The organism is Campylobacter hyointestinalis subsp. lawsonii, assembly GCF_013372165.1.
Lineage (GTDB): Bacteria > Campylobacterota > Campylobacteria > Campylobacterales > Campylobacteraceae > Campylobacter > Campylobacter lawsonii.
Genome location: NZ_CP053828.1, coordinates 1,554,189 through 1,669,531 on the forward strand (window position 1 = coordinate 1,554,189; position 115,343 = coordinate 1,669,531).

A 115,343-nucleotide genomic window follows, 5' to 3' on the forward strand; every position below is an offset into this window, starting at 1 on the left:
TAAGCCCTAAAATGGGCTTAAATTTACTTAGAACAAGCTGATTTGCCATCCATTACAGGTTGAATAGCAGAGTTATCGGCTCCACCATTTGCGTTTATCTCTTCTATCTTTTCCCAAAGCTTGATAGCAGCGGCGTCATATCTTTTTGCACTAACAGAGTTTGGCTCATAGAAGCTTACTGGTTTTCCCGTATCACCACCTATCCTGATGCTTGGCTCAATAGGGATCTGAGCTAAGATATCTACTTTGTATTCTTTAGACAAACTTTCCGTACCGCCCTTGCCAAATATATCATACTCTTTACCACAATCAGGACATATAAATCCGCTCATATTTTCTACTATTCCAGCGATCGGAATATGTAGTTTATTAAACATATCAAGACTTCTTGCTGAATCATCAAGCGCGACTGTTTGAGGAGTGCTTACACATATCCCAGCAGTTACCGGAACGCTTTGAGCTAGAGTGATCTGTGCATCGCCAGTCCCTGGAGGCATATCTAAAAATAACACATCTAGATCGCTCCACATAACGTCATTTAGTAACTGAGTGATGGCTTTCATTATCATAGAACCTCTCCACATAAGTCCTTGACCATGGCTTATAAGTACGCCCATACTCATCATCTCTATACCATGAGTTTGCAATGGAGCTAGTCTTTGACCTACTACTGTTGGCTCTGTATTTTCACATCCTAACATTCTAGGGATATTTGGACCATAGATATCAGCATCTAAAAGTCCTACTTTCTTACCTAGTTTTGCCATAGATATCGCCAAATTTAGTGTGGTAGTAGATTTGCCTACACCGCCTTTTCCGCTACTTACCATTACGAAATTTTTGATTTGTGGGGCTATATTTTGCCCACTTCTGCTATTGCTTTTTTCAGGCTCCATTTTTGGGGCTTGGATCACTACTTTTTTACCTAAATTTAAAGCCTCTATATCCATCTTTACTTTATTTGCTACTTCTGGTTTTGATGAAACTATCTCTACTACGATCTCTGGGTCGGTTGATTTGACAAAGCCAAACTCAACTATACTTTTTTTAAATCCCGGATATATAACCTTTTTTAACTCTTCTAGTATCTGCTCGTTTGTCATTTATTCTCCTTAGGATAACTTTCACATTCGTTTTTTGCTATCTCTCTACTTATCTTATAAGCACAGAATTTAGGCCCACACATAGAGCAAAACTCAGCTTCTTTAAATACGTCCTGAGGCAAACTCTCATCGTGAAGTTCTCTTGCTTTATCTGGATCTAATGCTAGCTCAAACTGCTTGTTCCAGTCAAAATTATATCTCGCATCGCTCATCGCATTATCTCTATCGATAGCCCCTACTCTACCAAGAGCTACGTCAGCTGCGTGAGCGGCAATCTTGTGTGCTATTATACCATCTCTTACATCTTTTGCATTTGGTAGGCCTAAATGCTCTTTTGGAGTAACATAGCAAAGCATACTTGCACCGTGGTATGCAGCCATAGTTCCACCTATCGCACTTGTTATATGGTCATACCCTGCACCTATATCAGTAGGAAGAGGCCCTAAGATATAAAACGGCGCGTCGTGACAAAGTCGCTGCTCTTCTTTCATATTAAACTCTATTTGATTAAACGGAACATGTCCTGGTCCTTCGACCATTATTTGAACGTTTTTCTCCCATGCTCTTTTTGTTAGCTCACCTAAAATTTCAAGCTCTCCTAGCTGAGCTTCATCGCTAGCATCATACAAACAGCCAGGTCTTAAGCTATCGCCTAGGCTGATCGTGACGTCATATTTTGCACAGATATCACAGATATCATCAAATGCTTCATAAAATGGATTTTCTTTATGATGTTTCATCATCCAACTAGCCATAAGACTTCCACCCCGACTTACTATACCCATCTTACGTTTTGCTACAAAAGGCATAAGTCTTAGTAAAAATCCAGCGTGTATAGTAAAATAGCTAACGCCTTGACGAGCTTGCTTTTCGATACAATCAAGCATAATTTGCGGTGTGAGGTTATCTAAATTTTTGATATCGTGTATGATCTGATAGATAGGAACTGTACCTATAGGCACGGTAGAATTTGCTATGATAGCTTTTCTTATCTCGTCTAGATCGCCACCTGTGCTTAAATCCATAACCGTATCCGCACCATACTTCAAGCAAACTTGAAGCTTTTCTATCTCTTCGTTTATATCACTTGCTAAAGCAGATGAGCCTATATTTGCGTTGATTTTGCATTTTACACTTCTGCCTATCGCCATTGGAATTTGGTTTGTGTGATTTATGTTTGCAGGAATGACTAGTTTGCCACTAGCTACGTTATCTCTTATATCATTTACGTCTAACATTTCTATCTTAGCGATATACTCCATTTCAGGCGTTATGATACCATTTTTTGCGTAATACATCTGAGTCGGGGTCGGGTCGTTTTTACGGGCTTGGCACCACTCTTTTCTCATTTTGCTTTCCTTATAATTTTCTTTAGATTTAAGTATTTTACTAAAAATTACTAAAAAAGAGATTAACTTACTCTTTTAAATTTAAAACTAAACTAATCACAATGTAAGAAAAAAAGTGTATAATTTCGTAACACTTTATAAATTTATTAGGAAGAATGTTGCTTAATATAACTTTAATTATGCTTGGAGCAGGAAATTCGACTAGATTTGGTCTGCAGTCGAAAAAACAGTGGCTTAGGATCGGGAATGATCCTCTTTGGCTATATGCGGCTAAAAATATCAGTTCAAACTATACATTTAAAGATATTATCATAGTCAGCAAAGAAAGCGCTTATATGAGTAAATTTAACTCTCATTTTAAGTTTGTCGAAGGCGGAGAGACAAGACAAGAAAGCTTAAAAAACGCTATGGCTTTAGTAGATAGCGAATTTGTGATGGTAAGCGATACAGCAAGACCAAATATTCCAAAAGAGCTGATCTTAAAACTTATAAATAACGCTTCAAACGCAGATTGTATAGTTCCAGCACTTAAAGTCAGCGATAGTGCTATATATCAAAACGAATACATAAATAGAGATGAGATAAAACTTATCCAAACACCTCAACTATCACGCTCAAGCCTACTTAGAAAAGCACTTCAAACTAATAGTATTTTTACAGACGATAGCTCTGCTATAAAAGCTATCGGTGGCAAAGTATGGTATATAGAAGGCGATGAGAGAGCAAAAAAAATAACATATAAAGACGATCTTAAATATCTAAATTTAATGCCACCATCAAATGATATGTTTTGCGGAAGTGGATTTGATGTGCATAAATTTACTAGCGGTGATTTCATAACTCTTGGTGGAGTTAAAATTCCATACGATAAAGCATTTTTAGCTCATAGCGACGGTGACGTAGCATTGCACGCACTTTGCGATGCCTTGCTTGGGGCTAGCGGACTTGGAGATATAGGAGAGCTTTATCCAGATAACGATCCTAAATTTAAAGGTATAGACTCAAAGCTACTTTTAAAAGATAGTGTAAAACTCATAAAAGAAGTTGGATTTGATATCATAAATGCCGATATCACCATACTCGCACAACAACCTAAAATAAGTCCGTATAAAGAAGAGATGAGAAAAACTATCGCAGATATCTTAGGGGTAGCACTAAATAAAGTAAATGTCAAAGCTACCACAACCGAGCAACTTGGGTTTGTAGGACGCAAAGAAGGTATAGCAGTAAGTGCTACTACTAATCTTAAATATTTCAATTGGCAGAATGTATTATGAAAGTTTTAATCGTAGAAAATGAGATATATCTCGCACAAAGTATGGCTAGTAAGTTAGCGGATTTTGGTTATAGCTGTGAAATAGCAACAAATGCAAAAGATGCCCTAAGAGATGATAAATTTGATGTCATACTACTATCTACTGGGCTAATAGGACAAGACTTTTATCCAGTTATAAAAAAGCATCAAAACTCTATCATCATACTTCTTATAAGTTATATAAGCAGCGACACAGTCTCAAATCCTATAAAAGCTGGAGCTGATGACTATATACAAAAACCATTTATGATAGAAGAGTTAGTAAGAAAAATCAAGCTTTTTGAATCATACAAAAGATATGAGATTTTAAATAACACATACGAACAGATCGTAACTTCTTATCTAAAATCATATAAATTACCAAAATGCGACTTTAAAAAGGTGAAAATCCCTCTGCTAATAGTAACAAAAAGGAAGCAATACGCAGATAGCTTCGTATTTTTCTATGCAAAATGGATAAATTTAGCATATAAGCAAATTTCAGCACTTGATGAAGAGCTGATGACTTCACTAAAATCCTATCATTATCATTCACTTTTATATATAACTGAATTTGATAAGATAGAAGAGAGTGAGCAAGAAGAAGTTTTAAAGCTGATAAAAGATAAAAGCACTATCTTAGCCACACAAACAGATATAGATATAAGCGGATTTGATAAAATGGTTATAAATATAGACTCAAACGGATTTGATGGAAGTGATATTTTGACTATTGATGAATACATAAAGCATATAATATTTGGCTATCAAGATACTTTTCCAGACACTGAGCTATCAAAAAGACTTGGAATTTCTAGAAAATCACTTTGGGAGAAAAGAAAAAAATATGACATCGCAAAGAAAAAATAGCACTATCCTTATAAATCAAGAAGCATTTGGCACTCTTTTACTTATCCAAAATCAAATACTAGGTAAATTTAATAAACTTATGAACGAAGATGAAGAGAACGAAGTAGTAAGATCTGGATATTTTCAAAATGAGCCGATGCCATACGCCTATACTTTTGCTCCATTTGGTAAAAGAAATCAACAAACCTTACTAGAAGCCAAACATGGCGATAAAATTGAGCTGATAAAAGATGATAAAATAATAGGGCATATAGTATGTTCGTCAGTATTTAAACTAAATAACGCCGAAGCAAGTATATTTAGAGCAAGAGATATCTCTTTACCAAGCAATCAAAGAGCAGGTAAATTAGCTATCAGCGGTGAATTTGAGATATATCAAGACTCACTAAAAGAAAAAAAAGCCTACATAAAACAGATTATAGAAAGCCATAACTTAAAAAAGATCACAGCCCTTATGCTAACAGCTGATCCATTTCATAGACTTCACGAAAGATTAGTAAGAATGACTATAGATAAAGCCGATCTACTAATAATATTTTTGATAAGAACGTTTAATGGCGATAAAAGACTTAGTTTTGATCTAAGGCTAAAAACACTTGAGTTTTTCAAAGACAATTTTTTACCTCGCGATAGAGTCATCATAGTCCCTTTTGAAAATACCTATCTTTTTAATGATCATATAAATCCTGTGCTTGAGTGCATAGCCGCTCACAATTTTGGTGCTACAAAACTAGTCGTAGGTCAAAATCACGGCGGTATAGGTATGTTTTATGATAAAAGCGGAGCAAATACGGCGCTAGATAAGTATTCAAAAGATCTAAATTTAGAAGTGATAGTTATGCCTGAGTTTGTGTATTGCAACGAATGTCGCACCATAGTAAGTACAAAAACATGCCCTCACGGACAACATCACCATATAAAATATCACGCAAATACCTTAAAAGAGTTGCTTTATCAAGGCATATTACCGCCTGCTATTTTGATGCGTAAAGAAATTTCGGCTATGATCTTAAGCGAACTATTTCCAAATAGATTTTATGATTTGCAAAGAATTTATGACGATCTATTTCCAAATTCTGGAATACTTGAAAAGCATAACCAAAAAGAGTTTTATGAGCAACTTATGAATTTATATCAAACTACGTCATTGACTTAAAATCAATGATAATCACAAAATATTATCAAATATAAAATAGACTATATAAGGAATAACGATGCAAAAACTATTTTTAACATTTTTTGGAATAGGACTTTTAAGACCGGCACCAGGAACTTGGGGAAGTTTAGCAGGGGCAGTTTTTGGTGTTTTGATATTTAAATTTATAGGAGACCAAACACTATTTTTGGCTTCTTTGTTGCTATTTTTAGCTTCGATAAAGGTCATAAATGACTATGAAAGCAAAACAGGCTCTCACGATGCAAGTTATATAGTCATCGATGAAGTCGCAGGCGTATGGTTAGCTATCAGTATCAGTGGCGAAACGTGGATGCAAATAGCACTATCTATTATCTTCTTTAGAGTCCTTGATATAACAAAACCGAGCATTATAGGACGTATAGATAAGAACGTAAAAGGCGGACTTGGTGTTATGGGAGATGATATGGTAGCAGGACTCTTTGCTGGACTTCTTAGTGCTATCGTTTATCAAGCGATAAATTACGTTATCTAAAAGAACGCCCATTCATACCATTTGCTTCTGCTTTATCTACTTCTAATCCGTAATTCGGATTAGATTTTTTTATCTCGTTATTAAGATATGAGATTATCTTTGCATCTGAATTTCTATGTTTTGATACTAGCGTAACAAAATGAAGATATATGTTAGTTTCTAAAGAGACGCCATCTTGTTTTTGTGGGAATTTAAAGTTTGATATAAAGTATCGAACGGTTTTAAATATAGTTTCTTTACTAGAGTTTGGATCTGAAACTATAGTTATAAGATCATTTATAGTTAAATTTCCATCTTTTTGATCTAAATTTGTATTTGACACTAAATTTGGCTTTGATTTTTTATTTTTAAATGCTATATTTACAACCAAAGCAGTCATAACTACTAAAACTATAATAATAAAAATGATAACGCCAAGTACTATGTTATTCAAATAAAATCCTTATTAAATTTAAAAAATCCAGCCTTTAAAGGCTGAAAAAACTTACAAAGTTTTACTAAAATTCTTTCTTCTATAAGCCAAAGCCGTAATTATAAGCATAACGGCTATAGCGATCCATATGAAATTTGGCACAGGGATAGGATCGCCAGATGCATAGCTATGCATACCAACTAAGTAAAAATTTACTCCAAAATACGTCATAATAATAGAACTATATCCAAACATAGACGCAACTGCAAATGCATACTGAGAATTTACACTAGGAACAAATCTAAAATGAGCGATAGCAGCATAAATTAGTATGCTTACAAGTGCCCACGTCTCTTTGCTATCCCAGCCCCAGTAACGCCCCCAACTCTCATTTGCCCAAACCCCACCAAGGAAGTTACCAAATACTAGCAAACTTAACCCAAGTATCATAGCCATCTCATTTATCCTAGTTGCTTCAAGTATATTTCTTGAAAGTTCCGGATTTTCTTTTTTACCTTGTAAAGCAAATAAAATAAGAGTGAAAAATCCAAGCAAGGCACAAAGTCCTAAAAATCCATAACTAGCAGTGATAACACTAACATGTATAGTAAGCCAGTAGCTTTGCAAAACAGGAACTAAAGTAGTTATTTGAGGATCTAGCCAACTTAAATGAGCGACAAAAAGAGTTACACCAGCAAGTATAGAAGTAAGGGCTAAAGAAATGGCTGATTTCCTAGCAAATAAAGTACCACTAAGAGCTAGCGACCAAGCTATAAATACCATACTTTCATAAGCATCACTCCAAGGCGCATGCTCTGCGATAAACCATCTAAGCCCAAGACCAATGGTATGAACTATAAAGGCTAAAATATTTATAAAATAAACTATCTTAAAGACAAAATTCATTCTTATTTTTGGCTTTATCATTCTTATAAATACAACTATCAAAAGCGAAAAACCAGCTATAAGATAAACCGGCGTTAGATTATCAAAAATTTGATATTTATTAAAAACTAGCTCCAAATCTAGCTTTTTCTGTGTTGGCATAACACTAGCACCGTATTTTGTTTGATAATCTTTTAGAGCTTTTAAACTCTCATTAGCTTTTTCCCAATTCCCATTTTCTTGTGCCACACTTACACTATCAAAATAATTTTGCAATAAGCTTGTCACCCTATTTCTCTCATCTCCAGCAAAGTTCATCATAGCACCTGCTGGTGAGTACCAAGTATTATTTGGATCGCCTTCTTTAGGTATGACTTTAAATAGCTCACCCATAAATACCATATATAAAATATTTAGTTTTTCATCGGCTTTTATCACATCTTTATCAAATTTATTTCTAACTGCTGGTGATTTTCTATTTGCAAGCTCACTATACTTTATCAGCTTATACTCCATATTTGCATCTGGATCAGTGCTAAAAAAGTCGTTAAAACTAGCATATTTCTGATTTACAGGGATACCGAGTATTTTTTTAAGCTCTTTATCTGTTATTTTTATGATAGGAACACTTCTCCAATAAGACGAATTTGCCATCATAGATAAAACAACACTATTAGCGTCCATTCCATTGTAATTATCACTTCTATAAAGTTTATTTAAAACCTCATATCCAACTGTATCAAACGGCTTCATTCTACCATCAGCACTTTGTACAACTATAGTAGCAATACTCTTTGCATGTTCTTTGTCTATAGTAGGAAGAGAATTAAATGCTTGTAAATTATTTGTACCAAATAATGCGATACAGGCTACTACAAATATAGCTAAATTTTTTGCATTAGCTTCATTTACTTTTGCAGCCAATTTTCTAAATCTAGAGTTTGGATTTAAAACATTTAGTAAAAGCCCTAAACCAAGTAAAAAATAACCTATATAAGTAGGAAGTTTTCCTGGGTCATTATTTACAGAAAGTATAGTTCCTTTTTCATCCATATCATAACTACTTTGGAAAAATCTATAACCCTTATGATCCAAAACATGGTTCATATAAATATCATAGTCCATATTTAAGTCTCCGTCTTTGACTATAACGCTGCTGCTGTAACTCATAGGCGAGTTTGATCCTGGGTAACGTTTTAGCTCAAAATCTTTTAAGTATAATGAAAATGGTAATTTTACAATCATCGGCGACCAAGCCACCTCAAACCTATCTCCGCCTATCTCTACATTATCAGGTTCCATACCATTAAAAATAGGTAAAATAGCCTCTTGTCCGTTATAGCTTAGTTTTACCATAAGAGCGTCCATACCGCGACTATTTTCATCAGCTTTTTTCACGCTTTTTACACCACTTTTTAACATAGTCTTTGGAGCAAAGTTTATACCATCTATTGTATAAAGCCTAAGCCCTTCAAATTTAACAAGCCTGTTTTTTTCGATCACACCTTTGCTCATATCTGCCATCTTCATGTAGCTTATATCTTGATTTGTTTCTATAAAAAACTCACCATCTTTTAAAATAATATTGATAAATTTAGCTTGTTTTGGCTTGTCGTTGAAAGTAAAACTGATATCATCTATCTCTATGCTCTCATTTGGAGATAGTCTAATAGAGCGACTATTTGACTCATTTGAAAACATTACTTCAAAGATAGGCTTTCCATCTTTACTCTCTACCCAAGTAGGAACTGCGTTTGGTATAAAATCCGAATAGCTTAAAACCGCTGTACCATTTTTTGCAGGTAGTGAAAGCTCAAAGCTATTATTTCCAGTGCTAGACACATATATAGGCTTAGAAACAATGTCTGTTTTATTAGCGTCTATAGATTTTAATTGTATGTAATTTTGAGCGGTGAGTATCTCATTGCTTTGGCTATTTTCTCTGATATGAATTTGTCCTTCAAATCCTATATATCTCGTTAAAATCGCACCCAAAAGGATAAATAAAAAGCTTACGTGAAATATAAAAACCGGAAGTTTTTTTAATGCAAAAAGCTTATATCTAAAAATATTATAAGCCAAATTTATACCCAAAAGAAGCTGAACTAAAGCAAACCATCCAGCACCATAAACGATAGCCCAAGCAGTTTGAGTATTATATATACTTTCTATAATAGTTGCTACTCCACTAGCAACAGCAAATATTAAAAAAAGAACGATAGCTGAACCCATACTTAAGAAAATTTTTTTTAGAAGCTCCATCACAATCCCTTTATTTTATCAAAAACGCCGAATTATATTATCAAAAAATAAATATTTTACTAACTCCTTAAGCACCCAAATATTTTCTTTTTATATCTTCATTACCTATCATATCTTTGGCACTGCCCTCCATAGCTATATGCCCGTTTTCTAGCACGTAAGCATAGTCGCTTATCTTGAGTGCTAAGAACGCATTTTGTTCGACTAGTAGTATGGTTATGCCTTCTTCTTTTAGTTTTACGATAATATCAAAAACCTCACCGACGATTTTTGGAGCTAAACCAAGGCTTGGTTCATCTAACATAAGTAATTTTGGCTCACTCATCAAAGCTCTTGAAATAGCAAGCATCTGAGCTTCTCCACCACTCAAAGTCCCTGCCAATTGATCTTTTTTTTGCTTTAAACGCGGAAAAAAGTCATACATAGCATCTCTTAAATGTTCATAGTTCTCTGAATTATTAAAAGCTCCCATTTTGAGATTTTCTTCTACACTTAAATTTATAAAAACACGTCTTCCCTCAGGGACTAAAGCGATGCCTTGTTTTACTATCGTATGGGTTTTATGCCTTATTGTTTCATAGCCTAAGAAATTTATCTCTCCTGTGCGTTTGACTGAGTTTATAAGAGCATTTAAAGTAGATGTTTTTCCAGCACCATTTGAGCCTATAAGACTTACTATCTGCCCTGTTTCGACGCTAAAGTTTATACCTTTAACTGCTTCTATCACACCATAATAAACATGCAAATTTTTAACATTTATCATTCTAAAAAATCCCCCAAATAAGCAGTTATAACTTCTTTATCTTTTACAGCGTCACTAGGAAGTCCCTCAAAGATGACTTTTCCATAATCCAAAACAAGCACTCTATCGCAAAGTTTATTTACAAATTTCATATCATGTTCTATCAGCAAAATGCTTAAATTTTTATCATTTTTTAAATTTGCTATGATACATGCTAGCTCATCTGTTTCACTAGGATTCATACCAGCTACTGGCTCATCTAGCAAAAGAAGTTTCGGGTTAGTTGCTAAAGCTCTTGCGATCTCAACTTTTCTTTGGGCTCCATAGCTCAAATTCTTTGCAAACTCATCTGCAAATTTAGCTATTCCTAGCTCACCTAAGATATCATAAGCCTTTTGTTTTGCGACTCTTTCTGCCCTGCCAAATCTTCCAAGATGCAAAACCGCTTCTGCAAAACTATATTTAGTAGAGCTATTTAAACCTATCAAAACATTTTCCAAAACACTCAAAGAGCTAAAAAGACGAATATTTTGAAATGTTCTTGCTATACCTAAATTTACTATCTCATAAGGCTTGACACCACTTAGACTTTTACCATCAAAAATCACTTGCCCACTACTAGGGCTGTAAGCTCCTGTGATTATGTTAAACATCGTAGTTTTTCCAGCACCATTAGGCCCTATTAGCCCAAATATCTCACCGCTATCCACGGCAAAACTAGTCTTTGCTATAGCTTGAACTCCACCGAAATTTTTACTAATATCTTGCAAGGTAAGTATCATTTCTTAATCCTCTTTTTAAACAGATCAAATAGTTCAAATTGTCCCATTATACCACGCCTTGCAAACAACATAACAAATATCAGCACCACAGAAAACACGACCATTCTAAGACCAGGATACGCAGACGTTTGATAGCCAAAAATATTCATCGGCTCATCTAAAAACCTAAGCCACTCACTTCCGCCAATTACCAAGATCGTTCCCAGTATCGCTCCAGTTGTACTTCCAAGACCACCTAAAACTATGATGATAAGTAGCTGAAACGTAAACATAAACGTAAATTGATCCGGACTTACACTGCCAAGTAACCCAACTAAAAGTGCTCCGCCGACACCTTCAAAAAACGCACTCACGCAAAAAGCCATAGTTTTTATCTTAAACGTATTTATACCCATAGCTAAAGCAGCATCTTCATCATCACGAACAGCTTTCATAGCACGACCAAATTTAGAATATATCAAATTTAAAATCACACAAACAGCGATTATAGCAACAAAACCGCTATAAAATATATTTGTATATTTACTTAAATTCCCTTCATTATCACTTCTTAATACCTCATTTAATCCTAAAGAACCATTTGTAAAAGCAGGGAAATTTACAGCCAAAAGCTGAATGATAAAACCAAACCCCAAAGTAACAATAGCTAGATAATCGCCCCTTACTCTAAAAACCGGCATAGCAAGAATCAGCGCCAAAATAGTCGCACAAATACCACTTACTATCATAGCAAAGATAAAATTCGTAGTATGAATAGCTAGTATAAAAGGCGACGGATCTTCAATATCAAATTGATAAAGCTTTGACTCACTACCTAGTAGTAAAAGAGCCGCTACATACGCACCAACAGCCACAAACCCATTAGGCTCCAAGCTAAACTGACCAGTTACTCCGTTTATAAGGTTGTAGCTAATAGCTAAAATGATAAAAATCGCTATATTATTTACAATACTTAAAGAATACTCACTAAAATAGTAATTGCTTAAAAATACAAATCCTATAGCTAAAGCAAAAAATATGATATGTAAAATCTTATTCATGACTAAAACCTGCTTTTTTCGAAATTATAACCAAGTATTCCTGTTGGTTTAAAAAGTAAAACCAGTATCAAAAATATAAATGCAAAAGCGTCTTTAAATCCAGCCAAATCAGGGAAAAACGCTACTGCGACAACTTCGGTAAATCCTATGATAAATCCGCCTAAAACTGCTCCGCCCACAGAACCTATACCGCCTAAAACAGCCGCCGCAAATGCTTTAAGTCCAATAAGAACACCCATCAAAGGATCAATACTAGGATAACTAAGAGCCCAAAATACTCCGCCAATCGCAGCCAAGCTTGAACCTAAAGCAAAAACTATAGAGATTATCATATTTGCATCAATACCCATTAAATTTACAGTTTGTATATCAAAGGCAAGCGCCCTTATAGCCATACCATATTTCGTTTTATAAAGTATGAAAAGCACAAAGCATAAAAGCACCAAAGTCAGCACAGGAACTAAAATAGCGATCATAGATAAATTTATATTACCTACACTCACAACTTGTTCAAAATAACTAGGCACGTTAAATGATCTAGGAGCTCCACCGAAGATAACTTGAAAAAGGTTTTCTAGTAAAAAGCTGATGGCTATAGCAGTTATCAAAAGCGATATTCTAGGTGCTTTTCTAAGCGGTTTATATGCTATCTTATCAGTCAAAACACCAAGAAGTGCCGCAACAATTACCGCAAACAAAAGAGCAAACCAAAAAGGCAGACTAAAACTAGTCATAGATAGCAGTGCTACGTAAGCTCCTACCATCATTATATCCCCATGAGCGAAATTTATAAGTCTTAAAACACCATATACCATAGTATAGCCTATAGCTATGAGAGCATACATAGACCCAAGGCTAAAGCCATTTACCATTTGCTGAAAAAATAGCGCACTATCCATAATCTTCCTACTTTTTTATTTCGAATTCCAAAACTAAATTTATTTTTTAAATATCAAATTTGATACTTAAAAAAGAGATTTCTAGCAACATAAACCGCCGCAAATAAAGCGTGTTTTATAATGTAAAAATATCCCGATATATAAATAAAAAGTAAAAAGAAATTTAGCCCTAGGCTAAGAAACAAGGGCTAAATTTCAAATTTTTTAAATTTATAAAATCTATAGATCAAGGATTTACAGTATCTTTATAAACAGCCTTGCCGCCTTTTATCTCTTTGACGACGACTGAACGAACGGCGTTTCCTTTTTTATCTATATTGATGATACCTGAAACTCCCTCAAAGTTTTTCGTCTCTTTGATCTTGTTATTTACGCACTCTCTATCTTCTGGATTTTCGCAGCGATTCATAGCATCTAGCATCAAAAAGTATGAGTCCGCCCCAAGAGCAGTAAAGCCCGGTATGTCATTGCTTCCTTTTTCTTTTGTGTAAGCTGCTACAAATTCTTTACTTCTGTTTGTAGGTGGATTTGAGCTATCAAAAGCATCTGTGTATAGATAGCCCTCACTAGCATCGCCACTAAGCTCTATAAAAGTATCGTTTGATACGCCATCTCCACTAGCAAACTGAGTTTTTAGACCGATTTGTTTTGCTTGACGAATTACAAGAGAAGCTTCAGGATGATAAAAAGGCATATAAACTAAACTTGGATTTAAGCTAGCTATTTGAGAAACTATAGCTTTAAAATCCTTATCTCCGCTACTGATCTTTAGCTCTTTTAGAACTTTACCACCATTTTTCTCATACTCTTTTTTAAAGGCTTTTGCAAGACCGATAGAATAAGATGTTGATTGATCTATGACGATAACAGCCGTTTTAAGATCTGCTTTTAGGGCATAAGCAGCAAAACTAGTTCCTTGAAACGAATCCATAAAAGTAACTCTAGCACCATATTTTGCACGATCAAGTAGCTTATCAGCAGTAGCAGCAGGTGCTATCATAGGGACTTTTTTCTCATCTGCTATCTGTAAAACTTGCTGAGTGTTACCAGTGACCATAGCTCCTATCAGACCAGCAACTTTATCATCACTTACAAGCCTAGTAGCACTTGTAGTTGTTTCTACCTTATCGCCTTTATTATCTACTAAAATTAGCTTAATACTATCTCCGTTTTTTAGTTTTGGCTCTAAGCGATTTGCCATTTCTATACCAGCCCAAGCTGTTTGACCATAAGCAGCCACAGCGCCAGTGATAGGCATAATGACACCTACTTTTACTTCTTTTGCTATCATTGATGAAGTTGCAAGCAGAGCTATAGCCGCAACAAGTGAAATTTTCTTCATTAGCACTCCTTATTAATCGTAATCACAAATGATACATAAAATTATCTTAATAAAAGAAATGATTATATGAAAAATTTAAATTTATGCTTATAATTGTAACAATTTGAAATATAAATTTGAATTTAGTAAGATTTTACGTGGAAAAACCACGCAAAATTATTGTAGATAGCTTCCTTGAGATGAAGGTTTTGTGCTTATGTCGCCATTTTGATCTTCATCTTGTTTTACAAATGCGTTATCGCCTTTAAGATAAGCGATGATATCTCCTACTTGAGAAAAGCTTACGTTTTTTGCCATAGGTTGCATAACGTATTTTAGTTGTCCGCCAAAATCAGGATCTGAGTTGTAAGCCGACATAGACGCCGCGATATCTTCGCCGCTCATATTGCTAAGACGCTCGCTAACTCCCATAGCTCTTTTTGTGCCTTTTTCACCATGACAGTGCAAACAGTTTTCATTATACAGAGCTTCACCTCTAGCGGCGTTATAACCTCTGTTTTTATCTACTCCTATATTTATAAATCCACCGCTACTATCTTGTGGTACTTTTTTATATACGTTTATAGATACATTTTCATCAGCCGCATACTTTTCTACCAAAGCTTTAAGCTCTCTACCAAAATCCCCTTTGGCTTCTATGACATAGCTACTATCGTCAGCCGCGCATAAAACCGTCGCAAGAGATGCAAAAAGTAGCGATTTTTTAAGCAAATTCATAATCTTCCTTGAAGTTAAATTTGGTAAATTATACAAAATATTTATTTAATACTTGGTAAAGTATGGAATTTAAGATAAGTAAATTTTAAAAAAAGAAGTTTTTGGAAGTAGAGCCGAAAGCTCGGCTCTATGATAAATTAGAAGTTGTATCTAGCTTCAAATCTGAAGTGATCGTTTTTAAAATCGTTTACATTTGCTTTAGCGTCAATCTCGTAATGTGACCAGAAAGTTTGGAATTTAAGTTTTTTGCTATAGTTATAATTTAGTCTTCCAACTATTTCATAAGCATCTTGCTCACCTATTGCAAGATTTGTAGTTCTTTTACCATCTACATAGTCAACGCCTACTCTAAATTTATCAAATGTATATCCAGCTACTAAGAACCAGTAGTTATTGTCACCAAAAAATCCGCTATAAGTATCATATAGATCTTCACCAGCTTCTATAAATTTACCTTGATCTTCATAAGAGACAAGCGAAATTCCGTCAGTTGAGAAATCTACATAACCAGCTCTAGCATCTACGCCAAAACCGTTGAATTTAGCTTGTAAAGCCCAAAAATCTGCATCTTTAACATTTTGATGTGAATACCAATCATAAATACTTGAAGCACCGTATTGACCTTGGAATCCTAGGTTGATATCGCTTGTTACATCAAAGCTTACAGCTACATCTACAGCATATAGATCAGCTACATCTTGAAGAAGTGCATACCATAGTTGGAAGCTAACTGGATCATAAGAGCCTATAGCAGCTACACCATAAAGGTTATTGTCTGATGTAAAAACAGGAGTTTGTACGCCATTTGTAAGTCTTTGAAGTCCTAAGGCATTAGTACCGATATGTCTATCTCTTTGTAGGTCATCAAAAGCAATAGCAGCTAGAGTAAGACCTGTGATATCTGTATTTAGTACTTTAAGACCAGTTCCTACCATATCATCAGTAAAGAATGTACCAAGAACTTGACGACCAGCTTGGATAGTAGTGTTACCAATTTTATATCCTAATAAGAATTGTCTAACATTGAAAGTTTGACCATAGTTATCAAAACCTTGATCTGCTTGCGTAGTCATAGTTTGACCAACATTTGTATTATTTACATTATCACCATCACCTGACAAATCTCTACTATCATATCTAAAGCCGATAACACCAAAGAAATTGTCATCTAATGCAGCTTTAAAATCTATAGTAGATGTAAATCTATGGTATGCTATTGCAGAATCTTTAGTAGTGCCATTATCTGTTTGAGTACTATCAAATCTATATCTTGCATAGCCAGATACATCAACGTTTTTTATAGCTTCTTCAAGTGGAGTTGCACTTGCAACGCTTGAAAGAGCACCAGCAGCTACGATAGCAGCTAAACTCATTTTAACTAATTTCATTTCTTTCTCCTTGTAAAAAGTTCAATTGTAAGTTTAATGAGTATAAGCTTAAAAATGTATAAATTTTGATAAAATCTTTACCGATTGTTTACCAAATGAGTAAATTTGAACACTAGTAAATTTAAAATAAAGTAGTTTTTTATAAAAAGATAGCTGTTTGGATAGCAAAAGTAGAGCCGAAAACTCGGCTCATAAAATTAGAATGAGTATTTAGCTTGGAATCTGAAGTGATTAACATCATTTTGATTTTTATCACGATCAATGTTTGAATACCAAGCTTGGAAGTTAAGTTTTTTGCTATAGTCATAACTTGCTCTATAAACAATCTCGTTTTGTTTAACTACGCCGTTATTAAGAGTTTTATTTTTACCATCTACATAATCAACGCCTACTCTAAATTTCTCTAAGAAAGAGTAACCAGCAGTAACAAACCAGTATTTGTTTTCACCAAAAAATGCAGTATAGTTTAGTAGATCTTCGCCCGGTTTTATAAAGCTTCCAGCATCTTCATAAGATATAACTGAAGCTTTGTCTTTATCAGCAGAGAAGTCTATATAACCAGCACTAAAGTCTAAACCAAAGCCCTCTGCTGTAGCCTCAATAGCCCAGAAATCAGCGTCATCAGCTAAATTATTTGTTCTATCTTTAAAATCACTATCTATGCTAGAACCAGCATACTGAGCTTTAGCACCAAGAGATAGATCTTCTGTTATATCAAAGTTCGCAGCAAGTTCTACTGCATATAGATCTGTTATGTCTTGAAGCATAGCATACCATACTTGGAAGCTAACTGGATCATAAGAGCCTATAGCTGCTACGCCATAAAGATTGTTATCTGATGTGAAAATAGGGTTGTTATTTTTATCTACTAATAAACCATTACTGCTAATATCTACATCTCTTTGTAAATCATCAAACGCTACAGCAGCTAGAGTAAGACCTGTGATATCTGTATTTAGCACTTTAAGACCAGTTCCTACCATATCATCAGTAAAGAATGTACCTACTACTTGGCGACCAGCTTGGATAGTAGTGTTACCAGCTTTGTATCCTAATAAGAATTGTCTAACGTTGAAAGTTTGACCAAAATCTTCAGCACCTGGATCATTAACACCTACATTTGTTCTACCATCAGCATCACCAGAAATGTCTCTACTATCATATCTAAGACCTAAGATACCATAGAAGTTGTCATCTAAAGCAGCTTTGAAATCCACATAAGAAGTAAATCTATGGCTACCTTCTGAAGTATCAACTCCATTTAAAGCAGCTTTAGTTGTTGTATTATCGTATCTGTATCTAGCAAATCCGCTTACATCTACGTTTTTTATAGCTTCTTCAAGTGGAGTCGCACTTACGCTTGAAAGAGCACCAGCAGCTACGATAGCAGCTAAACTCATTTTAACTAATTTCATTGTTTTCTCCTTTATAAAAAATTATTCGTTCATAATTGTAGTTGTTATTATCTTAAAAATAGATAAAGATGATTTGTATTATTAATTTGTACAAGGAGAAAGAGCGAGATTTTACGGTCTCGCCCCATATTTTTTAGAAAGGAGTTAAAATTTGATTGCTGATGAAATTATAAAGCAATTTGGTAAATGCTCGGTAATCTAAAAACTAATTTTTTCTTCTTTTGGAACAGCAATGTTTACTTTTTTTGTTTTGTCTCTTTTGTTTGTTTGGATAATGCGTTTTGTTTTTTCAGGATTTACGTAATTTTCTATGATGACAGCTAGATATGTTATCTTGCCATTTTCTATCTGTGCATAGACTAGATCGCCTACTTTGCACTCCTCATTTGAAGTCGCACTTGCCCATTTTAGCTTACCATTTGATGTTTCTGTAGCTATAATCTCATATCTATAGCCATTTTCTTCTTTTGACTTTTTATAGATAGTGCCTTTGATAAATTTACTTATGGGTTTTGTTATTTGCGGTTTTGACTTTGGCGGAATTTGTGTTTGAGTGGTAAAACACCCTGCAAAAAGTAGTGATATCAAAATAAAAACGCTAAATTTATACATAATTTTTAAAGCTCCTCGGTATGATTTGGGGTTGGATTATAACTCTTATTTGATATGTTGTCAATATCACAAGGAGAAAACTCGTATATATACATATCATTTATGGATAAGGTCAAATTTTTATCTTTTACACTGCCTTTTAATACAAAGCTATCTATAAGCTCTTTAGCGGCGTAGCTTTCAAGGCTGAGTTTCATAGTCGCCTCAAAAGAGTTTTTAGTGATACTATACTTATACTCGGCGTTGCTTGGAAAGATGTCTAGTAAAAATGAAAAACTATCAGTGGTTTCATCAAAGCCGTCTATACTTATCTTTATGAGCGACACAACGCATCTTGGTATAAAAATATCTTTGGCAAAAAATAATCCAACTTCCTTTAAATTCTCATTTTGCGTAGATAAAAGATCATCACTTTTGGTCTTACTTGGTGGATTAGACTTGCCTACTGAAATCTCGCTTGGATTAGGCATTGTGGTGTCTATTTTGATTGAACTTGGCTTGGCTGGTGTTGTTTTGGCTGCCTTGCTTGGTAAATTAGGTTTGAATGTTGGAATTTTGGCTGCCAAAATCCCATTTGGTGGATTAGAACAGCTATCTTCCTTAGAAACAATAAGACTCTTGATATCTGCAAAGCTTTTTATACAGTCGCTAAATACAAATTTTTCTATAAAGTCATTTACAAAGTCGGTCTCGCCATCGCCATTTATGATAAAAAAACCGGGTAATATTTTTGATTTTCTTATTTGGTATCGTTCAAATTTGTCTTGATAAATCGCCATTTTGGAGTTTTGTTTTTCATAGCCTTGTTTATTTGAGACTTCTTGCACGATAAAAGCTTGTTCCATGATACTCTCTTTTATAAGATTTATAATTTCGTAATTTTACGATTTTTTTATAAATTTGATAAGTAAAAAAAAGATGAGTAAAAAAGTAGCCTCAAATTTGAGGCTACAAGATTATTCTAATTCGTCGCTAAAATCAGCATTTGCCAAACGTTTTAGTTGGCGATATCTTCTTTTTGAGTCGGATTTATTTTGTTCAAAAAGCTCTCTTGCGTGGTCTGGATTTATCTTTTTAAGAGAGCTGTAACGAACCTCGTTTAATAAAAACTCTTCATATCTATCCCATTCAGGCTCTTTTGAAGTAATTTTTAACGGGTTTTTACCCTCTTTTGCAAGACGTGGATCATAGATAAATGTAGGCCAATAACCGCACTTTGTAGCAAGCTCTGCTTGGTCTCCTGAGAGCGCAAGTCCGCCTTTTATACCGTGAGCTATACAAGGAGAGTATGCTATAACAAGGCTAGGTCCGTTGTAAGCTTCTGCTGCGGCTATGGCTTTGATGACGTTTGCTTGACTTGCGTTTGAGTTGATTTGAGCTACAAAGATATTTCCATAAGTCATAGCTATCTGTCCTAGATCTTTCTTTTGAACTGCTTTACCACTAGCACTAAACTGAGCTACTGAGCCACTACGGCTTGATTTTGAACTTTGTCCGCCTGTGTTAGAATAGACTTCGGTATCTAAAACTAGCACATTTACATTTTCTCCACTAGCTAAAACGTGATCAAGTCCGCCATATCCGATATCATAAGCCCAACCATCGCCGCCTATTATCCATTGTGATTTGCGTGCGATATATTTTTTAAGACTTAGGATCTCTTTTGCACCTTCTAAATTTAAATTTGCTTCTAGTAAAGGCACCAACATATCTCTTATCTGAGCTGATTTCTTGCTATCGCCTTTAAATTCCAACCAATCTTTATAAAGCGCAACTATAGCATTTGGTGCTTTATCTATCGTATTTAGCATGATATTTTCGATGCGATGGCGGATAGTCTCAGTAGCTATCTCCATACCCATACCAAACTCAGCATTGTCTTCAAAAAGTGAATTTGCCCACGCTACGCCATGACCATTTGCATTGCTTTTACGATATGGAGTTGATGGAGCCGAACCGCCGTATATCGAGCTACAACCAGTTGCATTTGCCACCATCATTTGTTCGCCAAATAGCCTTGTGATAAGTGTTATATAAGGTGTTTCGCCACATCCCGGACAAGCACCGTGGAATTCAAATAGCGGTTGAGCAAACATAGCTCCTTTTACGCTATCTTTATTCATTAGATCATCTTTATATCTAACATTTTTAAATAAATAATCAGCGTTTTCTTGCTCACCTTTATCCATCTCTTCGCCAAGTGGTACCATAACTAGTGATTTTTCTTTACTAGGGCAGTTTTGAGCACAAAGCTCACAACCAGTACAATCAAGCGGACTTACTTGTATTTTATATTTTAAACCTTTTACCTCTTTGCCTTTTGCTTCAAGGTTATGAGATTTTACTCCTATAGGGGCTGCATTCATCTCATCTTCATCTATAAGGAATGGACGAATAACTGCGTGAGGACAAACGAATGCACATTGATTACATTGAATGCAGTTTTCTTCTATCCATTTTGGCACCATTACGCCAACACCGCGTTTTTCATACTCAGTTGTACCGGCTTCAAAACTGCCGTCTTCATGTCCTAAAAATGCTGAAACAGGAAGTTCATTACCACGAGCTGCGTTCATAGGTTTTACTATTTTTTCTACAAATTCAGTACCTTTATAATGATTCTCGCTAGTTACTGCTTCATCTTTTAAATTTACCCAGCTAGGATCGATATCTATTTTTATAAGTTTATCAGCACCTTGATCGATAGCTGCGTAGTTCATCTCTATGATCTTATCGCCTTTTTTAGCATAAGTTTTCTTCGCATACTCTTTCATATATTTTTGTGCGTCTTCAAAATCTATGATTTTTGCAAGTTTGAAAAATGCTGATTGCATTATGGTATTAGTGCGATTTCCTAGTCCTATCTCATAAGCTAATTTTGTAGCATTTATGATATAGAAATTTGCATTTTTTTGTGCTAACAGCCTTTTTACTTTATTTGGTATGCGTTTTATAGTTTCGTCCGCGTCCCAAATAGAATTTAAAAGGAATGTTCCGCCATCTCTTAATCCATCTACAACATCGTAAATATCAAGATACGCTGCTACAGAACAAGCTACAAAGTGAGGATTTGATACAAGATATGTTGAGCGGATAGGTTTTTTGCCAAATCTTAAATGGCTTCTCGTATAACCGCCTGATTTTTTACTATCATAAGCAAAATACGCTTGAGCGTAAAGATCTGTTTTATCGCCGATAATCTTGATTGAGTTTTTGTTTGCTCCGACTGTTCCATCTGCTCCAAGTCCGTAAAACAAACACTCTATACAATCTTTATCACTTAGCGAAATTTTATCTCCTACTGCTAGTGAAGTAAATGAAACATCATCTACTATACCGACTGTAAATCCATTTTTAGGCGTATCTAAATTTAAATTCTCATATACTGCTAACATTTGAGCTGGATCAACGTCTTTTGAGCTAAGTCCATATCTACCACCGACTATCACAGGGGCGTTTTCTAAGCCATAATACGCTGCTTTTATGTCAAGATAAAGTGGTTCGCCAAGACCGCCTGGCTCTTTTGTCCTATCTAAAACAGCTATCTTTTTAACGCTTTTAGGCATAACATCAAATAGGTATTTTGTGCTAAAAGGTCTATAAAGATGAACTTTTACAACTCCTACTTTTTCGCCTTTGCTTCTTAGATGATCTACAACTTCTTCTAAAGTCTCAGTCACAGAGCCCATAGCGATTATCACGCGTTCTGCGTCTTTATCTCCATAATATACAAATGGTTTATACTCACGACCGGTGACTTTTGATATTTCATTCATATACTCTGCAACGATATCTGGAAGATTATCATAAAATTTGTTTGTAAGCTCTCTAGTTTGAAAATAAATATCATCGTTTTGAGCGGTTCCTCTAGTTTTTGGAGTTTCAGGATTTATGCTTTCGTCGCGGAATTTTTGGATAGCATCATAATCTACCAACCTATCAAAAACAGCGTAATCCATAACTTCAACTTTTTGAATTTCATGGCTTGTTCTAAAGCCGTCAAAGAAATGTAAAAACGGCACTCGTCCTTTTATAGCTGCCAAATGAGCAACTCCGGCTAGATCCATAACTTCTTGTACTGAGCCAGTCGCAAGCATAGCAAATCCCGTTTGACGACAGGCATATATATCTTGATGATCCCCAAAGATAGAAAGAGCTTGAGCAGCTATTGAGCGTGCTGCAACATGTATAACGCCTGGTAACATCTGTCCGGCTATCTTATACATATTTGGCACCTTAAGAAGCAATCCTTGAGCGGCTGTATAAGTAGTAGTAAGAGCTCCGGCTTGAAGGCTACCGTGCACAGTTCCAGCGGCTCCGGCTTCACTTTGCATCTCTACAACTTTAACAGGCATACCAAAAATATTCTTTTTACCTTGTGATGCCCAAACATCTGTATAGTCAGCCATAGGCGAACTCGGAGTTATAGGGTAAATCCCAGCAACCTCGGTAAATGCGTAAGCAGCGTAAGCAGCAGCTTCATTACCATCCATTGTTTTCATAATTTTACTCATAGGTTTCCTTCCTTATTGTTTAACTATATTTTGTAATTTTACATATATATTGCTTAAAGTTTTTTATTTTTGTGACAATTTAACATTTTTTTTAACACAACTGTTACTTATCGAAATTATATATAAAAATTGTAAAACAAAAATTAACACAAAAATAGATAATTTTTAGCTAAGTTTGATTTTATAATGTATCAGATCTGATGAATTTAACGGCTTCTAAGCTATTTTTGGCAACGTGATCGCAGTATTTTGATAAATTTTGCTCAGTGCAATATCCACACGTCACACCCACGCTAATAATATTTGCACTTTTTGCCGCTTTAGCGTCCATAGGAGTATCACCTACCATATAAGCAAATTTATCAGTTTTATCTAAATTTAAAAGAGCTTTTAAGATAGGCTCTGGATGTGGCTTTGGATTTATCACATCATCTTTACCGATTATTGTTTTAAAATACTTTCCTATGCCAAGGTGATCTAGTAAGATTACTGAGTATTTTGAAGTTTTAGTAGTAACAACTCCAAGATCTGCAAACTCATTTGCTAGTTCTATGGACTCTTTGGCAAAGTCAAGAAGTTTTGTATCTTGTAGATACGTTTTTTTGTATGTCTCTTTATAAACAGCTATAAAATCCCAAACAACTTCATCATTTACTCCAAGATGAGCAAACATATAATCAAGCGGATGTCCTATCAAAGCACAAATTTCTTCAGTTTGTGGTCTTTTAAATTTAAAAGCATCAAAAGCGGCGAAAAATCCGTTTAATATAGAATTTGTAGAGTCTATAAGAGTCCCATCTAGATCAAATAATATGGTCGGTCTGCTCATTTTTTATCGCTTTCATAAATATGATGAGTAACTACTTGCGTGAATGGTATGGAAATGCCATTTTTGTCAAATGCGATTTTCACTTCTTCTAACATTTGATGATAAACAGATAGACAATTTTCATTTTTAGCCCAAAAACGAGCTACTAAATTTACGCCATTATCACCGAGGCTCATAACACCAACAAACGGAGCTGGATCATTTAAAATAATATCTTTGCGAGTAGCTATGTCAAGAATGATATCTCTAGCCAATTTTAAATCGTCTTTATAATCTATACTAAAAGTAAGATCTACTCTTCTATTTGGTTTTAAAGAATAGTTAATGATCTTTGAAGATATAATTTGAGAATTTGGAATAATAATAGTTTTGTTATCGCTAGTAGTTAGATACGTACTAAATAAATTTAGTTCTGTAGCAGTACCGATAGAACCATCGATATCTATGCTATCTCCAAGTCTGAAAGGTTTGAAAAATATAATAAGAACGCCAGCCCCGATATTGCCAAAAGTATCTTTAAAAGCCATGCCTATAGCTAAACCTACAGCACCAAGAACTGCCACAAAAGAGGTAGTCTCTATACCTAAATTTGAAAGTGCGGCTAATATAACAAATATAAAAAGCAGTGTTCTTGTGGTATTTAGCACAAAATTTGAAAGCATAGAATCTATTTTTGTTTTATCTAAGATCTTTTCTAAAACAAAAGTAAGTTTTGAAATAATCCATTTTCCGATAAAAAATATAAGAATAGAAACTATAAGGTTTAAGCTATACTTACTCACAAGAGCAAGTATAGTCATATAATCTAGATTTTGAATAATCTCTAAATTCATTATTTATTTCTGAATTTAGCTTCTACACGGCGATTTTGGGCACGTCCTTCTTTTGTAGCATTTGATGCTATAGGTTTTGACTCACCAAATCCTTCTGTAGTGATCTTGCTTTTACTAACGCCCATTTTTTCTAAAACAGATGCAACTGCATTAGCTCTTTTTAGTGATAGCTTTTGGTTATAAGCATCAGAGCCGGTGCTATCAGTATGTCCTTCTAGGATAACTCTATACTCTGGGTTATCTATCATAACATTTGCTACTTCTTTTATCTTTGCTTCATACTCAGGGCTAACTGTAGCACTATCAAATGCAAAATTTGCTTTTAAGCTTAAGCGAATAACTTTTTCACAACCATATTCATCAACAACAACGCCTTTTGGAGTGCCAGGGCATCTATCTACATTGTCAAAAACGCCATCACCATCTTCGTCGCCGATAGCTGGAGCAATAGGTGCTGGAGCAGGAGCTACTTTTTCTACTACTGGAGCAGGAGCTGCCTTAGCAACCTCACCAAAAGAGACTGCAAATCCAAGAGAGTATAAGAATGTGTTTGATCCGTGATTCCAATCAAGCGCATCTCTAGCTTCTGCTTTAAGTGAGAAGTTATCTGTAACTTTGTATTTCAAGCCAAGACCAGCTTGAGCAAATCCACCATCTTCGATATCGTTTGCTTCATGAGTAAGATCTTGATATCCAAGTCCTAAAAGTCCATAAACAGAAAATACATCAGTCAAAGGAAAATCTTTAATTAAATTTATATAGTATCTTGTTAGATCAGTCTCTCTACCTAATATATTTTCGAAAGTTACGTTTTTAGAATAGTCAAAACCAAGCTCTAATTGACTTAGTAAAAACATATCTAGATTTCCAGCTATTCTTAAACCTATAAATTTTTGGTCATCAATACCTTGAGTACCTTCTGGATGGGCATATCCCACAACTGGAGTAAATTCGTAGTTATATGTGTTAGCACCAAAAAGTGCAGATGCAGCACATAACGCCAAAGCAATCTTTTTCATTTCTTGTCCTTTATAGAATTTTCATATACTATTTTAGCACAATTTTTTAATTTTATTATAAATTTTTTAAAAAAATGATTTAAACAATCTACATTTTAAAGAGAGACTTAAAGGGAGGCGACCACCTAAAATCTAGATGGTCGGATCAATTATTACAAAAAGGAGGTTTACTGTTGAACGGCGTAATTATATATAGAAGTTATTAACTTAATCGAAATTTTTTATAAACTTTTACTAAATAAATAAGGGTAAATTTGATAGATAATATAAAATAGATAATATAAATTTGAAAGCCCAAACGAGCTTCCAAATTTGATAATATTGAGAAATAAAGATTATCTCTTTGAGAATTGCGGACTTCTTCTCGCTTTTCTGCGGCCATATTTTTTACGCTCAACAACACGGCTATCACGACTTAGAAGGCCTTGTGGTTTAAGAGCTGCTCTAAATGTTGCGTCGATAGAAGCTAAAGCTCTTGAAATTCCGTGTCTCAAAGCCTCTGCTTGAGCTGAATACCCACCACCTAAAGTCGTGGCTGTGATATCCATAGAAGTTTCTTGTTTTGTTACTAATAATGGTTGAACTACTTTAAGCTTTATAGCTTCGTGTCCGCCAAGCCAAGTGTTTAGATCCATACCATTTACAACTATTTTGCCACTACCTGGTTTTACCCAAACTTTAGCAACTGCTGTTTTTCTCTTACCTGTTGCGTATGTTGTTGCCATTATTATTTTCCTTCTTTAGCTATTTGTGCAGTGTGCGGATGCTCACTACCGGCATAAATTTTTAATTTTTTAAGCATCTCTTTGCCTAATTTTGTCTTAGGTAGCATACCACGGACTGCTAATTTATAAAGTTTTTCAGGTTTATTAGCTAGTAAATCACCAAATTTTTCGCTTTTTACGCTACCAAAATAGCCTGAATGTCTGTGATAAAGCTTCTCTTCAGCTTTATTCGCACCTGTGAATTCTGCCTTACTAGCGTTGATGATGATTACATAATCTCCACAATCAACATTTGGGCTAAATCCTGGCTTATGTTTGCCACGAAGTAGTGTAGCAGCTTCAGTTAGCAATCTACCAAATCTCTTTCCAGAAGCATCAAGAACGATCCAATCACGCTTTACTTCATTTGGCTTTGTTATCTTTGTCATAATCTTGCCTTTTATATAATTAATTTAAGAGATGAAATTATAGCGAGACTAACTTAAAAATAACTGAATTTAAGAAAATTTTTATATTAGAGCTTTGAAATTTGAATTTCATCATGTAGTATATAAACTATACTAGCTTTTAGATTTTTTTGTGGATAAATTTGAGATAAAATATCTAGATATTCTTTGACTTGCTCTTTATGCTCATCGCTATTTTTAAGAGAGGTTTTATAGTCTATTATCTCGATTTCATCGCTATTTACACATAATAAATCGATGCGTTTTAACGCCCCATTAAATCCGATATCTTGCTCTTGATATAATCTTTTATCTTTTATAATTTCTAAAAATTGCGGGTTATTTAAAAGTCTATCAACTCTAGCTTTAATCTCTTTTAAGCCATCTTGGTCGATAAATGCTCCAAATTTATTATACAAGCAATTTTGAGCGATTTTAAGCGATTTTAAATCAGCAAAATCAATGCTCTCAAGATAATAATGCAGCGCCTTGCCAAAGTAGATAGAATCTAAGCTCTCTTTTGGCTTATCACTGGTTAAAATCTCTTGTGGCGCAACCTTTTCAAATGGTTTAAGATGGATTATTTGCGGCCTTGGCTCTTGCTTCTTGTCGATATTTGGTTTGATAATCCCTGATTTGCATTCATCTAAATTTAGATATTCTACTGCTTTGCCATTTGATTCATAACTAGTAAAATATGAGATATTGTTGCCATTTGGATTATCTTTGGCTAAGATTATTAAGCTATGTTTAGCCCTGGTTAATGCTACATAAATTTTATTTATAACCTCTTTTCTATCAAGCTCTTTTTGTCTATCTTGAAGCTTGATATAATTCTCATCGCCCAAATACTCAAACACCTTATTAGCTAACCTTATATCCCAGCTATCTGTGTTTAGATTATACTCCATTAAAAATTTATCTTTTTGGCTATTTTCTTTGCCTATATAATCAAGCACGATGACATGGTCAAATTGCAGCCCTTTGCTCTTATGAACGGTCATTATCGTTATGCCTTTTTGGCTATTTTTGGCACTATTTGTCTGGTCATTATCGATATTAAAAGCAAAGTCGTATATATCGCTATATCTGCTACTAATCTCATATAGTTTCAATAGATCAACATCACAAGGCTCAAGCTCAAGGTATTTAGCGATAAATTTAAGAGTTTGAGCTACGCTAGCATCGCTTTTTAACTCTAGTTTGACTTTTTTGTTTTTGGTTATCTCATATTGAGCGTTTAAATATATCTCATCACCAAAAATAGAGTATTTCAAAAACGCCACCACCGCCGCTACATTTGCACTTTTGATAAGATTATTTGTAGTTTGAGTCGATACTTCTAAACCTTTATCTTCTAAAAAATCTTTGATATTATAAATATCACTATTTTTCCAACAAAGTATCGCCATATCTTCATACTTTACACCAAATTTACTTAGATGATTTATGCTATCATAAATTGCCTCTAAATATTTTTCTCTATCAAATTTAATAACCCTCACATAGCCATCATCTTTGCTATTTGGAATTTGATTTTTGTAGTGTGGATATTTGTATTTAAATTTATCATTTACATATTCTACTATGATTTTATCACTGCGATAATTTTTATCTAGGCTTTGAGTTTTTATCTGTGGGAATTTAAATTTAAGCTTATCAAATAGCCCACTTTGACCCCCACGAAATCTATAAATACTCTGCTTTATATCACCAACATAAAAAAAGCTCCCAATGCCACTTTGACCTATGCCAGAGAGACTTTCAGCTATGAGTGGTTCTAATATCTCATACTGCTTGATATCAGTATCTTGAAACTCATCGATCAAAATATGCCTGATCTTAGCATCAAGGCGAAAATATAGCATATCGATATTTTGCTTGTTTTTGTTAGTTAAAAGCTCATTAACCCAATTTGTGATATCGGCAAAACTTAGGCTATTTTCACGGCGATTTACATTAGCGATTGCCTTTTTATAGAGATCCACAAAATATGAAATTTGAGATATTTCATATTTCTCAAGAGCTAGATAATACTCTTTTAAAGCATTTATAAACTCATCTCTAGCGGCGTTAAATTCGGCGTTGTCTCTTACTTTATTAAAATAATTTTTCTTTATATCTTTTACAACCGCTTTTTCAACTATATCTTTTAAGCTTAAATTTTTATTAAAATTACTTATATAATTCTTATCGCTACTCAATTTTAATGCCACATCACATAGGGCAGTATATCTATCCATTGCGTTTTTAGGGCTTGGCAATGGGGCGCCTAATTTATCAAATTTAGTTTGTGAGAGTAGAGAAAGCTTTTCAAAAAGGGCATTTTCTTTGCTATTTGTATAATATAGATATTTTGCTACTTTGCTCATCATTGAATTTGAGTTTAAGAGCCTTTTAAACTCATTTTTAACCTCAATGCTATTATCATTAAGAGAGTTAAAATCTGGCATAAGACCTAAATTTAAACTAAACTGCCTAAGAATAGTAGCAAAAAAGGAGTCAAATGTAGATATCTTTAACTCACTTGATAAAAAATCAGCCATAAATTTATCTCTAAGTGCCAAAACTTCTTCTTTTGATTTGCCCAAAAGCTCGCAAATCGCATTTCTCTCGCCATCGCACTTGCTTAAATGTAGATTACAAAATGTATCTGTGAACCTGTGTTTCATCTCGTTTGCAGCTTTGTTTGTGAATGTTAGGGCTAGGATTTTGCTTGGGTGATTGCCTTGTAATAATAGAGCGATATAGCGAACTGATAGAGCAAATGTCTTGCCACTTCCTGCACTCGCTTCTAAGCACAAATAATTTTCAAATTTCATCTTAATCCCCTTAAACACAGAGATTCATACGGACATATATCGCAATGTTTTGTATCTTGAGAAAAGGGAATTTGGCTATTACTCATCTTTTTTAACTCATCTAAAACTTCGATTAATTTATCAATGTCGGCTTTGCTATTAGTAAATTTATTATCATCAAATGAGTAGAAATACCCCTTAGCGGTTTTATCAAATTTCGCTTGATACAAAAGCTCATAAAACGCTAGCTGCAAGGACTTTTCATCTGCTTTTCCACTCTTATAATCAATAAGCCAAATATCATTACCATTGATATCTACTCTATCAATCTTGCCTTTGATAAAAATCCCATTAAACTTAGCTTCAATCTTTTTCTCACATTCGCTAACGCTAAATCCATCTTTGAAATGGCTATTTTGACTAGATGCGAACTCATCAAGTTTTAGCTTGAAAATCTCGCTTTTTAGCGTGGTATCTTTTTGATATTTGCTATATATCTGTAAAAACTCGCTTTTATCAAATTTAGCGCTTGATTGCTTAAAATACTCTTCTAAAGCTTCATGTACCAAAGTGCCAAAATCTAGCGCATCTCTATCATAAAATCTAGATTCTTTAATCTTTTTGATATATTTATAATAATACCGCCTTTTGCATTTAAGATAGGTATCTAAGCGACTAAATGAGATAGGCTCAGCGAAAAAATCGTGAGTTTCTACAATATCCCTAGGCGTCAAATCAATAGCGATTCCGCCTTTATGCAAGGCGTTTTCATATGAAATTTGCGAAATTTCAATCTTCTTAACGCTCTCAAAATCCCTAATAAATCTAGATACGATATTCTCATCATTTTCAACATAGCTGATAGATACCCTTTTGGCTCTATTTATCAAGCTTTCGTAGTAAAATCTCTGTAAATTCTCTCTATCACTATGACTGATTAGACCAGCATTTTTTCTCACTGCTGAGCTTAGAAACATCTCTTTTTGGCTTCTTTTAGGCACCAAAGAGTCATTAAAATCAACTATAATCACGCCGTCATAACTCTTAAATCTACTCTCTAAAATCCCAATCACGCTTACTAAACCACCGCCGACCATGCTTTGAGTTTTACTAGAGAAATTTATCAAAAATAGCTCCAAAACATCGCTAAATTTAAGTTCTATTTGGCGTAAAAGAGTTTTGATAGAAAATAGCTCATTTTCTATAATCTCATCTATCTCATCAACCCTTTTGATATCATTTAATAGCGATTTTATCGCATTCTCAAAGCTATCAAATTTAGCCTTAGAATAGAACATATTTTGGATATCTTGATATATTTGCGTTGGGATTTTAAAGCTATTTAGAGTTGCTATTAACTGATTTAGTTCTTTGGAATTTTGTATATAATTCTCATCAAACTCATACTCCAATCCTTGAGATATAGCCTCTTTAATCGTATGTAAAAGCGTGTAAATTTGGCTATTTTTCAAGCTTTTTCCCATAGCGTAATTTAGCATATTATTCTCATCTAAATTCTGCAAAATTAAAGCAAAGCTCTCATCAGGCAGTATCACGGCGATATCTTGTGGTTTTATCCCATCTCTTATCATATTTGATATCTCATCAAAAACAAATGCCGCTTGCAAGCTACGAATAGAAAATCCCTTGATATTTATATTTGGGTTTTGGTTTAGTTTGGTCTTGCTTTCTATGGATTTATCGCTTAAATTTAGTTTATAGTTATGGCCGGTTTTGAAATTTAAATTTGTGAAATTCCTTATCTTTTCTATCGTTTTTTGATTAAATTTACTACAATCAAAATTTAAAATAAGTGGAATTTTTTCGCTTATTTTAATCAAAATCTCCCACTCCAAAAGCGTCAAAATCCCATCAATCCGTAGCTCAATCCTATCAAAATTGCTAATGAAATTTGGATTTATCTCATAGTAATCACTTATCGTAATATCATCATATAAGCCAAGTTCATCTAAGCTCTGCTTATAAATCCGCCCTAGATTATCTAAAATTGTCAGATGCTCATCATAATTAGCGTATGTATCAGCGATACTTAAATCTGCGACTCTCTTTTTCTCTTTGCTTAGCTCTTTGAAAAATGAAAATAGGTAGTTTGAGTTTTTCAAAAAGACCAAAAATTCATCTTTTATATTTAATATCGAAGAGATATTCTCCACCCTATTAATAGCATTTCGCATATATAGCAAGGACTCCATATCAGTAGCACGGCGTCTATCTGGGACATATATAACCTCACCAAAAAACTCTGCTATATTCATTATCTTTGGCAAGAGCGAATTTGAGCTTAGATTATTAGAATAAAAATCCCGCACATTTCTAGAAGTGCTAAGGACAAAAAGAGCTCTATTTTGCATATAGCTCTACTTTATAAAATCCTGTTTTATTCTCATCGATAATAATCTTAGCTTTTATCTGCCATCTACCTGCTTTGGTTAGATTAAGGTCATTTATAACCATCTTGCCACTTTGATTTTGAGATATTAGCTCTTTGTCAAATTCACTGCTATCTGGGCGAGTTAGCAATATCTTAGTAGAATAGCTAGTCGCATTTGTATCAAATTTGAGATTGAAATTTTGATTTAATGGCACTATTGTCGCACTCTTGCCTCTGCGAAGTTTTTGGGTTTGGCTAGGCAAGATTAGCGAATTTAGCTCAATTTGCGGAGTTGTATTAAAACTAAATTCACGACTAAAATTTGATTGAGCCGCTTGGATTTCATTAAATTTGCTATCGACTTTTTGATACTTATCAAAGTAATAATCATCAATATAAACAGGATAATCCAAGGAGTAATATATAGTATAAGCACAAGCACAAACTATAGCAAATATGGAGAGTAAAATTCCATATGGCCAAAATGTTTTTTTACGCATGAAGTCCTCTTTTAAATTTTCGCACCAAAAATATGACTATTACTAAAAATATCGAACCATAAACAAAATATCTAAGTAAATTTAATGTAGTTTTATTTGAATTTCCTATAGAATTTACTAAAATTACATTTTTGCTTTTAGCTACCATATCAGATATATCAGCATATCCGTTTAGCATAGCTGCGTTGTAGATATCCTCACCTTTATTTGATACTAATATGGGAAGTATTGTTCCTACTTCAGGATAAGGGCTTAAAACAGCCTCTTTATCAAACAAAGCGTAAGCATCGTCTGAAGCAAATATATCTACTTTGCCTGATTTTTTATCTTCTGTTTTAGGTGAAATAACTAATAAAATATAAGGTTTTTTAAGATTACTTTCGTGTTCTTTTGTAGCAGATCTTAGATCGCTATCTTTAGTAGTTATAAGATCTAAAGTTACGCCGGTTTTTTCTTTGAGCTCAGAACCTATTTGGTTTAATTTAGTTTTTACATTATCACTTATAATGCCTGCATTATCTATAACAATGCCATTTAAATTTGAAACTGATAAAAGAGCGGCTATCAAACCGCTCTTAAAAAATGCAGATAACTTCATCCGATAAATAGATGATTTGGAGTTAAAACAGACCAAGCAGTTATAGCTGCTGCTATTATAAGACCAATTACAATAAGTGAATCTAAAATATTTGACATTTTTACTCCTTGACTACCATAACTTCAGCTTCTTGAGTCATACTACTTTTCATTTGCACCGAAGTTGGATTTACGAGTTTATATGGTTTTTGCATAACATCTTGTTGAGATACGATGCCAAGATATGTTAAAACTCCCAAAATGCTTAGAAGTAAAACAGTAGCTATAAGCATACCAGTAACACCGCTAAGACTAAAAACAGATCTATTTGTATTTTCCATTTATTCTCCTTTTGAAAGTGAGATAACATACTCGCCAACAGCTTTTTCTTGTGTTGGATTTATTATGCCAGAACCTGCAAATTTAGGCATATGACCTATGTTTCCTACTTTACCGCGATTTAATACATCAACGACAAATGCGCCTGAGCCATATATAGTAAGATCTGGAGCTTGTCCGTCCATACCTTTGCCATCTTCACCATGGCATGCAGCACAAGTAGCCCACGCTGCGCGTCCTATTTCTACTAGATTTTCATTGCTTGTTTTCTTAATAGCAGAAATTTCTTTTGCAACAAAAGCTGCAATAGCTTTTGCCTCAGCAGCTTCAGCTAAACCAGCAGGCATCTCGCCAAGTGGATAATTAAGTCCTTTTGAACCATTTATTATGACATCGTAAATAGCTTTTTCAGTTCCCCATATATTTAGATCAGCAGCTTTGCCGTTGATACCATCAGCTGTTATGCCATGGCAACTAGCACATTGAAGTAAGAAAACTTGCTCACCCATAGCTCTTAGCTCTTCGCTACTTGCATTTGCGAATTTACTTTGAAAGTTATCGTTATAAGCTTTAACTTCTTCGTTATATTCGCCTATTTGAGAATATGAATTTAGTGGATATCCAGCCAAAAAGTACCATATAGCCCAAATAATAACCAATACAAACACAACAGCCCAACCAAATGGCAGTGGATTTTTATATTCGCCTATTCCATCCCAGTTATGTTCGCTTAATTCTCCGCCCTCTTTTTTTACTTTCATCAGCTTAAATAGCCTACCAACAACAACAAGTGTCAATAAAATGATAGCTATAGCGCCAAGAATAGTAAGCGAATTTACATTATCTTCTAGATTAAACCATTTCATTTTTCAACGCTCCTCTTAGCATTATCGTTATTAGTAGAAACATTTTCTAAGATCTCATCGCTTAGATCATCATTTAGCGCTAGTTTAGAGTACTGCTCATAGTCACGTCTACCGACTTTTTCTGACTTCTTAAGATGAAACCAATAACCATAAAGCAAAACCACCATAGCTACTAATAGTATAAAATAACCATAAGCTTGAAGTTCTCTCATTGTTTCTACGCTCATAACATAAACCTTATTTTAAGCTATTCAAGTATGCTATAAGTGCAACTATCTCGCGAATCTCGCCTCTAGCAAATGCATCTTTAACATCTTGATCCTTCATCTGTTCAACTATAGCAGCTGCTTCTTCATTTACCATAGTCTTAGCCTCTTCTAAAGTACCAAGTTTTGGCATACCTTCAGTATCATAAGGGACATTAAATACTTTTTTTACAGTAAATGCTTCTGCATATGCTGTTTCTATGTCTGCATTTTTATTAAACATATGTTTATATGCGGGCATTATAGATCCTGGAACAACGCTTGTTGGATCTTTCATATGATTTTCATGCCAATCAGTACTTCTGTAGTTACCTACACGCCAAAGATCCGGACCTGTTCTTTTTGATCCCCAAAGAAATGGTCTATCATAAGCGTATTCGCCACTGATAGAATACATTCCATATCTATCTGTTTCTGATTTAAACGGTCTGATAAGCTGTGAGTGACAAGCATTACAACTATCATTGATATATACTTGACGACCTGCTAATTGCAAAACTGTATATGGTTTTTTATTTTCAACAGGTCTAGCACGATCAGCAAAATCAGGTAAAATCTCAACAACACCGGCGTAAGCTATAAAGATAAAAACAAATACTGCAAAAAAGAATGGATTTTTTTCTAACCAACTAAACATTCATTCCTCCTTACGCAGCCATCGGTGAAGCACTTACTGGTTCACGTTCGACTATTTTACTTGATGAAATTGATTTGAATATGTTATAACTAAACATAAAGAAGCCTATTAAGTATAGCAATCCGCCAAGAGCTCTAATCCAATAATACGGTATAAGAACAGTAACTGTATCTATAAATGAATAAGCAAGGTTGCCATACTCATCAGTAGCTCTCCACATCATACCTTGAGTGATTCCAGCTATCCACATAGAAGCAAAGTATAGAACGATACCTGTTGTTTGGATCCAAAATTGAGCTTCCATCAAAGATTTACTATAAAGCTCTCTTTTAAACACACGTGGAGTCATGTGATAAAGTGCTGCCATAGTCATAAATCCAACCCAGCCAAGAGTTCCATCATGAACGTGTCCAGGGATCCAGTCAGTAAAGTGTGCTAGTGCATTTACTGATTTTATAGAAAGGATCGGTCCTTCAAGAGTAGAGAACATATAGAACGTACTTGCCAAAATCATAAATTTGATAAGTGGATTTTCTCTTAGTTGTCCCCATTCGCCCTTCATAGTAAGAAGCATATTTATCGCAGATCCCCAACTAGGAAGTATCAAAACTACTGAGAATATAGATCCCATAGTTTGCATCCAATCTGGTACAGTAGAATAAATAAGGTGGTGACCACCAGCCCAAAGATAGACAAACATTAAGCCCCAAAATGAGAATAGTGATAGTTTGTAACTAAATATCGGCTGTCCACTCTCTTTTGGCAAGAAATAGTAAATTTGAGCAATTATCGCCACAGTAAATACGAATGCAACAGCGTTATGTCCCCACCACCATTGAACTAGTGCGTCGTTTGTTCCAGCATACATAGAAACTGAATGTAACCAACTACCAACACCAGCTACTAGACGGGTAGGAACTTCCATATTGTTAAATAGATATAGCATAGCTACGCCAAGGAATGTAGCAATGTAATACCATAAAGAGATATATAGAGTTTTTTCACGACGAATTCCGATAAGTCCAAATATCGAAACCCCCCATAATACCCACACTATAACAACTAGTATATCTATAGGCCACTCAAGCTCTGCATACTCTTTTGAAGTACTAAGTCCAGCAAAAAGACTGACTACAGCCAAAGCTATAACAATAACATATAGCCAAAAATGAAGTTTTCCTATAAACATTAGGAATTTAGATTCGCTCATAGAGACTTTTAGCACTCTTTGACCGATATAATACCAGGTAGCAAAAATACCTGACAACATAAACCCATAAACCACGCCATTTGTATGGAGCGGTCTTAAACGACTAAATGTTCCGTATTCACCAGCTAGGTAATTAAGATCTGGATAGGCCATTTGAAAAGCTATCAAAGTTCCTATAGCCATACCTACTATACCAAATATAATAGTGGTAAACATGAAGTACTTAGCGACTGTGTAGTCGTAGTTCAATGCATTACTTGGTTGCATTAAAAAGTTCCTCCTGTCAATTTTTTATGTAATCCTGAAAAACACATAACTTTGAAATTATAAGGTAAATAAAATATAAATTTTCTTAAAAAGATTAAATTAGTATAAATTAATCATTTATATATCGCCTAAAAATGGGCTTTTACATAGATAAACTTTCTACAAATTTGTTTCTATTTTGTAACCAAGACCCGGTACATTTTTAATCAAATTTGAACCTACTTTATCACGAATACGTTTAATAAACGTTCTAATCGCAGCGTCACTAACTTTTTCACCGACCCAAACGCTATTTTTTATCTCTTCATGCAACACTAAAGTTCCAAGTCTTTTTACTAAGATAGACACAAAAGCTAGCTCTTTTTTAGTAAGTGGGATTTCCTCGCCGCCTTTGATTAAGACTTTTTTTGTTCTGTTAAACGCATATCCATTTGCGATATCAATGATACTTGCTCCGTTTATCTTACTTTGAGCCAAATAAGATATCGATTCAAATAGCTCTTCCATATCTATAGGTTTTATGATGTATTTGTCTATGCCTATCTCTATGGCTTTTAAAAGCTTTTCTTTTTCGCTAAACGCACTAAGAACAACGATAGGAGAATCTTTTGAGATCTTTTTAATCTCTAGTGACATATCAAGTCCGTCCATAATCGGCATAGAAATGTCAGTTATAACGATATCTGGGCTAAATTTTTTAAACTTTTTTAAGCCTTCATCGCCATTTCCGGCAAGTAAAACTTTTTTAAAAACGCCATCCATAGCATTACCCATGCTAGTTCTAATTTTATCCTCATCTTCGACTAATAATACAGTAAGATTTTTTAGTGCTTCACTCATTTTCATCTCCTTTGTTTGTTGTAATTACTGGTATATTTATTTCAAAACAAGTTCCGAATTTGATATTTTTTACGCCTATTTTTCCATTTAATTTTTCTATAATCTGCTTACTCATATAAAGTCCAAGACCCGTACCTATACTCGGATGTTTCGTAGTAAAATAAGGCTCAAATATTTTATCTTTAGTATCGTCTTTGATGCCTCCTGCGTTATCGCAAATTTTGATATTTACGTAATTTTTGCCATTTTTTATAGAGAATTTAATAAGTTTTGTAGGAGGTTCTACATCTTTAAATGCATCTCTAGCATTTGTTAATATATTTACAAATACTTGAGAAAGTTCATTTCTATATCCCCTTACCCACGTATTTTGATCACAATTTATCTCAAGTTTTATCCCGTCTTTTTCAAGCGTTCTTTGTAGCATTAAAACTGCATCTTTAAGTGCAGAAGAAACTTCAAATTTCTCTTTTTTTGTATTTGAATTGAAAAAATTTCTAAAGTCTTCTATTGTGTTGCTCATACTTTTTATGACTGATTTTGAATGCTCATAAATATCTAAAAACTCATCATTTGGATTTGAAACTTGTTTGAGTCTAAAAAGATCTATGCTAAGCTCATTTAATGGCTGACGCCACTGATGGGCTATGTTTGCTAACATTTCTCCCATATTTGCAAGGCGACTTTGCTGAAACATCAGTTTAGTTTTTTCCTCGTTTTTGGCAACTTCTTGTAGGACTTTTTGTTCTAAATTTTTATTTAGATCTAGCAACTCTTTTGTCTGCTCTTCTACTTTATGCTCAAGAAGTAAATTTAACTCTTTAAGCTCATTTTGCGTTTTTAAAAGTCTTTCGTTTAGCAAAACGACTTCTGTCACATCATGCCTGATAGCTACAAATTCTTCTATATCCCCACTCTCGCCAAGTATAGGTATAATGGTGGTATTTAGATAAAAGCTACTACCATTTTTTGCTCTGTTTTTAACGATGCTTTTATGGACTTTTTTTGCCAAAATAGTATCCCAAAGCAGCTTGAAATTTTCACTAGGTACATCTGGGTGACGAACTATACTATGAGGCTGTCCGATGAGCTCCTTTCTACTATAACCGCTTATTTTACAAAACTCATCATTGACAAAAGTGATATAGCCATTGATGTCTGTTTTTGAGACTATGTTGCTCTTATCAATGGCATCTTGATACTGTTTAAGTTTAAAACTTAGATTATTCATTTTATAGCCATAAATCCTAAATATGCCAAATAAATACCATATAAAGATATGATAACAGACGAAAATAAATTTGCTATACTCTTAAATTTAGTACTCAAGCTATGAGCAATACCACTAAAAAAGAGCATAACTGGCAAAGTACTAAGACCAAAAATAAGCATAATAATAGATCCGTATAAAGCACTTCCACTACTAAGAGATAACGCTAAAAAATAATATACAATGCCACATGGTAAAAAACCATTTAAAAATCCAAGCATCATAAAAGAGACTAAACTATCTTTTTTAATCAGTTTTTTAAATTTGGGTATGATAAGTTTTTTAGCAAATGTATCGTTTTCTATAAAGCTTAGTAACTTGCCTCTTTTGATAAGTGCGATCCCTAAAATGACAAGAAAAATACCTAACAAAAAAAATATATAACCCTTAGCCACGCTACTAAAAATAATAGCAGAACCCAAAAAACCAAACAACAAACCAAGTACAATATATCCAAAAATTCTAGATATCTGATATGTAAAGCTAAAAATAGTGGCGCTAAAAGCGTTTTTATTTGCAAGTTTAGCACTATAAGCTATCACAAACCCGCCGCACATAAATATACAATGCGATATGCTTGCAAGAAATGCAACACTAATAACGCTCACTAAAGTAGCTATATCCATTTATAAAATCTCAATAAATTTTTTAAACATATATTTGCTTTCATTTGGACCGCTACTAGCTTCTGGGTGATGTTGCACAGAAAATACTTTATCGCCTTTATATCTAACGCCCTCTATGGTGTTGTCAAAAAGGTTTCTATGTGTGATTGTCGCTACTTCTGCTATACTTTCAGGAACATTATAATTATGATTTTGAGTAGTTATCTCTATGCTTTTTGTTTCTAAATTTAAAACAGGGTGATTTGCGCCGTGTTGTCCAAATTTAAGCTTGTAAGTTTCATATCCGTAGGCATTTGACAAAAGCTGATGCCCTAAACAAATTCCAAACATAGGAATGCCCTCTTTGATAAGTTTTTTGATCTCATTTATCTCATCAACTAGCATTTTTGGCTCACCAGGTCCGTTGCTCAAAAACACTCCGTTTATCTCGCCTTTTTTAAATTTATCTATTAAAAACTCAGCTTTAACGTCGTGAGGATAAACCTCTACTTCAAGTCCTACTTCGCAAAGCTCATTGAGTATATTTCTTTTTACGCCATAGTCTATAACAGCTACTTTTTTGCCGATAGATTTTAGTGAGCCATAGTTCATATTGCGGTGCTTCCACGCATTTTTGGAGTGAGTGTATCTGTTTTTTGTGCTTACTATGCTAACATAGTTTATCTCATCTATCCTAGCGCTATTTTCAAGCTCTTGTTTTAAAAGCTCTTTATCGCTGATCTCAGTAGATACGAAAACTCTCATATTTCCACTATCTCTTAACATCTTTGTAAGAAATCTAGTATCTATATCATACACACCAAATTTACCTTGCTCATAAAAGAATTTTTCTATACTTTTTTGACTTCTAAAATTGCTTGGTGTTTCATTAAAATTTCTTATAAATATACCACTTGCGTAAATTTTACTGCTTTCTTGATCATCGTCATTTATGCCCACTATACCGATCTCAGGCATAGTAAATACTATAAACTGTCCAGCATAGCTAGGGTCTGTGATGATCTCTTCATAGCCAGTTAATGACGTGTTAAATACAAGCTCACCAAAAGCACTTCCACCTTTTCCAAAAGCTTTAGCTTCAAGATAAATCCCGTTTTCAAGGTAAATATAAGCTTTCATCAAATCATCCCTTTTTTTCTTAGCTCTTCTTCATAAAGTTTTTCAAAGACAAGATCATACTCTTCAGTGCCAGGTATAAGCTTTCTTTTATAGTTTTCTAACTTATCTACAACTATATCTTCGATCTCTTCATAGCTATTTATATAGTCTTCGATTGCATTATAAATAATATTTTTTACTCTATTTTCTGAAACTTTATAATCTATAAAATTCTTTTTCCAAAGAAGCTCTAAGATCTCATGTGCCATGTGATTGTAACGATCTTCGTAAGTGAGTATCACGCCAAAATCTTTTGCAAGCCTTTTTTTTATAAGCCAAAACATATTTTTTCTATCAACTTGCATAAAATCCATTTCATTCTCGTTTTGATCCAAAATTTGTTTTACTTTTTCTTCTAATGCTTTTTCCTTATTTATATCATCTTCTAAGATATCTTTTATCAAGTTGATGGTGGGCTCGATACCGCCATTAAAGCTCACAAAACCACAGTTATAAAGATCTAGTCCGACTTTTCTTGCTATGTATGGTGCGTGTGGCAATTTTATACGCATAGACAACCTTTCACTTTTTTGTCATTATTTTAGCCAAATAAATGTAAAAAAAGAGTTAAACTAATGTGACATTTAAATTCTTTTAAAATTATGTTAAAGAGTAAAAATGTTTAAATTTTGAAAAGTAAATTTAATGGTTAAAAAAGCTATTTCGTAGCGTTATCTTCCATAAAAATTTCACTTTTTCTAAGCATACTAGTCAGTTCTGCAGCTACTGCTGGATCTGTTTTTGAAAGTATCGAAGATATTTTTTTAGGATTTAATGCGTATAAGATCTTTACGGCCTCTTCTCTTGGCAAAGAGCTTATAATACCGGCTGCTGGAGCATCTTTCATCTTTTCATAGACTTGCAAAACTTTATCACTTGTGATAGTTTTTAACTCACTTAGAATTTGCTCATTTTTAGAAACCAAATTCTCTATGCTCTCTTTTTGTCTGTTTATCTCTTCTAGGGTTTTATTTATGTCGCTTTCTTTTTTTAAAAGACTTTCTTCTCTTTTATCAAAAAGTGCTTTTGTAGCCGCTCTATAAGCCTCTAGCTCTTGTCTTGCACTATCAAGTTTTTCAAATTCTTTAAGTATCTCGTCTTTTTTAGCTTCATATATCGCATTCCAGTCATTAGCAAATAAATTTAAAAAAATAAACATTGAGATCAAAATGCTTTTCACTAATTTGCCTTTATAAAAGAGTATCTTTGGATAGCGATCTCATCAAGCATTATTGCTTCGTCTTTTTTTGCTTTTTCTAAAATTTTTTTAATCTCTTCTTGCTCTAAATATCTGATCTTTTCAAATTCCATATATGCTTTTTTATACTGAAGTTCATAGTGCATAATCTCTTTTTGATTAAGACTTAGCTTTTCTATAAGATCATCTTTATGTTCTCTTAAAAGTCTCTGCTCTTCCAAAGAAGACTTCATAACTATAAAATTTCCACCTTTTGGAAATTTATGCGAACTAAGTTCCAAAGTAGCTTTTTTAAGAAGATCTTCTAACTGCGAACGCAAAGTTCTACACTTTGCAAGGCAGATTTCTATCTTATCTAAATTTTGCTTTTTGAGCTTTATTACTTGGCTAAATTTAGTATTCATCTGATAATAGTATCGTTTCTCTCAGGGCTAGTTGATATAAATCCTACCTTTACTCCGGTTAGTTCTTCGATTCTTTCTATGTATTTTCTAGCATTAAGAGGAAGATCTTCGTATTTTTTGATGCCACTTATAGTATCCCAACCCGGTAGTTCTTCATATACCGGTTTTGCGTTTTGTAAATCAGCTGGGAAACAGTCTGTTATCTCGCCTTTATACTCATAAGCTTTACAAATTTTAACCGTTTTAAATCCATCTAAAACATCTAATTTCATAAGAGCGTAAGTATCGACTCCATTTAGCCTTGAAGCGTATTTTACGCCAACAGCGTCAAGCCAACCGCATCTTCTCTTACGTCCAGTAGTGGTGCCAAACTCTTTACCGATCTGACATAGTCTCTCTCCATCATCTCCTAAGTCTTCAGTAGGAAAAGCTCCATTTCCAACTCTTGTAGAATACGCTTTTATGATACCTATAACTTTTCCTATGCTTTTTGGACTAAGCCCTAGACCTGTACAAGCTCCTGCGCTTATAGTGTTTGAGCTAGTAACATACGGATATGTACCATGGTCTATATCAAGAAGAGTGCCTTGAGCTCCTTCAAGAAGAACTTTTTTATCATTATCTAAAGCTTTCCATAAAAGTTCTGTCGTATCTGTAATAAACGGCGATAAAACATCACTAAATCTAATAAGATCAGAAAGTATTTTGTCATGTTCAGGTATCTCTATGCCTAAAGCATCAAAATATACCTTATTTGTCTCAAAATCCATCATAAGGCTCTTGCATAAAGTTTTTGGATCTAAAAGCTCACCAACCCTATGTCCGCTTCTGCTAATCTTATCTGAATACGCAGGCCCTATGCCTTTTCCTGTTGTTCCTATGGCTTTATCGCCTTTTAACTTCTCTTTTGCTTGGTCGATCAAAGAGTGATGAGCTAAATTTAAATGTGCTCTATTGCTTATAAAAAGCCTACCTTTTAGATCTTCAAACTGCGCCATCTCGCTAATAAGAACCTCTGGATTTACAACAACACCATTTCCTATGATATTTATAATATTTTTATGCAAAATTCCACTTGGAACAAGGTGCAAAGCGTATCTTATGCCATCTACCCATATAGTATGACCGGCATTGTGTCCTCCGCCACTTCTACAAACTACGTCGTAATCTTGCGAAAGCATATCTACGATCTTACCTTTTCCTTCATCGCCCCATTGTATTCCAACTATCAAATCAGCCTTGTTCATAATCTATCCTTTTTATATTACTTACTCAAATACTCTATCAAGGCATCGCTAAAAACAGCAAAACCCACGGAAACTTTACCATCAATCTCATAGCTACCACCGCCACTTAAGATGGAATTATCGCATAAAAACCTAAAAAATAGCTTATCGTAATATCTCATTTTAGAATAATAAAGCGGTGCATAGACCTTATTTTCCCATTCAAATGAACCTGCTAAATCTTTTACTAAATTTAAAGGATCTTTTAGTTCAAAAGGTGCCATTTTTATAACTTCATCGATATCTTTTATATCTTTTATGGCAGTTAGTTTATTTAGCCAAGGCTGGTTGGTTCCTAATATAACTTCTAATCTTCCATTTTCAAACACACTAATGGGTAAATTTAAAAGTTTGCATATTATCTTTGGAATTTCTATATTGCTTATCTGACAATGCGGTTTTATATCAAGCTCTATAAAAAGCTCTTTAGCTATATCCATACATGCCTTTAGATCATCGCTACCTAGTATTTCAGCACCGATTTGATAAACTTCACTACTTGGATACTTAAAAACCGGCTGTATATAAAACCACTTTTTGGTATCGTCGTCTTTTATACGACGTGTTGCTATGCGAACCACATCGACTGTGCTATCTGCTCTAAGGCTTATCTCGTGATTGTTATTATCCGAAAATCTAAGTAATTTTTTAGGATCTACGCTTAAATGCTGATGATAACTAAAATACGGAGTTATGATCTCACTAAAACCGTGATTTAAAAGGATATCGCTAGCCTTATTTTCTATAAATCTTTTTAATTTTGCACTATTTCCAAAATACAACTTACTTCCATCTGGAATTTCGTGTTCATACACTGCTTTATCGATATTTTCGTTCAAATTTCATCTCCGTCTATTTTATTTAGTAAATCAGTTCTTATCTCTTTTAGTCTTGATATCAAATGGCTATTTTTATCTTTGCTATTGTAAATATCTGCTATCAAATTCTTAGACTCATCTAGCAACGGCTCAGAATATCTAGTGGCAAATTCTTCATGGGTTTTGAAGTATTTTTCAAATTCAAAATCCGTTTTCTCAGCGCTATTTAAATTTCTATCTTTAAATAATAATTTATATATAGAAGCTATCTCAAATGCATAAAATAAACATAAATCGCTTTTTAAATTTAAAGATTGAGCGATTTTAAACTCAAAATTATTCATAAAAGGCAAGATCTCATCTTCTCTCATAGGTTCTGATATTAGATTTCCTTGGATATTGTCAAATCCTATGCTTGAGACGATTTTATATATTCGTTCGTCACTTACGCCTTTGACTACTGGAGTCTTACCAAACGCCTTACAAACGCTATATATATTTTGCAATACTTCTATATTTGCACTATCTTCTAAGATCTCTAGCGCATAATCTTTATTTATCTTATAAATATCTGCCTCAATATATTTCATCGTTTTAATAAAAGCCGTATCTAAACCAAAATCATCAAATACCAAATTTATCCCTAGATCTTTATATTTAAAAATCCCATCAAAAGTAGCGCTTGTAGATAGCGGCACATCAGTAACTTCGATCTCTAAAAGATGACAAATATCACCATACTCACTACATAACTTTTTAAATTTATCAAAAAATAGCGGATCTCTTAGCTGTTTAAGAGGTATATTAACACTGATATTAGTATGTTTGAGTTTTTTTATGGTTGAAAGTGCAAATTTTATAACCCAAATACTAAAATCTGTTATCCATTCTTTATGTTTTAAAACATGTAAAAAATCAAGCGGTAGCATAATACCTTTTTGCGGATGTTTCCATCTAATCAAAGCTTCAAAGCTTACTATTTTTTTATCTTTCGTATTTACTACTGGTTGATACATCAAGATAAACTCATCGTGACTAAACTCATTATTTGACAAAATCATCTGGTTATAATAATCAAACAAAAAGTCTTTATCTTCATCAAAGATATAAAATCTATTTTTACCAAAATATTTTGCTTTATACATAGCCCAATCAGCTTGTTTTACAAGACCGCTTGTGTCTATATCTTCTTTTTGCGGATACAAAGTAGCACCGATGCTTACTCCAATTTTTATATTTATATCATTTATGATTATATCATCATTTACAGAGTTTAGTATATCATCAAATATAGTTTTTAAATTCTCTATATCATTTACATCTTTTATCAATGCTACAAACTCGTCTTTACCAAATCTAGCCAAAAGATTTTCTTTTAAAACTTCTTTTATACGAGATGAAACCTTGATCAAAACAGCGTCGCTGATATTGTGTCCGTATGTATCATTTGCTTGTTTAAAACCGTCTAAATCAAAATAAACCAAACCTAGCTTTTTATTATTTTCTTTGGATTCTTTCATAAATTTAGATAGTTTTTCTAAAACAAAAAATTTATTTGGAAGCTTTGTTAAAGGGTCAAAATGTGCTATTTGTTCAAATCTGACTTCATTTTTCTTAGACTGAGTTATATCTGAAAATATACCTACGTAGTTTTGCACTTCGCCATCGTCATTTTTCACAGAGCTTATGGTAAGCATCTCAAGATATACTTCTCCATTTTTACGTCTATTCCAAATTTCACCACGCCAAAAGCCAAATTCTTTCATATTTTTCCACATATCCGCATAAAAATCTACACTATATCTATTTGATGATAAAATATTTTGATTTTTTCCTATTACTTCTTCTTTAGAATAACCAGTTATTTGTGTAAATGCGTCATTTACGTCAAGTATATTTGCATACATATCAGTAATGGTTATGGCTTCCTTAGAGTATGAGAATATGTTTGCTATAAGCTTTAGCTGAGATTCTGTTTTTATTTGCTTACTTATATCTTCTATGGTACCGCATATATTTCCAATATCTTGATGAGAATTTAGCCTTTTGCCTTTTATTGCCATCCAGATTATTCTCTCATCTTTTGATATAAATCTTATCTCTAGATATAGATTATCTATATCTCCGTTTATACATTTTGTCTGCATTTTGTAGAATTTATCTATATCATTTTGATGGATAATCTTTGCAAGAGTTTCAAATTTTATCATTCCTAGCTCTTCTTGTTTGTATTCAAGAAGATCAAAAAAGTTATTTGAAAAGTGATAAGTTTGACTTTTGCAGTCATATTCAAAAGATATGGCAGATGACGCCCATAATAAATTTTGGTATTTATTGATCTTTTCTTTATACGTATCTTCTAATGCTTTTTGGCGACTATTTTTAAACATAAATAAAGTAACTATGATGCCATCAAAACTATCTTTTGAAATTTTAATATATACTTTAAACCATTCATATTTTTTACTCTTAAGAAATATCCTACAAGGTCTTTCAAACTCGCCATTAGACTCATGGTATGTTCCAAAAAGCTTGACTTTATGATTTATATCTCTTAATATAGGGATAATATCTTCTTCGTGAATGATGCTTTTAAACCCAAAATCATTGAAAATCATATCTTCTACATTATATCCAAGTATTTCAGATACGTTGTTTGAAATTTGCACGACTTTCCAAATCTCATCTAATTTAAACGAAACTATAAGCACAGGACTAAGCCCTAAAAGCTGTTTTTCTTTTCTAAGATTATCTATTTTTAGTTGATGCTCTGTGACGTCCCAGATTATCATAAAGTAAAAGCTGTTTAAATTCGTAATTATAGGCGTCGTGCTGATACGAACTTTTCTAAGATCTCCATTTGCCATTTTATGAGTACAAAGAATATTGCCACTATCATAAAGAGAATTTGCTTGAACGTGTGCGTATTTGTATGGATTGCAAGCTTGTAACTTATAAAAACTCATCGAAAGAAGATGAGTTTTATCATATCCGTAAAACTCAACAGCGGCGCTACTTGCATCTATGATCTGAGCCGTTTTAGCATCTATAAACAAGATATTTATACTGCTTTTTTGAAATATCAGCGCATACTGCTCTTTATAGTCCCTAAGATCATTTATAGCGATGAGTTCTTGCAGATAAATATCCATCATATTTTCTTGCACATCTTTAAAAGCACCACTAAGTTCGGATTGATAAAACTCACCTATCTTGAGCTTCTCAAGCACCTCTTTTAAATTTTTTATCTGCTTTACAAAACCTTCTCTTATAAAAAGAAAATTATCAAAAGCCAAAAGCACAAAAAGCACTAGAGCGATCAATGCCAAACTAAAAAATGCAAGATTTTCTTTAAAAATGTCCAAAAACGGCTTTTTAGAAACGATACCGATATTTAATATATCGTTAAAATTAACGTAGTAAAAACTAGCACCGCTCTCTCCATTAAATGAAATACCACAATTATCATTGCTTTTAAGATCATTTTTTAAGCTAAGCATATCATAGATATTTTCACCATTTCCATCTGATAGAAGAAAACCTGATGAATCTATAAAAAAAGTATCATTAGCAATTGATAAAGAATGCACCATTTTTGAGATATCTACTTGTGCTAAGATCTTTGTATCTTCATAGCTTGGTATAGTCATAAATACAGTAGCGTTGCCGTCATTATCAAATATAAATTTTGATACAAAAACACCATTTTCTATAAATTTTCTTTTTTTATCAAAAATCAAAAAGCTATCTAGGCTTTGTTCTGGATCGCCGTAAGTTTGTATTATTTTTAAATCTCTATCTAAAATATAAACGGCTTTTAAAAACATATGTGAATCTACGATCTGTTTAAATTTAGTAGTAGATATTTTTGAATCTTTTAGCAAAGAAAGATCATGATTTATAAAGTCTATTTTATTTATTATATTTGACATATAGTATAAATTTAACGTTTTTAGGTTGCTTTCTATCTTGTCAATTTTGATAGAAAATATAAAAACAATGAGAGAAATGATAGAGACAATAGATAAAATAGATATTAGGTAGGCTCGTTTAATAAGCCCATAAGAAAGCAGATCGCTACTAGACATGAACCCCTAACAAATAAGAAATTTGGCGAGAGAGTGAGTGAATCGAACACCCCACGAAACGGTCAACCGCCCCGTCACAGGATTTGAAGTCCTAGAACGCCACCAGGTCGTTTTACTCTCCATAATCTTGGGATTTTAGCAAATTTTTTATAAATTCAAGTTGAATACAGGCCAATATAAAAAATAATAAATTTTAAGTTAAAAATAAAAATATATGGTATGCCGCACATAAAGTCGTAGATATCTACTCTTTTTTAAGATTTGCAAAATAAAAAGATATGATCAAAGATGGCAGTAATAATAAAGCGCCACCAAGCATCATAAACATAACAAGATCTGTTAAAAATCCAAAATAAATAGTAGGCCAAAAGTTGCTAAAACACATAACGCTAAAGCCCAAAAATATCGCAAACGAAGTATATTGCATCGCATATCCTATACTTGTGTGAGCTGCTTTTATAGCACTTAGTCTATCTTTTGTCCTTAGCTCTATCTTGTATCTATGAACATAGTGTATGATATCATCAACGCCGATACCAAGACTAATGGCAGCTATCGTTATACTCATAATATCAAGTGGAATTCCAGCTATTCCCATGACGCCAAAAACAGCACAAAGTGGGATTAAATTTGAAACTATACCGATAAGAGAGAGTTTTACGCTTTTAAATATAAATACAAAAATCAAAAATAGTGCTAAAACAGCAAAGCCAAAAGTGCTAGTTTGTGAGGTTATAAGACTTTGAAGCATATTATTATAAAGCACCATAACGCCATGCACGCTTACTTCTACGTTATCATCTTTCAACAAAAGAGCAAGACTATTTTGAAGTGTCTTTATGAACTCGTCTCGCCTAAGATCTTTGCTGCTATCTATTGTCCTAGCTATAAAATGCACTTCGTTATCTTGTATGCTAATATATGGAGTAAGAAGTATCTGCTTATACTGCTCAGGTAGGCCGTTATATAATAATGCAAGGCTTAAAGAGTCTAGTTCTTCGCCTTTATTTAGACCTTTTGCGACTTCTAGTAAAGTCCCTAAAGAGCTAACATTTCCTATAAATTTATAATTTTGCAAGAAGCGATCTACTTTTTTTACTATATCCATTTTATACACAGAAAACCAGTACTGATGATCGTTTTCTTTGAGCTTAAATTCACTCTCGAAATCATCAAACGCATCTTCTTTAGAATCTCCACTTTGGTTTGTGGTTTGGTCTTTAAATTTGATTATGATATCAATAGGCACTGTTCCACCAAGCTTTGTGTCGATGACTTGCATACCTTTATAAATTTCTGTATCTTCTTTAAAATAACCTATAAAACTATTTTCAATTTTTATCTTAGATATACCATAAAGTCCAAAAATAAGCAACAAAATACTAAATATATAGATAGTTTTTCTATTTTTTATAGCAAAATTTGCACACCAAAGTGTGAGTTTAAAACTATTTTCAAAGTTGCATTTAGGATCTTTTTTAGATAGTAGCACCGTACTTGAGCCAAACACCACAAAAGCCACTATCAGCGAAACGCTTACGCCAACGCTCATCATTATTCCTAGCATTATTATAGGCTTGATATCGCTAAAGCATAAAGATACAAAACCAATAACAGTCGTAAATACGGCAAAAAAGCAAGGATTTGCGCGCGATCTCAAAGCTAGATAAACAAGTCTTTTTTGAGAATAATTTGGATGACGCAGATACAGCTCTCTATAGCCTGTAATCAAATGTATAACAACTGAAATCGTGATAATTAGCTGTAAAGCTATATAATTTGAACTTATGACTGTTATCTCAAACTTAAGCAGACCAAAAAGTCCGCTAGCTAAGATGGTGCTCACAAAACAGACCAAAACCGGGATCATAACAAACCTCATCTGTCTAAAGAACAGCCACAAACATAGCATCAAAAGTAAAAGAGCTGCTACTCCATATGTATAAAGATCGTTTTTGACATAGCTTATCATATCATCGGCGATCATATTTATACCACCTAAAAATAGTCTTTCATCGCCTCTATTTTCAGCTAAAATAGCTCTAATATCTTCTATATTTTTATGCTCTTTTATACGAATTTCATCGCGGTATTTTTTAAATTCCTTATTTAAATTTAAAAGCTCTATTTTTTCAAATTTATTTATAGTAGAGTTTGCCTCTTTTTCTTTTAGATATTCTCTTTTTTGCAAAAACTCATCGTATTTTTCATCTTCGTATAAATTTATAACTATAGCAGTAGTTTTAAAATCGCTACTTACGAGATTATTTTTATAAAGAGGACTATTTAAAAACTCAAATTTTGCAGCGTCTTGATTTATGTCTTCGTCTTTAAGGGTTGGGATATGTTTTATCAGATCGCTTAGAGGTATATCTTTGTTCTGCAAAAGCGGAGCATTTAATATAGAAAAAACACTTTTCACAGAGCTTAAATTTAAAAGCTGATTTGAAATTTTATCTATTTTAGCAAGTGTTTTTTGGGATAACAAATCATCTTTGGGGGTATAAGCGATGACTAAAAAATTTGGACTTTTATAACGTTTTGATATATCTCTCCAGATAGAAAGCTCCTTGTCGTTGTCTAAAAGAAGAGTTTGGGTAGAAGCGTCGATTTCTAGCTTTAAACTAAAAAATCCAAAAACGACCGATAAAACAATGCTTAAAAACAGCACTGTTTTGGGAAATTCTACTATAAATTTGAAAATATTTTTCATATATTATTTTTTTGCTGTTTGATTATCTGGCAAATTTGTGGTATCTAGTCTTTTTAGTATCTGATCAAAGCTTAAATTTCCGCTTAAATTATTGAATTGAGTTCTGTATGTTTGGATAATGCTAACGCCTAATATATCGACATCATATATCAAAAAATCATCTTCGTTTGCTTTATAAAATTTAAAAATTATCTTATAGATAGTTCCATCATTTAGAATTTGAGTATCTAAAAAATAACGATTTGGATTTGGTCTTTGAGAACCTATTATTTCTATGTTCTGATCTGTATAGAATACAAGTTTATCAGTAAAAGACTTTTTAAGTCTTCTCTCAAAAGCCTCTGAAAACCTAGTTTTTTCATCGTCATTTAAACTATCGTAATGTTTTGAAAGTGCTAGCTTTGCCATGAGCTTGTAGTCGAAATATGAGTCAAACATCTCAAATAATTTTTGTGATTTTTTATCATTATCCAAAGATTTATCTCTTAGTATAGAAAGAGTTTTATCAAGATCTGTTTTCATCGTTTGATCTATCTGATTGATATTTAAAGCAAAACAAAAGCTAACGCTTATAATAAAAATAAATATAATTTTTTTCAATTTTCATTCCTTTATTAGTGCATTTCTATGTTGTTCATAGGCGTTTTTGATAAACGGATACAGGTCTATAGCATCGCTTGTTAAATTTATATATCTATTTGGATCTAGAGATTCTTCATTTATTTTCATAAAGACTGACGTGCTAAAGTTTATAAATTTACTATCTTTTGCCCACCAAACATTCATATAACTAATAGGATTTGCAAAATAATCACCACCTAGTCCAAACATATCTCTTAAATTTGATTGTCCAAGTACTGGCAAAACTACTGGAAATCCACTTCCCATACCCCAGTATCCAAGCGTTTGACCAAAATCCTCATCGTGCTTTCTAATCCCATAAACATTTGTAGCTACGTCACTAATACCTGCAAAACCGACTATAGTATTTGCTACAAATCTTAGAGTTTCATCGCCGGCGTTTTTAAATTTAAATTGTAAAAGATTATTTATAAGTCTTATGGGATACAAAATATTATAAAAAAAGTTGCTAATAGCAGTTTGTCCCTCATCTGGCATAACATAGTCATAACCTCTAAATACAGGTATAAATAGATTTTTATAAAGTACATCATTGATATCTGTCATAACTCTATTGTAGCCGCTAAGCGGATCAAAGTCGCTTTGTTCTTGATACTCGCTCTCAAACGATGATATGTCACTAGCAAACAAACTGCTTATAAAGATTAAAATAATAATAGATAATTTCATCTGTTCCTAACTAATTTTTTTAAATTTGCGATTCTACTAAATATAAGCTTTATATTTTATAAATACACCCAAACAAAAACCGGCATATAAAATTTAAAAAATATTTATTATTAAAATATAAAATCTATAGATTAAATATATTTTTTACATATAATTTGGAGGAATTGATGAAAGCTGATATCAACCTAGCACTATTTTTAGAAGGCGACACTGCATTATTAGCAAAACATATCAAACTTTTAAAAGCGATAGATAAAACAAAAAGCATAACAAAAGCAGCTAAAGAAGAGGATATTTCATATAAAAATGCTTGGGATAGTTTAGATCTTTTAAATAATAAATCAAAATTTCCTCTGATAGTACGAGCAAATGGAAATAGAAAAAATAGCGGTAGCGAACTAAGCGATTATGCTAAAAAATTAATAAAAACTTATGATGCCATACTAAAAGCACAAAAAGCATTTTTAGATGAGATCTGCAAAGATGAAGATATAAACGAAAATACTATAATGCAGCTTGCAAAAATGAATATAAAACTAAGTGCTAGAAATCAACTTTTAGTAACTATAACAGACATAAAAACAGGCGCGGTAAACTCACAGATCACAGCAAAGCTAAGTAGTGGCGAAACACTAAAAGCCAACATTACTGTAGAAAGTCAGCAAAATCTAGGACTAAGCGTTGGAAAAGAAGTGCTATTTTTGTTTAAAGCTCCAAGCGTTATACTCTCAAAAGATGAGCTTGATAGCGCGCAAATATCTGCTGAAAATCAACTAAAAGGTAAAGTCTTAGAAGCGAAGCTAGGTAGCGTAAATGCAGAAATTTGTGTACAGATCGGACAACATCAAAAGATAGTATCTATCATCACAAATAGATCAGCTGCAGATATGGGGATAAGCGTTGGAGATAACATTACTGCGATGATAAAGGCTAATGATATTTTAGTTGGGGCGTAAAAATTTTTCTAAATATAAAATTATAATTTAAATTTTATGATATAATTGCAATCAATTTTACAAGGAGTAAAGTATGCAATTAAGTGCTAGAAACCAACTTTTAGTTGAGATTTCAGAAGTCAAAAGAGGCGCAGTAAATTCAGAAATTATAGCCAAACTTGATGAAGGTGAAAAATTAAGAGCTATCATCACAGAACAAAGCGAAGAAGCGCTAGGTTTAACAGTCAATAAAAAAGTTCTTTTTATATTTAAAGCTTCTAGCGTAATACTTGGAAAAGTATCTAATGAAAAAGATCTACTTATATCTGCAGCTAACAAAATAAAAGGCAAGGTTTGCGACATCAAACTTGGTGCTGTTAATGCAGAAGTCATTATCCAAACAAGATCAAACCACAAGATATCAAGTATCATCACAAATGAATCAGTCAAGAATTTAGATATAAAAATAGGAGATGAGGTTTTGGCTCTAATAAAAGCTAGTAACATCATTATCGGCGTTAATAAATAGGCGTTGTGAGTAAGTAAGCTTTTTGCTTATTTGCCACCTACTTTGATGGCTTATATAAAATATAAATATATAATTTATATATAAAAAACATCACTATATTTAAATTTATAAATATAAAATTCAAATATCATACTTAAAGGAAAATTTATGAAAAAATTGTTACTTCTCATCTCGTTTGTACTAGTTTCTTATGCTAGCGAACTAAACATTGCCGCTGCGGCAAATACGACTTATGCGTTTGATGATATCAAAAGCGAATTTAAAAAGCTTTACCCAGATGCAAATTTAAACGTAAGCTTAGGATCTAGCGGAAAACTAGTAGCTCAAGTCAAAAATGGTGCTCCTTTTGAGGTGTTTATGGCTGCAAATATGGATTTTGCAAACGGCTTGTACAAAGATGGTTTTGCCGCGCAAGAAGCCGTAGTTTATGCAAAAGGTAAAGTCGCTATGCTAAGCGTAAGGGGATTTGATCTAAGCAAAGGTTTAGAAGTCTTAAAAGATCCAAAAGTCAAAACTATCATAATAGCAAATCCAAAAACCGCACCTTATGGAACTGCTAGCATTGAAGCTTTTAAAAATGCAGGAATTTATGATGCTATAAAAGATAAGATCATCGAAGCAGGAAGTATCGGCGAAGCTCTTAGTCAAACTCTAAAAGCTGGCGATGTCGGTTTTGTAGCTGCTAGCTCTATGTATAGCCCAAAGATGAAAGAGTATAAAGAAGGTCAAAACTTTGTTCTAGTAGATAGCAAACTTTATACAACTATCGATCAAGGCATAGTAGTACTAAAAAATGGTGATAAAAATCCACTTGCCAAAGAATTTTATGACTTTATTTTAGGTAGTAAAGGTAAAGAGATATTTAAAAAATACGGATATGATTTTTAATGTTTAAAGCAACTATTTTAAATATAAAAACACATCAAAATTTATTCGAGATACAACTCAGCTCAGAGCTTGGCGAACTTTATATGCTAAGCCTTGAGCTAGATAAACATATACAAAATGGCAAAGAAGTTATGCTAGGATTTAAGAGTAGCGATCTGATATTATCTGCTAGGCGTCCTGATATAAGTAGTAGAAACTGCTTTTTGGCTAAAGTCCAAAGCGTAGAAAAAGGAGAGTTGATATCTGTCATAAATTTAAAAGCAAATGATTTTAAATTTGATACCATGATCAGCTCAAATTTGATACATAAAATCAAAGATGAACTCTACGTAATACTAAGCGAAACATCTCTTTATATAAGTGAAATTCTATGATAAAAATATCGTGCAAAAAGAAACTAAACGATCTATTTACCCTAGATGCGGATCTTGAGATTAAAAGTGGCGATTTCGTCGCACTTCATGGAAAAAGTGGTAGCGGTAAAACCACGCTTCTTAGGCTATTAGCCGGGTTTTTAAAACCAGATAGCGGAGAGATAAAAAAAGATTCTATATATTACGCTAGTAAAACAGTGTTTATGCCTCCACAAAAAAGAAATATCGGCTATTTGTTTCAAGATTATGCGTTATTTCCAAATATGAACGTCTTAAAAAACCTCCTATTTGCAAACAACGATAAAGATCTAGCAAACGAACTCTTAGAACTTGTTGGGTTACAAGCTCACAAAAATGACCATGTAAATAGCCTATCTGGCGGGCAAAAACAACGTGTTGCACTAGCAAGAGCACTGATGCGAAAACCAGATATTTTGCTACTTGATGAACCACTTTCTGCATTAGATAACGCGATAAGACAAAAATTGCAAGATTATCTGCTTGTTATCCATAATAAATTTAAAATGACTACTATCTTAGTAAGTCACGACGTAAGCGAAATTTATAAACTAGCAAACATAGTTTATGAACTAGAAGATGGCAAGATAGCTAGATATGGAACTCCAGCAGAGATCTTTTTAAAATCATCAGGCTCACAAAAATTTAGCTTTCATGCCAAAATATTAGATATCCAAAAAAGAGACACGCTATATGTAGCCATAGTCGAGATCGCAGGACAGATAAGTGAGATAGTTTTTACAAAAAACGAACTAGAAGGTCTAAACATAGGCGATTACGCACTAGCAAGCGCAAAAGCTTTTAAAATATCACTGAAGGCTATAAAATGATAGACTGGATACCATTTTTACTATCTTTTAAACTTGCAGCCATTTCGACTACTATACTATTTTGCTTGGTTACTCCGCTTGCGTATTTTATGGCTAGAGTAAATTTCCGCTTTAAATCAGTGATAGAAGCGATATTTTCCTTGCCTCTTGTTTTACCGCCTACGGTGCTTGGATTTTATATGCTGATATTTTTCTCTCCATACTCTTTTTTAGGAGAATTTTTTGAAAAAAATTTTGATATAAGACTAGTATTTAATTTTACTGGTCTAGTAATCGCTAGTTGTATATATTCGCTTCCATTTGTATTTCAACCTATGTTGGCAGGATTTAAATCTATGCCAAACTCGCTCATAGAAGCTAGTTATTCTTTAGGAAAAGGACGCGCTAAAACTCTATTTTTTGTAGTTTTGCCCCATATAAAGGCTTCTGTTTTAAGTGCCATTATCATTAGTTTTGCTCATACGCTCGGTGAATTTGGCGTTGTTTTGATGATAGGCGGAAGTGTAGATGGAGATACAAAAGTAGCAAGTATCGCTATATATGAAGCAGTGGAACTTTTAGATTATGATCTAGCGCATATCTATTCAAGTATAATGCTTGCGATCAGCTTTTCTGTCTTATTAATAGTCTTTGTAACTAACCAAAAAATAGCAAAACTGTAATTGCCATAAAAAAAGGCAAAAAATGAAAAAAATACTATGTTGCATTTTGATATTTTTTGGACTTATAGGCTGTGCAAATCAAGAAATTTATATGCAGGCAACCTCAGCTATCTATATAGACGAAAATCTAGTGGGCAAAAAAGTATATGTAAATTTCAACGAAAATGAAGGCAACCTAACAGAAGTAGTCAAATTTGAATTGATAAAAAACGGATATATCATAACAAAAGAAGAATTATCCGATATAAATATCAAAGGTCGTATTAATTTTTTTAGAAAGAATTCGTTTTCAAGACCTACTATGCTTATGAATATGGGATTTGGTTTTGGCAGACATTATAGAAACAGAAACTTTTTATACTACACTGATCCTTTTAATGACGATTTTTACAATAAAGAGTATTATTATGATGCCCAAATTTCACTATTTATAACCATAAAAAACAAAAATACATACTCTACAAATTTAAATTTAGAAAGCGAAAAATCGACTTTTCAAAAGAACGCACTATGTCTAATTTTAACGATAAGATAGCTAAAAAAGTAGTAGAAATCTTAAACGGATACTAAGCAGAAGTTTTATCAGTCCTTGCTCATCATATCTTTATAACTATTTAGTGAGTTTCTTCTATCTTCTAAATATTTACCTAATTTTTGTCTATTTTCTTCAAAAAAGACTTCAAAATCCTCTTCATCTTTGATTTTGTCTTCTCCAAATTTATCCAACAAAACGTTTGAACTACCAAATAAAACTAGATATCTTTTGCCATCAAAGCTTAAAAGTGCAACTTTGTTTGTCTCATCTAAATTCTTTTCGTATAAAACTTCAACTCCATCACCAACTGGAACAACGCTATTTTTCATAGGTTGTTGTTTTTTTGTAGGAGTTCCTTTGCTAACTGTAAATGGAGAATTTGCTGCATTTTTTTGTTTTATAATCATTTTTTTAACAAAAAATAGCACTATGAGTAGCACAAATAAAATAATAATTACGGTTATATATTTTGAGTCTATATCATAGCTCGCGTTAGTACTATCTTTGGTTTTTATATTTGGCGGTATAACAGTTTTGATAGCTTGATTTAGTTTTGCTACTCTGATTCTAAGTCCAAATTTATCCGCTGTTTTTGAAGCGGTTATGCTTATTGGCTCATTCCATTTTAACTCTACTTTAGTGGCTGTTTTATCAGCAGTCGTAGTTATAAAAAGATTTTGGATAATATCTGAGTTTATACTTTTATCAATGTCATTATCTATCGCTAGATCGCTAAGAAGTAAATCTGTTACACCATTTCCACTTTGCTGTTTTAAAGAACCATCATAAGCAGAATCAAAGCTAAGCATAATATCTACACGATCTCCACGCTCATAAATATTATAAGTAAGTAAATTTGAAGCAAAAATAGGCAGTGAAATAAAAAGTAAAATTAAAAATCTCATAATAACTCTTTTTTGAAATATTGGATAACTGATTTTGAATCTAAAATTTCATTTATACGAATAGCTAAATTTTTTTCATATACCATTACTTCGCCCTTACCAAAAATTCTATTATTTATATAAAGCTCTACGCTCTCACCAGCAGGTTTTTCAAGGTCTATAACAGAGCCTACTTCTAGTTTTAGCAGCTCACGTACGCTTATAGTTGTCGTTCCTAACTCGCTTATAAAATCAACTCCGACGTCTAAAAGCTCATCATATCCATGAAATAGACCATTTGGGCTTAGCTCTTCTTCGCTCATGCTTTTTTATAACCTATCTTAAATGTTCGGTTTTTCATTTTAAAAAGTCTGTATTCGTTCAACTCTACAGGAAAAGACTCTACTTTACCCAAAAACTCAGGAGTTCCTAATTTATACTTTTTGCCTTGCTCATTTAGTAAATTCTTAGCATAGCCTATGATCTGATTTGCCACTTCTCTACATAGATCAGCCAAATCCACTTGAGATAAATCATCTGAATTTAAAAGCACTTTGGCAAAATAATTTAGCGTATCTTTTTTAAAATATAAATAAAATTGATATTCGTCGTTACCATCAAACACTGGAATGCTAGCACCATAAACATTATCTCCTAGCTTTGATCCGTTTTCTAACTTAAAACCCAAAACATCGCTACAAAAATGCTTAGTAGCTTCATAAACTGCGTCCATCATAGATGCTTCCTTAAAGCTTTTTTTATTTATTATACATAATAATTCGTAAATTAATCTTTAAAAATATCATTTATAGCACTGCTTAGTTCTTGTATATTAAGCTTACCTTGCAATTCAACTATGCTAGTTCCCACTATAGCTCCATCGGCATATTTTTTAGTTCGTCTTACATCTTCATTTGTTTTTATGCCAAATCCTATCGCCACAGGTAGTTTGGTTTTTGATCTGATATCTTTTATTAGATCTTTCAGTTTATCTTCTGGCGTAGCTCTACTGCCAGTAACCCCAAGAGCACCCACGGCATATACAAACCCATCTGCATTTTGAAGTATTTTAGCGATTCTATCTTGCGAAGTCACACTCACAAGAGGAACTAAACAAAGTCCGAGATCTTTACATTTTGCGAAAAACTCACTGCTCTCATCATAAGGCATATCAGGAACTATCAAACCGCTTATGCCTACTTCTTTAGCTTTGGCTAAAAATCTATCTTCTCCATAAGCAAAAATTAGATTATAATAGACTAAAAAAACAAGTGCTTTTTTAGTTTTTACGCCTCCAAGCATATCAAAAACAGTATCTGTAGTAACTCCATTTTGACAAGCCTCAAAACTTGCCATACTTATGAGTTTGCCATCAGCCAAAGGATCAGAATATGGGATTCCGATCTCTAAAATATCAAGACAGCTCTCATCAAGTAAATTTAAAAACTCTTTTGTGTATTCTAAATTTGGATATCCTGCAACTATATAACCTATATTCGCTTTTTTGCCACTAAAAGCTTTTCGTATCTTATCCATAGATCGTTCCTTTTTTATACTCCATTATGGTGTTCATATCTTTATCGCCCCTGCCACTTACATTTACTACTATATTTGATTTTGTTTTTAAATTTGGACATAATTTCTCGAGGTAAGCTAAAGCGTGAGAGCTTTCTATAGCTGGTATTATCCCTTCTAACCTTGATAGAAGTTTTAGAGCATTTACGCACTCATCATCACTCACTGCGTAGTAGCTTACTCTACCTATATCTTGTAAATGGGCGTGTTCTGGTCCAACTCCTGGATAGTCAAGCCCTGCACTTATGCTATGAACTGGCAAAATCATTCCAAATTCATCTTGTAATACTATGGTTTTCATGCCGTGGATTATCCCTTTGGTGCCTTTGGTTAAAGTGGCTGCGTGGTATTTAGTCTCTATACCAAGACCTGCTGCTTCAACGCCTATGATATTTACGCTAGGATCATCTAAAAATGCTGAAAATATACCTATAGCATTGCTCCCACCACCCACACAAGCTATGATATAATCTGGCTTAACGCCTTTTTCATCTAATTGGGCTTTGGCTTCAGAGCCGATTATACTTTGGAAATCTCTAACTATCATTGGGTAGGGGTGAGGACCAACGGCTGAACCAATCACATAAAATCTACTCTCTATCTCATTTACCCACGCTTGAATGGCTGCTGTGGTGGCCTCTTTTAGCGTGCCAAGCCCATCGCTAATAGGCACTACATTGGCTCCTAAAAGCTGCATTTTATATACATTTAAGGCTTGTCTTTTGGTATCGCATTGCCCCATATATACATCGCACTCTAGCCCTAGAAGTGCCGCTGCTGTTGCAGTGGCTACTCCGTGCTGACCAGCACCAGTTTCAGCCAAAACCTTTGTCTTACCCATCTTTTTAGCAAGAAGTGCTTGGGCTAGAGCGTTATTTATCTTGTGAGCTCCTGTGTGGTTTAAATCCTCTCTTTTTAAATATATATTATGCCCGTAGTGTTCGCTTAACCTTTTTGCGTGATACATAGGGCTTGGTCTGCCGACATAATCTTTTAAAAGTGCGTTTAATTCAGCTTTAAATTCATCGCTCTTTGCGATCTTTTCATAGGCCTTTTCAAGCTCCATTAGAGCACTCATCACAGTTTCAGGGACAAATTGTCCGCCATATTTACCAAAATAGGCTTTTGCGTTCATCTTAAATCTCCTAAATTAACTATTTTTAAAATTTCATATATCTTTTTGCTATCTTTAAACCCAAACTCATCTTCTATTTTGCTATTTATATCAATTAAATTTGGTTTAAGCTTCATAGCTTCTTTTAAATTTTCTACACCGATTCCACCGGCTAAACCAAATTTGATATCTAAATTTTTTAGTAAATCCCAATTAAATTTAACCCCATTTCCGCCCTTTTTTTCACCTTTTGTATCAAATAATACTTTATTATAACTCCCATTAAGCTCAGGCAACGATTCAGCCACGCTAAAAACTTGCCACACCTCACAATCAAATTTGGTTTTATCATCTACTTTTTCATAGATTTGAGCAGCGTCTAAATTCGCTAAATTCACTATCTTAGCTATCTTATCAAACTCAATTCCAGCAAATACTCCAACAACTTTTATACTAAATTTATGAGCTAAATCAGCAATATTTTTAGCCATTTCTAAGCTAACTTGCCTTTTGCTCTGAGCAAAAATCACACCGATGAAATCCACTCTACGACCATTAAATTCGCACTCGCACACACTTTTGGCTTCGTTTAAATTTTTGATACCACAAATTTTGATTAAAGGACTCACTAGCCACCCTTTTTTACTATATAAAGATACTCGGTTACATGTATATCTCTTGAGTTTAAATTTCTACTAGCTCTGTAAGTTGGGTATTTGATCTCCACTTTTTTAACATTGCCTATCTTATTTAAATTTGTAAGAAATTCGCTTTCGCTGATAAAACCCTCTGAATTAAACGAAATAATTAAATATTTTGCTTTAAATTCACTTAAAAGGTTAAAAAATTCATCGCTTGCTTTAGCTTTTTTATTATATTTTGAGCGGTTCCAGTCGTTTGGTATGCCACTAACTTTGCTAATTTGCTCTATATTTGGAGCTTTAAAATCGCTAATTAAATTTAACATAAAGTAGTTTGAGCCATAAGGATGTTGATTATAAGGTGGGTCAAAATACGCTATATCCACGCTTGGAATGGATTTGGCAAATTCCAAAGCGTCATTTTGGAAAACCTTAAATTCGCTTTGAAAATTTGAAAAAATCGGCATTTTTAGCTCTATTTTGCCTAAAATTCGCCTCAATGCATTTTCGCCCTGTCCGCCGAATTTACCAATGCCATCTTTGTCTTTATAAAATCCCTTAAAAACGCCACCTGTATTTGAGTGAATAGATGCCTCGCTAAGAAGTGGAGCGATAAAATATTTTTGAAATTCAGTTGGAATTTTAGATATTTCATCTCTTAAACCGCCTAAAATTAACGCATTTTGCCTTGAGTAAAAAACTCTTTCATTTTTTTGGATATTTTCATCATTTTTTGGGGCATAAAGTTCGCTTATAAAGCTCTCTTTTGGTGCGTAGTTTTGTAAAATTTGATTGTGAATTTGGCTTAAGCTTGATATAAGTTCATCATTTGCGTTTTCCAAATAGCAAGAATTTATAACAAAAGAGTATTTTTCTAAATCATTTGCCAATATCAAATTTGAGTGTTTTTTGGCTAGTCTTGCGACAACTCCACTTCCACTAAAAACATCGGCAAAAGAAATTTTTTCTTTTTTAAAATTCTTTCTAATATCGCATACAACGCTATCAATTGAATTTAAAAGCGAACGCTTATTGCCTAAATAACTAATTAGCTGTTCGCTTAAATACTCTTTTTTTTCTTTCATTAAATCTCCAAATTTTAAGAAACAAATTCTATTAAATTTTAACTTTGAATTTGCTCAAATTTGCCTTAATCGTCGTTTATCACACCCAAAAGTGAGTATTTGTTACCAAGATATCTAATTAACTGTTCGAGAGTAGAATAAATTCTTAATGTATTTGCGGTAATGGAGGCCATCCATATCTCGCATTTACCGCCTAGGCAAAACCCGCCTTAAAAAGCTTAGATAACTTTAATATTATGATTTTTAGCATACTCTTCTCCCCAGCTTTGCATAGCATCTAGCACAGGGGTTAAAAGCTTTGCGCATTTACTTAGGCTGTATTCTACCTTAGGCGGTATTTGCTTATATATTTTTCTTTGAACTAAGCCATCATTTTCTAATTCTCTTAATTGTTGTGTGAGCATTTTTTGAGTAATTTGTGGTATTTCACGCAAGAGCTCAGCGTTTCTTAATACTCCATATTGATTTAGTTTCCATAAAATCATCCCCTTCCACTTACCAGCAATCAAATCTAGCGTAAGCTCAAAAGTGCAGTGATATTCATTTTTTAAAGCCATATTTTTCCTTTTTAATACTTACTTTTTAGTGAGTATGCTACTTTTTAGTGCGTTCTTGACATAATAGCTATTATTGTATAAAATTATCCTTAAAATTACCAAAGGAGCTAATATGCTAAAAATAGCGCAGCATTTACAAAATCATAAAGCTTTCAATGCTGTTTTTAATCAAGATAAATTAAGCTTTGGGCTTATTGCACCATTTAAGGGTTATGGCGGGCATAGTCCTGATATGAGCGATTGGCTAGATACCTTGCATGTGTTAGACCAAAGTGCAATCAGTGCGCTGTGGATACGAGATGTGCCATTTTACGATCCTAGTTTTGGAGATACAGGGCAGATATATGACCCATTTGTTTTTGCTTCGTTTTTGGCCGCTAATACTAGCAAAATAGCCATAGGCACCGCTGGTATAATAGCTCCATTTAGAGAGCCGATAAATGCTACTAAATCAGCTACAAGCTTAGATATTTTAAGCAATGAGCGTTTTATCTTTGGGCTTAGTACAGGCGATAGGATGAGTGAGTATGAAGCTTTTGGAGAGGATTACTTAAAGCGTGGCGATAGATTTAAAGAGTGGTGGCAAATCTCTCGTGCATTACAAAAAGAGGATTTTTTAAACTTACAAACCAAAGAATATGGCAATTTTAATGCTCGTTTAGATTTTTTGCCTAAAAAAAGCTTGGCTATGGTAGCAGTAGGTAGGTGCCGCCAAGAATTATCATGGCTAGCAAATATCCCTGATGCGTGGATTACACATGGCATTAATCCAGATAATATACAAAGCATCACGCAAAGCTTACGCGAGCTAAATAAAGATAATATTTATAGACCATTTGCTTATGCAAACTTTGTAGAGCTTACACCTGATCCTAATTATGAAGTTAAATTATGGAATAATATTTTTGTGCGAGGTGGAGTAAAAAAGGTGGTGCAATATTATATGAACCAGTATAAAAATGGTTTATCTCATATACTTTTAAACTTGCGTCCTAGTGAGTTAGAGCCTATTTCTATGCTTAATGATTTAAGCGAGGAAATATCTAAATACAAAGCTTAAAGCGTTTGCTATTTTCTTTTAGCGATGCTACAAGCTACTTGTGGTATCTTAGGCAAAACCTGCCTGAGCGCCTAGCTAACTCTAATGTATCATAGAGATTTGCTTTTTTAAGATCTTTTGTAACGGCGCTTAAATCATCAGGATTTATAAATTTCTTAATCCTCTCCATAAGCCAGCTTTTTATGCTTACGCCTTTACTTTTGGCTTTTAAAAGATCTGCTTTTTCCTCGTTTATACATTTGATAATCTCTATTATATCATGCGTTGTGGTCTTGATCTCTTTTATATCTACATTTGGAAGCTCTTTTTGAATTTGGTTTTCTAGCCACTGATCTAGGCTGAATTTATCCCTGTTTTCAACATAGCTATTTAAAAATCTAGCCAAAGTAGCAGATAGCATATCTACTTCTTTTTCGTTTAACTGCGTAGAATAAAATTTATCTAAGCTTTGATCTGTTTTTGACATTTTTAATCCTTTTTATTAATCTTGCCTATCATCAATACTTGCTTTTTTGATATCCATTTTTGAGATTCTCTCTTTTAGGCTATCGATTTTATCTTTTAGGGTTACAGATATGCTTTTGGTTTCATTTATTTTTTTGATTACATTTTGGGTGGTTATGCTCTCACGCCCTTCTATAAAGGACTCTTCAAAGCTCTCTTTTATCACCGATTCTAGATCAGCTCCGCTAAAGCCATCAGTAAGCTTAGCTAATTCAAAAACATCAATATCAGCTGTTTTTGTCTTGCTTCTGTGCTCTAAATGTAGCTTTAAAATCTCTCCAAAGCCCATCAGTAGAGCCTTCAAATCTCTTTATCACATTGCCTAATTTACTATAATCAAATTTTAGACTATTATAAATAACTTTGCTAATAGCATCAAAATACCCATAACAAAGGTAATCAATAGGCTTTAAGTTGATACTTTTTAAATACTCTTTTGTTTCATCTTCTATATCTATCTCTTCATCGCCAATATAGCAGTATTTATTATGATCCACAGCTTCTTCTATATTTATGTATGCCAAAAGCATCTTGCGGATTTTCTCTGTTCCTAGCCCAAAGATAAGCGCAAGTGGAGCATCGGTTTTAAACACACTAACAAGCGTTTGAAACTGCAATAAAAATAGATCAAAATAGTCTTTTTCTATGATTTTTAGGTTGCTTTTGATTTTTTCTACATTTTCACTATTTTTTATAATATCCCAAATTATATCGCGGAATTTATCGTGATACTCTCGTAAAAACGATTTAGCGTTTTTGTCTAGATTTTTGTTGGTTTTTAGCAAATTTTCTTTGTATTCTTTGTAGTTGATATCATTTAGAGTTATTTTAAGAGCGTTTTATCAAAATCCATATCAAAGATTTTTAGAATACTCTGCGCTAAGTTATCGCTATTTTGGTCTAGCTTTTTTAGCTCTTTTAGCTCGGTTTCTAGCCCTTGGACTTCTAGCCAACGCATTAGCAAGCCACTTTTAAAATGCTCCATTATATCTTCTATGTTGAAGTTGTTTTGTAGAGATTCTAGGCTAGATACACTAGCGCCATTTACTTGGAGATTAAATTTAATTTTTTTTGCCATTTTTGTCCTTTTTATAAAGTTATATATTCATCATCATCGCCGTTTTGCGATAGTGCTATCTTTCTATCTGCTAGGGATTGAGGCGTTTTTGTCATCATCTCTCTGACTGCTACTATTGTTTTTATCAACTCCTGCCGTTTAGCTTTTATTTCATTTTCTTCTATCCCTGCTTGTGCTGTCGTAGCAGATTGCGATGCAGTAGCGGTGCTAAGATAACTTGCTACAGACGAAACAGAACTGCGTAGATTTAGTACAGATTGCGTAGATTGTTGCCCAGCATCTTGAACTTGTTGACGAGCGGCAATATCCCAAAAAGTCCCATTTTCACTCCTTTTATCTAATTAAAGTATTAGAATTTAGCTTACAATAAGCCAAATTCAATTTTGCTATGAAAATTTATTGCTAATCTTTTGATGAAAAATATTGTAATTATACCCCCTCCCATAAAACTAAGCTTAATTTGCTAAAAGGATAGTAACAAATTTACTTAAGTGGGAAGGGGACGCTTTTTTAGCAGTCGCTACCCCTTCCCCCTTAACAACCTTGAAAAAGCTTTGCTGTGCTTTGCACAGATTTATGGTTTTGGCTCTAGCGAAATTAAATCTAAATTTTATCATTTGCAAGTAATAAATTTATTACTTTTTAGCATAAATAAATAGATCTTCTTTTAGAATTTTACTATCGTTACTAAGAATGGCAGCTCTTTCAACTATACTTATAAGCTCTCTTATATTGCCCGGATAATTGTAAGATAAAAGCTCATTTTTTGCTTCATCGCTAAAGAATTTTATCCCAAGCTCATACTCATCACAAGCTTTTTTTAAAGCAAAAAGCGCGATGCTTAGTATCTCGTCTCTTCGCTCACGAAGTGGGGGGACTAAAAGTGGAACTGTATTTAGCCTATAAAATAGATCTTCTCTAAACTCGCCATTTTTTATCTTATCTTGTAAATTTGCGTTGGTTGCACAAACGATGCGAACATCTATCTTGATAGGCTTACTAGCTCCTACTCGCACGATCTCTCTTTCTTGTAAAGCTCGTAATAATTTTGGTTGTAAATTTATAGGCATCTCGCCGATTTCGTCTAAAAACAGAGTGCCACCATTTGCTAGTTCAAAAAGCCCTTTTTTGGTTGAAGTCGCATCAGTAAATGCACCTTTTTCATAGCCGTAAAGCTCACTTTCAAGCAAATTTTCAGGGATTGCTGCCATATTTATAGCCATAAATGGCTCGTTTTTTCGTTTCGAGTTTTTATGTATAAAATTTGCAAAAAGCTCTTTACCAACACCGCTCTCGCCCATAATCATAACGCTCACATCAGTTCTTGCGGCCTTAGCTGCGATATCTAAAACTTTTTGGAGATTTGGTGAATTTCCTATAAAACTGCCTTTATCATCTACTTGTTCTTTTTTGACTTTTTGTTTTTGGCTTAAAGCCTTAGTCCTTTTGATAGCAGTTACTAGCGTTTCAACGTCAAATGGTTTTGTAAGAAAATCTTTTACGCCAAGTCGTACGCTTTCTATAGCACGATTCAAAGTAGCATTTCCGGTCATAATGATGACATCAAATTTACCACCAAGCTCTTTTATAAACTCAAGGCCGTCTAGTCCTGGCATATTTATATCAGTCACTATAACATCAACATTATCATCAAGCTTTTTTAAAGCTTCAATAGCACTTTTATAGGCTTTTACATTAAACTCGTCATAATCCCCAAGGGCTATCTCTAGGGATTTTCTCATATTTATATCATCTTCGACTATTACGATATTCACTTTTTTTACCTATTTATTTTGCTTATTATAGCACCTAAGGGCTTAAAATCCACTATAAATCTTATAGGCAAAAGTGTCACACTAGTATGTGAATATATATGATTCATATTCAATTTAACAGTATCATTTAATAAAATATCGCTGCTATCAAAACATTCAAAAAGTTTTTCTTGATTTCGTTTTAAAAATGAGAGTGTGGATTCGTTTTCAAATTTAAATGAATCTATCTCACATAAAAAAGTTTTTCTATGTGCGGGGCTTAAAACCATAGCTTTTGATATGGCTATGTTTTGGGATTTTATAAGATTATTTGATGATGAGTATTTTGCCCAAAAGATGAACTCCTCACCACCAAATACAAACACACAAAACGCTATTAATAAGCAAAAAGCTCTTGCCACTTGTCTTTATCTAGTTTTAATTCCATTTCAACACGGTAAAGACCATCTTTGAAATCCTGATTTATAACAGCAGCGTTTTTTATAAGGCCATTTACTCTAGCTTCTATCACAGAACTTTTTAGCATCGCATCTTTTACTGTCTCTTTACCATTTATCTTAACGCCAAAAAGTTTGCTAGCTAGTTGTCTGTAACCATCGACCATAGCAGCTCTTTTTGCCAAAGCCTTAGCTTGAGCTGGACTAACTGTATCCATAGGCGGAATTCCTTCTCCAACTACTGAAAATATAGCTTCTGGGGCTATTTCCATATCGGCTAACATCTTATCTTCTTTGATGATATTTCTTAGATCATCTTTATCTACTTTTTGGATCACTACTTCTTGATTTTCTTGGCTTAAGCTAGTTCCAACACAACCTACAAAAATACCTGCCATAACTAGTAAAAATACTAACGCTTTCATACTTTTCTACCTTAAATTTGAATTTATTCACTATTTAAAGCAAATTTTATTCCAAATTTGCTTCTTCTATTGTTTCACTTTCTAAAGTCTCATCATCAGACTCATCTTTAGGACATCTTGCTATGCTGACGACTTCATCGCTTTCTACATTTACGACTATTACGCCACTTGTATTGCGTCCAGCTTTTCTTATGCTTTGCATATCGACTCTTATCATCTTGCCACTTGATGTTAGCACCATAAGATCCATCTCTTCATCGACCATCACGACACCTACTAGCTCTTTTGTTTTTGGAGTTAGTTTCATACAAATGACACCTTTACCGCCACGACTTTGCAAACGGTATTCATCAGCGGTGGTGCGTTTGCCGATACCTTTTTGACTTACGCTTAATATCTCTTGAGAGTCGTTTTCTATAACTACGGCTCCTACTACTTCATCGCCCGCTTCTTTAAATCTTATGCCGGTGACACCTCGACTAACTCTTCCTATCTGTCTTACTTTATGAAGAGCAAATTTGATACACATACCTTTTTTAGTTACGATAAATAGCATCTTGCCCGAGTTGTCATCATCTGCTTCTATCTCATCATTTAGCACTTCAAGACTATTTTCATCATCTGGTGCGTCATCAGCAATTGTTTCATAGAATTCGCCCGGTTCGCTATTTGCGATAAGAACTGTAACAAGCTCATCATTTTCATCTAAATTTATAGCTTTTACGCCGATTGAACGGATATTTTTGAACTCGCTTAAATTTGTACGTTTTACTATACCATTTTTAGTAAAGAATGCTAAAGATTTACTCTCATCAAAATCTGTAGTAGGAATGATAGCCTTTATCTTTTCGTCTGCTTGAAGCTGGATTAAATTTACCACCGCTTTGCCTTTTGCGGTGCGACTACCTTCTGGTATTTTATAGACTTTGAGCCAGTAAAGTTGTCCGCGATCTGTTACAAACATAAGTGTATCATGGCTCATACAAGTAAAGAAACTCTCGATAAAATCATCTTCATAAGTAGTCACAGCTACTTTGCCTTTTCCACCTCGTTTTTGCTTTTCATAGCTCTTGCTAGGAACGCGTTTTATGTATCCGCGGTGAGTTATGGTAACTACCATATTTTCATTTGGTATAAGATCTTCTATATCGATATCATCATAATCATCGACTATCTCAGTGATGCGAGGACATTTAAATTTAGATTTGATCTCTAAAAGCTCTTCTCTTATGATATTTTCTATCAAAGTTTCACTTTTTAGTATCGCATCTAGTTTTTCTATAAGTTCTAAAATCTCTTTTAGCTCTGCTTCTAATTTTTCTCTTTCAAGTCCAGTTAGTTTGCTAAGTCTCATATCGAGTATAGCGTTACTTTGTAACTCTGAAAGTCCAAATTTAGCCATCAAACCATCTCTTGCAGAGTTTGTATCTGCGCTAGTTTTTATAAGATTTATAACTGCGTCTATGTTATCAAGCGCTATTTTTAGCCCTTCTAGTATATGAGCTCTTGCACGCGCCTTTTGAAGTTCAAATATAGTGCGTCTAATTATGACGGTTTTTCTATGATTTAAAAATAGCCTTAAAAGCTCCATAAGAGAAAATACTTTTGGCTCTTTGTTGTTTATAGCAAGCATTATGACGCCAAAAGTTACTTCCATTTGAGTGGATTTAAAAAGATTATTTAACACAATCTCGCTCATCGCATCACGTTTTAGCTCTATGACTAGGCGAATTCCATCTCTATCGCTCTCATCTCTGATCTCGCTAATCCCATCGATCACTTTATCTTTTACAAGATCTGCTATGTCTGAGTGAAGTTTGGCTTTATTTACTTGATATGGAAGCTCATCGACTACGATTACATCTTTGTTTGGTTTTTTTTCTATGTGAGTTTTGGCTCTTAGTTTTATACGCCCACGACCTGTTTTATAAGCCTCTAAAATACCTTTTTTGCCAAATATTATACCGCCTGTTGGAAAATCAGGCCCTTTTATATGAGTCATTATCTGATCTAAAGAGGCATCTTTATCATCTAAAAGAACAAGCAAACCATCTATTAATTCATCAAGGCTATGTGGAGGGATATTTGTAGCCATACCTACTGCGATACCACTACTGCCATTTAGTAGTAAATTTGGTACTCTAGCAGGTAAAACATCAGGCTCACTCAAGCTATCATCATAGTTTGGGATAAAATCAACAGTATCTTTATCTAGATCTCTTAAAAGCTCTTCAGCTAAAACCGTCATTCTAGCTTCTGTATAACGCATAGCAGCCGCGCCGTCCCCATCGACTGAGCCAAAGTTTCCTTGTCCATCTACTGCAGGAACTCTCATAGAAAAACTCTGAGCCATTCTAACTAGCGCGTCATATACTGCTGTATCGCCGTGTGGGTGATACTTACCGATAACATCTCCAACGATACGAGCAGACTTTTTGTATGGACTTCTGCTTCCTACGCCAAGATCGTTCATAGCATAAAGTATGCGACGATGCACAGGCTTTAAACCATCTCTTGCATCTGGCAAAGCACGACCTATGATAACACTCATAGAGTAGTCTAAGTAGCTAGTTTTTATCGAATCTTCGACATCTATAACATCGATATCTTGATTTATATTGAAAATATTTTCTTCCATTTTTATCCTTGAAAATAACTACAAGGATTGTATCTTAAATTTAATAAAAACTTGCTAAATAGCCATCTTCAAATTTAAAAATCAAATTTACCACTACATTTTTAGCAGTATTTGCTCATCTTTTTTTAATGCGATCATTGTATCTTTAAAATATTTATCTGCCTTTACCAAAGTTATAGTTGAATCTCCGATAGACGAGGTATGAAAGTTATATGTAGATTTGAGTATTGATACTTGTTTTTCTACAGCTAAAATACTTCTTTTTTCAATATCTCTCACAAAATATAATATGCTCTTACTAGATATTTTGCCGTTTTCATCCACTATTTTTCCGCTAAACTCCTTAAAATATCTATAGCTTACTTCTGCTTGTTCTTCAATGTAATGAGTAAATGTATATCCGAGTTTTTGAGTACCCAAAAGAACTATTTTGCCTTCCATATTTTTAAGCACGTCATAGACTGAGTTTTTACCAAAACAACTTTTCGTATCGCTTAAAAAAGCATCTTTATTAGCTCCATTAATTGCAAAAGAAAAAATCGGATCATTTGTGCGAACAACACCATTTTGATATCTGAAAAACTCAGTCAAAACGCCCATAGTGCTTCTTGAGTTTAGCTTATCATAAATTTGATTTTTACAAAAACTATATGTAAATGTAGGCATAATGAGCGTTCCATTTTTACCTATCACTTCATAAAAACAGTGTAGTAAAACTCTCAAAAACTCATCTTTTGCTAAAAGCGGTTTGCCAAGAGTAAAAAGCTCGGTATGAACGCAAACAGCGTCGCCATTTTTTATACCGATTTTCTCTAAAGCATCTAAAAAATCGCTTTTTTTAACAAGCTTTCCATTTGCTTCTAAGATAGCTTTCATCTCATCGCTTTATCTATCATATCTTTTAAACTAGCAAAGCTCTCAAAACTCTCTTTTGTTATAAACTCTGCACGAAGTGGTTTTTTATACCTTTTTTCTATCGCAGCAGCAAGAGCCATTATATCCATACTATCGATAATTCCGCTACTTAAAAGCCCCTCCATGCTCTCATTTACATCATCTCTGCCTATTTGGCTAAAAAGCTCTTTGATCTCATTCATTTTTGCTCCTTTATAATGTTTAATTTTCGACCATTTTCCAAACTCAAATTTATAAATCCATCTCCTATTTCATAGTACAAAATATCCATAAAATCACCTAAAACAGATACTTTTGGATATGGAATTTCTCTAAAAACTCCCACATCAAAAGCTTTTAAAAATCTTACTAACTTTTTAAATTCCCAGCTTGTATCTAAAACTCCAGCGTTTGGAAGCTCATATCTTTTATGTAGCTCACCCCCCCCCGCTGAAGTATGAATTACTTTAAATTTAGTGTCAAATCCGCTATTTAAAAGCTCATCAAATGCAAAAATAGCAGCTTTATGTTGAGCTAAAAGCAGCTCATTAGCACTCATATCTTTAATAGCGATTTCTTTTTGTATCAAAACTCTGCCTGTATCTATGGTGCTTTGTACTTCATGCCAGCTAATCCCACTTATAGTATCTCCACTCCAAATAGACCAAATATGAGCATTTACTCCTCTATGCGATGGCAAAAGAGAGTTGTGGTAGTTAATGATATAGTTGTTTTCTACGCAGACTTTTTTAAATATATAAAAATTATTTGCACTTATGATAAACGCATTTTTAAGCTTGTTAAAAAACATATCTTTATCTTGTATATTATCTAAATTTAAAAGTTCTACGTTTTTAAATTTAGTTCTAGCTATTTTAGCGCACTCTAAAGCCACTCTTCCTTTGCCTACAACAAATACATTTTTAAATCTCATTTTTCCTCTTATAAAACCAAATTCGTATATCATTAAACTCAAACCCAAATTTCTTATAAAATTCTATAGCTTTTATATTCGTATCTCTTACAAATAGTTTAAAATGCCAAACGTTTAATCCCAAAAAACAGCTCATCAGCTTACGCCCGATTCCACTTTTTCTAAACTCCTTGCTAACTGCCATAAAATCCAAATGAGCCGAGTTTAAATTTAAAAAATATACCAAAGCGCCTACTATTTTCTTATCTTGTTTTATGATGAGTACTTGACCTTGTTGTATTCTATTTTTAAGTTCAGTTTTGCTCATAAAAAGATAGTTTTTATCAAAATAATTTATAAAAAAATCATAAATCTCACCCATATCATCAAGCAAAGCTTTTTTAACCTCATCATAACTTTGAAAACCAAAACCGCTATTTTTTAAACTCATACCGATATATCTATCAAAAATACTAAATTTATTAATACTCAAAAATCTATTTTCAAGCTCACAAATAGGCGTTTTACGTATAATTTTTATATAGCTTCCTTGCATATCAAATTTTGCTATATCATTTATAAAATATGTGATAAAATCGTTTTGAGTTAGAAAAAAGTTATCTGCACTCTGCTTTAAATAAATTTGATTTTGGTCTAATTTATTTTTGATGCTATCTATGCTAAGCGCACTATTGCTAAACTTAAATCCGCCGTTATAAAAATAGTTTAAAAACTCATTATACAAGTCCATAAAGCACCTTTCGATCAATTTTGCCATTTTGATTTAACGCAAATTTGTCTACTAAAATAAACTTTTTTGGCACCATATAATTAGGCAGTTTCTCTAAAAGATAAGTTTTTAAATTTATCTCATTTTTCGCCTCATAAAAGCATATTATTTCGCTATTTTTAAATATACAAACTGAGTTTAAAACTTTTTTATGAGAATTAGTTGCAGTTTCGATCTCGCCAAGCTCTATCCTATGCCCCATAAGCTTTATTTGATTATCAATCCTTCCATAGCAAATCAACTCTCCAAGATCGTTAAAAGCCACTATATCGCCTGTTTTATAAAGGATATCTTGATAATTATTATGCAGTGGATTTTGGATAAAAGCTTCTTTTGTTTTTTGGCTATTTGCAAAGTATCCTAGGCTAAGGCTCGTCCCTCTAACATAAAGTTCGCCCCTAACAAACGGCTCCTTTATCAAATTTAGTTGATCATCAAAAACCAAAAGTTCGGTATTTTGACAAGCCTTTCCTATAGGAAGTGGCTCATCATCGCTAAAACTCCTATCACAAATGTAAAAAGCACAAACATCAGTTATCTCAGTAGGTCCATAAAGATTTGCAAAAAGAGCGTGTGGAAGAGCTTTTCGCCAGATATTTAGCTGTTTATTAGGCATTATCTCTCCGCAAAATAGTACTTTTTTGAGACTTAAAGCCTAAAATTAGCAAGTGCATTTACGTTTGCAAAATACGTAAGCACGCTAGGCACCCAAAAAATCAAACTAACGCCGTGTTTTTCTAAATAATCTAACACTTTATTTGGAAAAGCAAAAATAGAAGTCGGCAAGATATGCAAAGTAGCGCCAACTTTAACGCAAGAAAAAATATCCAAAATAGAGTTATCAAAATAAAATGGCGCTTGATTTGCCAAAATTTCGCTTGAGCTTAGCTCAAAAGTCTCACAAACCCAAAAAGTATAATCTATCACGCTTTTATGGCTTATGCTTACGCCTTTTGGCACGCCAGTGCTTCCGCTAGTAAAAAATACATAGAGTAAATTTGTATCTATATGAGCATTTCTAGCCACTTTTAGCGCACTTTTATCTATACTAAATTTAATAAAATCATCACAAAATATCTTTGAAATATTTAAAAAATCAAATTTAAAATCCTTTTGCGTAATAATAACCTTTGGTTTTATAATTTTAACAACTTGTTCTATACGCTCTTGTGGCGTTTGAGTATCTAGCAAAGTATAGAAATTCCCGCTTTTTGCCACGCCAAAAAATGACACTAAAGTCAAAATGCACTTTGGCAAGATGATCAAAACAGCATCTCTATTTAAATTTAGCCTTAAAATTTCACTAGCTAACTTGTCTGTAATCTCATCAAATTCAGCATAAGTCATACTTTCATCGCCAAAGACAAATGCTTTTTTAAATGGATTTTTTGCAACCGAAATATCTAAAAAGTCACAAATATTTCTTATCATCTTACTTCCTTAATGAGCTCAAATTTAAGTAAATTTTCTATGATATCTTTTAGATTTTTTGCTTCTACGCTAAGCTTATCTGCTATATCGATGACGCTTCTTTTGCCGTTGCAATACGCTAAAAAATCACGAATTATCATAGTGTTCTTGTGGATACCTTTGATATTTATGGTGCTTATTATTCCTCTTGAGCCAAGATTTGGCTCACAAGTCGTGTTTAGGCAGTAGATTTTGTTTATTTCTAAATTTAAGATCATATTTTTAGCATAGTTTAGTCCATCTTCAAGTCCCTTTTTAGTAACTAAACTCATATCATCTAAGCTTGTATGATACTCTTTATATTCGCCAAATCTACTCTTACAAAGTGTCACGATACCTAAATTTAAATTAGGCGTATTAAATTGTCTTTCATCGCTTCCGCGGTATAAAAATGAGTAAATTTTTGGGTTTTTACTAAGAAATTTAATCGTATGAAGTGCGGCTTTATCGCTTAAAGTGTCTTCATCAGGACTTAAAATCACGCTATAAGCTCTCTCATCACCTATACAGCTAAGCACAAATCCAGCCTTTACATTTTGTTTTAAGGCTTCATAATTTTTACTGATATAACAGATCGATCCGATAGTCTCAGGAACTATGATAAAACGATAATTAAAACGTCTATTTTCTAGCGTTCTCACCCATTTTATTAGCTCACTCATCACAACAGGTCCGCTTAGCTCGTTGTTTGCCATTTGCGGATGACAAAGATATGTGCTAATCAAAATCTCATCGCTAGTCTGTTTTGTTGCAGAAATGAAATATTCGCCATAATTTAGCTCGCCGTCACTTTTAAACTCAGTATCTATAAAAACCTTATAAATGCCATCTTTTAAAGCTTTTCTTTGATTATGGCTGATACAAAATCCCCACCTTTTTTCATAATAGCTAGTAACATATGGAATTGCACCCGGCAAGTTTGGAAGCGAATACAAGTGAGCTTGCAGCTCATCAAGACTAATGGCTTGATTTATAGCAGTTGAGTAATTTAAAAGATGTAGGTTGTGTTTTTTAAATTCGCAGATTTTTTCACCGCTTGGGGTGATGATATAAGCATCTCTTACTATCCATTCAGCAGGAACTACCCAGTCAAAACATTTGCTGCCACTTTTTACGCTAAAACGCTCAACCCCCCCCCCAACAGCTGAATTTAAGATATCTAGACTACGCCTAAAACCTTCTCCTGTTATACTTCTTGGGATTGTAAATAGCTTTTTTGCAAGTTCATACATTTTTATCCTTTATTCTCTAGCATCAGCTAAAACTAGTCCAAAAAGTGGCAACTTACCGCAACTAAGAAGTAAATTTTTAGCTTCTTTCATACTAGATCCAGTCGTTATGATATCATCTACTAAAATTATTGGATTGCTAATTTCTTTTAAAAGTTTAAAATTTCGTGGATTGTTTTTTCTAAATTCAAGGGTTTTTCCTTGGTATTTTACTCTATTTGTAGCTCTTAATGCACCATATATTGGCTTTAAGAATTCGCTTTTCATAGAGTGAGCAAGAACTGCAGTATGAGAGTATCCACTACTAGTTTGATCATCAAGAGCGATGATATTTACTACACTTTTAAATTTAAAAGTATCAGCAAATTTAGAAAAACTTAGCTTTGCTAGCTCACGAAATACAAAATGTCCGTGCATCTGATGTTTAGAGTAAATAAGAGGTTTTATATCACCATATTTATAAAAGCTATACACTTTAAAGCCATCAATATCCCTAGCTCTGCTTTCAAATTCACTCAAAACCATCTTGCAGTTTTTACATATAAATTTAAACGTAAATGAGCCACATTTTAAGCATCGCATCAGTTTTTAACTATCGCCTTAGCGGTGCGAACAACCATATCATTTAACAAGCTTTGGATAAATGGCTCAAAAGCACCACCTGTCAAGATAGGAGCAAATTCTGTCTGAGGCTGAGCTATACGCTTTGTCGTAGTAACTCCGTCTTTATAAATTTTGATATAAACTTCACAATTTCCTTTGAGATTATCTCTTGAATAACCGCTCAAATTCGCTTTTAGCTCTGTTATAGTTATATCTACGATCTTAGGATCTTCGCCACCAAATTTAACTCCGCTTTTTGTAAGCTCTGTTTTAAGTGCATCACCAAACCATTTTGTAAGATCTGTCCCCATGGTGACATACTCGCTAACTGTTCCTTGCTTGTCGCTTATAGTAGCTATAACGCTCTGATTTTTTCTCTTGTCGATTATGGAATTTATAACGATGCTATTAGCGCTACTTCCTACGCCTTTTGCTTGATATGGCGATAGCAAAAGTACTGAGTTTGAGCTAGAACATCCGACCATAAATATACAAAAACTCACAATAGACAATAATCTTTTCATCATAGATCCTTAAAATTTACTTATCTCTTCAGCTGCTTTGTTTGCTGCTTGTTTTACAAGAAGATCCATATATATACCAAACTCACCAGTACCTCTCAAACCACTTACGTTTTGAGTTGTAGAAATTTTGATATGTCTAGTGTAGTTGATATTTTTTATATTAAGAACTCCATATAATTTTGAATTTAAATTCTCATATTTAGGATTATATACGCCTTTAAAACCTGTAAAATCAAAATCAACTCTCAAAGTATAAGGCGAAGTTTGATGATTTACTAGCACAATTCCTCTATTTTTTAGCTCCTCTTTTAGAGATAAAAAAAACAAAGAATCTATTCTCTTATTTAAGTCATAAGCTTCTTTTGAGCCATTTACAAATATAGCCTTTTGGTTTTCCCTTAGATCTGAAACTCTATGTAGATAAACCTTTGTAAGCCCCGCACTTGTGTCTATCTTTCGTATATTTGGGCAACAGTTTATAGCAACATCGCTTTTGTAAGATTTACCATCTATTATAGTTTCATAGCTTGATTTATTGCACGGCTGACAAACGGCATTTATCTTCATTATAGTTTCAAATGACCTTTTAGCGCTAGTGTCTGAATACGAATCTAAATTCTTACTAGAACATCCTATAAAAAACATAGCAAAAGCTAATAATAATAAACCTTTCATTTTCATCCTTTCATCTGTCTTTTTACTCTTATACTCTCACCGCCAAGACCATAATTCTCAGTTTCTATCTCATCTATGATTACGACCGTGCTTGTTTTATTTCTACCCAAAACATTGTGTAATAGCTCAGTCACGCCTTTTATGAGCTCTTCTTTTTGAGCTATTGTCGGCTCACCATTTTCTTTTGTAACTTTTATATTTACGTATGGCATATTTTTCCTTAAGCAAATTTTGTTCTATTTTAGTCTATCTTTAAAACACTTAAAAACGCCTCTTGCGGAAGCGTTACCTTACCTATGGCTTTCATACGTTTTTTACCCTCTTTTTGTTTTTCAAGAAGTTTTCTTTTACGGGTTATATCGCCGCCATAACACTTTGCGGTCACGTTTTTACCCATAGATTTTACCGTTTCTCTAGCTATAACCTTATTTCCTATACTTGCTTGTATAGCAACTTCAAAAAGCTGTCTTGGAACCAACTCTTTCATAGTTTTTACAAAATCTCTACCCTTGCTCATCGCTTTTTCTTCAGGCACTATGATAGAAAGCGCATCGACTACTTCACCTGCTACTTTTATATCAAGTTTAACCAAATTTCCAACCCTATAACCATTTGGTTCGTAGTCAAAACTAGCGTAGCCTTTTGTCGCACTTTTGAGTTTATCATAAAAATCCATAACTATCTCATTCATCGGTATATCATACTCAAGCAAAACTCTTGTAGTGGTGATATAATCCATCTTAGTTTGAACCCCGCGACGGTTATTAATCAAAGTGATGATATTGCCTAAAAACTCGCTCGGCGTGATGATAGTAGCCTTTACGTAAGGCTCTTTTATAAACTCTATTTTATTTACCGGAGGTAGTTCGCTAGGATTTTGAATTTCTACGCTAATGCCATCAGTCTGCACGACTTCATAAGTCACAGTAGGAGCAGTAGCTATCAGATCTAATCCAAACTCTCGCTCAAGTCTCTCTTTTACCACTTCCATATGAAGCAGACCTAAAAACCCAACGCGAAAACCAAAGCCTAGAGCTGCCGAAGTCTCAGGCTCATAGCTTATAGAGCTATCATTTAGCTTAAGTTTATCCAGAGCGTCTCTTAGATCTTCAAATTTATCCGTATCTATAGGATAAAGTCCGGCAAAAACAAATGGTTTTGCCTTCTCAAATCCGCCTATTGCCTCCAAAGCTCTATTTTTAGCCAAAGTTATCGTATCACCAACACTTACATCGCTTACGTTTTTAAGACCTAAAACTATGATGCCGACTTCGCCTGTTTTTAGCTCATTTGTTTTTATAGGCGCTATCGGATTTGGGTACATTAGATCTAAAACAGTATGCTTTTTATCCGTTCCCATGACATAAACCTCATCGCCTTTTTTTACCACGCCATCATAAACTCTCACAAGAGCCAAAGCACCTAAATAATTATCAAACCAGCTATCGTAAATGAGAGATTTAAACGGCTTATCTTCATCATATTTTGGCGGTGGGATTTTACGGATTATGGTTTCTATCAGCTCTTTTATACCAACTCCTGTTTTTGCACTCACCTCTATAGCCTCACTGCAATCAAGCCCGATGATATGCTCTATCTCGTCTTTAACTCTTTGCGGTTCGGCTGATGGGAGGTCTATTTTGTTTATAACTGGAATTATCTCAAGGTTATTTTCAAGCGCGATATAAACATTTGCTATAGTCTGAGCCTCTACGCCTTGAGATGCATCTACGACAAGCAAAGCTCCCTCGCAGCTTGCTAGTGAGCGTGAAACTTCATAGCTAAAATCCACGTGTCCTGGAGTATCTATCAAATTTAATATATAAATTTGCCCATCAAGCTTATAAGTTAGCCTTACACTTTGAGCTTTTATAGTGATGCCACGCTCTTTTTCTATATCCATAGTATCCATGACTTGAGCACTCATCACTCTAGCTTCTACCGCTCCGCATTCACTGATAATGCGATCTGCTAATGTGCTTTTACCGTGGTCGATATGCGCTATAATGCTAAAATTTCGTATGTTGTTCATAAAATTCCTAAAATTAACGTAGCGGTATTATATAGAATTTTCTGTTAATTTTTGCAAAAATTAATTAAATTTATGATTTAAAATGCCATTTAAAAAGCTTTCAAAAAGCGTTTAAATTTAGATTGCTTTTTTAGTCTGCTCTATAATTTTATCTTTTAGCTCTATCACACCTTTTATGCTGGTCTTTTGCACCCCACTGATAAAACTCTCCATAAAATCAAAATCTATTTCGCCGGTGGTGGTTATGGGTAGTTTAATTTTTAGATTTTTATATATTTCTATCCCAGGTTTATTTTGATAAGAAAATTGATACATTTGTTTATAAATAGCTGTTACAAAAAATAAGCCGTTTTCTTTATTTAAAAAATCTGACCTAGCTTCTATAATTTGACTTGCGCCAAATTCTTTGGGTTGATATGAAATTGCTGGCAAAGTAACACCAAGCACAATAGCATTTCCTTTATTTGGTAGTTCATTTGTATCTATTAAATATTGTTTATTTACATATCTACTACACATATTATTTGTTGTTGATTGAACAATGTATGGAATTCCGTTTTGATCTGTTGGAATTTCTTTTTGAGACTTTGATTGTTTTATTCCTTTAAAAGTAAATAATTTTCCTAACTCAAATTCGCTCCAAGTTTTAGAATTTAAAGTGTTTAAAGCGTTGTATTCATCAGAGCTTAAAGTAGTATCACTTAGATCAGAGGCTTTTAGATACGATTCTAGCTCACGCACACGCTCCGCTTCTAGCTCCGCTATAAAACTCTCCATAAAATCAAAATCTATTTCGCCGTTTTGGGTTATTGGTAGTTTAATATTTTCATTTTTTACCCGTTCCCAACTTGCTTTTAGTTCATAAGAAAATTTTAATTTTATAGATTTTTGTATTGTCGTAGCAAAAAAGAATAAAAGATTTTTTGAAATATCAAATTTTGATTTTATTAAATATGCGTTATATAGAACCCCTGTTTCTTGTGGCTGTGGATAAACATTGCCAGTTGAAACCGCACCATCATTAACAATATCTATTGTCATTGTAGCCGTATCAAAATCTTGTTTTTTCCCATAATACATAATTCCATTGTCGCCATCTTTTGCATTAACTAATGGTATTTGGAATTCTATATTTTTTATTTTTGAAACATCTTTATCTTTTTCAAATTTTGATTTTTTAAAACCAAGATTTAATTTTTCAAACAAATCCCCGATTCTAAACTCTTGCCACTTTATTTTTTCTAGCTCTTTGCTAAAGTAAGTCCTTTTGGTTTAAATTTTGTGTTGTTTTATTTTTAATTATATTTGAAACTTCCCAAGCTAGAAAATCACTCACACATTTTTTAAAGTCATTTAAAGTAGGCGTTGTATCGGTAGGCGCACATTTGTTCCAGTCAGAGCCACTATTTGGGTCTATTGTATTCTCGTAATATTCTTTATCTGTAAAAATATTTAACTTAGAGCGACCAAAGCGCACGAGATTTACTAATTCATCGTATCTAGCTTTTGCGTCGCCTGTATCGCGTAATTTTATTTCGGCTTTTGCTGTTTTTTTACCTGATCGAGTATAACCATCGTTTGAGAAGTCAATAAACTTTACAATCTCATCTTTATTGTGTCTTTCGCCTACACGAAATACATAAATGTAGGTTTGGACGCTTGATTTGCCGATAAATAAATCAATAGGCATTTTTATACTTGCTAAAAGTGTGCTATGAGTTAAAATTTCTTTATTAAACACCTTAGATTTAGTGTTGCCCCTGCCTCTACCCTTGCCTTCACCTGTTCCTGCTGAGCCTTGTATGATTATAGCAGCGTAGCCTTTTTTCATCATCTTTAGGGCTTTTGCGACAAAAACCATACCACATCCAGCAGCTGAGTAAGGCGGATTTAGTATAAAAGCAGTTGCTGGGAATTCTACTCCATCATTTTGACCAAAGCCGTAATTTCCGCTAAAATCTTTTAAACTATCTTTATTTAAGATATTTGAGCTACCATCACCCATTAAAATCATATTTAAAATAGCTAGCATATAGACGCTAGGCAAAATTTCAAGCCCTAGAAGTTGCTTTGCTTTGATATTAGCGATTTTTATTCTTAGCTCGTCAGCTGAGTTTATGGAATTCCTAGCGTCTTTTATCATTTCGTTCATAGCAGCTACCAAAAGCCCAGCCGAGCCAGTAGCGAAGTCCCAAACGAAGCTATCTTTATTTACTCTAGCGAGTTTAGCTAAAAGCGTGGCTACATAAGATGGCGTTAGCACGACATCATTTAGTTTATCCTGGCTAAATCCTAGCCAAGAATACATTTCATTAAAGAGTTTGCCAGTAAAATCTATGCTTAAATCTGTTTTATAATAAATCCCCAAATCATCTACAATCTTGCTAAAAACTCTTTTTAGTTGGGTTTCACCATTTATCACTCTATTTAAATTTTCGCTTAAAATGGTATTTTCTAGTGTGCGAGTGATAAGGGCTTTTTTATCATCTGGGATAGCTTTTTGGTTTAAAAATGCCTTTACTTTTCGCATTAAAATATCGCCATCTCTATTACCATCTTCATCTAGGCTTTTTAGTTCGGCTTTTTCTAGTGGTTTTACAGCGTTTGGGATTCCAATTGTAGCGATGATAGAAGCCGTTACTAGATAGACTCTATCATTTTCTCCAAGTCCGCTTTCGTTTTTGTAAATATCATTATTTAGTTTTGTTAAGCTTGTGGCTATTTCTAGGTCTAATTTTTCTTTGATTTGTGCTTTTTGTTCATCGCTTAGGCTTAGTGCTTTTACTTTGTCTATAAAATCATCAAAATTTTCTTTTTTTAAAAATGAAAAATCACTAAATTTACCTACTTCTTGCCCTACGCCAAAATTGCTTTTTGAGACGAAATAAACGGCTATTTCATGCTGTAAAGCACCAAAATCATCTTTATAGCCAGTCATGCCGATTGAAATAATATCTTCGTAATTTGTATAATGTAAAATCGCATTTGCGTAATGAACTGCGCCATTTAGCGCATAAGAGTTGATATTTTTTAAATCAGGTTCGTTTTTAGCAGTTTTATTTGCTACTTGATTTTTATCATCTAATTTTATTAATTTATCTTTATAACCTTTATATTCTATAAGGATAGGATATACCACGCCCCACTTATCTGCTAATAAGAGTTTAGCATCAGGGCGATTGCCACCTTGTCCGCCATTTTTTGAGTAATATTCATTTAATGCGTTGTCAATTTGGCTATTGCCAGTTGATTCTTGTTCTAGTTTATAGTCTAGTTTATATGATTTTAGCCAGCCGTTTGCTAAGTCTGCGATTTGAGGTTCTACTGATTGAAGTGCTGCCATTTTTGCCCTTTTTAGTGAAAATGCGTAATTATAGCTAAATTTTAAAGCTGATTTTTTAAAAAAAATAAAATTTTTAAGTAAAGTTTTCTAGGGAATTTTAGAATTCCTAACGAGATTGCTCCCTCTACTTTGCTCCCTCGCAATGACGAAATTCTCGCAATGACGGAATTTTAGAATTCCCAAGATAAAAAATACCCCCTAACCCCAAAAAACAAAAAAACTAGAATTCCTAGAGAATTTTTGCCTATTTTAAGCACAAGTTTTTTAAAATAAGCCCCAAAAAATCTAAAATAAAAGTTAAAAAAATGGCAAAGCTAGATTTGTATTTGATGTATTTTTGTGCGCTTGTGGCGATTTACACCATCGCCACCTTTTTTGCTTGGGGCTTTATTTAAAGCTTCATCAATGCTTTCATTTATGATTTCAGTTTTCGTGTAGTATTTTAAATTTAGCTTTTTAAGCTCAGCTTTTGCGTGGTCTTCGATTTTTTCTTCTATACTTTTTGCCATTTTATGCCTTTTAAATTTGATTGCAGATTATAGTAAAAAAATTTAAAAAGCAAGATAAAAATCTTTGATAAATTTAGATAGCTTTTATAAAATTTAAACTCTTAAAAATGAAGCATGTATATAGTATAAAAAATCTGTAACATATAAATTTAAATATTTTTGAATGATAAATCAATGTTGCTATATTTTCAAGCCTACGCCAAAGTCTGCTAAAAACTCATTGATTTATCGCAAAAAGATTAAGTTTAGCTAAATAGGCTATTGACACTTTCATCGTGATATACACGTCTTATCACCTCTCCAAAAAGCGGTGCTACGCTTATCACTTTTATATGTTCATTTTGCTCTTTTAAAGGTATAGTGTCAGTTACGACTAGTTCGTCTAATGCCCCAGTAGATAGTCTTTCATACGCAGGCCCACTCAAAACAGGATGAGTACAAAAAGCCATAACGCTAGTTGCGCCTTTTTTCTTAAATATCTCAGCAGCTTTTACGATAGTTCCAGCAGTATCTATCATATCATCGATCAAGATTACATCTTTGCCATTTACATCGCCGATGACATTCATGACTTCACTTTCGTTTGCTTTTTCACGGCGTTTATCTACTATAACCATATCTAAATTCATAGTTTTTGCTAGAGCCCTTGCGCGTGCCACACCGCCTACATCAGGACTAGCGACGATAGGATTTGGCAAGTTTTTGCTCTTTACGTAGTCTGTAAATACTATAGTTCCGTATAGATTATCAACCGGTATATCGAAAAATCCTTGAATTTGTCCGGCGTGCAGATCCATAGTAACAACTCTATCAATCCCGGCAGTTTGCATCATATTAGCAACTAATTTTGCAGTTATTGGCACTCTTGGAGCTGCTTTTCTATCTTGCCTTGCATATCCAAAGTATGGCACCACGGCAGTTATCGAGCTTGCACTACTTCTTTTTAAAGCGTCAGTTAGTATAAGAAGCTCCATTAAATTTATATTAGCCGGCGCACAGGTTGGCTGTATAACAAACACGTCTTTACCACGCACACTCTCGCCGATTTGAACGCTTATCTCGCCATCGCTAAAACGCTTTATACTAGCTTCGCTTAGAGGAATTCCTAAATACTTGGCAACCATTTTCGAAAACTCGATATTCGCCGTTCCAGAAAAAATTTTATAACCTCGCATTATATACCTTCGCAAAATATTTATCGCAATTTTAACTCAAAAATGCTTAAACTAACAACGATTAAATTTAAATATTAAGCTATTTTTTTGTAAAATTCAAAATCTATTCACGCAAGGGCAAACTATGACCTACACAAAAAAAGACTTGATTTCTACAAAAGACCTGAGTAAAGAAGATATATTTTCTTTTTTAAATTTAGCCAAACACTACAAAGCCCTAAATTTAGAAAAAGTAAAAAAAGATCCGATCTTAAAAGGTGTTACTGTAGTAAATGCGTTTTTTGAAAACTCAACTCGCACAAGAGTTAGCTTCGAGATAGCTGCAAAAAGACTAGGGGCAGATGCGATAAACTTTAGCTCTAGCACTTCTAGCACAAACAAAGGCGAAACTCTCATCGACACAATTCACAATATAGAAGCTATGAAAACAGACGTATTCATCGTTCGCCACTATAGCTCTGGTGCAGCAAAGTTCATATCTAAAAACACTCCATCGTGCGTGGTAAATGCAGGCGATGGCTGCAACGAGCATCCAACTCAAGCCTTGCTTGACTTGCTTACCATATATGAGGCAAAAGGTAGCTTTGAAAATCTCACAGTCACTATAATAGGCGACATATTTCACTCAAGAGTTGCCCGCTCAAACATATACGCTATGCAGACTTTAGGTATAAAAGTAAAACTTTTTGGACCGCCTATGTTTATGCAAAACGCCGAAATTTTTGGTTGTGAAATTTGCAAAGATATGGATGAGGCAGTTAGGGGAAGTGATGCTATCATTATGCTTAGAATTCAGCTTGAAAGAAGTGATGGCGAAGTAGCATTTCCAAGCGTTAGAGAGTATAGCAGGTATTTTGGGCTTACTAAATCACGTATGCAAGTAGCTAAAGATGATGTTATTATCTTGCACCCAGGACCTATAAACAGAGGCGTTGAGCTAAACTCGGACGTGGCTGATGATGCTAGATTTTCAAGCATACTTGACCAAGTAGAAAACGGCGTGGCTATCAGAATGGCTGTTTTAAAAACGCTCTATCAAAATAAATTTAAGGCTTAAACTATGACAACACTTATAAAAAACGGAACTATCATAAATCAAAACAGCACAATAAAAGCAAATGTTTTAATAGACGGCGAGATGATCAAATCCATAACCGCAGAAGAGCCAAAAGCTGATCTAGTCATAGACGCCACAGACAAACTCATTATGCCAGGACTCATCGATATGCATGTGCATTTTAGGGATCCAGGGCTTGAGTATAAAGACGATATCATAACAGGAAGTATGAGTGCGGTCGCTGGTGGCGTAACCACAGCTTGTCCTATGGCAAATACAAATCCCGTAAATGACAACGCCGCCATCACTCGCGATATGATAGCCAAAGCTAAAAAACGAGGTCTCATAGACCTGCTTCCTATAGGAGCTATAACAAAAGGTATGGGAGGCAAAGGTATAACCGAGATGGGCGATATGAGTGAAGCTGGTTGCGTCGCGTTTAGCGATGATGGACTTCCTGTTAGCTCAAGCGATGTTATGAGAGCCGCTCTTCTTTACTCAGCATTTCACAAAAGTTTTATCATAAACCACTCTCAAGACTGCTCGCTTTGTCGTGGTGGCCATATGAATGAGGGCAGAATGTCTATGCTTTTAGGTATAAAAGGTATGCCAAGAGAACAAGAAGAGATAATGATCTCACGAGATATGCTTTTAGCAAAACTAACAGGCGGTCATATACACGTCGCTCACGTAAGTAGCGCGTATTCTCTAAAACTCATCGAACAAGCTAAAAAAGATGGGATTAACATCACTTGCGAAGTCACGCCGCACCATTTTACCTTTAGCGAAGATGAGCTTATAAACTACGACACAAATTTCAAAATGTCTCCGCCACTTCGCACAAATAGCGACGTAGAAGCTATGAGAAACGGGCTTAAAAACGGGCTTATAGATGTCATCTGTACAGACCACGCTCCACATAGCACAGATGAGAAATTTTTGGAATTTGATAAAGCACCATTTGGGATCTTAGGGCTTCAAACACTCGTTCCACTTACTTTAAATTTAGTTCGCCAGGGCGTCATAGACTACGAACAAATGGTAAAACTCACTAGCTTTAATCCTGCAAAAATACTAAATTTAAAAAACAAAGGCAGGATTGAAGAGAGATTTTTAGCCGATATCGCTATCATTGATCCAAATTTAGAGTATGTTTATGATGAGAATTTAAACAAATCAAAGTCAAAAAACTCTCCATTGTTTGGCAAAAAGCTAAAAGGCGCTTGCGCTTTGACTATCAAATCAGGCAAAGTTGTATTTGACTTTCCAAACGTCGTAGCTTGATCTGTTTTAGTCTAATAAATTTAAATTTTATTTACTAAATAAATTTTAAATTTTCATTTTTTGCCTTTTTATGCTCTTTGGTGATTTTTTTACATTTAAACCATAAGCTTAGGTAGCCTAGTTTAAGCTTAGATTTATCGACGTTTATTAGGGCTTCGCCTAGCTTGTAGCTTAGATGCTCTTTTATCTTTATAGCCTCATTGTAATCTGGATATGATTCAAGTGGTGGAAGCTTTAAGCTTGGGTTAGCTTTAATCTTTTCTTGATAGAGTTTTTGATTTTTTTGGTGGGTTTCTTTGATATAGCTTAGGATATAAGGCATTTTTATATATCCCCATAAGCTTTTTGAATTTGCTATCATAGCTTCGCGTAACTTGTATGTTAGCTGGTTTTTAATGTGGGATTTGGCTGTTCCGTAATTTAAAGCAAAATATAGATCGGTATTTAGTTTTTGGTTTTCTAATTTGGATTTTGGATTATTAGTTTCAAACTCTTGATTTAATTTAGATAATTGAGCTTTTAGATTTTCGTTTTCTTGGGCTGTATCAAAAATCATATTAGATATCTCTTTACTTTCTAGTATATCGTTAAAGTTTTTAAATTTATAAACTTTAACATTTCTTTTGCTTAAATGCAAATCAGCAGTTTTTTCAATAGATCCTAAGTATGCGATTTGAAATAGATTCGTATCTTTCCATCCAAGTAAAACTCTAAAAATAAAACTTCTACTGCTACTAATAATTAAATTTGAATTTAAAATATAATAAATAGTTTCCAAAAATATTTCTTTAGATTCTCCAACGATCTTTTTATCAAAAAAAATACAATTAGATATTTTATCTAGCTCGGAATTACCGGTATTATGTAGCAAATACACCTATATTTTTGATAATTTAATATTTTAAAGTTATAACAATGGTCTATTGCGTTCCAATAAGTATCCATAAGACTCTGTATTAAAGTCTGAATAAAATAAATCTATTTTTTCCAACAAGGACGCAAAATTTAAATATTCTATTGCATCAAAATCATCTGTTCCTAATCCAGTATTTAGAACAGTTTTATAACGATCAAAATTATATGTCTCAGTTCTTGATTCGCCTAAAAGATCATTCATTATAGTTTTGGTTTTTGCTAATAAACAAATGTATTGGAAATCCCTATCAATATATCTTGTTTGATTGTTCGGATGTGCCATACTGATGTGTTGATTTGGAGTTAGCGCAATCAAATTCTCTATATAGTCGCTAATTGACGGAAACTCAGACTCTGGAAAAATATGATGAATCTGCGTAGCATTAACCAACTCTGTATCTTGCAAGACCTCAGATACTGAATTGTGATATTGTGCATTAAAGCGTCTTACAATTCTTTTGGCTCTTTCTACATTATATCTTGATGTAGCGGCGTCGATTTGCTGTTGTTGCTCATTATATTCTTGTCTTGTTATATTTTTGCTTTTACCACTAAGATCATCTCTCCAGTTTATTCTATTATATCTTAACTCGTCTAATGTAATAGGTGTTGATGACAGAAATCCTCTTCTTGTTCCAAGTTTTTGTAGGGAGAAAGCTAAAGGATTTAAAATTTTGGTAAATATTCGTCTGCATTCAAGCGATTTGTTGATTCTTGTATGATTGATCGTAAAGTCAATAAAGGTTTCTTTGAGTTGTCTAAAATTATTACATGTTTGATTGTCGAAGAAATTTTGAAAACTGTCATAAATTCCACTATCTTGCAAAACTTTTCTGATATAGTTGGTTAAGAAAAATAGCGAATTTGTCTCCCGAAGTGCAATAAACTCTAAAAGTTTAAGATTATTAATTTTATAGTTGTGCCTCGAATTTGTTCCAATATCCAATAAAGCCCCACTATATTCCAAAAGATTGATAGGTTGGGAAAAATATTTATCATATTCGTTATTCGCCATATTAGAATCAAGATTTGGCTTTAAAAATATTTCTTCAACATTATCTTTAGTGTATTGATCTTGCCAAATATCAGATACAGTGAATTCAGTTTCTGTGTTATAACCAGTGTGTTGTAAGATGCAATCAGCTATTATAAGTATTACGTCAGTCGTGCATTTTTGATCTATCCACCTAGCATTGCCACTAATTCTAACATCATAATTTCTAGAATTTAAAAATTCAAGAACTTCTTCTCTAGTCATAATATTCCTCCTTTAAGGCTCCAAACCAAAAACAGCTAACGCTATCAACATTTAATGTTCTTGTTTGATAATTGCGTGCTATTTTATAAAATTCTCTAAAATCACTACTGGAAATATATTTTAGCTGCTTACTGCTTAAATTTTTAGAAATTTTTGGGATAAGAATAGCCACTGAGCCATTTACCACATAACCACTTTCTTTTTTTACAAGACGTGGATTGTATGTCATATTTGGGGTTAAATAAACATCATCTCGATTTAAAAACTTAGATGCGGCAAATTTATCAAGTTTGTTTTTCTCAACATAGCTATCGTAGCCATCAATTTGTATTATTGTTCCATCATGTGCAATATTCCGCGATTTTAAAACCCTTATGGCCTGCTTTGTCTTATTGGTGGATGTATTTGAATTCGTAAGCTGCCTATCGCGAAAAACATCGAAAATTCCAAAGTCCATTTTACTCAGAATAGTATCGAAGAAAAAGTTCCTATAAATGACCCAGTATGGCAAGTCTTTGTCAAAAATATAGTTTTTCTTCTGCTTTAAATTAATCCTTAGAGGTAGAGATTTGACATTAATCTCATTTTGTTTGCCGGTTGTTATATTTATAGTTTCTATCAATACTCCATTAAAGCCAAACTCTCCAAAGTCTAAAATATTACTAACTCCTGTTTTTGCAAGAAGTTCTCTAGTGCCTCTATAATCTTTTGTATTTAATAAATTTTTCGGCATTATCATGGACACATAGTCTGAAATTTTAAGTGATTTTTCTAAAAAAGCACCAGCTAAGCTACTGATTTCATCGCTTAATTGAACTCTATATTTGCTATTTTTAGATAGTTTGGAAAACGGAGGATTGCCAATTATCAAATCCGCCTTTGCTTCATATTCCATAAAATCTGTATTTATAAACTCTAAATTAAAATTTGTTGGGACTATATCGTAATATAGTATTTTTAAAATCTCTAAGCTGTCACCATCTATATCAATAAGTTTTAAATTTACATGATCCACGCTTTCATATTTTTTAAAAATAATAGGCAAGAAATTACCGCATCCAGCACTAGGTTCAATAATTGTAATTGAGTTTTTACTAAAAGTCGGTAGAGTCTTGGCTATTTCATTAACGATAAATCTATTTGTAAAGTATGCAGAATGAGATTCCCTTTTTGCATTGGACATCTCGGCAATAGTAGACAATGAGGCCGCGTCTATATTGTCTTTATTGCTAATAATATATTCTTTTAACTTATTACTGTTTATTAAGTTATGTTTAGCGATTATATTAGTAATTTCATTTTGTTTTAACTTTTGTTTCCGCATAAAATTTAATATTTTTTGGGCTATTTGTCTGAAAATTGCAGTAGGAACAGCTTCTCCTATACTTTGACGAATATTAATTTCGTATTTTTTGCTTGTTTTTATTTTTTCATCGTCATTTAAAGAGTTAAGTTGTTCTAATGAAGCATCAATCCACTTAAAATTATCAGGAATGCTCATCATAAGCATAAGTTCTCTTATAGAAAAAACTCTATCGTCTACTGGATGAATAGTATTTTGACTAGCGAGTTGGTCGTTCCTTGTATGAACGCAAGGTGCTACCGATTCCCATTTTTGTCTAGTATATTTATCGCCGTTTTTTGCTTTGTTTAGAACTATTTTACCATTTATAGTTTGATGTGGGCGTTTTCTCTCATCTTTATTTTCAAAGGCGTTCTGCCCTTGGGCTATATCCTTTATCCACTCTCTCATGTGTGCTGGATATGTTCTAAAGCTATGAAAAAAGTCATTTTTATCAAATTCGCCCCATTGCAAATTTCGCAAATGGCCTATAACTTGTTTTAGACTTTTTTGCTTTGTAAAATCAGGGAAAAGTTCTAAAGGAGATATGAAATTAGCTAATTCTTTACAAACTCCAATAACCAAAGTTCTAGTCCGAGATGAATTACCTCCATAATTTTTAAAATTTATAACCTCATTATATATGCAGTAATTCTCAGTCAAATTTGCTTCTATCATATCGCCTATTTGCATAACTTTACCATTTTGTGCTATACAACCAGTCTTATAGAAGCCCGAAACATTTTCTATAATAAAAAATCTAGGTTTAATGTCAACTATCATATTAACGCTTTCAACCACGAGAGAATTCCTATCTATTTCGTTGGGTTGTTTTTTGTGATTCGCGACACTCATGCCTTGACAAGGAGGCGTTGCTATCAAAACATCTACCTTATCATTCCCTAATTGTTTATAAACTTCTATTTGATATTTAATTTGTTTTTTTATCTCTTTTTCTCTTATATCTCCTAATACATAGCCGCTTTGAAATTTACATTTATTATTTATCATTTGAATTTTTAATCTACGCTCTATAATTTCATTTGTGGCTATACATTCAAAACCAGCTTCTTTAAAGCCATAACAACCGACCCCAGCAGATGAAAAGAGCGATATATATGTAAGGATTTTATTCGGCAACATTAGATATGCTCTTTCTTACTTCCCAAGTTCTAACAATTCTTACAATATCATCATCGTTAAGCTGTGAAAGCATATCCAAAATAGCCCTCATTGCTAAGGGTTGATTAACATCTCTTAGCCACTCTGTATATGTTCGCAAAGACACTCCAAGTCTATTTGCCATCTCTTGTTGCGAAATATTTTGTATCTCTTTGCTCTCTATAAGAGTATGCGTCTTCTTTAAAATTTGCGATAACTTCATATTTGTGCCCTTTATATCAATGCTTGTATTATATCTAAATGTCTTTAAATATAAAAGAGATGTATATATGTATAGCATGAATATTTTTATGTATGAATTTTAAACTTCAATATAGGCATAATTATGTGAGGTAGCAAAGTGCATACCGACGAGAATATCGGATATTCAAATTTTATCGCTCATTACGATCACAGAGTGGTTAATCACGCCGTAGAGTATTGCGGTATAAACGGAGAGAATAACAATCAAAGCGAAAGCTATAATTCAAGATTTCGCAGACTTCAATACAGACAATGTCATAAATTAGGCACATTGTATCTGTCAAACTATGCTAATGAGATAGTTTGCCTAGAAGATACAAGGCGATTTAACAACGGCTTTATCTTTAGAGATATTTTAAAAAAGTGCTTAGACAGCGGAATTTCAAACGAATTCTGCGGTTATTGGCAAGGCAATCATAAAGTAGCCGAAAGATTAGACATTTAGGATTTTATACGATATTGTTTTGCGTCGTTTGTAACATGGCATTCTATTATGTCTTGATGGGCTAAATTCTCCAGTATAAATTCCGCCGTATATCGATTTATGAAGCTCTTGCGGCAGAGCTTTTGCTTTCATTACATACTCTGTTAATTCATTTATATCGACATTGTCGTTTCTTTTTATATACTCTATAACAAGCCTTGTTAATTCTTTATGCTTAAAATATCTTTCCTTTGTTTTCTTAGCCGCTATTTTTCTTAAGTCGTAGTTCGGATCAAATATCTTTATGCTTTTTGAGATAGTTGAAATTTCATCTCTCGCTTCTTTGATAGCTTCTTGATATGATTTGATCTTGCCTTGAAGATCTGCGTGTTTAGTTACTAAAGCCGATATTACGCGAGATTCTGCCATATTTTTCCCTTTTTACCGCAATTGTTATATGCGATTAATATGGCTAGAATTTTATCTGATTATTTTATAGAAGTTGATTGCGGTTGCTACATAATACCGGGAATTACAATAATTGCGTACAACATTAATATCAACAAATTTCCCTAATTTTTTTAATTCAATTTTAAAATTATCGCTGTTTATAATATTATACATTCTTGTATCAAAACAATCTGTTATAAATGTAATAGATATTTTTTTACCATATTTCTCATGCATGGATTTAGCAAAATTAATCATATTATTTAACATATTAAAATCTATAAGACAATGTTTGCTTCCGCTTTTGTCTTTTAAATTATACCAACTATGAGTATGAACGCCTCTACTAAACCAAGATGTGGTTATTATATCTTTGTTTTTATTTACTAAAATTGTAGAACAATCTCCTCTGCGTAGATGCAAACATATTTTAAATGAATCGTCTGATTTGTCATATTTTTTATTAGCAAAATATTGATTTATTCTATTTTTAAATATTTTAATAAATGAATTGTCATAGATACTACACTCTAAATCATTACATATCTCATCAAAAGATTGCGTGAAAAATAAACTTTTAGGTTTGATGCAAATAGCCTCATACCCCCCCCCATTTTCTAACATCATATTGATTTTATTTTTAATATATACAATATCTTTTAAAATATCATCAACTTCTATAATAAGAAGTTTTTTTAAATTATGATAAGTACAAAAACCAGCATCTTCTATAATACTATTATACCAATTATTAAATGTAAAACTAGTTTTAATATTTTTATTAGCGATACCTTGAAATTTTAGATCAAATAAATCACAAATAAATGATTGTGCTGATGCGTTGGTTAATATATCTCCAAAACCACTATTAACTAGATATACACAATATCCATTAATATTATTGTTTTTTTAATATACCTCTAATTTGAAATATTTCCTTATACATTAGAATACCTTTTTTACAGATCTATCACCACTTTAGCAGCGATGGCTAGTTGATATAGAATTTGAGTTAAGATGCTTGTAGCTTGTAGCATTTTGGTTTCTACCTTTGGTAGCACTAAAATAGAATCCCCCGGATAGACATCCTCGCCACTTGAAGCTTTGAATTTACCAGCTTTTCCATTAGCCGAAACAAGTATAACTCCACTACTATCGGCTCTAGAGCTTAGATCGCCGGCCATCTTGATATAATCTTCGATATCAGAGTTAGCCACATGAGTAAAGGCCCCTGGCATCGATACTTCGCCTTGAACGATTACAATATTATCCTTTGTTGGGATATATATGGTATCATCTTCTTGTAATACGATTTTATAGATATCATCTTTATTACTAATTACTACTTGACCCTTTGGCTCTACCATTCTAGCACGCTCTATAAAATCCAAAATCGCCTTAGCCTCAGTAGCTCTAATCTGTGCTTCTTGGGTTGTATCTGATGAAGTTGTAAGAGCGATGGACTCAAGCTCTCTTAGGTGCGATTCTATCAAATTTTTTTGCATTTTAGCCACGCTTTTTCTAAATAGCTGAAGTGCATCTATATTTGACTGCGGATTAAAGCCGATCTTATCCATAAGATCTCCAAGAGTAGCGCCCTTTGGCATAACTATCGCCCGTGATCCACTATGCTCTCCATCTATATTTACACGCACTTCTCTAGCAGAGTGATCAGTCATAAACTCTACTTCATCTCCTGCCCTTAGGCTAACAGAGTCAAATTTAGCTAGTGGATAGCTATTGATTTGAATTTGGCTATTATCTGCGTGGCTTCTTACGATAGCTTGAGTTACGGCTGGTTTGATACCGGCTAGTCTTGATAGCTCTTTTAGACTCATTGTCCTATCTTTAGCCTCAAATCTATATGAGCGAAGAACTTCGCCACTAGCACTCATATACGCCCCAACACTACCTACTAATATCACATCGCCATTTTTTAATGCAAACATCTCTATCTTGCCATCTACCATAAAATCATATAAATCCACACTTTTATATGGCTTATTGTTTCGCACTACTGTGATATTACGAAAGCTACCATACTGCGGATTTATACCGCCGGCCTTGTCTATAAACTGAATCAAAGAATCAGAGCTAAGCCCTTGATAAAGACCTGGTCTATTGACATTTCCTGTGACAAATATAGAGACATTTTGATAAATTCCCATATCAGCATAGACATAGACATTCTCTTTAAATACCATTTTTACGCTCTTTGATATAGTTGTAACTAAATTTGAATTTTTCACGCCTAGAAGTCTGATAACCCCAACTTTTGGCAAAAATATATTTCCTTGAGAGTCTATAGTAAGCTGCTTTTCAAATTCATACGCACCCCAAAGCTTCACATTTACCACATCGCCAATGGCTAAAATATAATCTGGATTATAGATATGTTGGCTCACCATAGTAAAGTTGCCATTAAATAAATTCTCGCCAAAAATGGTTTGAGCTGAGCTATTATAGGTACTTCGGTTAAAATCTTGTTGAATGGTTGCTACTGATGAGTTTATTGAATTTATAGATTCTGTTTGTATCGCCGCTGTAGCCGCTGTAGCAATGATAGCTAAAATTGATAATATCTTTTTCATTTATATTCTTTCTAAATTTGCTTTAAAGCTTGAATTTTACTTAAAATCCATTAAAACATAGCTTAAAATAATCATATATTTTCATCTGATTTTCTTTTGCCTATTGTCTGCTCATTTAGCCTTCTGCTAAGCATCAGATCAATAATCGGCTGCTCTCTTTTATTTGCTCTTTGGCAGTGGTTTTTTTGGAATTTATCTGTTATAAATATCACGATTTTAGCCCATCTTTTATGGCGCATTCTCCACGCATGGCTAGAGACTGACTCCCACGCATAGCCGTTAAATATAGTCGCATTGACAAAGTGATCAAGTGCTCTAACCCCTTGTCTAGCACGAGTCGGATCGCCAAAAGTACCAACAATAGTGATATAAATATAGCCGATTATTGCTAGCGGAACAAGCACACACAAAAGTGCTGTCCCAACCATCTTCTCTTTTAATCTCAAATTTAGTGCCTTCGCATCATCTTGATCATCATTCCATTTGCTGAACGGATAGTGAGCCTACCAACTACATCGGGGATAAAGCCATCTTTTAACTCTAATTTAAATTCCCTTAAAATATTAGCCAAAATTATGATCGCTTCTTGCATAGCAAAGCCCTGTCCGATGCAAACTCTCTCACCTAAACCAAATGGCATATACTTCTCTTTTGGGATATTTTCATTATGTCTATCGGGTCTAAACTCATGTGGGGCTTCCCAGTAGTCATCATGCCTATGTATCAGCCACGGAGCTACCACCACGCCAGCGCCTTTTTGTAAGACTTTATCTCTGATTTTTGTCTCATTTTTGCTTTGACGAGCAAAAAATCCAACCGGCGGATATAGTCTAAGTGCTTCTTTAAAAACATTTGTTAGATACTTCATATCTCTTATATCAGAAATTTCAAATTTACTATCTTTGTTAATGCTAATTATCTCATTATAGGCCTTTTGTTGCGCATCTTGATCTAGGCTTAAACAATATAGCGTCCATGTAAGCGAGCTAGCTGTGGTCTCATGACCTGCTAAAAATAGCATTGAGACTTGATCTAGGATCTCTTCAAAGCTAAATCTCTGTCCGCTATCAGCATCAGTAGTGTGTAAAAGCGAGGATAAGATATCGCAATGCGTATCATTAGCGTAGTTATCATATCTAGGTTTGATGATATTTGAGAGATTTTTTCTAATCACCGCTCCGGCTTTCATCCTTTTGTTTTCGCCAAGCAAATTTGAAAGCCATTGAGGCACACAAAAAAACTTTCTAATAGCCGTTTTAGCAGTCTCTTCTTGGAATGTTACAAATGCGTGTAAAATCTCTTTGCCCTTTTCTTCATCAAGCTTTGCACTCATAATGGTGCGAAATATCACATCAGCAGTAACAAAGGTCATATGCTCATCAACTTCGACGATGGAGCCATTTTCATACTTCCTAAATCTATCCATCATATCAGCAGCCGCACTACTCATAAGATCAAAAACTTTGCTAATCCTAGTCATCTCAAAGCTAGGTCGCAAAAGCTCTCTTTGCTTTTTCCACACTTCGCCATTGGTGGTAAATATACTCACGCCTAAAAGTGGCTTTAAAAGCTCGTGTAATAGATCACTTTTTGGAAATTCCTTGACATTATCAATCATAATTTTGCGAACTTCTTTAGGGTCATTTACCACAAATAGATCAAATCCAGGCATCTTTACCCTACCAGATCTCATCTTATAGCTTTTTGTATATAAGCCGTCTAGCCATGATCTGCGTTTTAAGAAAAATGTAGTGATGAGACCGGCTTTGCTACTATGCGGTTTTGGGTGAAATGGACATACTCCCATAATTAGCTCCTTAAAATTTCTTATCTTCAAGTTTGTTAGGGTCTATGGTTAAATAAAAATAATCATACCCACCACGAATTTGAGTCGCTTTAAGATACAAAAAATGAACTTGATACCACTTATATCTTATATTTTTGTATGTTTTTTTATCATAAATTTTAAAAAATCCAACTGATATTAGCTTTGGTGATTTAGCATTTTGCCTTAAAAGCTTGATATAATCTACCTTAAAAAAGCACGCCCCATCAATCTTAGAGCTAAAATCCAGCCAGGTGATGCCAGAATTTGCTACTATCTCAAGCTCTTTTTTAAATTTATCTGCGTATTTATGAAATGATACAAGCGGAATACATCCGCCTATTAAAACAAGCTTTAAATTTGATATATTTAGCCCTTCAATCTTGCTTTTTTCTATCACTCTTGCCACGCTACTAATAGCTATAATCGCCCCAACGCTATGAGCTACTATCATCACTTCGTCATTGCTAAATTGATTATTTTTTAAGCTTTTTATAATCTCATTAGCAAAGCTCTCATTTCTCTCATCTGCACCTTTAATCTCGCTTCTAGCATATTTATAACAAAATCTATAAATGCTAAGCAGCCAAAACATCCCCGCATTCATCCCTAAATAAAATATCACCTTACTAGCTAGATAAAATAGCAAAACAGAAAGAGCAATCCACAAAATATAATTTTGGATAAAATAGCTAAGAGCGTAACAAAAAAATCCCGTCAAAAAATATGATAACAATATAAAAACTATAGGATAATATCCAGCAATCAATTGAGTGCGTGAGTATCTAGCCACCATATAGACGGCGCCGGATATAGGGTAATTAAATAGCGCCACAAACAAAGCAGCAAAAACTTCAAAAAATCTTTTACAAAAATGCTCTTTTACTATATCATTCCAAATTAGAAAATTATATTTGGTTTTAATGCCCTTATAATAGGCATTAAAATAGAATAAATCATCTTTTTTGAGTTTGCTTATATTTAGCTCATTTTGCTCTATTGCGCTTGTTTTATGGATATTGTTTTTAAAGATGGAGTAGTAGTATTTTGGACTTCTAGGATCAAATCCAGCTATATAAAACACTTCTCGCACTACCCCCCCCTTTTTTTTTTAACCATACAAAATTAACAAGTCGGTTATTCTATCAAATTTAATCATAATCAATACTTAAATTAAGATTAAAAATCCCCTATTAATCTTTATTATAGCGATATTTAGTGCGTTTTGGTTGATATTGCTATATCTTCACTAACAAAAACCACCATTAGATTCGATTTCTCTAACTCAAAAATGGGATAAAATTTTCAATAAAAGTAATAAGACTAATCACAGGAAGTTACATTTAAAGAATTCTAATGTTACTTAATAATCATTATTTCAGCTCTAAATCAACCAAAGCAGAGTTATAAGTCTAACTCTGCTTATTATTTTTAGATTAATATTGATTAAATATCTAAACTAAAATGAATACCTAGCATTTAAATTCACGGCCAAATCAGTATCATAATCACCAAAAGCTGATTTTTCTAAGGTTAAACCGATTCTTAGATTCTCACTAGCTACCATATTTAGACCTAAATTCATAAGCATTCTAGAGTCTTTATCATTGTTTTTAGCGCTATCGCCATCTATTAATATTTCAGCATTTTTCACCATCTCCCATTGATAGCTAAGCCCACCAAGCGCATAAGCTCTAATCTTGCCTAGCCAAACCTCTCTAGCAAAATTAAATCCAGCCCTACCAACTAGCAAATCTGAGCTTTTAATCTCCATTTCAAATCCATTGCTATTATTTAGAGTTGCTCCACTTGTGTTGAGATAGACAAACTCAGCTTGAGGCTCGATATAAAATTTATCAAAATCAAATCTATAGCCAAATTCCCCGCCTAGATAAAGTGAGTTTGTATTATAATCTGTATCCAAAAAGCTCAAGTTCATATTTGGGAAGCTATAATCCATTTTGTGGTTATTTCTCGTGTATTTTGCGATGGCATCCATATACCAGCCATTATCAAATACTCCAGAGATGTAAAATCCACCGCCGATTGTTTTGACATCGCCTTTTGCGTTGTCGCCGTCTATATCACTACTTGTGTGAGTTACTGTAATACCGCTAAAGATAGATCCGCTTGAAATTTGACTTTGTTTATCAAAACCAGCTTGAACATGGGTAAATTTATTCTCAAATCCATCACTACTGCCCTGTCCGCCAAAAACCCTAGCCCAGCTACCAGCAGTTGCGTTAATGCCTCTTAGCTCACCCATCCTTTTATTAAGGTTGTTGATATCGGCGTAGTTTATATCCATACTTAGCTTTGAAGCGTCGTTAGCCTCTTTGAGAGCTGCTTGGTTTATAGATTTGGTTATATCTATGCCGCCATCATAATTTTTGGTAATGTTATAATTAACCAAACCTTTATTTTCCACAAGCGGAGTGTTTAAATTTGGGTTATATAAGGCTATATCTTTGCCGTTTTTTTGGATTTTGTATAGGGTTGTATCGCCTATTTTTTCTAAGACTAGATTAAGCTCACTATGTTTATTTACGGCATTTTGGACAGATTGAGTAATTAAATTTGTGGCATTTTCGCTAGAGATACCGCCTTGATTATTTGAATTTCCTTGATTTTGGGTATTATTTGAGCTTTGGTTGCTAGTATTTTGGTTATTTAAATTTACTTGATTGCCTTGGTTGGTGTTTTCTTGATTGCCGGTGTTATTATTGCCGTTTTCTTGAGTTGTGCTACTGGTATTACCTTGATTTGTGTTTTGGTTACCGGTAGAGCCTTGGTTATTTAAATTTCCTTGATTTTGTGTGTTGGTAGAATTTTCTGTGTTGCTTTGGTTGCCGCTATTTTGGCTACTTGAATTTTCAGTATTTCCAGAATTTTCGGTGCTACTTGAGCCTTGATTGCCGGTATTTTGATTATTTAAATTCTCTTGATTTTCAGTGCTACTTGAATTTTCGCTGTTATTTTCACCCTGATTGTTTGAATTTTCTTGATTGTCAGAAATTTTACAAGCCCACTCGCCACCAGGTAAAACGCTCAATAAACAATCTTTTCTATTAGAGCTATCCACATATGTGCCGTTATTTCTAGCTTCATCTATACTTAGATATGTAATGCTATAAATCTCATAAAGATCCGTAACATAAGTATTTGTGCTAGATACATAGTAGCTATAAAGAAAGCGGAAAGTTTCATTGCCTTTATTATCAGGGGCGTAGTTGCCTATAACCTCTCTTAGAGTGAGTTGGCCAGCCTTATCTTTGACAGAGTCGCTCACATAGCCTTTTTTGATCTTGCCAGTTTTTTCATCGACTTCAATCCCCCAAAGCGTAACCGTGTGAGTATCATCAGTAAGCGCAGCTACGACCTTGCCTGTTTGGAAGTTTTCTATCAAAGATTTTGTGATACCTTCACTTTGATAGTTATATCTCTCAGTCCAAAATGGCGCTCCACTAATCTTAGTTGGACCATACTCTCTTTCTAAATATGTTGGATTATTGTTATTTTCGTAGATTTTGAAATTTGGCGAAAACTCTTGAAGATAGTAGATCATTCCACGATATGGCTGTAATCCGCCTTGAATGTATGGATATTTCTCATAAAACCAATCTGTGATAGCCTTACTTCCTTGCGGTGCGTCATCTTTTAAACCAACATTTACTGTCAAATTCTTTTGCCACCAACCAAGAGTGTTACCAGCTACGGCGCCCCAGCATTGATTTGGGTGTTGCAAATACGCACTCCAACCACTATTTATACTAACTCCACTTGCCCAAAAATCACTCGCTGATAGAGATGAGCAAGTACATGCCAAAATAATAATTTTTGAAACTTTAGAATTCATCGTACCCCCCCCCTATTTTTTAAAATCGCCTATTATAATATATAAAAACCAAAAATAACATAAATTTTATATACCAAACAACATATTTGCGTATTGGCTAAGATGTAAATACAAGCTCCAACAAACCGTGAGCGAAATAGAGTTCATCTATTCTCTTACACTTGAATTTGACTTTTTAGGATGTGTGAAAAATAACACTTTAATAATAGTCCAAAAAAAATAGATACAAACGACGCCAACTCTAACTCTTCGGGCGTCAGTGGCGCACCTAAAGCGGTATCAGTGGTAAATGCAGTTTAGCTGTGGCAAATATCATCTTGTGGTAACTTAGTGAGCTTTAAAAACACTAAAGCTAGTGATATAGATGGCAGAATGAAAAAGCGTTCATCACAATCTAAATAGCAGTGGATATAGCATAGATGCGGAATTTGAGTGTTGGTAAGCTAAAGTTTAGCTCTAGTGGAGTGCTTATCAAATAGTACTATATGCAAGAAAATGAGCTCATACTAGCATAATTTAATCTAGCAAAACTAGCTTAATTTTATATTTGTGAGCGAGAATTTGCGGGTGAGAATTTGTTGATGAGAATTAACAGAAAAATTTATAAGGTTGCTAGAAAAATTAGTTAGATATTTTATTTACATTTAATGATTAAAGCATCTAAAAACAATGATTAAAAATGTGGTAAATTTAAAAACCATTAACTATAAGAGACAAGTAAATTTAGAAAATTTTGCGTTTAAAATCAAATTATTTTTGTTTAAGTTTCTACGATTTTTAAAAGTTGTTTGATTTTAAAAAGTGTTTTACAAATTAGTTTATTTTATAGCAGATATCTATAGTAAAGCTATGTTTATTCAATTATCTGCAGTATTTGTTTTACTAAAGCTATAACCAAATAATAGAGCCATCATAAAGTTTCGTAATGGTATATTAATCACCATATCATATCATAACATTAATTATTTATAACCAAAAGAGTATAAAGTTAAAATTCAAAAGCCCGGGGCAGATAATAAAGATAATAAAGATAATAAAGATAATAAAGATAATAAAGATAATAAAGATAATAAAGATAATAAAGATAATAAAGATAATAAAGATAATAAAGATAATAAAGATAATAAAGATAATAAAGATAATAAAGATAAATTCAAAAGCATATAAACATTAAATTTGGGAATATAAATAAATATAAATATGAAAAAATCTTTTTAAAATTACAATAATTATAAATTATTTAATGTTTTAGAAAAGATTGATTTATAAATTATTCTGTAAAACAAGATTAAGATAAAAAAAAGAATATTAAAAAATATTTTAACAAAGCCCGCAACGACCTACTTTTCCACATCTCAGTAAGAGAGAGTATCATCAGCCATGATGAGCTTAGCTTCTTGGTTCGAGATGGAGCAAGGCGTTTCCTCATCTGTATAGCCACGGGCAGTGTTAAATAAAACATTATCTAAATAAGAGTAATATCTTATTTAACACTGCAACTCGACTTTGGAAGGTCTCTTATGTGACCTTTACTAGCTATGACTTTATACTCATTGCCTAAAAAATTCTTTATAGTTTTTGCTTTTGCCGGGGATTCTACGATTATCAATTTGCTCATTTTAAACCCTAAATTTATTTGGCGTAATTCTATCCAAAAAACATAAAATGCATATAAAAAGAGTTTGAAAATATTTTAAATTTAAATTTTAAAATATATTTTTTTTAATACTATATTTTGCGAATAATTATCGTTTATCTTGATGCAAATCAACAATCACTATCATAATTTCTGATATAATTGCTTAAAATCTTTTAAAAAATGAGAGGAAATATTATGTCCTGTAAATTCTAAAAAAGGATAAAAATGAAATATTCACTATACTTTCTTAGCGTATGTTCGCTCTTTGGAGCAAATATCGCAAATCCGTCTCAATTTGAGCCTTTAAAAGATTTTAAACCTCCAAAGCTCATTACTCCGGAAAATTCGCAAAACTACGGCGTTGAAAATCAATTCGATAACGCTTCAAGGGATTACTATTTTATTACGGATAAAATAGATAATAGCATTGATCCGTGGCATTTATCATCGCTGATTTACGGTAAAAATTTTTACAATTCGGCACTTTTTAAATTTAGAGAAGCGAATTATTACACCATTTTCAATGCAAATCATACAAAAGCAAACGGCTATAAAGACGGCAGCGGAAATGAGGTGAATTTTGGCTATGAAAGACTAAATCAATCTGCGATTTTAGGATACGTTCCAAACGATATAATGGAATATAAACTAGTTTTTATCCACGACGATATCACAGATGACAAGCAACCACAACACCAGATGGACGCAGTAAAAACCGAACGTTTTGTTACTAAATTTAATTCACGTTTTGGGCAGGATGATCTTAGCAATACTGCAAATTTTGATTTTACGTATATAAATTTAGAAAGAAAAGCAAACAACTTCGACTTGCGTCCAGTAGCAAATAGTATGGTTTTTATGAATGTTGATAGAGATATTTATGAATTTGCACTCAAATACGACAACGATTTTGGAGCATTTCACAATACAATCGGGATTTCATACGCGATAGACGAACACACCGCAAAACGTTACGCAAAAACCGCAAAAGGCGATATTTTAAACGCTTATCGTTTTGGAGACGTTAAGCAAAACGTATATAAAATTTTTGATACGCTTTCGTATAAATTTAATGAATTTCATAAATTTAGTTTAGGCGTGGATTATACTTATAACGACGCGAAAATAGATAAATTTAACGAAAACTTGCCAAATCCCGCTGCTCGTGGTTATTTTCCTAATCCAAAAATGCTATATCAAAAATACTACGGAATCAATTTTGATGGAAAAGTAGATATTGAGGCGTTTAGCTCAAAACTCAGATATGATTTTACGCCAAATAAGCTCCAGCAGTATTACGGTGAGATAGCGCACATTGAGAGAATCGCTACAAATAACGAAAGATTTGCCTCGCTAAACGGAACTGCTTCTATGGCTTCGGTTTCAAATCCTTTCATAAAGCCAGAGGCTCATAATTTTATAAAACTAGGACTTGATCTTAAAAACCCCCATTACAAAAGCTATCTCAACTCACTAAACTCAAACGGCGTAAATTTGGGTGGATACATTATGGCAGATGACGTAAAAAATCTAATAATATACGATAGAGCAAGAGGTCAAAGCGGAATTTTACAGACAGATAACGGTATCATAACAAGAAATGTCGATGCAAAAATCTACAGCGCAAACGCTTTTGTATATTTAAATTTTATGCAAAATTTTGGTACAAAATTAAATTTAACTTACGCCTATGGAAACAATGACACCGACGATAGAGCTTTATATCAAATTCGTCCATTTGAAGCGAATTTAAACTTTGATTATAAAAATTACGCAAGTTTTGGATCGTATAATTTTGGCTCGGGATTAAGATATGTTGCTAAACAAAACAGAGGCGATTTTGATAAAAACAAGGGATTTGGTATAGACTTAGAAGAAGCTGCAAAAGAGTTTGCTACATTTGATCTGTACGCAGGGATCAATTTTAAAGATAAATATGGAATCAAATTTGAAGTAAATAATATCTTCGATAAAAATTACGCAGAATTTATCAGCACAAATCACGTCGAAGCTATGGCGCCAACTTTGGTAAATGCTCCAGGAAGAACATTTTACATCAGTTTTCACGGTAAATTTTAATAAAGGATAAAACAATGAGAAGAAGAGATTTTTTAGGTTTTAGTGCGGCTTTGGGAGTTAGTGCGTATGCGCCAAGTTTATTTGCAAAAGAGAATCTTACGATTTATGGAGCTCCGGCGATGCCTAGTGTAATGATCGCTGTTGCGCTGATAAATGGGAAACTTAAAGATCAAATGGATTTAAATTTGCAAATTTGGAATAATCCAGATATTTTAAGAGCTGGAGTCGCAAGTGGAGCTTACAAAGTTATGATGAGTCCAACAAACGTGGGAGTAAATTTAAAAAATCAAGGTCAAAACATAGCTCAGCTAAACATTCTAACAAACGGGCTTCAAAACTTACTTACAAAAGATAAAAACGTAAAAGAACTCGGAGAGTTAGAAGGTAAAAAACTTATAATGCCATTTAAAAACGATATGCCAGATCTCGTTTTTCAAGCACTTTGCAAAAAACAAGGAGTAAATTTAGATAAGATTTCTATATCTTATACTCCAACGCCTCCTGAAGCGATGCTAGGATTTTTAACAAAAGATTTTGACGCTGCACTTCTACCAGAACCTGCGGCAACGGCTTGCATAATGCGCGCAAAGCAACTTGGCGTGGCAGTACAAAGGGGTCTTGATATGCATAAAATTTGGGGTAAAAGCTTTGGAGTTAAAGATATAATTCCGCAAGCTGGAATGATAGTAAATTTGGATTTTTATGAACAAAATATATCTGTTTTTGAAACTCTTCATACTGATTTACGAAACGCTTTAGAATGGACGATGCAAAATAGACAAAGCGCAGGAGAGATAGGCGAAAACTATCTAAGCGCAAAAGCTCCTATTTTAAGTGCGGCGATAGAGTATTCAAATTTAACCGTGATAAAAGCAAAAGAAGCAAAAGACGATCTGATGAAATTTTATGAAGTAATTTTGGAGCTAAATCCAAAACTTTTAGGCGGAAAACTACCTGATAAAAGCTTTTTCTTATGATAAAAACGGACGGTATCGTTAAAAGAAACTCTATTTTTAAGATGATAGATTATCTTTGGAGCATATTTGCTACTTTGAGCGTGATATTTCTTATGCTTGGAGCGTGGGAATTTGGTTCAAAAATGCTAGGCGAGTTTATCTTGCCCTCGCCTCTTGTAGTTCTACAAAAAGTTTATGAGATTTTGAAAGATTACGCAAAACACGATATATTAATCACGATAGAACGGATGATAATCGGCATAGGAGTGTCTAGTTTGGCAGGAATTTTTCTAGGGCTGATCGCAGGATCGTCTAAAACGATGAGGGTTTTACTAAAGCCATTCATCACATTTTTACTTACTATGCCACCTATCATCTGGGTAGTTTTAGCATTTATCTGGTTTGGATTTGGTGATTTTAGTACTATTTTTACCATAATCATTACCGTGCTTCCGCTTACTTTTTCTTCATCTATGATGGGAATGGCGAGCGTCGATAGCGATTTAGAAGAAGTTTTTAGTCTGTATAAACTAGGAATTTATAAAAAAATTTGGTATTTTTACATTCCGCAACTGATTAGTTATATTATCTCATCGCTTAGCATAGCGATCGGTATGGGAGCAAAAATCGTCGTCATGACAGAACTTCTTAGTGCAACAAACGGGATAGGCGCTAGAATCGCAGACGCCCGGTCTTTACTTGAAATGGACGCCGTTTTGGCTTATGTATGCATCATAATCGCTTTTATAGCTCTTATAGAGTATCTACTCATAAAGCCTCTTGAAATACTTTTAATGCCGTGGAGAAGATAATGCTAAGTATCAAGAATTTAGAGTTTGAAATTTTAAGACAAAAGATAGTCATGGATTTTAGTTTAAATTTAAATTACGGTGAAGTTATAACTCTTTTTGGAGCTTCTGGATGTGGAAAAACTACTATTTTAAGGCTTATTAGTTCGCTTGAAACGCCAAAAAACGGCTCTATCGTAAATAAATTTAGAAAAACAGCCTATTTATTTCAAGAAAATAGACTTCTAAACAATCTAACCGCACTCAAAAACGTCCTAATTTGCATGGAAAAACCTGATGAAAAAACAGTTTTAGAACATTTTGCGCTAATAGGGCTAAGTCATAAAGACGCTCAAAAATACCCTTATGAACTAAGCGGTGGAATGGCAAAAAGAGTAGCTTTCATGAGAGTTTTTTTGAGTTCTGCCGATCTTTTGTTGCTAGATGAACCTTTTGTCGGACTAGATATGGATCTAAGAAAAATACTAGCAAACTTACTAGCTCACAAACTTGAAGCCAAAGAAATAGCTTGTGTACTAGTAACGCATGAGAGAAACGAAGCCATTATGCTTTCAAATACAGTTTTATTTTTAGCCCCAAAACTGATGAAAATACAAAAAGAGATTTCACTAAATTTAGCCTTAAAAGACCGTGACGACGCTTTTATAACAAAGTGCTTGAATGATGATTTTAAAGGAGTTATATATTATGATTAATGATTTTTTTACTCATCCTATGAGAATATTTTTTCTATTATTATCTATTTTTTGCGTACTTAGCTCTTTTATATTTTTTACAAATTTAGATTTTATAACTATCCACAAAACGCTATTTATAGGCGTGATTCCTTGCGTGGCATACTGCGGATTTTTGCTTACTGCGTTTCCTGATTGGACTAAATTTAATAAAAACTTAAAACCGCACACCATAATTTTATTTTGCATTCTAAATTTAGCTTTTTTATCCGCTTTCTTTAATCCATTTTGGGCAAATTTATTTGTTGCTTTTGCTTGGACTTATATTTTTATCTTATCGACTTTTATGGCGATACAAGGTAAAAACTCAGATCAACTATCTATACATTTGCTACTTTTTTTATTTGCCGTTTTTTCGTTTTTGTATGCGTTTAGCACAGATGAAAAATACTTGCATTTAGAGATATTTCTACATTTTATCGGAATTTTTATTATATCATTTCGCATTAGCATTGTACTTGGCAAAGAAGCCTTAGTGCAAGGTGGAGACGAAATTTCAGTATTCATACCAAATTTAATATATAAAAATCTAGCTATCATAATGATTTACGTTTATATAATCTGCGTTTTAGCCGACTTTGACAAGAAAACTTTAGGTTTTATCTTGCTTGGTATAGGGAGTGCGACACTGGCAAAATTAGCCGAACTGCATTACCAAATACTTTTGAAGCGGTATTTTATTTTGGTATATTATTTCTTACAACTTACTTTGGGTACCTGTTTTATCTGGCTTGGAATTTCATATTTATTTGAATTAACCAGTAGCGCAGATGCTTTACATATTATAACTATAAGCGGGATTTTTGGAGCTATTTATATGGTGATAAATATCGCAGGGCTTAGACACAGTGGTTTTAATGGGCTTAAATTTGATTTGGATATCAAATTTGGTTTTATCTGTATATTCGTAGGAAGTATTTGTAGGGCGGTATTTGGTCAATTTTCTATAGTTTTTTTACTATACATTCCAGCTATACTCCTAGCAACCGCATTTATTATATATGGATTTAAATTTTATCATATATTTAAAACAACCAAATTTAGTGAAGATCCAGATTAACAACCTTAAACCACTTTTAGCTATATTAAAGAGATAAAAATATATTTTTTACAATAATCTTATAAAAGATAAAACAAGTAAAAATATTTTAAAAAGCAATATAAATTTAGCAATCTATTTATAAATTATGGATCAACACTCAATTGATAAAACTTTAAAATAACAAAGAGTTTAATTAATATTAATTAGCTATGTGGGAATTGATTTAAATGAAATAAGAGTTAAAATATAAACACAAAGCCCGCAGCGACCTACTTTTCCACATCTCAGTAAGAGAGAGTATCATCAGCCATGATGAGCTTAGCTTCTTGGTTCGAGATGGAGCAAGGCGTTTCCTCATCTGTATAGCCACGGGCAGTGTTAAATAAAACATTATCTAAATAAGAGTAATATCTTATTTAACACTGCTAAGGTATTAAAGTTAAAAATCACTAAATTTAATATCTAAAAATATTTTAAAAACCTAAAAGGATTATATTTTATCCTTAACAAGGAAGTGATGCTTATAAAGATAAGCAAACGAGCTATTAGTACTGGTCAGCTAAATGACTCTCATCACTTACACACCCAGCCTATCAAACTAGTAGTCTACTAGAGCTCTTAAAAGAAGATTCATCTTGGAGTTGGCTTCGAGCTTAGATGCTTTCAGCTCTTATCACATCCCAGCTTAGCTACTCAGCGATGCTCTTGGCAGAACAACTGATACACCAGTGGCTGGTTCAACCCGGTCCTCTCGTACTAGGGTCAACTCTCCTCAATCTTCTTACGCCCACGGCAGATAGGGACCGAACTGTCTCACGACGTTCTGAACCCAGCTCGCGTACCGCTTTAAATGGCGAACAGCCATACCCTTGGGACCTGCTCCAGCCCCAGGATGCGATGAGCCGACATCGAGGTGCCAAACCTCCCCGTCGATGTGAGCTCTTGGGGAGATCAGCCTGTTATCCCCGGGGTACCTTTTATCCTTTGAGCGATGGCCCTTCCACACAGAACCACCGGATCACTAAGACCGACTTTCGTCTCTGCTTGACGTGTATGTCTTGCAGTTAAGCTGGCTTATGCCTTTATACTCTACGAACGATTTCCAACCGTTCTGAGCCAACCTTTGTAAGCCTCCGTTACATTTTGGGAGGCGACCGCCCCAGTCAAACTACCCACCAGACATTGTCCTACTTGCGGATAACGCAAGCTAGTTAGCTACTCAAATAAAGAAGAGTGGTATCTCAACAATGGCTCACCATAAACCGGAGTCTATGGATCAAAGCCTCCCACCTATCCTGCGCATCTTTATCCAAATAGCAGTGTCAAGCTGTAGTAAAGGTCCACGGGGTCTTTCCGTCTTGCCGCGGGTAGGAGGAATTTTCACCTCCACTACAATTTCACTGGATCCCTCTTTGAGACAGCTCCCATCTCGTTACGCCATTCATGCAGGTCGGTATTTAACCGACAAGGAATTTCGCTACCTTAGGACCGTTATAGTTACGGCCGCCGTTTACTCGGGCTTCGATCAAGAGCTTCGCTAATGCTAACCCCATCAATTAACCTTCGAGCACCGGGCAGGCGTCACACCCTATACATCCACTTACGTGTTAGCAGAGTGCTGTGTTTATGGTAAACAGTCGGGAGGGACTCTTTGTTGTAACCTTCTTTGCTTTGGGAGTGAATCTTAATACAAAGTTAGGCACACCTTATACCGAAGATACGGTGCTATTTTGCAGAGTTCCTTAAAGAGAGTTCTTCCACGCGCCTTAGAATACTCATCCCACCCACCTGTGTCGGTTTACGGTACGGGCAATATTAGCTAAACTTAGAAACTTTTCTTGGCTCGATAGTATCATGGATTCTCCCCGCTATCCGAAGACTTTGGAGAGCCTTTAAGATCTCGAATAAAAAGTGGCGGATTTGCCTACCACTTAATCTACATCCTTAGACTAGCACTTCCATCCGCTAGCTCCACTAACTTTAAGCGTCCTTCCATCGCACACTAATATTGGTATCGGAATATTAACCGATTTTCCATCGCATACCCCTTTTGGACTTTGCTTAGGACCCGACTAACCCTACGATGACGAGCATCGCGTAGGAAACCTTGGGTTTACGGCGAAGGGGATTCTCACCCCTTTTATCGCTACTCATGCCTGCATGCTCACTTCTATCCGCTCCAGCACTCCTTACCGGTATACCTTCAACGCTGAATAGAACGCTCTCCTACCACAGTGCCTATGAGTATTCATACTATTTTGTTGTCTTAAATTTAATACTGCTTAATTTATAAATTTAAATAGATTAAGCGCAGTATTTTTGATGAGAAACTAATGTTGTGTAGAAATTTTAGATTGAGACTAGCCATATAGGCTCTCGATTGAGAAAATTTAAAACTCATTAATTTATCAGTAAAAGACAAGCTAGTATAAATAATCATAGACACTATCTAAAGCTTCGGTACTCATTTTAGCCCCGTTATATTTTCCGCGCGAAATCACTAGACCAGTGAGCTATTACGCTTTCTTTAAAGGATGGCTGCTTCTAAGCCAACCTCCTGGTTGTTAAAGTAACTTCACATCGTTTTCCACTTAAATGAGATTTAGGGACCTTAGCTGTTAGTCTGGGTTGTTCCCCTCTTGACGACGGATTTTATCACTCGCCGCCTGACTGCTGTGATTACACTTTGCGCATTCGGAGTTTGATAGGGTTTGGTACATTGGTGTATGCCCTAGCCCATTCAGTGCTCTACCTCACAAAGTTACTACACAACGCTATACCTAAATATATTTCGGAGAGAACCAGCTATCACGATGTTTGATTGGCCTTTCACCCCTATCCACAAGTCATCAGGAGCCTTTTCAACGGCCGTCTGTTCGGTCCTCCACCGGCTCTTACACCGGTTTCAACCTGCTCATGGATAGATCACATCGTTTCGGGTCTGCAGCATCTGACTATACGCCCTATTAAGACTCGCTTTCGCTACGGCTCCGGGTTTCCTTAACCTTGCCAGACACCACAACTCGCAGGCTCATTATGCAAAAGGCAGTCCATCACCCTGATAAATCATAGGGCTCTGAATGATTGTAAGCAAATGGTTTCAGGTTCTATTTCACTCTGATCACCTCAGTTCTTTTCACCTTTCCCTCACGGTACTTGTGCACTATCGGTCTAGTAGTAGTATTTAGGGTTGGATAGTGGTCTACCCAGCTTCAGACAGGATTACACGTGTCCCGCCCTACTCAGGATACTGCTAAGTATAAACGCACTTTCATATACGGGAGTATCACCCTCTATGCTTAAGCTTTCCAGCTTATTCTATTAGATTGTTTAAGTCTATATTGCAGTCCTACAACCCCACTAGCAAGCTAGTGGTTTGCCCTCTTACGCTTTCGCTCGCCGCTACTAGCGTAATCTCGTTTGATTTCTTTTCCTGTTGGTACTAAGATGTTTCAATTCCCAACGTTCGCTCCGCATTGCGGTAGTATATATCACTATATACTGGGTTGCCCCATTCAGAAATTCCCGGATCAAAGCCCCTTGACGGCTCCCCGAGACTTATCGCAGCCTAGCACGTCTTTCATCGCCTCTACTAGCCAAGGCATCCACCATTTGCTCTTAGTAGCTTACCTTTTTTTAGTTCGTATCTGAGCTTTACTCAGATTTACGACAAATTTTAAAAAAGTTTAAACAAACTAAAGTCCCTACAAGTAGGGTTACTATATGATTGCTATTAAACTAATTAAAAACTATCGTTACGAATTTTATATTTTTGTTTAGATTATTATTCTAATTTGCATCACTTCCTTGTTAAAGATAAAAATAGATAGCTAATCTATAAAATAAAAAAGATTTTTACTACTCTTTTCTTTTATTAAAGATATGGCTATTAGATTTATAGTATTTAAATTTAAATTTAATAAGACGGAAAGTATTAACTACTATTAAGTAAGTTTTAAAGCTTAATAGCTTGTGAAGTTAATATTTATAAACTATATCTTTTATATTATTGGGATAACACTGTTTGATATAGAATATTTGAAATTAAACTAAATTCAAAGCTCTAACAAGTCCTGTAAAATTGTTTTAAATATTAAAACTTGATTGTGATTTTTAACAATGGTATTTTAAATAACTTTAGACTAAAGTCTAATCAGAAAGTTTAAAATAAACTCTCTGATTAGACTTTGATTAATAAATTTATATTATTGCTATCTTTTAAATTTAAACTATGGTGGAGAATAGCGGGATCGAACCGCTGACCTCCTGCGTGCAAAGCAGGCGCTCTCCCAGCTGAGCTAATTCCCCATCTTTTTTTACTTCGCAGACCAGCAAAGCTAGTCTTTGCGAGCGGGAGCTACGCTCCCTGCACCCACCTAAAGTTACAAAGATTTATTCAAAAGCTTTGCTTTTTCATAAATCATAAACTAAGGTATTTGCAACTTGTCAATCCCTCAAACCTAAACAAGCTTGATTGAGCTATATTTCTTTTACTAGTAGTTGTGAGACTTACTAGTATTGTACTCTAGAAAGGAGGTGATCCAACCGCAGGTTCTCCTACGGTTACCTTGTTACGACTTCACCCCAGTCGCTGATTCCACTGTGGACCATAACCAGTTTGGTATTTGGGCTTCGAGTGAAATCAACTCCCATGGTGTGACGGGCGGTGAGTACAAGACCCGGGAACGTATTCACCGTAGCATGGCTGATCTACGATTACTAGCGATTCCGGCTTCATGCTCTCGAGTTGCAGAGAACAATCCGAACTGGGACATATTTTATAGATTTGCTCCACCTCGCGATATTGCGTCTCATTGTATATGCCATTGTAGCACGTGTGTCGCCCTGGGCATAAGGGCCATGATGACTTGACGTCGTCCACACCTTCCTCCTCCTTACGAAGGCAGTATATTTAGAGTGCTCAGCCAAACTGTTAGCAACTAAATACGTGGGTTGCGCTCGTTGCCGGACTTAACCGAACATCTCACGACACGAGCTGACGACAGCCGTGCAGCACCTGTCTCTAAGTTCTAGCAAGCTAGCACCCTCTTATCTCTAAGAGGTTCTTAGGATATCAAGCCCAGGTAAGGTTCTTCGCGTATCCTCGAATTAAACCACATGCTCCACCGCTTGTGCGGGTCCCCGTCTATTCCTTTGAGTTTTAATCTTGCGACCGTACTCCCCAGGCGGTATACTTAATGCGTTAGCTGAATTACTGCCCTGACTAGCAGAGCAACAACGAGTATACATCGTTTAGGGCGTGGACTACCAGGGTATCTAATCCTGTTTGCTCCCCACGCTTTCACGCATTAGCGTCAGTTGAGTTCTAGCAGATCGCCTTCGCAATGGGTATTCTTGGTGATCTCTACGGATTTTACCCCTACACCACCAGTTCCATCTGCCTCTCCCTCACTCTAGATTATCAGTTTCTCAAGCAGTTTAATGGTTAAGCCATTAGATTTCACAAAAGACTTGATAATCCGCCTACGCGTCCTTTACGCCCAGTGATTCCGAGTAACGCTTGCACCCTCCGTATTACCGCGGCTGCTGGCACGGAGTTAGCCGGTGCTTATTCGTTAGGTACCGTCATTATTCTTCCCTAACAAAAGGAGTTTACGCTCCGAAAAGTGTCATCCTCCACGCGGCGTTGCTGCTTCAGGGTTTCCCCCATTGAGCAATATTCCCTACTGCTGCCTCCCGTAGGAGTCTGGACCGTGTCTCAGTTCCAGTGTGACTGATCATCCTCTCAGACCAGTTATGCGTCATAGCCTTGGTGAGCCATTACCTCACCAACTAGCTGATACAATATAGTCTCATCCTATGCCGAGAGCTCTTAATAATACATATAAAAAAGTTTTAAAATTACTTTTATTAATCTCTTTTAAAGAAAATATTTTTAATTTAAAAACTATTTTATAATTTAGAATTTTTACAAAAATCTTTAAAAGCTAACTGCTTCACTTTTTCTTGCCTTACTTATGTAAAGCTTCAAAAAAGCTCATTGTTATCTTTTTAGCTTTTTGTTTTAAAATCCATTTTATATGCATTATTAAGAGCTACTTTCCCGACTTAACTTGTGTTAAGAAGGAGTATGGAGTATTAGCAGTCATTTCTAACTGTTGTCCTCCAGCATAGGGCAGATTAACTATACATTACTCACCCGTGCGCCACTAACTCATAAGAGCAAGCTCTTACTTGTCCGTTCGACTTGCATGTATTAGGCACGCCGCCAGCGTTCACTC

General features: G+C 33.9%; 104 protein-coding genes, 2 tRNA genes, 4 rRNA genes and 2 pseudogenes (1 of these 112 only partly in view). 20 read left to right on the forward strand and 92 right to left on the reverse strand.

Features of this window, described 5'->3' with window-relative positions; all coding sequences use genetic code 11:
• Positions 1–23: 23 nt before the first annotated feature.
• Both CHLWT_RS08030 and thiC read right to left on the reverse strand, forming a co-directional pair.
• Positions 24–1,103, reverse strand: a complete 1,080-nt coding sequence (locus tag CHLWT_RS08030) for an Mrp/NBP35 family ATP-binding protein (RefSeq protein WP_063998758.1) — start codon at positions 1,101–1,103, stop codon at positions 24–26.
• Positions 1,100–2,452 carry a phosphomethylpyrimidine synthase ThiC gene (gene thiC / locus CHLWT_RS08035; RefSeq protein ID WP_063998759.1) on the reverse strand — a complete coding sequence of 451 codons (1,353 nt, stop codon included), beginning with the start codon at positions 2,450–2,452 and terminating at the stop codon, positions 1,100–1,102. The genes CHLWT_RS08030 and thiC overlap by 4 nt, the downstream gene beginning before the upstream one ends.
• A 158-nt stretch (positions 2,453–2,610) precedes the next feature.
• Here thiC and CHLWT_RS08040 point away from each other — a divergent pair, with 158 nt between their 5' ends.
• From CHLWT_RS08040 to CHLWT_RS08055, 4 genes are read left to right on the forward strand one after another with little or no spacing between them, the layout of a single operon-like run.
• The gene (locus tag CHLWT_RS08040; protein ID WP_111947982.1) at positions 2,611–3,729 is read left to right on the forward strand and encodes a bifunctional 2-C-methyl-D-erythritol 4-phosphate cytidylyltransferase/2-C-methyl-D-erythritol 2,4-cyclodiphosphate synthase; all 1,119 of its coding nucleotides are present in this window, start codon (positions 2,611–2,613) and stop codon (positions 3,727–3,729) included.
• On the forward strand, positions 3,726–4,616 hold the full coding sequence (locus CHLWT_RS08045; protein WP_111968798.1) for a response regulator: 891 nt from the start codon (positions 3,726–3,728) through the stop codon (positions 4,614–4,616). Before CHLWT_RS08040 ends, CHLWT_RS08045 begins: the two co-directional genes overlap by 4 nt.
• Positions 4,594–5,772 (forward strand): sulfate adenylyltransferase, encoded by a 1,179-nt coding sequence (locus CHLWT_RS08050; RefSeq protein ID WP_111968797.1) that lies wholly within the window; start codon positions 4,594–4,596, stop codon positions 5,770–5,772. Before CHLWT_RS08045 ends, CHLWT_RS08050 begins: the two co-directional genes overlap by 23 nt.
• Before the next feature lie 58 nt (positions 5,773–5,830).
• Positions 5,831–6,286, forward strand: a complete 456-nt coding sequence (locus CHLWT_RS08055; protein ID WP_112000139.1) for a phosphatidylglycerophosphatase A family protein — start codon at positions 5,831–5,833, stop codon at positions 6,284–6,286.
• On the opposite strand, the gene CHLWT_RS08060 is transcribed toward CHLWT_RS08055, so the two are convergent.
• The 42 genes from CHLWT_RS08060 to CHLWT_RS08265 all read right to left on the reverse strand — a co-directional run bounded on the left by CHLWT_RS08060 (position 6,279) and on the right by CHLWT_RS08265 (position 52,714).
• Positions 6,279–6,719 (reverse strand): hypothetical protein, encoded by a 441-nt coding sequence (locus CHLWT_RS08060; protein ID WP_112000138.1) that lies wholly within the window; start codon positions 6,717–6,719, stop codon positions 6,279–6,281. The two genes, CHLWT_RS08055 and CHLWT_RS08060, sit on opposite strands and share 8 nt — an antisense overlap.
• A gap of 51 nt (positions 6,720–6,770) precedes the next feature.
• Positions 6,771–9,845: a cytochrome c biogenesis protein CcsA gene (locus tag CHLWT_RS08065; RefSeq protein ID WP_112000137.1), complete on the reverse strand. Its 3,075-nt coding sequence runs from the start codon at positions 9,843–9,845 to the stop codon at positions 6,771–6,773.
• A 67-nt stretch (positions 9,846–9,912) separates the two neighbouring features.
• Positions 9,913–10,608: an ABC transporter ATP-binding protein gene (locus CHLWT_RS08070; RefSeq protein WP_063998766.1), complete on the reverse strand. Its 696-nt coding sequence runs from the start codon at positions 10,606–10,608 to the stop codon at positions 9,913–9,915.
• Positions 10,605–11,369 carry an ABC transporter ATP-binding protein gene (locus CHLWT_RS08075; RefSeq protein WP_063998767.1) on the reverse strand — a complete coding sequence of 255 codons (765 nt, stop codon included), beginning with the start codon at positions 11,367–11,369 and terminating at the stop codon, positions 10,605–10,607. Before CHLWT_RS08075 ends, CHLWT_RS08070 begins: the two co-directional genes overlap by 4 nt.
• Positions 11,366–12,409, reverse strand: a complete 1,044-nt coding sequence (locus tag CHLWT_RS08080; protein WP_111947977.1) for a branched-chain amino acid ABC transporter permease — start codon at positions 12,407–12,409, stop codon at positions 11,366–11,368. The genes CHLWT_RS08075 and CHLWT_RS08080 overlap by 4 nt, the downstream gene beginning before the upstream one ends.
• A gap of 2 nt (positions 12,410–12,411) precedes the next feature.
• On the reverse strand, positions 12,412–13,308 hold the full coding sequence (locus CHLWT_RS08085) for a branched-chain amino acid ABC transporter permease (protein WP_111968791.1): 897 nt from the start codon (positions 13,306–13,308) through the stop codon (positions 12,412–12,414).
• 226 nt (positions 13,309–13,534) lie between these two features.
• Entirely contained in the window at positions 13,535–14,650 is a 1,116-nt protein-coding gene (locus CHLWT_RS08090) for an ABC transporter substrate-binding protein (protein ID WP_112000136.1), read from the reverse strand.
• A 156-nt stretch (positions 14,651–14,806) separates the two neighbouring features.
• Positions 14,807–15,367, reverse strand: a complete 561-nt coding sequence (locus CHLWT_RS08095) for a c-type cytochrome (protein ID WP_112000135.1) — start codon at positions 15,365–15,367, stop codon at positions 14,807–14,809.
• Positions 15,368–15,504: 137 nt separating this feature from the next.
• Positions 15,505–16,755, reverse strand: a complete 1,251-nt coding sequence (locus tag CHLWT_RS08100) for a major outer membrane protein (RefSeq protein ID WP_112000134.1) — start codon at positions 16,753–16,755, stop codon at positions 15,505–15,507.
• 197 nt (positions 16,756–16,952) lie between these two features.
• Positions 16,953–18,170, reverse strand: coding sequence for a major outer membrane protein (locus CHLWT_RS08105; protein ID WP_112000133.1), 1,218 nt, complete (start codon positions 18,168–18,170; stop codon positions 16,953–16,955).
• Positions 18,171–18,368: 198 nt separating this feature from the next.
• A complete protein-coding gene (locus CHLWT_RS08110; protein ID WP_112000132.1) occupies positions 18,369–18,782 on the reverse strand; it encodes a hypothetical protein in 414 nt (137 codons plus the stop codon).
• 5 nt (positions 18,783–18,787) lie between these two features.
• Positions 18,788–19,627: a DUF5416 family protein gene (locus CHLWT_RS08115; protein ID WP_112000131.1), complete on the reverse strand. Its 840-nt coding sequence runs from the start codon at positions 19,625–19,627 to the stop codon at positions 18,788–18,790.
• Between the two features lie 111 nt (positions 19,628–19,738).
• Positions 19,739–23,296, reverse strand: coding sequence for a pyruvate:ferredoxin (flavodoxin) oxidoreductase (gene nifJ / locus CHLWT_RS08120; protein WP_111970613.1), 3,558 nt, complete (start codon positions 23,294–23,296; stop codon positions 19,739–19,741).
• 181 nt (positions 23,297–23,477) lie between these two features.
• Positions 23,478–24,125 (reverse strand): HAD family hydrolase, encoded by a 648-nt coding sequence (locus CHLWT_RS08125; RefSeq protein WP_112000130.1) that lies wholly within the window; start codon positions 24,123–24,125, stop codon positions 23,478–23,480.
• On the reverse strand, positions 24,122–24,958 hold the full coding sequence (locus tag CHLWT_RS08130) for a mechanosensitive ion channel family protein (protein ID WP_112000129.1): 837 nt from the start codon (positions 24,956–24,958) through the stop codon (positions 24,122–24,124). Before CHLWT_RS08130 ends, CHLWT_RS08125 begins: the two co-directional genes overlap by 4 nt.
• Complete coding sequence (locus tag CHLWT_RS08135; RefSeq protein WP_112000128.1) at positions 24,958–25,977, reverse strand: OmpA family protein; 1,020 nt, start codon at positions 25,975–25,977, stop codon at positions 24,958–24,960. Before CHLWT_RS08135 ends, CHLWT_RS08130 begins: the two co-directional genes overlap by 1 nt.
• Positions 25,978–26,312: 335 nt before the next feature.
• Positions 26,313–26,702, reverse strand: a complete 390-nt coding sequence (gene rpsI, locus CHLWT_RS08140) for a 30S ribosomal protein S9 (protein WP_063998779.1) — start codon at positions 26,700–26,702, stop codon at positions 26,313–26,315.
• Between the two features lie 2 nt (positions 26,703–26,704).
• Complete coding sequence (gene rplM / locus CHLWT_RS08145) at positions 26,705–27,130, reverse strand: 50S ribosomal protein L13 (protein ID WP_063998780.1); 426 nt, start codon at positions 27,128–27,130, stop codon at positions 26,705–26,707.
• 86 nt (positions 27,131–27,216) lie between these two features.
• Positions 27,217–29,970, reverse strand: coding sequence for a RecB-like helicase (locus tag CHLWT_RS08150; RefSeq protein WP_151062148.1), 2,754 nt, complete (start codon positions 29,968–29,970; stop codon positions 27,217–27,219).
• On the reverse strand, positions 29,967–32,321 hold the full coding sequence (locus tag CHLWT_RS08155; protein WP_112000658.1) for a PD-(D/E)XK nuclease family protein: 2,355 nt from the start codon (positions 32,319–32,321) through the stop codon (positions 29,967–29,969). The genes CHLWT_RS08150 and CHLWT_RS08155 overlap by 4 nt, the downstream gene beginning before the upstream one ends.
• Entirely contained in the window at positions 32,311–32,841 is a 531-nt protein-coding gene (locus CHLWT_RS08160; protein ID WP_112000659.1) for a hypothetical protein, read from the reverse strand. The genes CHLWT_RS08155 and CHLWT_RS08160 overlap by 11 nt, the downstream gene beginning before the upstream one ends.
• Positions 32,834–33,409 carry a hypothetical protein gene (locus tag CHLWT_RS08165; RefSeq protein ID WP_170253173.1) on the reverse strand — a complete coding sequence of 192 codons (576 nt, stop codon included), beginning with the start codon at positions 33,407–33,409 and terminating at the stop codon, positions 32,834–32,836. The genes CHLWT_RS08160 and CHLWT_RS08165 overlap by 8 nt, the downstream gene beginning before the upstream one ends.
• A 26-nt stretch (positions 33,410–33,435) precedes the next feature.
• The gene (locus CHLWT_RS08170) at positions 33,436–33,537 is read right to left on the reverse strand and encodes a hypothetical protein (protein ID WP_104064528.1); all 102 of its coding nucleotides are present in this window, start codon (positions 33,535–33,537) and stop codon (positions 33,436–33,438) included.
• 2 nt (positions 33,538–33,539) lie between these two features.
• Positions 33,540–33,758: a DUF4006 family protein gene (locus CHLWT_RS08175; RefSeq protein WP_063998785.1), complete on the reverse strand. Its 219-nt coding sequence runs from the start codon at positions 33,756–33,758 to the stop codon at positions 33,540–33,542.
• A complete protein-coding gene (locus CHLWT_RS08180; RefSeq protein ID WP_111970618.1) occupies positions 33,759–34,622 on the reverse strand; it encodes a cbb3-type cytochrome c oxidase N-terminal domain-containing protein in 864 nt (287 codons plus the stop codon).
• On the reverse strand, positions 34,619–34,849 hold the full coding sequence (locus CHLWT_RS08185) for a cytochrome c oxidase, cbb3-type, CcoQ subunit (protein ID WP_063998787.1): 231 nt from the start codon (positions 34,847–34,849) through the stop codon (positions 34,619–34,621). The genes CHLWT_RS08180 and CHLWT_RS08185 overlap by 4 nt, the downstream gene beginning before the upstream one ends.
• A 10-nt stretch (positions 34,850–34,859) precedes the next feature.
• On the reverse strand, positions 34,860–35,525 hold the full coding sequence (gene ccoO, locus CHLWT_RS08190) for a cytochrome-c oxidase, cbb3-type subunit II (RefSeq protein ID WP_034963634.1): 666 nt from the start codon (positions 35,523–35,525) through the stop codon (positions 34,860–34,862).
• A 10-nt stretch (positions 35,526–35,535) separates the two neighbouring features.
• Complete coding sequence (gene ccoN, locus CHLWT_RS08195; RefSeq protein ID WP_063998788.1) at positions 35,536–37,002, reverse strand: cytochrome-c oxidase, cbb3-type subunit I; 1,467 nt, start codon at positions 37,000–37,002, stop codon at positions 35,536–35,538.
• A 159-nt stretch (positions 37,003–37,161) separates the two neighbouring features.
• Positions 37,162–37,842: a response regulator transcription factor gene (locus tag CHLWT_RS08200; RefSeq protein ID WP_063998789.1), complete on the reverse strand. Its 681-nt coding sequence runs from the start codon at positions 37,840–37,842 to the stop codon at positions 37,162–37,164.
• Positions 37,835–39,073, reverse strand: a complete 1,239-nt coding sequence (locus CHLWT_RS08205) for a PAS domain-containing sensor histidine kinase (protein WP_063998790.1) — start codon at positions 39,071–39,073, stop codon at positions 37,835–37,837. Before CHLWT_RS08205 ends, CHLWT_RS08200 begins: the two co-directional genes overlap by 8 nt.
• Positions 39,070–39,738 carry a sulfite exporter TauE/SafE family protein gene (locus tag CHLWT_RS08210; RefSeq protein ID WP_111968776.1) on the reverse strand — a complete coding sequence of 223 codons (669 nt, stop codon included), beginning with the start codon at positions 39,736–39,738 and terminating at the stop codon, positions 39,070–39,072. The genes CHLWT_RS08205 and CHLWT_RS08210 overlap by 4 nt, the downstream gene beginning before the upstream one ends.
• Positions 39,739–40,857, reverse strand: coding sequence for a glutamine-hydrolyzing carbamoyl-phosphate synthase small subunit (carA, locus tag CHLWT_RS08215; RefSeq protein WP_112000661.1), 1,119 nt, complete (start codon positions 40,855–40,857; stop codon positions 39,739–39,741).
• Positions 40,857–41,408 (reverse strand): DUF507 family protein, encoded by a 552-nt coding sequence (locus CHLWT_RS08220; RefSeq protein WP_063998793.1) that lies wholly within the window; start codon positions 41,406–41,408, stop codon positions 40,857–40,859. The genes carA and CHLWT_RS08220 overlap by 1 nt, the downstream gene beginning before the upstream one ends.
• 146 nt (positions 41,409–41,554) lie before the next feature.
• Positions 41,555–42,076, reverse strand: coding sequence for a MotE family protein (locus CHLWT_RS08225; protein WP_063998794.1), 522 nt, complete (start codon positions 42,074–42,076; stop codon positions 41,555–41,557).
• Entirely contained in the window at positions 42,076–42,498 is a 423-nt protein-coding gene (locus tag CHLWT_RS08230) for a flagellar FliJ family protein (protein ID WP_063998795.1), read from the reverse strand. Before CHLWT_RS08230 ends, CHLWT_RS08225 begins: the two co-directional genes overlap by 1 nt.
• Positions 42,495–43,745 carry an adenylosuccinate synthase gene (locus CHLWT_RS08235; RefSeq protein WP_112000662.1) on the reverse strand — a complete coding sequence of 417 codons (1,251 nt, stop codon included), beginning with the start codon at positions 43,743–43,745 and terminating at the stop codon, positions 42,495–42,497. Before CHLWT_RS08235 ends, CHLWT_RS08230 begins: the two co-directional genes overlap by 4 nt.
• Positions 43,746–43,762: 17 nt before the next feature.
• Complete coding sequence (locus tag CHLWT_RS08240; RefSeq protein WP_063998797.1) at positions 43,763–44,623, reverse strand: ATP phosphoribosyltransferase regulatory subunit; 861 nt, start codon at positions 44,621–44,623, stop codon at positions 43,763–43,765.
• A complete protein-coding gene (locus tag CHLWT_RS08245) occupies positions 44,620–48,690 on the reverse strand; it encodes an EAL domain-containing protein (protein WP_112000187.1) in 4,071 nt (1,356 codons plus the stop codon). Before CHLWT_RS08245 ends, CHLWT_RS08240 begins: the two co-directional genes overlap by 4 nt.
• A 23-nt stretch (positions 48,691–48,713) precedes the next feature.
• Positions 48,714–48,811 (reverse strand) — tRNA-Sec (locus tag CHLWT_RS08250).
• Between the two features lie 123 nt (positions 48,812–48,934).
• The gene (locus CHLWT_RS08255; RefSeq protein WP_112000188.1) at positions 48,935–51,403 is read right to left on the reverse strand and encodes an efflux RND transporter permease subunit; all 2,469 of its coding nucleotides are present in this window, start codon (positions 51,401–51,403) and stop codon (positions 48,935–48,937) included.
• Between the two features lie 3 nt (positions 51,404–51,406).
• A complete protein-coding gene (locus CHLWT_RS08260; RefSeq protein WP_112000189.1) occupies positions 51,407–52,003 on the reverse strand; it encodes a Tgt2/MlaC family protein in 597 nt (198 codons plus the stop codon).
• Between the two features lie 3 nt (positions 52,004–52,006).
• Complete coding sequence (locus CHLWT_RS08265; RefSeq protein WP_063998802.1) at positions 52,007–52,714, reverse strand: MlaA family lipoprotein; 708 nt, start codon at positions 52,712–52,714, stop codon at positions 52,007–52,009.
• 167 nt (positions 52,715–52,881) lie between these two features.
• On the opposite strand from CHLWT_RS08265, the gene CHLWT_RS08270 reads away from it, so the two are divergent.
• The 7 genes from CHLWT_RS08270 (at position 52,882) to CHLWT_RS08300 (ending at position 57,485) form a co-directional block, all read left to right on the forward strand.
• Positions 52,882–53,670 (forward strand): TOBE domain-containing protein, encoded by a 789-nt coding sequence (locus tag CHLWT_RS08270; protein ID WP_111975156.1) that lies wholly within the window; start codon positions 52,882–52,884, stop codon positions 53,668–53,670.
• Positions 53,671–53,743: 73 nt separating this feature from the next.
• A complete protein-coding gene (locus tag CHLWT_RS08275) occupies positions 53,744–54,178 on the forward strand; it encodes a TOBE domain-containing protein (RefSeq protein WP_063998804.1) in 435 nt (144 codons plus the stop codon).
• Positions 54,179–54,325: 147 nt separating this feature from the next.
• Positions 54,326–55,066, forward strand: coding sequence for a molybdate ABC transporter substrate-binding protein (gene modA / locus CHLWT_RS08280; protein WP_063998805.1), 741 nt, complete (start codon positions 54,326–54,328; stop codon positions 55,064–55,066).
• Positions 55,066–55,440, forward strand: a complete 375-nt coding sequence (locus tag CHLWT_RS08285; RefSeq protein ID WP_111995824.1) for a hypothetical protein — start codon at positions 55,066–55,068, stop codon at positions 55,438–55,440. Before modA ends, CHLWT_RS08285 begins: the two co-directional genes overlap by 1 nt.
• Positions 55,437–56,288: an ABC transporter ATP-binding protein gene (locus CHLWT_RS08290; protein WP_112000190.1), complete on the forward strand. Its 852-nt coding sequence runs from the start codon at positions 55,437–55,439 to the stop codon at positions 56,286–56,288. The genes CHLWT_RS08285 and CHLWT_RS08290 overlap by 4 nt, the downstream gene beginning before the upstream one ends.
• Complete coding sequence (modB, locus tag CHLWT_RS08295) at positions 56,285–56,950, forward strand: molybdate ABC transporter permease subunit (protein ID WP_112000191.1); 666 nt, start codon at positions 56,285–56,287, stop codon at positions 56,948–56,950. The genes CHLWT_RS08290 and modB overlap by 4 nt, the downstream gene beginning before the upstream one ends.
• Positions 56,951–56,972: 22 nt before the next feature.
• The gene (locus CHLWT_RS08300; RefSeq protein ID WP_170253174.1) at positions 56,973–57,485 is read left to right on the forward strand and encodes a hypothetical protein; all 513 of its coding nucleotides are present in this window, start codon (positions 56,973–56,975) and stop codon (positions 57,483–57,485) included.
• Between the two features lie 47 nt (positions 57,486–57,532).
• On the opposite strand, the gene CHLWT_RS08305 is transcribed toward CHLWT_RS08300, so the two are convergent.
• From CHLWT_RS08305 to CHLWT_RS08340, 8 genes are all read right to left on the reverse strand, one after another.
• Positions 57,533–58,390 carry a hypothetical protein gene (locus CHLWT_RS08305; RefSeq protein ID WP_112000192.1) on the reverse strand — a complete coding sequence of 286 codons (858 nt, stop codon included), beginning with the start codon at positions 58,388–58,390 and terminating at the stop codon, positions 57,533–57,535.
• Positions 58,387–58,692, reverse strand: coding sequence for a flagellar motor switch protein FliN (gene fliN, locus CHLWT_RS08310; protein ID WP_059433126.1), 306 nt, complete (start codon positions 58,690–58,692; stop codon positions 58,387–58,389). The genes CHLWT_RS08305 and fliN overlap by 4 nt, the downstream gene beginning before the upstream one ends.
• A complete protein-coding gene (locus CHLWT_RS08315) occupies positions 58,689–59,105 on the reverse strand; it encodes a chemotaxis protein CheX (protein ID WP_063998810.1) in 417 nt (138 codons plus the stop codon). Before CHLWT_RS08315 ends, fliN begins: the two co-directional genes overlap by 4 nt.
• A 50-nt stretch (positions 59,106–59,155) precedes the next feature.
• Positions 59,156–59,905, reverse strand: a complete 750-nt coding sequence (gene trpA, locus CHLWT_RS08320) for a tryptophan synthase subunit alpha (RefSeq protein ID WP_112000193.1) — start codon at positions 59,903–59,905, stop codon at positions 59,156–59,158.
• Positions 59,898–61,079, reverse strand: a complete 1,182-nt coding sequence (gene trpB, locus CHLWT_RS08325) for a tryptophan synthase subunit beta (protein WP_112000194.1) — start codon at positions 61,077–61,079, stop codon at positions 59,898–59,900. Before trpB ends, trpA begins: the two co-directional genes overlap by 8 nt.
• Positions 61,076–61,687, reverse strand: a complete 612-nt coding sequence (locus CHLWT_RS08330; protein WP_112000195.1) for a phosphoribosylanthranilate isomerase — start codon at positions 61,685–61,687, stop codon at positions 61,076–61,078. The genes trpB and CHLWT_RS08330 overlap by 4 nt, the downstream gene beginning before the upstream one ends.
• The gene (locus CHLWT_RS08335) at positions 61,687–62,784 is read right to left on the reverse strand and encodes a DNA adenine methylase (RefSeq protein WP_112000196.1); all 1,098 of its coding nucleotides are present in this window, start codon (positions 62,782–62,784) and stop codon (positions 61,687–61,689) included. Before CHLWT_RS08335 ends, CHLWT_RS08330 begins: the two co-directional genes overlap by 1 nt.
• Positions 62,785–63,002: 218 nt before the next feature.
• Complete coding sequence (locus CHLWT_RS08340) at positions 63,003–63,341, reverse strand: winged helix-turn-helix transcriptional regulator (RefSeq protein WP_112000197.1); 339 nt, start codon at positions 63,339–63,341, stop codon at positions 63,003–63,005.
• A gap of 112 nt (positions 63,342–63,453) precedes the next feature.
• On the opposite strand from CHLWT_RS08340, the gene CHLWT_RS08345 reads away from it, so the two are divergent.
• The gene (locus tag CHLWT_RS08345) at positions 63,454–64,401 is read left to right on the forward strand and encodes an LLM class flavin-dependent oxidoreductase (RefSeq protein ID WP_112000198.1); all 948 of its coding nucleotides are present in this window, start codon (positions 63,454–63,456) and stop codon (positions 64,399–64,401) included.
• A gap of 34 nt (positions 64,402–64,435) precedes the next feature.
• On the opposite strand, the gene CHLWT_RS08350 is transcribed toward CHLWT_RS08345, so the two are convergent.
• From CHLWT_RS08350 to CHLWT_RS08460, 23 genes and pseudogenes are all read right to left on the reverse strand, one after another.
• Entirely contained in the window at positions 64,436–64,867 is a 432-nt protein-coding gene (locus tag CHLWT_RS08350; protein WP_112000199.1) for a hypothetical protein, read from the reverse strand.
• 15 nt (positions 64,868–64,882) lie between these two features.
• Positions 64,883–65,194, reverse strand: coding sequence for an ATP-binding protein (locus CHLWT_RS08355; RefSeq protein ID WP_112000200.1), 312 nt, complete (start codon positions 65,192–65,194; stop codon positions 64,883–64,885).
• Positions 65,133–65,690 (reverse strand): hypothetical protein, encoded by a 558-nt coding sequence (locus tag CHLWT_RS08360; RefSeq protein WP_112000201.1) that lies wholly within the window; start codon positions 65,688–65,690, stop codon positions 65,133–65,135. Before CHLWT_RS08360 ends, CHLWT_RS08355 begins: the two co-directional genes overlap by 62 nt.
• Before the next feature lie 38 nt (positions 65,691–65,728).
• Entirely contained in the window at positions 65,729–65,983 is a 255-nt protein-coding gene (locus CHLWT_RS08365; RefSeq protein WP_112000202.1) for a hypothetical protein, read from the reverse strand.
• 635 nt (positions 65,984–66,618) lie between these two features.
• Positions 66,619–67,758 (reverse strand): sigma-54-dependent transcriptional regulator, encoded by a 1,140-nt coding sequence (locus CHLWT_RS08370; RefSeq protein WP_063998823.1) that lies wholly within the window; start codon positions 67,756–67,758, stop codon positions 66,619–66,621.
• A 5-nt stretch (positions 67,759–67,763) separates the two neighbouring features.
• Positions 67,764–68,159 carry a hypothetical protein gene (locus CHLWT_RS08375; protein ID WP_063998824.1) on the reverse strand — a complete coding sequence of 132 codons (396 nt, stop codon included), beginning with the start codon at positions 68,157–68,159 and terminating at the stop codon, positions 67,764–67,766.
• Positions 68,135–68,620, reverse strand: coding sequence for an LPP20 family lipoprotein (locus CHLWT_RS08380; RefSeq protein ID WP_112000203.1), 486 nt, complete (start codon positions 68,618–68,620; stop codon positions 68,135–68,137). Before CHLWT_RS08380 ends, CHLWT_RS08375 begins: the two co-directional genes overlap by 25 nt.
• A 46-nt stretch (positions 68,621–68,666) precedes the next feature.
• Entirely contained in the window at positions 68,667–71,258 is a 2,592-nt protein-coding gene (gyrA, locus tag CHLWT_RS08385) for a DNA gyrase subunit A (protein ID WP_111948531.1), read from the reverse strand.
• A 93-nt stretch (positions 71,259–71,351) separates the two neighbouring features.
• Positions 71,352–72,134, reverse strand: a complete 783-nt coding sequence (locus tag CHLWT_RS08390; RefSeq protein ID WP_112000204.1) for an AAC(3) family N-acetyltransferase — start codon at positions 72,132–72,134, stop codon at positions 71,352–71,354.
• Entirely contained in the window at positions 72,131–72,355 is a 225-nt protein-coding gene (locus CHLWT_RS08395) for a phosphopantetheine-binding protein (protein ID WP_063998828.1), read from the reverse strand. Before CHLWT_RS08395 ends, CHLWT_RS08390 begins: the two co-directional genes overlap by 4 nt.
• Positions 72,352–73,086 (reverse strand): formyltransferase family protein, encoded by a 735-nt coding sequence (locus tag CHLWT_RS08400; protein WP_170253175.1) that lies wholly within the window; start codon positions 73,084–73,086, stop codon positions 72,352–72,354. The genes CHLWT_RS08395 and CHLWT_RS08400 overlap by 4 nt, the downstream gene beginning before the upstream one ends.
• Positions 73,076–73,816, reverse strand: coding sequence for a GNAT family N-acetyltransferase (locus tag CHLWT_RS08405; protein ID WP_112000206.1), 741 nt, complete (start codon positions 73,814–73,816; stop codon positions 73,076–73,078). The genes CHLWT_RS08400 and CHLWT_RS08405 overlap by 11 nt, the downstream gene beginning before the upstream one ends.
• Positions 73,803–75,286 (reverse strand): annotated as a pseudogene (locus CHLWT_RS08410) (amino acid adenylation domain-containing protein). Before CHLWT_RS08410 ends, CHLWT_RS08405 begins: the two are co-directional and overlap by 14 nt.
• Positions 75,283–76,557 (reverse strand): DUF4910 domain-containing protein, encoded by a 1,275-nt coding sequence (locus CHLWT_RS08415; protein WP_176320874.1) that lies wholly within the window; start codon positions 76,555–76,557, stop codon positions 75,283–75,285. The pseudogene CHLWT_RS08410 and the gene CHLWT_RS08415 overlap by 4 nt, the downstream one beginning before the upstream one ends.
• Positions 76,558–76,566: 9 nt before the next feature.
• Positions 76,567–77,136, reverse strand: coding sequence for a ComF family protein (locus CHLWT_RS08420; protein WP_112000207.1), 570 nt, complete (start codon positions 77,134–77,136; stop codon positions 76,567–76,569).
• On the reverse strand, positions 77,136–77,681 hold the full coding sequence (locus tag CHLWT_RS08425) for a YajG family lipoprotein (RefSeq protein WP_112000208.1): 546 nt from the start codon (positions 77,679–77,681) through the stop codon (positions 77,136–77,138). The genes CHLWT_RS08420 and CHLWT_RS08425 overlap by 1 nt, the downstream gene beginning before the upstream one ends.
• Before the next feature lie 9 nt (positions 77,682–77,690).
• A complete protein-coding gene (locus tag CHLWT_RS08430) occupies positions 77,691–78,356 on the reverse strand; it encodes a hypothetical protein (protein ID WP_063998835.1) in 666 nt (221 codons plus the stop codon).
• A 2-nt stretch (positions 78,357–78,358) separates the two neighbouring features.
• On the reverse strand, positions 78,359–78,568 hold the full coding sequence (locus CHLWT_RS08435; protein ID WP_063998836.1) for a 2-hydroxymuconate tautomerase family protein: 210 nt from the start codon (positions 78,566–78,568) through the stop codon (positions 78,359–78,361).
• 29 nt (positions 78,569–78,597) lie between these two features.
• A complete protein-coding gene (gene lepA / locus CHLWT_RS08440) occupies positions 78,598–80,388 on the reverse strand; it encodes a translation elongation factor 4 (protein ID WP_112000209.1) in 1,791 nt (596 codons plus the stop codon).
• Between the two features lie 117 nt (positions 80,389–80,505).
• Positions 80,506–81,594, reverse strand: a complete 1,089-nt coding sequence (locus CHLWT_RS08445; protein ID WP_244948773.1) for a restriction endonuclease subunit S — start codon at positions 81,592–81,594, stop codon at positions 80,506–80,508.
• 46 nt (positions 81,595–81,640) lie between these two features.
• Positions 81,641–83,731 carry an HsdM family class I SAM-dependent methyltransferase gene (locus tag CHLWT_RS08450; protein WP_112000211.1) on the reverse strand — a complete coding sequence of 697 codons (2,091 nt, stop codon included), beginning with the start codon at positions 83,729–83,731 and terminating at the stop codon, positions 81,641–81,643.
• 314 nt (positions 83,732–84,045) lie between these two features.
• Positions 84,046–84,240, reverse strand: a complete 195-nt coding sequence (locus CHLWT_RS08455) for a hypothetical protein (protein ID WP_111975510.1) — start codon at positions 84,238–84,240, stop codon at positions 84,046–84,048.
• 245 nt (positions 84,241–84,485) lie between these two features.
• A complete protein-coding gene (locus tag CHLWT_RS08460; RefSeq protein ID WP_111948501.1) occupies positions 84,486–85,415 on the reverse strand; it encodes a ribose-phosphate pyrophosphokinase in 930 nt (309 codons plus the stop codon).
• A gap of 124 nt (positions 85,416–85,539) precedes the next feature.
• On the opposite strand from CHLWT_RS08460, the gene CHLWT_RS08465 reads away from it, so the two are divergent.
• Together CHLWT_RS08465 and CHLWT_RS08470 are read left to right on the forward strand one after the other, a co-directional pair.
• Positions 85,540–86,472 carry an aspartate carbamoyltransferase catalytic subunit gene (locus tag CHLWT_RS08465; RefSeq protein WP_112000212.1) on the forward strand — a complete coding sequence of 311 codons (933 nt, stop codon included), beginning with the start codon at positions 85,540–85,542 and terminating at the stop codon, positions 86,470–86,472.
• 3 nt (positions 86,473–86,475) lie between these two features.
• A complete protein-coding gene (locus CHLWT_RS08470; RefSeq protein WP_112000213.1) occupies positions 86,476–87,756 on the forward strand; it encodes a dihydroorotase in 1,281 nt (426 codons plus the stop codon).
• 34 nt (positions 87,757–87,790) lie between these two features.
• Here CHLWT_RS08470 and CHLWT_RS08475 read toward each other — a convergent pair whose 3' ends face one another.
• From CHLWT_RS08475 to CHLWT_RS08490, 4 genes are all read right to left on the reverse strand, one after another.
• Complete coding sequence (locus CHLWT_RS08475) at positions 87,791–88,534, reverse strand: DUF8374 domain-containing protein (protein WP_143211747.1); 744 nt, start codon at positions 88,532–88,534, stop codon at positions 87,791–87,793.
• Between the two features lie 129 nt (positions 88,535–88,663).
• Positions 88,664–89,929 (reverse strand): restriction endonuclease, encoded by a 1,266-nt coding sequence (locus CHLWT_RS08480; RefSeq protein WP_112000215.1) that lies wholly within the window; start codon positions 89,927–89,929, stop codon positions 88,664–88,666.
• Positions 89,922–92,414, reverse strand: coding sequence for a DNA cytosine methyltransferase (locus CHLWT_RS08485; RefSeq protein ID WP_112000216.1), 2,493 nt, complete (start codon positions 92,412–92,414; stop codon positions 89,922–89,924). Before CHLWT_RS08485 ends, CHLWT_RS08480 begins: the two co-directional genes overlap by 8 nt.
• Positions 92,401–92,655, reverse strand: a complete 255-nt coding sequence (locus CHLWT_RS08490) for an XRE family transcriptional regulator (RefSeq protein ID WP_112000217.1) — start codon at positions 92,653–92,655, stop codon at positions 92,401–92,403. The genes CHLWT_RS08485 and CHLWT_RS08490 overlap by 14 nt, the downstream gene beginning before the upstream one ends.
• Before the next feature lie 138 nt (positions 92,656–92,793).
• Here CHLWT_RS08490 and CHLWT_RS08495 point away from each other — a divergent pair, with 138 nt between their 5' ends.
• A complete protein-coding gene (locus CHLWT_RS08495; protein WP_112000218.1) occupies positions 92,794–93,141 on the forward strand; it encodes a transposase in 348 nt (115 codons plus the stop codon).
• Here CHLWT_RS08495 and CHLWT_RS08500 read toward each other — a convergent pair.
• The 9 genes and pseudogenes from CHLWT_RS08500 to CHLWT_RS08540 form a co-directional block, all read right to left on the reverse strand.
• On the reverse strand, positions 93,130–93,549 hold the full coding sequence (locus CHLWT_RS08500) for a hypothetical protein (RefSeq protein WP_112000219.1): 420 nt from the start codon (positions 93,547–93,549) through the stop codon (positions 93,130–93,132). The two genes, CHLWT_RS08495 and CHLWT_RS08500, sit on opposite strands and share 12 nt — an antisense overlap.
• A gap of 51 nt (positions 93,550–93,600) precedes the next feature.
• A complete protein-coding gene (locus tag CHLWT_RS08505; RefSeq protein ID WP_143211748.1) occupies positions 93,601–94,194 on the reverse strand; it encodes a hypothetical protein in 594 nt (197 codons plus the stop codon).
• Positions 94,195–94,529: 335 nt separating this feature from the next.
• On the reverse strand, positions 94,530–96,161 hold the full coding sequence (locus CHLWT_RS08510; protein ID WP_112000221.1) for a polysaccharide biosynthesis/export family protein: 1,632 nt from the start codon (positions 96,159–96,161) through the stop codon (positions 94,530–94,532).
• Between the two features lie 71 nt (positions 96,162–96,232).
• The gene (locus tag CHLWT_RS08515) at positions 96,233–96,589 is read right to left on the reverse strand and encodes a hypothetical protein (RefSeq protein ID WP_111985102.1); all 357 of its coding nucleotides are present in this window, start codon (positions 96,587–96,589) and stop codon (positions 96,233–96,235) included.
• Positions 96,590–96,609: 20 nt separating this feature from the next.
• Positions 96,610–97,968: a cytochrome P450 gene (locus tag CHLWT_RS08520; RefSeq protein WP_112000222.1), complete on the reverse strand. Its 1,359-nt coding sequence runs from the start codon at positions 97,966–97,968 to the stop codon at positions 96,610–96,612.
• Positions 97,969–97,978: 10 nt separating this feature from the next.
• Positions 97,979–99,079 (reverse strand): hypothetical protein, encoded by a 1,101-nt coding sequence (locus CHLWT_RS08525; RefSeq protein ID WP_112000223.1) that lies wholly within the window; start codon positions 99,077–99,079, stop codon positions 97,979–97,981.
• Positions 99,080–99,445: 366 nt separating this feature from the next.
• Positions 99,446–101,842 carry an autotransporter outer membrane beta-barrel domain-containing protein gene (locus CHLWT_RS08530; protein WP_112000224.1) on the reverse strand — a complete coding sequence of 799 codons (2,397 nt, stop codon included), beginning with the start codon at positions 101,840–101,842 and terminating at the stop codon, positions 99,446–99,448.
• 1,327 nt (positions 101,843–103,169) lie between these two features.
• Positions 103,170–103,287, reverse strand: a 5S ribosomal RNA gene (rrf, locus tag CHLWT_RS08535).
• Between the two features lie 41 nt (positions 103,288–103,328).
• Positions 103,329–103,460 (reverse strand): annotated as a pseudogene (locus CHLWT_RS08540) (toprim domain-containing protein); the annotation flags it as partial.
• 246 nt (positions 103,461–103,706) lie between these two features.
• On the opposite strand from CHLWT_RS08540, the gene CHLWT_RS08545 reads away from it, so the two are divergent.
• The 5 genes from CHLWT_RS08545 to CHLWT_RS08565 are packed head-to-tail and all read left to right on the forward strand — an operon-like array spanning position 103,707 to position 109,119.
• Positions 103,707–105,560: a TonB-dependent receptor domain-containing protein gene (locus tag CHLWT_RS08545; RefSeq protein WP_112000804.1), complete on the forward strand. Its 1,854-nt coding sequence runs from the start codon at positions 103,707–103,709 to the stop codon at positions 105,558–105,560.
• Positions 105,561–105,574: 14 nt separating this feature from the next.
• Positions 105,575–106,537, forward strand: a complete 963-nt coding sequence (locus tag CHLWT_RS08550; protein ID WP_112000803.1) for an ABC transporter substrate-binding protein — start codon at positions 105,575–105,577, stop codon at positions 106,535–106,537.
• Positions 106,534–107,328 carry an ABC transporter permease gene (locus CHLWT_RS08555; protein WP_111950075.1) on the forward strand — a complete coding sequence of 265 codons (795 nt, stop codon included), beginning with the start codon at positions 106,534–106,536 and terminating at the stop codon, positions 107,326–107,328. The genes CHLWT_RS08550 and CHLWT_RS08555 overlap by 4 nt, the downstream gene beginning before the upstream one ends.
• Positions 107,328–108,020 carry an ATP-binding cassette domain-containing protein gene (locus CHLWT_RS08560; RefSeq protein ID WP_112000802.1) on the forward strand — a complete coding sequence of 231 codons (693 nt, stop codon included), beginning with the start codon at positions 107,328–107,330 and terminating at the stop codon, positions 108,018–108,020. The genes CHLWT_RS08555 and CHLWT_RS08560 overlap by 1 nt, the downstream gene beginning before the upstream one ends.
• Entirely contained in the window at positions 108,013–109,119 is a 1,107-nt protein-coding gene (locus CHLWT_RS08565; RefSeq protein WP_170253176.1) for an NnrS family protein, read from the forward strand. Before CHLWT_RS08560 ends, CHLWT_RS08565 begins: the two co-directional genes overlap by 8 nt.
• A 238-nt stretch (positions 109,120–109,357) precedes the next feature.
• Here CHLWT_RS08565 and rrf (CHLWT_RS08570) read toward each other — a convergent pair.
• The 4 genes from rrf (CHLWT_RS08570) to CHLWT_RS08585 all read right to left on the reverse strand — a co-directional run.
• Positions 109,358–109,475, reverse strand: a 5S ribosomal RNA gene (gene rrf / locus CHLWT_RS08570).
• A 151-nt stretch (positions 109,476–109,626) separates the two neighbouring features.
• Positions 109,627–112,733 (reverse strand): 23S ribosomal RNA (locus tag CHLWT_RS08575).
• A gap of 600 nt (positions 112,734–113,333) precedes the next feature.
• A tRNA-Ala gene (locus CHLWT_RS08580) sits at positions 113,334–113,409 on the reverse strand.
• Between the two features lie 221 nt (positions 113,410–113,630).
• A 16S ribosomal RNA gene (locus CHLWT_RS08585) occupies positions 113,631–115,343 on the reverse strand; it runs 26 nt beyond the window's last position.
• Together the 16S, 23S and 5S rRNA genes with 1 tRNA gene alongside form the textbook arrangement of a ribosomal RNA operon.

Coding starts and splice junctions, on each gene's coding strand:
- CHLWT_RS08345 (WP_112000198.1), top strand. CDS start 63,454: ATGCTAAAAATAGCGCAGCATTTACAAAATCATAAAGCTTTCAATGCT.
- CHLWT_RS08110 (WP_112000132.1), bottom strand. CDS start 18,782: ATGTATAAATTTAGCGTTTTTATTTTGATATCACTACTTTTTGCAGGG.
- CHLWT_RS08505 (WP_143211748.1), bottom strand. CDS start 94,194: ATGTTAGAAAATGGGGGGGGGTATGAGGCTATTTGCATCAAACCTAAA.
- CHLWT_RS08175 (WP_063998785.1), bottom strand. CDS start 33,758: ATGGAAAATACAAATAGATCTGTTTTTAGTCTTAGCGGTGTTACTGGT.
- trpB (WP_112000194.1), bottom strand. CDS start 61,079: ATGAACGCAAAAGCCTATTTTGGTAAATATGGCGGACAATTTGTCCCT.
- CHLWT_RS08355 (WP_112000200.1), bottom strand. CDS start 65,194: ATGGGCTTTGGAGAGATTTTAAAGCTACATTTAGAGCACAGAAGCAAG.
- CHLWT_RS08085 (WP_111968791.1), bottom strand. CDS start 13,308: ATGGATAGTGCGCTATTTTTTCAGCAAATGGTAAATGGCTTTAGCCTT.
- CHLWT_RS08350 (WP_112000199.1), bottom strand. CDS start 64,867: ATGTCAAAAACAGATCAAAGCTTAGATAAATTTTATTCTACGCAGTTA.
- CHLWT_RS08530 (WP_112000224.1), bottom strand. CDS start 101,842: ATGAATTCTAAAGTTTCAAAAATTATTATTTTGGCATGTACTTGCTCA.
- CHLWT_RS08545 (WP_112000804.1), top strand. CDS start 103,707: ATGAAATATTCACTATACTTTCTTAGCGTATGTTCGCTCTTTGGAGCA.
- CHLWT_RS08210 (WP_111968776.1), bottom strand. CDS start 39,738: ATGGATATAGCTACTTTAGTGAGCGTTATTAGTGTTGCATTTCTTGCA.
- CHLWT_RS08065 (WP_112000137.1), bottom strand. CDS start 9,845: ATGGAGCTTCTAAAAAAAATTTTCTTAAGTATGGGTTCAGCTATCGTT.
- CHLWT_RS08300 (WP_170253174.1), top strand. CDS start 56,973: ATGAAAAAAATACTATGTTGCATTTTGATATTTTTTGGACTTATAGGC.
- modB (WP_112000191.1), top strand. CDS start 56,285: ATGATAGACTGGATACCATTTTTACTATCTTTTAAACTTGCAGCCATT.
- CHLWT_RS08470 (WP_112000213.1), top strand. CDS start 86,476: ATGACAACACTTATAAAAAACGGAACTATCATAAATCAAAACAGCACA.
- CHLWT_RS08135 (WP_112000128.1), bottom strand. CDS start 25,977: ATGAAAAAGATTGCTTTGGCGTTATGTGCTGCATCTGCACTTTTTGGT.
- ccoO (WP_034963634.1), bottom strand. CDS start 35,525: ATGTTTAGTTGGTTAGAAAAAAATCCATTCTTTTTTGCAGTATTTGTT.
- CHLWT_RS08265 (WP_063998802.1), bottom strand. CDS start 52,714: ATGAAATTATCTATTATTATTTTAATCTTTATAAGCAGTTTGTTTGCT.
- CHLWT_RS08155 (WP_112000658.1), bottom strand. CDS start 32,321: ATGCAAAATAGAGCTCTTTTTGTCCTTAGCACTTCTAGAAATGTGCGG.
- CHLWT_RS08185 (WP_063998787.1), bottom strand. CDS start 34,849: ATGAGCGTAGAAACAATGAGAGAACTTCAAGCTTATGGTTATTTTATA.
- CHLWT_RS08290 (WP_112000190.1), top strand. CDS start 55,437: ATGATAAAAATATCGTGCAAAAAGAAACTAAACGATCTATTTACCCTA.
- CHLWT_RS08245 (WP_112000187.1), bottom strand. CDS start 48,690: ATGTCTAGTAGCGATCTGCTTTCTTATGGGCTTATTAAACGAGCCTAC.
- CHLWT_RS08560 (WP_112000802.1), top strand. CDS start 107,328: ATGCTAAGTATCAAGAATTTAGAGTTTGAAATTTTAAGACAAAAGATA.
- CHLWT_RS08405 (WP_112000206.1), bottom strand. CDS start 73,816: ATGGACTTGTATAATGAGTTTTTAAACTATTTTTATAACGGCGGATTT.
- ccoN (WP_063998788.1), bottom strand. CDS start 37,002: ATGCAACCAAGTAATGCATTGAACTACGACTACACAGTCGCTAAGTAC.
- CHLWT_RS08335 (WP_112000196.1), bottom strand. CDS start 62,784: ATGAAAGAAAAAAAAGAGTATTTAAGCGAACAGCTAATTAGTTATTTA.
- CHLWT_RS08130 (WP_112000129.1), bottom strand. CDS start 24,958: ATGAATTTAGAGATTATTCAAAATCTAGATTATATGACTATACTTGCT.
- CHLWT_RS08415 (WP_176320874.1), bottom strand. CDS start 76,557: ATGTATGAACTTGCAAAAAAGCTATTTACAATCCCAAGAAGTATAACA.
- CHLWT_RS08115 (WP_112000131.1), bottom strand. CDS start 19,627: ATGGAACAAGCTTTTATCGTGCAAGAAGTCTCAAATAAACAAGGCTAT.
- CHLWT_RS08070 (WP_063998766.1), bottom strand. CDS start 10,608: ATGATAAATGTTAAAAATTTGCATGTTTATTATGGTGTGATAGAAGCA.
- gyrA (WP_111948531.1), bottom strand. CDS start 71,258: ATGGAAGAAAATATTTTCAATATAAATCAAGATATCGATGTTATAGAT.
- CHLWT_RS08170 (WP_104064528.1), bottom strand. CDS start 33,537: ATGTCAAATATTTTAGATTCACTTATTGTAATTGGTCTTATAATAGCA.
- nifJ (WP_111970613.1), bottom strand. CDS start 23,296: ATGAGTAAAATTATGAAAACAATGGATGGTAATGAAGCTGCTGCTTAC.
- CHLWT_RS08160 (WP_112000659.1), bottom strand. CDS start 32,841: ATGCGTAAAAAAACATTTTGGCCATATGGAATTTTACTCTCCATATTT.
- CHLWT_RS08255 (WP_112000188.1), bottom strand. CDS start 51,403: ATGAAAAATATTTTCAAATTTATAGTAGAATTTCCCAAAACAGTGCTG.
- lepA (WP_112000209.1), bottom strand. CDS start 80,388: ATGAACAACATACGAAATTTTAGCATTATAGCGCATATCGACCACGGT.
- CHLWT_RS08380 (WP_112000203.1), bottom strand. CDS start 68,620: ATGAAAGCGTTAGTATTTTTACTAGTTATGGCAGGTATTTTTGTAGGT.
- CHLWT_RS08390 (WP_112000204.1), bottom strand. CDS start 72,134: ATGAAAGCTATCTTAGAAGCAAATGGAAAGCTTGTTAAAAAAAGCGAT.
- CHLWT_RS08270 (WP_111975156.1), top strand. CDS start 52,882: ATGAAAGCTGATATCAACCTAGCACTATTTTTAGAAGGCGACACTGCA.
- CHLWT_RS08045 (WP_111968798.1), top strand. CDS start 3,726: ATGAAAGTTTTAATCGTAGAAAATGAGATATATCTCGCACAAAGTATG.
- CHLWT_RS08055 (WP_112000139.1), top strand. CDS start 5,831: ATGCAAAAACTATTTTTAACATTTTTTGGAATAGGACTTTTAAGACCG.
- rpsI (WP_063998779.1), bottom strand. CDS start 26,702: ATGGCAACAACATACGCAACAGGTAAGAGAAAAACAGCAGTTGCTAAA.
- CHLWT_RS08520 (WP_112000222.1), bottom strand. CDS start 97,968: ATGGGAGTATGTCCATTTCACCCAAAACCGCATAGTAGCAAAGCCGGT.
- thiC (WP_063998759.1), bottom strand. CDS start 2,452: ATGAGAAAAGAGTGGTGCCAAGCCCGTAAAAACGACCCGACCCCGACT.
- CHLWT_RS08200 (WP_063998789.1), bottom strand. CDS start 37,842: ATGAGTGAAGCACTAAAAAATCTTACTGTATTATTAGTCGAAGATGAG.
- CHLWT_RS08420 (WP_112000207.1), bottom strand. CDS start 77,136: ATGCGATGCTTAAAATGTGGCTCATTTACGTTTAAATTTATATGTAAA.
- CHLWT_RS08500 (WP_112000219.1), bottom strand. CDS start 93,549: ATGGCAGAATCTCGCGTAATATCGGCTTTAGTAACTAAACACGCAGAT.
- CHLWT_RS08555 (WP_111950075.1), top strand. CDS start 106,534: ATGATAAAAACGGACGGTATCGTTAAAAGAAACTCTATTTTTAAGATG.
- CHLWT_RS08425 (WP_112000208.1), bottom strand. CDS start 77,681: ATGAAAAGATTATTGTCTATTGTGAGTTTTTGTATATTTATGGTCGGA.
- CHLWT_RS08565 (WP_170253176.1), top strand. CDS start 108,013: ATGATTAATGATTTTTTTACTCATCCTATGAGAATATTTTTTCTATTA.
- CHLWT_RS08275 (WP_063998804.1), top strand. CDS start 53,744: ATGCAATTAAGTGCTAGAAACCAACTTTTAGTTGAGATTTCAGAAGTC.
- CHLWT_RS08080 (WP_111947977.1), bottom strand. CDS start 12,409: ATGAATAAGATTTTACATATCATATTTTTTGCTTTAGCTATAGGATTT.
- CHLWT_RS08090 (WP_112000136.1), bottom strand. CDS start 14,650: ATGAAGAAAATTTCACTTGTTGCGGCTATAGCTCTGCTTGCAACTTCA.
- CHLWT_RS08340 (WP_112000197.1), bottom strand. CDS start 63,341: ATGGCTTTAAAAAATGAATATCACTGCACTTTTGAGCTTACGCTAGAT.
- CHLWT_RS08095 (WP_112000135.1), bottom strand. CDS start 15,367: ATGAATTTGCTTAAAAAATCGCTACTTTTTGCATCTCTTGCGACGGTT.
- CHLWT_RS08465 (WP_112000212.1), top strand. CDS start 85,540: ATGACCTACACAAAAAAAGACTTGATTTCTACAAAAGACCTGAGTAAA.
- CHLWT_RS08455 (WP_111975510.1), bottom strand. CDS start 84,240: ATGGCAAAAAGTATAGAAGAAAAAATCGAAGACCACGCAAAAGCTGAG.
- CHLWT_RS08305 (WP_112000192.1), bottom strand. CDS start 58,390: ATGAGATTTTTAATTTTACTTTTTATTTCACTGCCTATTTTTGCTTCA.
- CHLWT_RS08430 (WP_063998835.1), bottom strand. CDS start 78,356: ATGAAAGGTTTATTATTATTAGCTTTTGCTATGTTTTTTATAGGATGT.
- CHLWT_RS08285 (WP_111995824.1), top strand. CDS start 55,066: ATGTTTAAAGCAACTATTTTAAATATAAAAACACATCAAAATTTATTC.
- CHLWT_RS08030 (WP_063998758.1), bottom strand. CDS start 1,103: ATGACAAACGAGCAGATACTAGAAGAGTTAAAAAAGGTTATATATCCG.
- CHLWT_RS08235 (WP_112000662.1), bottom strand. CDS start 43,745: ATGAACAAGGCTGATTTGATAGTTGGAATACAATGGGGCGATGAAGGA.
- CHLWT_RS08205 (WP_063998790.1), bottom strand. CDS start 39,073: ATGAATAATCTAAGTTTTAAACTTAAACAGTATCAAGATGCCATTGAT.
- CHLWT_RS08485 (WP_112000216.1), bottom strand. CDS start 92,414: ATGTTGCCGAATAAAATCCTTACATATATATCGCTCTTTTCATCTGCT.
- CHLWT_RS08230 (WP_063998795.1), bottom strand. CDS start 42,498: ATGAATACTAAATTTAGCCAAGTAATAAAGCTCAAAAAGCAAAATTTA.
- CHLWT_RS08460 (WP_111948501.1), bottom strand. CDS start 85,415: ATGCGAGGTTATAAAATTTTTTCTGGAACGGCGAATATCGAGTTTTCG.
- CHLWT_RS08125 (WP_112000130.1), bottom strand. CDS start 24,125: ATGAGCAGACCGACCATATTATTTGATCTAGATGGGACTCTTATAGAC.
- CHLWT_RS08480 (WP_112000215.1), bottom strand. CDS start 89,929: ATGACTAGAGAAGAAGTTCTTGAATTTTTAAATTCTAGAAATTATGAT.
- CHLWT_RS08075 (WP_063998767.1), bottom strand. CDS start 11,369: ATGATACTTACCTTGCAAGATATTAGTAAAAATTTCGGTGGAGTTCAA.
- CHLWT_RS08435 (WP_063998836.1), bottom strand. CDS start 78,568: ATGCCATACGTAAATATAAAAGTTACAAAAGAAAATGGTGAGCCGACA.
- CHLWT_RS08050 (WP_111968797.1), top strand. CDS start 4,594: ATGACATCGCAAAGAAAAAATAGCACTATCCTTATAAATCAAGAAGCA.
- CHLWT_RS08105 (WP_112000133.1), bottom strand. CDS start 18,170: ATGAAATTAGTTAAAATGAGTTTAGCTGCTATCGTAGCTGCTGGTGCT.
- CHLWT_RS08515 (WP_111985102.1), bottom strand. CDS start 96,589: ATGGTTGGGACAGCACTTTTGTGTGTGCTTGTTCCGCTAGCAATAATC.
- CHLWT_RS08220 (WP_063998793.1), bottom strand. CDS start 41,408: ATGCGTATAAAATTGCCACACGCACCATACATAGCAAGAAAAGTCGGA.
- CHLWT_RS08150 (WP_151062148.1), bottom strand. CDS start 29,970: ATGAAATTTGAAAATTATTTGTGCTTAGAAGCGAGTGCAGGAAGTGGC.
- CHLWT_RS08510 (WP_112000221.1), bottom strand. CDS start 96,161: ATGAAAAAGATATTATCAATTTTAGCTATCATTGCTACAGCGGCTACA.
- CHLWT_RS08180 (WP_111970618.1), bottom strand. CDS start 34,622: ATGAAATGGTTTAATCTAGAAGATAATGTAAATTCGCTTACTATTCTT.
- CHLWT_RS08365 (WP_112000202.1), bottom strand. CDS start 65,983: ATGGCAAAAAAAATTAAATTTAATCTCCAAGTAAATGGCGCTAGTGTA.
- CHLWT_RS08100 (WP_112000134.1), bottom strand. CDS start 16,755: ATGAAATTAGTTAAAATGAGTTTAGCTGCTATCGTAGCTGCTGGTGCT.
- rplM (WP_063998780.1), bottom strand. CDS start 27,130: ATGACAAAGATAACAAAGCCAAATGAAGTAAAGCGTGATTGGATCGTT.
- CHLWT_RS08400 (WP_170253175.1), bottom strand. CDS start 73,086: ATGAGATTTAAAAATGTATTTGTTGTAGGCAAAGGAAGAGTGGCTTTA.
- CHLWT_RS08450 (WP_112000211.1), bottom strand. CDS start 83,731: ATGGCAGCACTTCAATCAGTAGAACCTCAAATCGCAGACTTAGCAAAC.
- modA (WP_063998805.1), top strand. CDS start 54,326: ATGAAAAAATTGTTACTTCTCATCTCGTTTGTACTAGTTTCTTATGCT.
- carA (WP_112000661.1), bottom strand. CDS start 40,857: ATGAAAGCTTATATTTACCTTGAAAACGGGATTTATCTTGAAGCTAAA.
- CHLWT_RS08490 (WP_112000217.1), bottom strand. CDS start 92,655: ATGAAGTTATCGCAAATTTTAAAGAAGACGCATACTCTTATAGAGAGC.
- fliN (WP_059433126.1), bottom strand. CDS start 58,692: ATGAGCGAAGAAGAGCTAAGCCCAAATGGTCTATTTCATGGATATGAT.
- CHLWT_RS08315 (WP_063998810.1), bottom strand. CDS start 59,105: ATGATGGACGCAGTTTATGAAGCTACTAAGCATTTTTGTAGCGATGTT.
- CHLWT_RS08550 (WP_112000803.1), top strand. CDS start 105,575: ATGAGAAGAAGAGATTTTTTAGGTTTTAGTGCGGCTTTGGGAGTTAGT.
- CHLWT_RS08395 (WP_063998828.1), bottom strand. CDS start 72,355: ATGAATGAGATCAAAGAGCTTTTTAGCCAAATAGGCAGAGATGATGTA.
- trpA (WP_112000193.1), bottom strand. CDS start 59,905: ATGGATAAGATACGAAAAGCTTTTAGTGGCAAAAAAGCGAATATAGGT.